The sequence below is a fragment of the Streptomyces sp. NPDC059373 genome (genome assembly GCF_042751495.1).
Lineage (GTDB): Bacteria > Actinomycetota > Actinomycetes > Streptomycetales > Streptomycetaceae > Actinacidiphila.
In genome coordinates, this window is record NZ_JBHYXC010000013.1 from 56439 (window position 1) to 168120 (window position 111682).

Here is a 111682-nt window from a genome sequence, read left to right on the forward strand (position 1 = left end):
CCCGGCGGGAGGTCGTCGTGCTCGGGCCGGAGAGCCCGAGCCGGGAAGGCCAGGTGCTCTCCGACGGGCGGGTGGCCGTACTGGCCGAGGCACCCGCCCTCGGGACGGGGGCGGCGGGCCTCCCGCTCGGCGACACCACACCGGTGTCGCTGTCCGCCGACGGCCCCGAACTCGTCCTGGACAACGGTCTGTTGCGGATCCGGGTGGACGGCGCCGGCCTGGTGCGTTCCCTGCTCGACCTCGCCTCGGGCCGAGAGGCCATCGCCCCCGGCGAGGCCGGGAATCTGCTGCAGCTCCACCGGGACGAACCCGCCGGGTTGAGCGCCCTGCACCTCGATCCGCGCGACCGCCGCGATCTGCGGACCGCGCAGAGCGTGACGATACGGGAGCGTGGCCCGCTGCTCGCCTCGATCCGGGTGGTACGCGGCACGGGACGGTCAACCGTCGTGCAGGAGCTGAGCCTGACCGCAGGCGGGCGGGCCCTCACCGTCGACACGGAGGTCGACTGGCGCGAGCAGGACACCGTACTGAAGGCCGCATGGCCGCTCGACGTGCACGCCGAACACAGCCGCGCGGAAGTGCAGTTCGGGCATGTCGTCCGGCCCACCCACGACAACACCGACCGGGACGCCGCCCGCAGTGAGGCCTTCGCGCACCGCTGGATCCACGTCGCCGAACACGGCTGGGGCGTCGCCCTGGCCACCGACTCCTGCTACGGCTACGACGTCACCCGCCACACCAGGACCGGGGGCGGCACCACCACGGTGCTGCGCACCACCCTGCTGCGCGCCCCGCACAGCCCCGACCCGCACGCCGACCGCGGCCTCCACCGCTTCCGCCACACCCTGCGCCCCGGTGCCGGGACGGACGACGCGATCTCCGAGGGCTATGCGCTCAACCTGCCGCTGCGGCCGGGGCCCGCCGCCCCGCCGAGCCCGCCGCTGATCAGCGTGGACCACCCCGACGTCCTCGTGGAGACGGTGAAGCTCGCGGACGACCGCAGCGGCGACGTGGTGGTCCGGCTCTACGAGTCGCGGGGCGGCCGCGCGCGCTGCACCGTGACCGCCGGCTTCCCCGTGACCGCCGTGCGCGAGACCGACCTTCTGGAAGAGCGCCTCGCCGACCATCCCCAGGTGGAGGGCCGCACCGTGCTGACGCTGCGCCCCTTCCAGGTGCTGACCCTGCGGCTGGTGCGGGGGAGCGGGGACGGCCGTGGCTGAGGCGAGCGCCGGGGGCCCAGGAGCCGCCGACGAGCTTGCCGTGGTGCGGGGTTGGGCAGCCGGAGGCGGGGTGCTCGCCACGCGGGCGCGGGTGGTGCTGCTGGCCGCCGAAGGGTTCCGGGACGCGGAGATCTCACGGCGGCTCGGGGTGTCGCGGCAGACCGTCGGGACCTGGCGGCACCGCTGGCAGAGCGCCGGGCTGGCCGGGATCCAACAGCGGCCGCGGACCGGGCGGCCGGCCACCGTCGACGAGGCGGAGGTGGTCACCCGCGCGCTTCTCGCGCCCGGCGGCAGCGGGGCCAGCCGGGCCATCGCCCGCGAACTCGGCCTGTCCCACGCCACGGTGGCCGCCATCCGGCGCCGCTGGCGGCTCAGCACGGACGGCACCCCGGCCCCCCAGGTGCCCGCCCGGCCGCCGCTGCCCGGCGCCGACGTCTGGGTGATGGGCCTGTACGCCGACCCGCGCCGCGCCGTCCTGCTGACCGGCACCCGCACCACCGCCCCGCCCTCCGCCGCCGTCGCCACGGTGATCGGCGCGGAGGTGCTGGCCGCCCTGACCCGCGCCCTCGACACCTTGCGCCCGGCCGGCCCGCCGTCCGTCGACACGTACGACGACGACCTGGCCGGGTACCTCGACGAAGCCGCCACCCGCCATCCGGACATCGCGCTCCACGCGATCACCCTGTGGGACACGGCAGAGCCGCCGCCCGATGCGGGGGCTCGTACCGGCCCCGGCGGTGAACCGCTCACCGCCGGCGTCACCCGTCACCTTCCGCCCGCCAACGCGACGGCGCTCGGCTTCTTCCGCGCCATGATCGCCCTCGACAGCACCAGCCACCCCGAGTCGTCCCGCCGGGTCCACCTCGATCTGATCGCCGCCCTGGAACGCGACGGCACCCACGTCCGCTGGCTTCGGGAAAGCGTCGCCGGGCACCTGAGAACACCCCAGGAGCCCTCACCCCCCACCTCCAGCGGGGTCAACCAGATCGACCTCGGGTCGTTCAACGAATGCGTGGTCATCGAGTCCGTACGGCTGTCCGGCACGATCACCCGCGGCGAGATCGCCCACCGCACCGGCCTCACCCAGCAGTCCGTCTCACGGATCGCCCGGTCGCTGCTGGACCGGGGCATCCTGGTGGAGGACGCCCAGCGCAGGGCCACCTCGGGCAAGCCCAGGACGCCGGTGCGGCTGTGCGGGACCGCGGCGCACGCACTCGGCCTGCACATCGACCCCGAAGTGCTGACCGCCGTCGTGATCGACCTGGACGGCGCGATCGTGTGCACGTGTACGCGGCCGGTGAGCGCCGACATCGACCCCGGGGAGTTCGTGGCGCAGGTGGTGGCGCTGGGCCGGGAGGCGCTGGAGAAGGCCCGCGGCTCGGTGCGGGAGGACGGCTTCCTCGGGATCGGCGTCGCAGTGCCCGGCCCGGTGGACATCGCCTCCGGCACGGTGCTCGGCCCGCCGCTGCTGACGGCGTGGAACGACCTGCCGCTGCTGTACCTGCTCAAGGACCACTTCCCGTGCCTGGTGATCATCGAGAAGGACTCGCTGGCCGCCGCGGCGGGGGAGCGGTGGATCGGCCGCGACCGCAGGGCGCGCGACTTCGCGTACCTCTACCTGGGTACGGGTGTCGGCTCGGGCCTGTACCTCAACGGCGACCTCTACCGCGGGGTGAGCGCCAACGCCGGGGAGTTCGGCCAGCTCTGCGCGATAGCCCTCGGCCGCACCGGACCCGACGGCCGCCCCGAGATGGTGCCGGAGTGCAACCCGCCCGTGTCCGTACCGGAGTTCGCCGCCCGCCGCGGCGTACGGGGCAGCGAGGCCGCCCACGGCAGTACGGCCGCCTACCGCGCGGTGGGCCGGGCGGCGGCGGCCGGTGACCCGGCGGCGGTCGCGGCTCTGCGGGACGTCGCCGGAGCGATCGGGCGCGGCGCGCTCGGCCTGGTCGACCTGCTGGACATCGACCTGATCGTGCTCGGCGGACCCTTCTTCACGGACGACGTGGCCGCCTTCTACCTGGAAGAGATCGGCCGGGTGGTCAACGACTTCCCGACCGCCCGCCGGCTGCGCCATGTGGAGGTGGAGCGGTCCGTGCTGAGCGCGGAGGCCGCCGCCGTGGGCGCCGCCTCCACCATCTTCCACGCCACCTTCACCCCCAGGCTGCGCGGCCGCGACCGCGCATGACCCACCCCTGACCCACCCCCACCCGATGACGACGGAGGCAGGATGGACAAGCGAAGGCGTTGGCGAACGGGACTCGCCGCGCTCTGCGCGATGGCATGCGCGGTGACGCTGAGCACCGCGTACGGCAGCGGTACGGCGCTCGCCCAGGCGCCGCGTGCGACTTCCGGCAGTACCCCGGTCTACCTTGACACCCACTACTCCTTCCAGGAACGAGCCGCGGACCTGGTCTCCCGGATGACCCTGCAGGAGAAGGTGCAGCAGCTGAGCACCAACAGCGGCCCGGCCATTCCCCGGCTCGGCGTCCAGCAGTACACGTACTGGAGCGAGGGCCAGCACGGCGTCAACCAGCTCGGCGCCGACCAGAACAACGGCGGGGTCCAGGGCGGTGTGCACGCCACCAGCTTCCCGACCAACTTCGCCTCGTCCATGTCCTGGGACAAGGACCTGATGTACCAGGAGAGCACCGCGATCTCCGACGAGGTGCGCGGCTTCCTCGACAAGTCGCTCTTCGGCACCGGCCAGAACAACCTCGGCTCGTCCGCCGACAACTACGGTTCGCTCACCTACTGGGCGCCCACCGTCAACCTCGACCGCGACCCGCGCTGGGGCCGTACCGACGAGGCGTTCGGTGAGGACCCGTACCTGGTCGGCCAGATGGCCGGGCAGTTCGTCGACGGATACCAGGGCAACAACCCCGACGGCACCTCGCAGACCGGCTACCTGAAGGTCGCGGCCACCGCCAAGCACTACGCGCTGAACAACGTCGAGGACAACCGCACCGGCATCAGCTCCGACACCACCGACACGGACCTGCGCGACTACTACACCGCCCAGTTCCGCAGCCTCATCGAGGACGCCCACGTCGCGGGCCTGATGACCTCGTACAACGCCATCAACGGCACCCCGTCGGTGTCCGACACGTACACCACCAACGAACTCGCCCAGCGGACCTACGGGTTCGGCGGCTACGTCACCTCCGACTGCGGGGCCGTCGGCACCAACTGGCGGCAGTTCCCCGGCGGCCACGACTGGGCGCCGCCCGGCTGGACCACCGACCACCAGGCCAGTCCGACCTGGACCGAGACCGCGACCGGCACCACGATGTCCGGGCAGGCGGGCGGCCAGGCGTACGCGCTGCGGGCCGGTACCAATCTCAACTGCACCGGTGACGAGGCGACGACGGCCAACATCGGGGAGGCCATCAAGGCCGGCGCGCTGAGCGAGGGCGTCATCGACACCGCGCTGGTGAGGGTGTTCACCATCCGCATGGCCACCGGCGAGTTCGATCCGGCGAGCAAGGTGTCGTACACGACCATCACCAAGGACCAGGTCGAGAGCCCGGCCCACCAGGCGCTGGCCACCAAGGTCGCCGACAACTCGCTGGTGCTGCTGCAGAACGGCACGCCCAAGGCGGCCACCGCCCCGCTGCTGCCCGCCGACCCGGCCAAGACCAAGAAGGTCGTCATCCTCGGCGACCTGGCCAACACCACCTCCCTCGGCCTCTACAGCGGCGAACCCACCCACACCACCAGCCCCGTCCAGGGCATCACCGACGCCGTGAAGGCCGCCAACCCCGACACCGACGTGGTCTTCGACGCGGCCGGCACCTCCTCCACCGCCACCACGGACGCGGTGCTCAGCGACCAGACCAAGGCCGACATCCAAAGCGCCGACCTGGTCGTGCTGTTCATCGGCACCACCAAGGCCAACGGCGACGAGGGCAACGACCGCGACAACCTCGACATGCCCGGCAACTACCACTCGCTGATCGACCAGACCGCGGCCCTCGGCAACGACAAGCTCGCCCTGGTCATCCAGTCCGACGGCCCGGTCAAGATCGACGACGAGCAGTCCAAGGTCAGCTCCATCGTCTTCAGCGGCTACAACGGCCAGGCCCAGGGCACCGCACTCGCCAACGTGCTGTTCGGCGAGCAGGACCCCTCCGGGCACCTCAACTTCACCTGGTACAAGGACGATTCACAGCTCCCCGACAAGCAGAACTACGGCCTGACCCCGGGCGCCACCGACGGCCTCGGCCGTACGTACCAGTACTTCACCGGCACCCCGACCTACCCCTTCGGATACGGCATCGGCTACAGCAGCTTCGCCTACTCCAACGTCACCGCCGACCGCTCCTCGATCACGCCCGACGGCACCGTCAAGGTGAGCTTCGACGTGAAGAACACCGGATCCGTCGCGGGCGCCACCGTCGCGCAGCTCTACGCGGCAACTCCGTTCACCGTCCCCGGCGTCGAACTGCCCAAGAAGCGGCTGGCCGGCTTCGCCAAAACCCAGGTGCTCCAGCCCGGCGCGACCCAGCACATCACCATCACCGTCAAGGCCGCCGACCTGTCCTCCTGGGACGCCAAGCACTCCCGGCAGACCGTCTGGAACGGCCCCTACCAGTTCCAGGTCGCCGCCGACTCCGCGCATGTCGCAGGCACCGCGACCGTACGTATCGCCGGCCGGCTCACGCCCAAGGTCCAGTACGTCACCGTGCAGCCCGAGAACGTCGTCCACAACGCCGGCGACACCTTCAGCCTCACCGCGAAGAACAAGTGGATCAAGGACGACACCGATCCGGCCATGGAGCAGCGCGACACGACCATCACCGCGGACGGCGTCGTCGAGGCGGTCAACAACGACCAGTCCTTCGTGGATCTGAAGCACACCCACGTGACCTACCGCAGCAGCAACCCGGCGGTGGCCACGGTCAGCAGCGACGGCACCGTGCACGCGGTCGCCGACGGCGTCGCCACCCTCTCGGCGACCGTCGGCGGGGTGACCGGCTCCACCGCCATCGTGGTCCACAACACCCTGACCCTGAAGGCCCTGCCGATCGCGAAGGCCGGCAGCACACTGACCGCGACCACCACGTACACCAACGGCAGCGCCTCGCCGGTCAGCAACGTGACGATCGCCCTCGCTGCCTCCGCCGGGTGGACCGCGACCGCCACCACCCCGGCCACCTTCGCCACGGTCGGCGCGGGCCAGGCCGTCACCACGACCTGGGCCGTGGACATTCCCGCGGGCACCGATCCGGCGTCCTTCACCCTGGACGCCACCGTCACCACGCCCGGCGGTGACCACAGCGCCCAGGCACCGGTCACCGTTCCGTACTCCTCTTTCGCCGCCGCCTTCAACAACTCCGGCGTCAGCGACGACAGCACGCCCGGCACCGGCAACCTCGACGGCGGCGGCGCGAGCTTCTCCGCCCAGGCGCTCGCCGCCGAGGGCTACACCGCCGGCCGGTCCACCGACCACGACGGCGTGTCCTTCCCCTGGCCCGAAACCGCGGGCACCGGCAATCCGGACAACGTCATCGCGGGCGGCCAGGCCGTCGAACTGACCGGCACCGGAACGAAGCTCGGCTTCCTCGGAACCAGCGACTTCGGCTCCTCGTCCGGCAGCGGCATCATCGTCTACACCGACGGCACCACCCAGACCTACGCCCTCGCCTTCGCCGACTGGTGGAGCGGCGGCCCCTCACAGGGCAGCGACATCGCCGCCACCACCCCCTACCTCAACAACAGCGGCGGCCCGCAGAGCCAGAAGGTCCACATCTACGGCGCCACCGTCGATCTCCTCCCCGGCAAGACCGTCCAGGCGATCACGCTGCCCAACGTCAGCCAGACCGCAACCAACGGCCAACTGGCCATGCACATCTTCTCCGCAGCCGTCGGCGGCTGACCCCGCCACGCCAGGGGGCCGGCCGCCGAGCGCGGCCGGCCCCCCGATGGCCCGGCGGGGCGGGCGGGCGGACGCGGCCTTCACCACGATACTGATGCCATGTCAGACGTCTCTGCCCCCTCGACCCGCCGACACCGGCGGTTGCCTTTCCGGGTGCTCATGGTCTGCACAGGCAATCTGCACCGGTCGCCGTTGGCCGAGCGCCTGCTGACGGCCCGCTTGGGCTCGTTCCGGGAGACGTTCCGGGTGAGCAGCGCCGGCACAGCCGCCAGAGCGGGCACCCCCCTGGACCCGGTGGCCGTGGCCCTCCTTGCCGAGCTGGGCGGCGACCCACGCGGTGGCGTCGCTCGCCGGCTGACGGCGGAGCTGGTGGAAGACGCCGACCTCGTGCTGGGCGCCGCGACGGAGCACCGCGATGCGGCGGTGCGGCTGTCACCCGCCTGGGCGTTGAGGCGGGCGTTCACGTTGCGTGAGTTCGCCAGGCTGCTGCGGGCCGAGGACGCCGACGGGGTGGCCGGGCCCGCGGATCGGGCTGCCGAGCTGGTCCGCGGAGCCGGGGCCCGCAGGGGGTCGCAGGGCCGCGGTGAGGACGACGACGTCGCCGACCCGTACGGCGCACCCGAGCAGGTGGCGCGGGCCTGCGCGAGGCGGATTGCGGAGTCGGTCGATCGGATTGCCAAGGCCGTAGTGGGCTGACAGGGGTACCAGCGGCCGTCAACCGCTGCAGCTGGGGTACGACCGCACGGTGGACTGCAAAGGCCGCACCAGCGGCTGGCGCAGCACGACCGGCGCCCGCGTGGCGGGAGGCTCAACCAGGTACAGCTTGAGCGTGCGGGCCGACTGCGCGGGCAGTTCCATGTCCAGGGTGAACACGGGATGCCCACGCTCCGTGCCGGTGCTGAGCAGCGCGGTCCGGCCGTCCAACGTAGCCCTGGTCAGGACCGCTCCGGTGCTCGCGAAGTAGGAGACCAACAGCCGGTTGTCCCCCGGCCTGGTGGCGTACGGCGGCATGTCCACCCTCTGGGTGACGTACGTGGGGAGCCCGGAAGACGGGGCCCGGTTGGTGAGCGTCGCCGTCACGGTGATGTACCGCCCGTACCGGCTGCACTGCCGCGGCTCCCAGTCCAGCTTCCGGTCGAGGTAGTAGTCGAGTTTCGACCCGGCCGCGTTGTTGACGACCAGTCCTGCGAACGGTGCCGGGCCGTCCGGCAGGGCGCCCGCGAAGTGCTGCCGCTGGAGTTCCCGTTGCTCGGCCGGATGAGCGCTCCACATGGTGACCCGCCCGTCGTTCAGCTCTTTGCGCAGAGCTGACAGCAAGGCAAGTACCTGCCGGCTGTCGGCGGCGGGGAGTAGCTTCGAGGCCGTGGCACTGGCTACGTCGAGGAAGAAACCCTTGCGCTCCTTGGTGTCCGCGAAAGCGGCGTAGCTGGCGCGTTCGGTCAGATCCACCACGTTTCCGGCCGACACCGTGGTGCCGTCGGTCAGCCGTGCCGGACCGGTGACCGCGAGCAGCCCTGCCATCGCGCTCGGGTCGAGGGCGATGACCCCGTCGATCGTCTCACCGCTGTGCCGAAACCAGGCGTTCGCCCAGATCTGCGCGGCGTAGGGGAAGTGCGGACTGAGGTTGGCATTGACCCAGGTGGTGGTGGGCGCGTTGGGTGCGTACTCGGCGGCGTACTCCTTGCCGAAGTCCACGGTGGCGCGGGCGTCGGCCATGACCGTGTCATTGCCGAAGTCCTCGAAACCCAGCTTCCCCTGGGAGGCAGTCAGGACGGCGAACGCGCCGGGCAGCCCTCCGGTACCCCGGGCCTCGGCCGTGTTCTGGAAGATCACCAGATAGCGTCGTTCGCCCTCCGCTCCCATCATGGCGGGGAGCACAGGTGCCACCGCGGCAGCGCCGGCCGTGGCCGACGCGAGCCGGTCGAGCTGACTGTTGAGCTGCGTACGGGCCCGGTCCGCGGCCGGCAGCCAGGTGGCGCGTGGTAGCCCGGCCGACCGCTTTCGCGTGTCGGACGCCACGTGCGCGGCGCGTTCCAGGTCGGGAGCCGCGCGCCGCAGCGCGGCGAGGTCGATGGGGCTGCCGGCCCCCCGGGCCTCGGCGGTGAGGCCGGCCATGATGCGTACCAGCGGGGGCAGAACCTCCGCCGTGACGCGATGGGTGGCCCAAGCCGCCCCCCGCACGGTACGCACAGGGTCGCCCAGGACCGGGACCTGAGCAGCCAGATACCAGGCCGGGCCGGTGGTGTAGCGGTGGGCGTGGGCGGCGTGGGCGGCGGCGGAGCGTACTTCGGGCGCCAGGGAGCCGAGGCCCGGCGCCCCGGCCGTCGGCGCGCCCGTCGCCTTGAGGTCCTGCAACGCGGCCAGGCTGCGCTGCGCGGCCAGCAGTTCGTTACGGGCCAGCACGCCGGTGACGACGATCCATGCGGCTCCGGCGAGCACCAGGCCCACAGCGCCCCACAGCAGCGGCCGGGTCCGGCGACGAAGACGTCGCCGGACCCGGCCGTCGCTGTCGGCCTGGTCGCGGAATCTGCGGCTGCGGCCCATCACCGTGGTGTACTCCGCCTCATCCGCGCTGTCCGCGGCTGCCTCGGCGTCGGAGCACCAGCCTGCTGCCGGCGAGCGCCGTCAGCGCGGCGACTGTACCTGCCAGGGCCAGACGGCTGCCGGAACCCGGTTCCGACTCCGTGACCCGGTGGGCCACCGGATCCGCGTTGATCCTCGTCGCTGACACTCCCGTCGCGCTGCCCGCTTCCCCGGCACGGTGGCCGAAGTGGCCGGGCTTCTTGTAAGGCAGACCCTTGACCACGACTGGGGCGGTCAGTACGAGTCCGGCGCTCTGGCCGGTCAGGGAGAAGATGTAGCGGCCGCTGGCGCTGCGAGGAATGATGACGCGCCCCCTCACTACGCCGAACCGGTCGGCTCTGAACGTGCCCAACGCGTAGCTGGTTGCCGGATGTTTGTCGTCGGCGCCGTCGCCGGCGGCTCTCCCGTCGCCCGACGGGTCGAGGCGTGCCGTAACCAGTTCGAACGGGTTGTATCCGGTCGCGACGAAAAACAGCGGACTGCCGGCGAACACGAAGTTGGAGCTGATGACCAGAGAACCGACATGCGGCGGGTAGGGGTGGGGGTGGGGGGGAGGGAATGCGGTAGGTGCGGCCACCGCCTCGGAGGGGACGGCCTGCGCAGCCACCGCCCCGGTGGGGACAGCGAGCAGGGCGGCGACCAATGTAGCCACCGCGACGTGCCGAATCGAAGGTATAGGCATCCTGACCAGGCTCCCTCGACAGAGGTCGGGCCCAGCAGTCAGCGCTGCCGGGCAGGCAAACAGAACAAATGGATACATACGGAATCGCGGGCTGCGGGTAACACTTCGAACGGCATATTCCTTCGAAGGGCGGAACGGGATACGGCCATAGGGAAGGTGGTTGCACTCTTCGGCCCCACTCAGTAGGCGCCGTTCCCCCGCAGGACCGCCGCCGGGGTCCGGGCCAGGATGCGCAGGTCGAGCCGGAGCGACCATGTGTCGACGTACGTCAGGTCCAGGCGGAGGGTCTCGTCCCAGCTGAGGTCGGACCGGCCGCTGATCTGCCACAGCCCGGTGAGGCCGGGACGGACCCGCAGCCTGTGGCGCGCCTCCCCGGTGAACGCCGAGTCCTCCAGCGGCAGTGGCCGCGGTCCGACCAGCGACATGTGGCCCATCAACACATTGAACAGCTGTGGCAGCTCGTCCAGCGAGAAGCGGCGCAGCCAGCGGCCCGTGCTGGTGACGCGCGGGTCCTCGCGGATCTTGAACAGGTGCCCGTCGGTCTCATTGCTGGCGGCCAGGGCCTGGCGCTGCCGCTCGGAACCGACCCGCATGGTGCGGAGCTTCAGAACGTGGAATTCCCTGCCGTGCTGCCCCGTCCTGCGCTGCCGGAAGAGCACGGGGCCGCGGCTGTCGAGCGTAATGGCGACAGCCGCAGCGATCAGGACCGGGGACAGCAGCGTGATCAGGACCGCGGCCCCCATGACATCGATGGTCCGCTTGACCGTTTCGGCACCTGATCCGAGCATCCTGACCTCTCCCTACTGCCTAATGCCGAGCGGGGGGATGAACCGCTCCGACGGCGGGTCGGCTTCATCCATTCGACGCCGCGGCCTCGCGCAATCCGGACATATGAATATAAACATGGCGTCAGCTCGGGTTCCTTTATTGACACTTCTGGTCGGCCGGTAGGGGTTGGGGCGGCCGGCCCGGCGGCGAAAGGACTGACATGCGTGCAGTAGTGACCGGCGGGGCCGGGTTCATCGGCTCCCACCTGTGCGAGCGATTGCTCGCCGAAGGCGGTGATGTGGTGTGTGTGGACAACTTCCTGACGTCCGGTCTGCACAACATCGAACATCTGATGCAGCACCCGCGATTCCTTTTCAGCTACGGAGACGTCTGCCAGGGCTTCAACGTGGACGGCCCGGTGGACGCCGTGTTCCACCTGGCCTCACCTGCCTCCCCCACGGACTATCTGAGGCTGCCCCTGGAGACCCTGCGCGTCGGCTCGGCCGGCACCTGGAACGCCCTGGACCTGGCAGCTGCGAAGGACGCCCGGTTCCTGCTGACCTCGACCTCCGAGTCGTACGGCGACCCGCTGATCCACCCACAGACCGAGGACTACTGGGGCAACGTCAACCCGGTGGGACCGCGCTCCGTCTACGACGAGGCCAAGCGATTCGGTGAGGCGCTGACCATGGCGTACCGCAGGAGCCGCGGCGTGGACGCGAAGATCGTCAGAATCTTCAACACCTTCGGCCCCCGCATGCGCCCCGACGACGGCCGGGCCATCCCCACCTTCGTCCGTCAGGCGCTGCAGGGGGAGCCCCTCACCGTCACCGGCGACGGCACTCAGACCCGGTCCCTGTGCTACGTCGACGACCTGGTCGGCGGACTCGTCCAGATGATGGCCGGCGAGCACGGCGGCCCGGTCAACCTGGGCACCCCGCACGAGGTCTCCATGCTCGACCTCGCCCGGTGGATCATCGAGCTCACCGGCTCGACCTCCGAGATCCGGCTGGTGCCCCGACCGCAGGACGACCCGGAGAAACGCCGCCCGGACATCACCCTGGCCCGCGAACTTCTCGGCTGGGAACCGAAGACCACCGTCGAGCTGGGACTGCGCGAGACCATCCTCAACCTGAGCGACCGGCTGAGCCACGACGCCCCGGCCGGGCACGGCACCGCAATCCCCGTCCCCGAACAGGGGCTCACCGCGGGAGTGCACTCGTGACGGTCCTGGCGCGCACCGCGTCCGACCACATCGGCGTTCCCGTCGTCAGCTGCCTCGGCGTACCCATCGCCGCCCACACCCGCGAGAGCGCCGCCCGCCAGGTCATCCAGCTGGCCCAGCACCACCGCAGCGCCCGCCCTATCGCCCCCGCTCGCGGCAGCGACGTACACCTCTGCAACGCCCACACCCTCTCCCTCGCCGACCGCGACCCGGAACTCCACGGCATCCTGCGCCGCTCCGCACTCAACCTCCCCGACGGCCAACCCGTCGTCTGGGCCAACCAACTGCTCCACCGGGGCACACCACTGCCCACCACCCGGGTGTACGGCCCCGATCTCTTCCTGGACGTATTCGCCCTCGGCCAGGACGCCGGCCTCCGCCATTACCTGCTCGGCTCCACCCCCAAGGTCCTGGACGCCCTGCAGCGCGAACTGCGCCGCCGCTTCCCCCTCGCCCGTATCGTCGGCGCCTGCTCCCCGCCCTTCCGCCCCCTGAGCCCCCGCGAGCGGCACGACCAGCAGCAGGACATACTCGCCTCCGGCGCCGACATCGTCTGGGTGGGCCTCGGCACCCCCAAACAGGACCTCCACGCGGCAGAACTCGCATCCTCCCTGCCGGTCGTATGCGCCGCCGTCGGCGCCGCCTTCGACTTCGTCGCCGGCCACAAACCGCAGGCGCCCGCGTGGATGCAGCGCGGCGGCCTCGAATGGACCTTCCGCCTCGGCTGCGAGCCCCGCCGCCTGTGGCGTCGCTATCTCTTCGGCAACGCGCGGTTCGCGTGGGGCGTCACCCGCCAAGCCGCCGCAACGGTCGTGATGGCGAGGCCGTTGCCGCTCCGTCCGGCCGTCGCGATAGGCGCGGATGTCGGCGGGACCGTAAAGCCGTAGAGCCTGAGCCCGCTCCCTCGACAGACCTCATCAGGCGCTGCCGCGCCCCAACCCTCCATTCCGAAAGAGGTAAACGCATGTCGCTCATGAGCAAGGTGCGATGGACCTTGCAACATCCGGCATTCGCGGCCCGCCCTGCCACGTCGGTGCTAAGGTTGGCCGCCTGGCGGACTCGCACCGCGCTACGTGTGGGTGCCACGGTGCCCGTCGGGAACTCCGAAACGCGCTTGTGGTGCCCTCCCGAGTGGCGGGGCAACGCGAAACTCACGTATCTGTGGCGCAGCGCCTACGAGTCGGAGCTGGCGCAACTGCAGCGTTGGGTCGGCCGAGGCGACCACGTCGTTGACGTGGGGGCGCACTACGGTGCGTACGCGCTCCCGATGTCGCGGATCGTCGCCGACGAGGGACTCGTCGTGGCGCTGGAGCCCTCCCGGCATGCCCGCGCGGTGCTGTCCAGGAACATCCGGATCAACAACGCGCGCAATGTACGTGTGCTGCCGGTGGCGGCCGGACGGGTCACCACTCAGGGCACCCTGTACATGCACAAAGACCGCTCCCGCGCATCCCTGCACAAGCTGGCCGAGGGTGCATCGGGGCACGAACCGGTCGAGGTGGCGCGGCTCGACGATGTACTGCCACGAGACCGTCGAGTCGCACTCATCAAGATGGACATCGAAGGTCATGAGCAATGGGCCCTTGAGGGAGCGGAGTCCATTCTCGCCACGGACCGGCCGGTGGTCATCTTCGAATACACGCCACCGGCCACGGCCGCCGCCGGGTTGCCCGCTCAAGGCGCCTGGGATGTGCTGACCGCCCACGGCTACCGGATGCATCGGGTGACGGACCAGGGCGAGGTGCTCCATGTGCCGGACCCTGACCGACGCTGCGGCGCCACCGACAACATCGTCGCCATCCACCCGGCCGCCAAGGAAGTGATGACGTGACGCATCGTGTGCGGAGGCGTGTCGTCGTGGTGCAGCCGTACCTGCCGGGGTATCGCACGCGCTTCTTCGAGCATGCACACGAGCACCTCGATTCCCAGCGCGTCACCCTGGAGGTGGTGCACGGCCCCCCGCCACCAGGCCAGGACGCACGGCAAGACGCCGCCACCTGTTCCTGTGCCACCCAGGTACCCACCACCAGGCTGCTCACGCTCGGCGGAAGATCTCTGGCCTGGCACCAGGTGAGCCGTCGTACGGCCTCAGCCGACGCAGTCGTGCTCGAACAGGCGCTGCACAGTCTGGAAGCTTTTCCGCTTGCGCTGCGACAGGCGATCTGGCGAGGGCGGCAGAGGGCACACGCGCCCAGGGTGGCTTTTTGGGGCCACGGCCGGACCTACACCAGGTCCGCGAACCCCCTCGAAACGCGCGTCAAGGATGCGTTGACCAGGCAAGGCTCATGGTTCTTCGCATATACCCCAGGCGGAGCCGCCCATGTGGTCTCGCGTGGCTTTCCGCGCGACAGGATCACCGTGGTGCGCAACTCCGTCGACACGTCGGCTCTCATCCGCACCCGCGATCGTGCCTCCCGCCCGGGGACGGCAGAGCAGGCCCAAGCAGTAGCGCTGAGACAGCGCTACGGGCTGACCCCCGGACGAACCGCACTGTTCCTCGGTGGCCTGGACGCGCCCAAGCGCATCGCCTTCCTCCTCGACGCCGCCAGGCGGGTCGCCGACGAGCTGCCAGGATTTCGGCTCCTTGTCGCAGGAGAAGGCGCCGACCGAGATCTCGTGGACGCCGCCGCCCGCGCTGGCGGTCCGGTGGTCCCCCTGGGGCGCGTGACCGGGCCGCACACCGCGCTGCTGGGCACCGTCAGTGACGTCATGCTGATGCCGGGACGGGTCGGCTTGTGCGCCGTGGACTCCTTCGCGCTGCGTACGCCGATCATCACCACCGACTGGCCTTGGCACGCCCCGGAGTTCGAATACCTGGCCGACGGTCGCAACGCTCTGGTCGTACCGGACGACCCCGGGGCATACAGCAGAGCGGTTACCACACTGCTGCGTGATGCCGATCGTCTGGCGTCTCTGCGCGCGGCCTGTGAGAGGCACGCGGCCGAATACACGATCGAGGGAATGGCCGCGCGCTTCTCCGATGGTGTTCTGCGACTGCTCGCGGAGAAGACGGGCGGTGACGACTGATGAAGCGCCATGTGCGAGCGGCATGGGAACACGTCCACCGGTTGTACGCGGTACGGCGGAATGTGCAGGTGGGCGACGGCGTGCGTATCGGTATGGGATCAGTCCTGTGGGCACCGAAAAAGCTGACCGTGGGAAGCGACGTCTACATCGGGAAGGGATGCACCATCGAGGTCGACGGTGCGATTGGTGACTGTGTCCTCATCGGCAACCGGGTGGGGATCGTCGGTCGTACGGATCATGCGATGCGGCAGGTGGGCAGGGCGATACGTCATGCCGACTGGGTCGGTGACCACCCCCTCCGGCTGAGTCGGCCGGTGTCCATCGGTGATGACGTCTGGATCGGATATGGGGCGGTGGTACTCAGCGGCCTTCGCATCGGGCGCGGTGCTGTCATCGCGGCCGGCGCCGTTGTCACCTCGGACGTGGCCCCGTACGACGTGGTCGCAGGGAATCCGGCCAACCCTGTCGGTCGGCGGTTCGAAACCGACCAGATCATCGCTCACGAGCAGCTCCTCAGAACGGCGGTTGGTGAGTCTAACGGGTGAAGTTCAGGTCCGGTCGCGGTTAGGAGGAACCGGCATGGAAGAAGTGCTCCAGGAGCCCCGAGCTCCTGAAGACATGCAGAGGGAGCACCAGGAAGAGGAACGTCACAGAGTGCAGCAGCTCCGGATCGTCCTCGTCTCATACGCCTGTGATCCGAGCCGCGGAACCGAGCCGGGTCTGGGCTGGGCGTGGGCGGAAGCACTGGCGCGGCGAGGCCACACGGTGGACGTGCTGACCCGCCCCGATCGGGGGAACACGCAGCACATCGCGCGCCGGATCGGGAGCCTGGGGGTCATGGGGCGTCGCATCAGGCCGCACTTCGTCCCTGTCCCCGCCCTGCCCCGGTGGGCGGCCTTGGTCCCAGGCCTGGTCCGGGAGCAGGCGGAGGAGTTCCTGTACTACGACAGTTGGCAGCGCAGCGCCCTGACGTACGCACGTGGGCAGGGACTCGCCACGGCCGACCTGGTGCACCACGTCTCGTACGGGTCCCTCGTGGGCGGCAGTGCGCTGCGCAGCCTGGGGCCTCCCTTGGTGTTCGGCCCGGTGGGCGGTGGGCAGACGGCCCCGTACAGTCACCGTCGCTTCCTGGGGTCCGGATACCCGCAGGAGGTGCTGCGGGAATTGCTGTGGGTGCGCGGTCTCAGCCACCGCGCCTCATGCAGGGCGACCCTGCGGCAGGCGGCCCTCGTACTGACTACGAATGCAGACACCGCACGCCGTGCCCGTCGCCTCGGCTGCATTGCCCCCCGAATGCTGCTGGCCGACGGAGTACCGGACGATCTGGTGCGTACGAGCGTCGCCGGCGCCTCGCGGGCAGGCGCCAGGCCCACCGTGCTCTGGGTCGGAAGGCTGGCCCCGTTCAAATCACCTCAACTTGCCCTGCATGCGTTCTCGCATCTGCGGGGGCTGGTCCCTGAAGCACGCATGGTCATCCTGGGAGATGGCCCGCTTCGCGCGGAAATGGAAGGCCTGGCGTCGCGTCTGAACATCACGGAGGCCGTCCGCTTCCGGGGGCGGGTCCCCTGGGATCAGGCCCTGGAAGCCTACGACGAGGCCGATGTGCTGCTGTTCACCAGCCTCCGCGACTCCTCCGGAGTGCAGACTCTGGAAGCATGGGCACGTGGCTTGCCGGTCGTGCACCTCGGCCATCAAGGCATCGGGGACTTTTCCGCGCCCGGTGGCGCGATCCCCGTACCCCTTGGAACCCCCGAAGACCTGCCTCAACGTCTCGCGCAGGCACTGGGGAGGGTGCTCACCGACGACGAGGCCCGCCATCACATGAAGGCCGCCAGTCGGCGGTGGGCGCTGCGGAACACCTGGACGGCCAAAGCGGAATTCGCTGAAAATCTGTACCTCGGGATCCTCGCGAACAGGAGTTCTCCATGACTACAAGCAGGACCGCTGGAGACAAGGTCCGCACCATGCCGTTCATCGGGCCGGCGGTCAATGCCGTCCACCGATCAGTGAAGCAACGACTCTTTCCGGGATCGCTCGACTACTGGGAGCACCGCTACGCGACCGGTGGGACATCTGGACCCGGTTCGGAGAACTCTCTCGCGCAATTCAAGGCCGACGTCCTCAATCGATTCGTGGCGGAGAACGGCGTAGCATCGGTCATCGAGTTCGGCTGCGGAGACGGCCGCCAAATCGAACTCGCCGAATACCCTCGTTACCTCGGCCTCGACGTATCACCGGCGGGCCTTCGATGCGCCGTTGACAGGTTCTCCGGTGACGTTACCAAGAGCTTCCTCACGTTCGACCCCAAGCTCTTCTCCGACCCTGCCAGATTTCTGCAAGCGGATTTGGCGCTCTCGTTGGACGTCATCTACCACCTGGTAGAGGATGATCTTTACGAAATGCACCTGTCGCAAGTCTTTGGGGCCGCCGAGCGGTTCGTGGTGCTTTACGCGAGCGACTCGGACACCCTGACGGCACAAGGACCGACACCACCACATGTGCGCCACCGGCCGGTTCCGCGCGATGTGGCGCAGAGGTTTTCTAGGTGGCGGCTTCGCGAAAGGGTCCTCAATCGACACCCCTGCACGGATTCCACCAGGCCCGATACCTCGTTCGCGGAGTTCCTCATCTATGAGCCACAAAAGTAGTGGCTTTAGCCGCTACCGTAGACATCCCGCGCATCACCCATGTGCCTTGTCCTCGCGGCCGGTACGGAACTGCAGGGCACCCAATGCGCGGCCGACGCTCTTGGCCGCAGGCCACCAACAGACCTCGAGGGCACCGGAGACAGGTCCGAGATGACGCCGCATGACGCGCCGGCGCTCGCCGTACGGCTCGGGATTCGTTGCGGTCAGGGTGGTCGGATGAGACCGATAGCATGCCAGTGGCTGCGGGAGATAGTGCAGTTTTCCGTATCGCCGCAGCCGGAGGTGCAGATCGAAGTCCATGGTGTACCGCAGTAGAGGATCAAGCATGCCGACTTTCTCTACGGCAGCCTTCCGATAGAGGGATCCGGGCTGCCAGACGAAATTTTGCCCGTATGTGAGCAGCCAGGACGCAAACCTCCCCGGACGCATGGTGTAGACGTGGCTTCCATTTGAGTCGATGACTCTCACCCAGCCGTACACCATGGCCGCATCCGGGACTCGCTCAAGTTCCCGCACGGCCGCGGACAAGGAGCCGTCGGTAAGCAGATCGTCGTCACCCAGCCAGCCGAGATAGTCGACGTCAGCCCCAGACCAACCCTGGTTGACCGCACTGCTGATACCACGATCGAGTTCCGGCACGTATAGGCACCGGTAGCTCTTCGCAAGTTCGTGCAAGGCGGGCGAGGGTACAGTCGGGCCGACAACCACAACGTCGGCCGGTTCATCCTGGCGACTGATCGATTCTAGGCACTGCTCCAGGTAGCGCAGGCGTCGCCCCGTGGTCGGCACCACCAGTCGAATGCGCGGCAGACGGTGTGTCATAGAAATGAAATCCTAATCCTTGCGCACAAGCAGACCATGGGCGGAGAGAAGTTCACGAAGCCGAACACCCTGCGTGAGGAGATTGAACTTTTCGACTGCTAGTTCTCGAGCCGCAAGTCCCATATCGTTCGCGGTCGAATCATCGGCCAGAATCTCTTCCAGAGCCTCTGCCAACCGCCGGACATCTCGTTGTGGTGCCACCAGGCCCGTCACTCCGTGGATGACGGTCTCTGGGAGTCCGCCGGTGTCGAATACGACGGCGGGCCGACCATGCGCGGCGGCTTCGCAGGCGACTAGGCCCAGCCCCTCGGACACGCCCGTGGAAATCTCCACGCTTGGCATGCACACAACCCGATGCTGGTTCATCAGGCTCAAAACGGTGCCATGCGAAGCGCTGCCGAGGAATCGCACCACCGCCCCGGTGGGCAACCGCTCGGCTTGGCGCTGGAGGGGGGCTCGCTGCGGACCGTCCCCGACGACAGTCAGGTCGACTCGCCGGCCGTTGCCTGCGAGAGCACCCACAGCCCGCAGTAGAAGGTCGCACCCCTTGTTCTCTACAAGGCGTCCAACGAACAGCACTCCGAAGCGGTCCGCCGCACTCCCCAGGGCACTGCCATCCGGGATCGGCACCCCCAGGTAGTGGACGGCGATCCGTGACCGCGGCGCTCCCGCGTGGGCAAGACGTTCCCCCAAGAACTGTGACACCGGAAGGAACAGACGAACCGTCTCCAGCAGTCGTGACCAGTTGGCCGCCAGTTGCCGCATCGCTCGGGTCTGTGGCGGCGCGGACCCTCCCAAGCCGAGCAGATCCGAGCCGTGGCACATGACACCCAACGGAATGTTGATCTCTTCGGTGAGGCGGGCAACACGCCAGGCGTTCTGCAGGTGATGGGCGATCAGTAGATCAGGGTCGAACGCGCGGACCGCCGCCGCCAGTCTGGGTGCCCGCCGCATGGTCTTCCAGACGAGTGCTTCAGCGGATCCCAGCGGGCGGTCACGGTCGAGTACGAACGTCCGCCCCGGCACGTCGATTCCCGGTACGAAGTCGATGCCGAACAGCGCCGTCTCGACGTCTTTCAGCGCCCGGAGCTGGTTTGCGACAAAGGTCTCCGAACGCGGCAACACCCACTGGGAGTACCAGGCGACTCTGGGCACCATGTCAGCCTGCTTCACAGTCGGCTTCGCCTTGACCGCTGACTCCCAGGACCACGCTCCAGGCGATCCCGAGAACGATTTCATACCCGGGAGCCCACGGTGAGAAGAGGAAGTCCCAGGTCATCATAAACGTCATGAAGACGGCGAGGGGGTAGAGGAGGTGGTTGCGCGACTGCCATCTCCGCAGAACCGTCCGGTAGAGCGAGAACAGGATGTAGGCCCAGGGAAGGAACCCGAGGACACCGCCGCGAACCCATGAACCAAGTCCAAGCGAATGGGAGTTCGTTCCGTTCTCGAAGAGTCGGCGCTGCTGACCGAGGGAGATGTTCACACCTCGTTCATAGAGCACCGTGACGACGTCCCGCTGCTCCTGAGGCGACACGATCACATCGGCGCCACGGCCGAGCAACGGCTGCTCGGCGATCAGTTTCGTGGACATCAGCATCTCCGGACGGCTTGCCACCAGATAACCGCCGTCGACCTGTGACTGATAGAGCTGTTTCTGGTATTGCTCCTCACCCAGCCATCCGCGTTCGACCGCAGCTGAGTAGGCGGTGGCGGACACCCAGATGGCGAGCAAGCAGACGCCGGTCATCAGCACGGCCCGCCCGATGGTGAGTTTGTGGTCCGCCCGCCGTGCGATCAGCATCGCTGTGGCCACCAGACAGATACCTGCGAGACTGCGAAATCCCAGGGCCAGGTGAAAGGCCGCCAGCCCGGCCGGCAGCAACAGGGCCAGGACTGAGTGGCCTTTCCTGCGAAGGATGCCGACGGCAACGAAGACGACGATGGTGGCCGGGATCCCCACCCCGTATTTCCACGGGTCCTGCTCGAAGTACTCGGTCGGAGAGATGGCAAGGAACACGCAGTAGGCGGCGGAAGCGAGCACTGCCAAGCCGGCGACGCGCGAGGCACTGCCATGAGCGAGACGTGACAGAACGAACGCTCCGGCGCCTACGAGCGTCGGGAAGACGAGGGCGTTCAGAACCGCCCGCACTATGGGAACCCCTGCCCACATGTTCGATGCCATTTGACCGACGAACCAGAGAAGCAGGGCGGTGGCCAGGACCCTGTTCTCGCGACGAGCCGTGATCCAGCGTCCGACGCCCGGCATCATGGCGACCGCGACCGCCAGCAGCCCGGACACGGAGAGATGGGCGCCGGGAAGAGGGAGGCGCACCGCCGCCATGGCAGTGCCGGCGATGGCCGCCAACGGGGGAACGGTGGGGAGCGGCGACGACTTTCGACCAGGGCTGAGGTGCTGCTCCGGACGACTTCGATGGGGATAGGTCGGCGTCGCTAGGTCTACGGACGGTTCAGCCATGGTTGTCCTTCTAGATCACTGTCCTGGAGTGTTCCAGGACAGGGTCAGCAGGGGGTCGCGAGGCGCCTCCCGCGTATGCACGGGAGAGGACCAGCCGGCGTCCTGGGAGGTAGATGCATCCGACAAGAGCGATGAAGGACGCAAGCGGAGGGCCTGCCGCGCCGAGCTCCCTGCTCAGGGTGATCGTCAAAGCTGTGCTCACCAGAGCCGCGGCACTACAGCAGACCGCCTGTCTGCGCAGACCAGGTGGGTCGGTCAGCAACATTGCGTTCGGGTAGTTGCACGCGTGGCCGAGGAGCAACAAGGCGAAGGCGACGAACAGGCCTGTGTTCACGTGCAACTGATCAGAAATCAGCCGTGAAACGATTACTTGACCGAATCCGACCAGCGCTGCCCCCATGACGAGACCGACAACCACAAAGAAGGCCGTGATCCGCTTCAGGTCCGCCGTGGTCACCGCTGCTCCCGAACCCCGGCGACGTGCGTATTCGCCCCACAGGGACAGTCCCATCATGCCCACGACACCGAACAGTGGACCGAACAGCTGGGCTCCGGCGGAATACGCCGCAAGGCTGACCGGGCCAGCGACATGGCTGAGGATAAGCCGATCGCAGGAATAGGCGATCGAGGACGCGAGAACGACCACCGTCATGGGCCCGGCGAAGTGCCAGATGCGAGCGCAAGGGCGCCCGGGCCAAGCGCTGAGAGCAACGTCCATGAGGAGGGGCAGCCCCAGAATGCGACTCGCCATGGCGAGCGAGGCCACACTGGCGGCACCGATACCGATGAACCCCGCCACACAGTACGCAGCCGGCGGGCTGTGCAGGTGCGCCACCAGCATGGTGATTCCCAGCGCCATGACGCTTCCGGCAGCCTGAAGGAGCAAGGCCACGTGATTCAGATTCAACGCCGCCAGCACCCGGCCACCGAGGCTGAATGGCAGCCCCAAGCCATACGCGGCGAAGGAGATGGTCGCTGCCGTGTTGGCCTCGACGTTGTCCCGCACGCCGAGCAGCGCCGGCCAAACTCCGGAGATCCCCAGACCACAGCTGATCCCCACCACCAGCACACCGAGGATGAAGAGATTACGGGCACTGGTAGTCATGGTCCGACGAACGGTTTCGACCCCGACCGTGTCCCGCCGCGCGCACGCGTCTATTACGGCTGCTCCCATCCCCAGATCTCCGACAGGTAGCAGCTGAGGAAGCGTCACCACCAGGGAGAACAGGGCATAGCCTGCTACGCCGGTCTCTGACACGACGATGTGTGCCGACATCAGATTGGCGGCACCTGTCAGCGGAAGGGTCACCAGCCGAACAACCAGGGACGCGGACGCCAGTCCGACATAGGAGGTACTGCCTTCTTCCCCGCTTGGGCGCAACGCGCTCTTCGTCAGGCCGATCAATCGCATCGGCTGACACTCAGGCGCACGTCGCTACAATCACGCATATTTGTACGGTATGCCCACCAAAGGTGAAATAGTCAGCTTTGACACGCCGATTGAGGCTGGTGGTGTCCGCCGTAACGGCGAAGCCCAAGCCTCGGACGTTTATGAGCACGCAGAAACGGCATCTCTGTCAGTGGATTTCGCGGCCATTGAACGGGGGAACACCATGACGACTGCGGTCAGAACAGCTGATCGAGGCAGCGAGCATGCACTTCGGGTGCTGCACCGGCAGCATCGCGCCACTCACACCCGTTTGCGTTACCGGGCTTTGCTTCACCCTCTCCGCGTGGGTTTTCCCTCGCCGTCCCGACTGCGGGTATGGAAGCGGCTCGGGGTCAGTGTTCAGGCTCAGGCGCGCACAGCCTGGGGCCAGAGGATGGAGGTGACGTTGCCCGATGACGTCTCCGTGTCCTTGCGACGGAACGGTTACTTCGAGTACGAACTCAGCGCCTTCTACCTGCGGTTCCTGCGCGAAGGGATGACATTCTTCGACGTAGGTGCCCATGTGGGCTATTTCAGCATGCTCGCGAGCCGGTTTGTCGGATCCGCCGGACGGGTCGTGGCCTTCGAGCCGACACCGTCGACGTTCGCCGTGCTCGAAAGGAACGCCCGCGCCAGGGCGAATGTCACGCGGGTGAACACGGCGCTGTGGTCGGAACCGACGGAGATCACCTTGCGCGATTTCGGGCCTGGATTCGGAGCGTACAACTCCGTGTTCCAGGCCCGGCTGCCCGACGAGGTGAGGGCCGAGTTGAGGGAGCGTACACACCATGTACGCGCCGTGCGGCTTGACGACTACGTACAGGAGCACGTTTGCGTGCCGGACGTGGTGAAGATCGACGTGGAGAGCGCGGAGATGCATGTGCTTCGCGGTATGCGCGGGGTGCTGAGTGACCTGCGGCCGGTTGTCTCACTCGAGGTGGGAGACTTCGGCATTCCGGGCGCGCCGCGCAGCCACGATCTGGTCGAACACGTTCTCTCCTTCGACTACCGAGCGTTCGAACTCCGCGATGGCCGCCCCGTCCCACACCGACCGCGGGACGAATACGGCTACGAGAACATCATCTTCGCTCCATCCGAACGGGCTGAGGAACTGCGCGTTGAAGACTGACGCACCAAGGTTCTGGGAAGCGGCGCACGCAGTCACAGGTGGGCCGCTTCCTCCTTGCATGTGGATGGGTCAGGCATGAATACCGCGTCGTACTGGAGCACCTGCCCCGTCCTCTGGTCGCTGAAGCACGGCGCCAGGGTCATCAGTGTGAATCCGTATCGGCGCTGGGCCAACTCGAGCGCCCGGTCAATGAGAAGGCCCCCGTCGTACAGAGCCACGGACGAGACCTCGATCTGCATCCCGTGACAACGACGGATGAAGTCCCCGCCCCCGAGGAGCACAGGCTCTTCGTACCCTTGCACATCGAGTTTGAGAAACACTCGCTCCTTCGGCCCCACCACCTGTGGCCAAACTTCGTCCAGGCGGCGCTGTTCCGCCTCCTGCCGGCCGACGTAACGGGCCTCGGGGCATGCCTGGATGGTCCTTGGCAGCATAGGCAGGATAGAGCTGCTCGCCCCGTCGTTGCCCGCGACGTTCAGCGTGACGACGGCGTTGCGATCACCGAGGGCGTAGGGAAAGACGCTCCACAGAGGATCTCGCACCGCGAGGCGATGCAGGTTCTCCAGCGGCCCACGCAGCGGCTCGAATGAGGCGATCCTTCCTCGGTATCCGAACCGGCGCAGTATTGCTCCGTACTGTCCACCGTTTGCCCCGATGTCGAGGACCACGTCGATTCCGGACCGCAACAGCAGTCGCACCATGCGGTAGTCGGAAGAACACTCCGGGAATCTTTCGATGTCGATGCCCAGGCAGCGGGCCAGCATACGAGTCCTGTGACGCAGACTCATCTGTCGCCTCGCTCGCTCTCGCTCGGTGTCACAGGCTGGCCAGTGCGTGCGAAGGGGTGCGCGCCTGCCCGGCGGCCGACGACGGCGCGGCGGTGTCCTGCGGCAGTGCCTCCAGTTCCGCGTCCACCATCAGGCGGGCAAGCTCCGGCGCCCGCACCGTCGCACGCCAGCCCAGAACACGTTCGGCCTTGGAGGCGTCGCCGACCAGGTCGTCGACCTCGGTCGGGCGCAGGTAGCGGTTGTCGAAGCGGACGTGGTCGCGCCAGTCGAGGCCCGCGTGGGCGAAGCACTCGTCAACGAAGTCGCGCACGCTGTAGCTGGTGCCGGTGGCGATGACGAAGTCGTCTGGCTCGTCCTGCTGCAGCATGCGCCACATCGCTTCGACGTACTCCGGGGCGTAGCCCCAGTCGCGGCGGGCGTCGAGGTTGCCGAGGTAGAGCTCGTCCTGGAGGCCGGCCTTGATGCGGGCGGCGGCCATGGCCACCTTCCGGGTGACAAAGGTCGGTCCTCGGCGCGGCGACTCGTGGTTGAACAGGATGCCGTTGACGGCGTAGATGCCGTAGGCCTCCCGGTAGTTCCGGGTGACCCAGTAGGCGTACACCTTGGCGACCCCGTAGGGCGAGCGGGGGTGGAAGGCGGTGCCCTCGTGCTGCGGGGGCGGCGTCGCGCCGAACATCTCGGAGCTGGAGGCCTGGTAGAAGCGGCAGGGCAGGTTGATCGCCCGGATGGCCTCAAGCAGGCGGGTGGTGCTCAGCCCGGTGGTGTTGCCGGTGAATTCGGGCTCGTCGAAGGAGACCCGGACGTGTGACTGGGCGGCGAGGTGGTACACCTCGTCGGGCCGCACTTGCTCCAGCAGGCCGGCGATCCGGGTGCCGTCGGTGAGGTCGCCGTAGTGGAGGAACAGGCGGGCTTCGGGGTCGTGCGGGTCGCGGTAGAGGTGTTCGATGCGGTGCGTGTTGAAGGTGGAGGCGCGCCGGACGATTCCGTGCACCTGGTAGCCCTTCTGTAGCAGTAGCTCCGCGAGGTAGGAACCGTCCTGGCCGGTGATTCCGGTGATGAGCGCCGTCTTGGCTGTCACACGCACTCCCTGCTGATGGGCTGTCAGGTGGGGCCCCGTCAGGCTACGGACCCCGTGACCCAAAAATGGGAATTGGAGCTATGTGTCGCATTTGTCTGTTTCGAGACATAAGGTGAGGCACCATACACACTGGCTCCGACCGGGGACGGATATCTTGGATCTGCGCGACTACCTACGGGTCCTTTCTCGCCGCTGGCGAGTCATCGCCGCACTGACCCTGCTGGGCACAGGGCTCGGCGTGCTGGCCACCTATGCCGCCACGCCCGAGTACCGTGCCAGCACCACGCTCTTCGTCTCCATGCAGGACGGGGCCGACACGACCCAGCTGAACCAGGGGAGCGTCTTCACCCAAGCGCGGGTGCAGTCCTACGCGAAGATGGCTACCAGCCCCCTGGTGACCCGGCCCGTCGTCAGGTCGTTGAATCTCGGCATGACGCCGGCCCAACTGGCCAGCAGGATCTCCGCATCCGCGCAGCTCGACACGGTGCTGCTCCGCATCACTGTCACCGACACCAAGCCTGTTCGGGCGGCGCTGATCAGCAACACCGTCGCCGAGCGCTTCGCCGACATGGTCAGCGGGCTGGAGAAGCCGGCCAACGCGGACTACTCCCCGGTGAGACTGAGTGTCACGGAGCCCGCCTCAATTCCCACCGCGCCATTCTCTCCGCGCCCTCTCGTGAATCTCGCGCTCGGTCTGTTGTCTGGGCTGGCGCTCGGGGCCGGTTGTGCGGTCCTGCGTGAATCGCTGGACACCTCGGTACGCACCAGCCAGGCTCTGGCTGCCCTGATGACCAAGGCGGGCGGGCCTCCGGTTCTCGGCAGCATCGTGCACGACTCGCGTAACGCCCGGCATCTGGTGGCTGCGCGGGACGACATCCACGGTCTGCGCGCCGAGGGCTTCCGGCAGTTGCGCACCAACCTTCGGTTCGTGGACGTTGACCGAGCGCCCAAGGTGATCGCGGTGACCAGCGCGCTCCCCGGAGAGGGCAAGACCAGTGTCGCGGTCAACCTGGCCGCCGCAATGGCAGAGGCCGGTGCCAAGGTGTGCCTGGTCGAGACCGACCTCCGCCGCCCCACTGTGGCCGGGACTCTCGGCCTCGTCGGAGATGCCGGGCTGACATCCTGTTTGATCGGCCAGGCACATGTACAGCAGGTGCTGCAGTCCGCCGGCACGTTCACGGTGCTGACCAGCGGGGCGGTGCCGCCCAATCCGGCGGAACTGCTCGGCAGCGAGCAGTTCCGTACCGTGCTGGCCACCCTCTCAGAGGAGTTCGACCACATCGTGATCGACACGAGCCCGGTGCTCCCTGTCGCTGATACGGCGGCGATGGCCCCGGTGGTGGACGGTTACGTGTTGGTGGTGCGCGCTGCCCGCACCAGCCGGACCCAGGTCACTGCCGCCCTGGATACTCTTCGGCGTAGTGGTACTCCCGTGCTGGGCACGATCTTCAATATGGCTCCGCATAAAGGCGAGGAAGGGGCCTACGGCTACGCGTACACCTACCGGCCGCAGCGCCGTACGACCGGCGGATTCTCCCGGCTGCTGCGCAGTCAGGGGCGCACGACACCGGCCGAACCCCCGGCCCTGAACGGTGCGTCAGCGATGCGGCCAGCGGAAAGGGAAACCGTCCGGAACGGGGAGTCCAGCCGGTCCGACTGGTGAACCCACGTTGAAGCGGATGCGAGGGCCTGGCTGCCGTGGTCAGCGGACGCCGTTGGGGTGGAAGAGGACATTGATCCAGCCGTCGTTGCGGGCATCGAAGTGTTCGTAGGCGGTGGTTGCTTCGTCGATGCCGCCATGCGCGTGCACCAACCTGCCGCGAATGGAGGCGAGTAGATGGCGGCGCGACCGGAGTCCGAGGCCCAGCATCCGGCGTATCTGCGGGCCGAGTTCCACTCGGCCGCGTTGCGTTGACTGCGCCTACCTCCCACCGGGAGACAAGCCACCCCCTGTTCCACGGTCCCACCCGGATCCCGCACGCGCGGCCTCGCGATGTCGCGCCCTACGACGCGGGGGCCGCGATGGCGTCGAGGTTCTCCTCGACCCAGGCGCGCAGGAGGCCCAGCGGGACGGCTGCGCCGCGGCCCAGGTCGGTGAGGGCGTACTCGACGTGCAGGGGGACGGCGGGGTAGACGGTGCGGTCGACGAGGCCGGCGTCTTCGAGGCGCCGCAGCGTCTGGGTGAGCACCTTGGGGCTGACGCCCTGGAGGGATCGCTGCAGGGCGCCGAAGCGCTGCGGGCCCTCCTCCATCGCTCCGATGGCCATGGCGGACCACTTGTTCGCGAGCAGGTCCAGCATGGGGCGGCAAGGGCACAGGGCGGCGTAGACATCGTGGTGTGCGTGCTGGCCGGTCGTGCAGGTGGTGCTCACGAAGGGGCTCCTCAGCAGGATGCTTCCCTATGGGAAGTAGTGTCCCTTGATGGTAACTACCACCCTCGGGGTAGCGTCAAGGCCAGTTGCGCGAAAGGCCTCACAACGGTCTTTCCGCCCATTTGACTCCAGGGAGATGTCTCATGTCCGCATCCTCGATGCGCGCGGTGGTACAGCACGGCTTCGGCGGTCCCGAAGTCCTTCGGGTGGAGGAGGTGCCCCGCCCCGAGCCGCTGCCGACCGAGGTCCTGGTGCGGGTGCGCGCCGCCGGGATCAACCCGGTCGACTGGAAGACCCGGTCCGGCTCGGGCATGGCCCACGTGCTGGGCGAACCGCCGTTCATCCTGGGCTGGGACGTCTCCGGCGTGGTGGAGGAGACCGGCTTCGGGGTGACCACGCTCAAGCCCGGCGACGAGGTCTACGGCATGCCGTGGTTCCCCCGCGCCGCCGGCGGCTACGCCGAGTACGTGACCGCCCCTTCCCGGCAGTTCGCCCGTAAGCCCGCCGGCATCAGCCACGAGCAGGCCGCAGCCGTGCCGCTGGCGGCCCTCACCGCCTGGCAGGTCCTGGTGGACACCGCCGATGTACGCCCCGGCCAGCGCGTCCTGATCCATGCGGCCGCGGGCGGCGTCGGACACTTCGCCGTCCAGTTCGCCAAGCACCTGGGCGCCTACGTCATCGGCACCGCCGGCAGCGCCCGTCACGACTGGCTCACCGGACTCGGAGCCGACGAACTCATCGACTACACCGCCGTCCGCTTCGAGGACGCCGTCAAGAACGTCGACGTCGTCGTCGACCTCGTCGGTGACGGCCATGCCAACACCAGCACCCGCTCCCTGGACGTCCTGCTTCCCGGCGGCCTGATCGTCGCCGTCCCGTCCGGCGCCTCGCCCGAACTGCTCGACACCGCCCGGGCCCAGGGCCTGCGCGCCAGCGCCTTCCTGGTCGAGCCGGACGGTCCGGCCCTGGCCCGTATCGCCCGGCTTATCGACTCCGGCGACGTGACGGTGGAGGTCGAGGAGGCCTTCCCCCTGGACCAGGTCGCCCGGGCCCACTCCCGCGGCGAGACTGGCCACACCCGCGGCAAGCTCGTGCTGCGCGTGGCCTCCTGACATCGACTTAGGCCTTGGTCACGCGGCTGTCGCGTGGATGCGCTCGAGCAGTGAGGCGGTCCTCTCCCACAGCTCCGACTGGATCGCCTCGTCCCGGCCCGGTTCCGGGCACATCAGCGGCTCGGGGCTCTTGACGGAGTAGTAGCCACCGGTGGTCGTGGCCAAAGCGGGGTCGGTGGCGAGTCGTACGATGATGCCGGCCCCGTGCCGGGGGTCTCCCGCCCCCGGGACGGCCGCGAATCGGCCGACGCCTGACCCCGTCGCTCAACCCGGCGAGGTGGTGGGCGGAGCTGCGGCGCCGACCAGCCGGCGCAGCCGCGCCGGAGCGTCCGTGGTCAACACGGGGGTGTAGATCAGCAGGCGTAGGTCGGGATGATCGCAGGGGATCACGCGATGGAGCTCCACATGCAGGTCTCCGACGGACGGGTGGCGGAACATGCGCACCCGTGAGGTGAATCCTTCGACGTCATGGCTCTGCCAGCAGACGCGGAACGGTTCGCTGGCCTGGAGAAGTCGCGCGACCAGGTCGGACCAGGGGGCCTCGCCCACCCGGGGACCGATCTCGGCCCTGAACTCGCGGAGGAAACGACGACTGGCGACCTCCCAGTCGGGCATCAGCTCGCGCAGGTACGGGTCGGTGAACACCAGCCAGAGCATGTTCCGGTCCGTCACCTGGACAGTGGTTATGTTCGGGTACAGGGCCGCGAACGCGGCGTTCCAGCCCAGTACGCCCCAGTCCGGGCCGATCGCGTACGCAGGGAAGTCCGGGAACGAATCGAGCAGCCGCTGCACGCTGGCCGGGGCCGTGACGGCGATCGGCTGGGCAGCGGGCTGGGGAGCGGTGTACCCGGCCAGCGACATCAGGTAGGTGTGTTCCGCTGCCGACAGACGCAGGGTGCGTGCGACCGCATCCAGCACTTGTCGGGACGGATGGATGTCGCGTCCCTGCTCGAGCCAGGTGTACCAGGTGACGCTCACGTCGGACAGGTAGGAGATCTCTTCTCGGCGGAGCCCCGAGGTCCTTCTCCCACCGACCGGAGGTAGGCCGAGGTCGGCGCGCACAAGCTGCTCACGCCGGGTTTTGAGGAAGTCGCCCAGGTCGCGGCGCCGCTGCTCCTCGGCATTCACACTCTTGATACTAGTGGTGCCACTACTAGAGGTATCGCCGTCTATGCCCGCGAAAGAGCGGAATGGATCCTTGGTGGATGCCGGAGCAGGGATCACGCACTGTGACCACTGGGCGGAACAGGCCAGAGGGGGCCGCCCAAATCGACTAGTGCCGGGAGGGGCGCTGGCACGCCGCGCCGGTGCCGCCGAGGTCCCCGACAACCCGTAGAGGACGCGATGCTTTCTTTTCCGCCCGTCCACACGCCCACGTCCACCATCCGGCAGCTCCACCAGCACCTCACGGCCTGCGGGCAGAACAATGTCCGGCGCGCCCGGCACCGCGTGCTCCGAATGTGCCCGCTGAGCCGACGCCGGGCACGGGCGGTCCTGGCGATCCTGTTCGTCGGCGCAACGACCCTGGGCAGCTTCCTGGCCCCCACGGATATCCATCTCGCCTCGTTGCTGGTCGCTGCGCCGGCCTCAACCGCCGCGTGGGCCGGTCCCAGGCTCACCACCGGCGTCGCCTTCCTCGCCGGCGTAGCCGTAGTGGCCATCGACATTCACGACGGCATGCTGCGCGCACGGGTAGGCACGCCGGACGCCGCGTGGGTGATGATCCCGATCCACGTCGTCGCCCTCATCCTGGTCTCCGCCTTCGTCATCGCCTTCCGTGCTCTCCACGACCGTGACCTCAAGGAACTGACCCAGGTGCGAGCGGTCTCCGAAGCAGCCCAACGTGTCCTGTTGCGCAGGCTTCCTCACCGGATGGGCCCGCTGCTGGTCGCCTCCGCGTACCGGGCCGCCCAGGCGCAGGCCCAGATCGGTGGCGACGTGTACGCCGCCACGCGGACCGCCCGCGCGCCCCGCCTCCTGATCGGCGATGTCCGGGGCAAGGGCCTGTCGGCCATCGGCGAGGCGGCGGCCCTGTCCGGCGCCTTCCGGGAGGCCGCCTACCGGAACGCCACCCTGCCCGAGCTCGCCGCCTCCCTGGAGGACAGCGTAGGCAGGCACCTGGCGGAGATCGCCGATACCGACGACGACACCGGTGAACGTTTCATCACCGCCCTCATCGTCGAGATCCCCGACGACACCGGCACGGTTCGGATGATCAGCTGCGGTCACCCCCCACCTCTGCTCTCGCACCGCGGCCGCGTCGCCGTCCTGCACGCCTACCGGCCCGGACCGCCCCTGGGCCTGGCGGCTCTGTCTCCCGACGCCTACCACGTCGACACCTTCCCCCTCGACGCCGGAGACACCCTCGTGCTCTACACCGACGGCGTCATCGAGGCCCGTGATGCCGCAGGCGACTTCTATCCCGCCTCCGACCGGGTCGCCACCTGGAAGTGGGGGACTCCCGACCAGCTCCTGGAGCGCATCCTCGACGATCTCCATTCCCATGTCGGCGGAAGGCTCGACGACGACGTTGCCATGGTCGCCGTCCAGCGCGCCCCCGCATCGGGTCCGGACAGGGAGGCAGGGCCGGCCGGCCTCCAGGTTCATCTCGAGCCCGGATCAATCCCGGCTCCGGCGCGACACCCGTCGCCCTATCGGGTGGGGCGAGAAGGACTCGGGTGACCGCTGTGCCGATCAGCAGGGATCCTTGTCCAGCTGTTCGAGGATGCGGTCCGAGATGCGGCCGAGGACGCTGATCTCCTCGGGGGTGAGGTGGTCGATGGCCAGCCGGCGGACCGCTTCGACATGCCGGGGAGCGGCGGCCGCGATGGCCTCGCGGCCGGCCGGGGTGATGGATACGAAGGCTCCGCGTCCGTCGTCGGGGCACTCCTCGCGGACTACCAGGCCGCGCTTGGTCATGCGGACGATGTGGTGGGACATCCGGCTCTTCTCCCACTCCACCGCCTTGGCCAGTTCCAGGAAGCGCAGTCGGCCGTCGGGGACGTCGATGAGGTTGACCAGTACCCCGTAGTCGGCGGCGGACAGGTTTGAACGGGCCTGGAGTTCACGAGCCAGCCGGCCGCTGAGCTTGTCCTGCATACGGATGAAGCTGCGCCAGGCATGCCCCTCCGTCGAGGTAAGCCGGCGCGGTGTCTCGTTCATGGCGCCAGTCTACCGCGATTGGTTGATGCATCATCTATCGCTGAGGGCGAGACCCGCGGACCTCGTCTTCTTCCACGTACTCGCCTTCGGCCTGGGACGGGGTCGTCCGGGGTACCTCCGCGTGGACCTCCCGATCGGGGACGCCGTCGAGGTCGTCCCGCTCGCCCTCCGCCTGGGAGGGCGTCCTCTCGTAGAGCTGGTTGTAGAGCTGATCGTCCGGAATGCGCATCGCGATCCACCCTGCCTTTCCGATTCCAGCCTCCCACTCGCCGCCCGGTCAGGCACGGCGCGGCGACACCAGAAGGAAGCTACGGCCGTGACGGTCGCGGTGCAGCGTGCACTGCCAGCCGAAGCGCTCGAGGACCTGCTGGCAGGCCGCCAGGGCCTCCGGGGCTCCGGTGCCGTGCCAGGCGACCTCGGCGACGCCGGGCTGGGCGGCGGCGGGGGAGACGGAGTAGCCGGTGGACGGGGGATGGCCGGCGGCCTCGAGGGCGAGGGCGATGGCGTGGACGAGGCGTTCGCGCTCCCAGGGGGCGGGGCGGGAGGTGTCGCCGTCCTGGAGGACCCGGCGGATCTCCAGGAGCCCGGACCACGCGGTGGCGACCTCGGCCGCACGGCCGGGCAATGCGGGGGAGGGAGGGCCGGTGCCGTCGTCGGCGTTGAAGCCGGTGGCTGCCGGGGCCGGCGGAGCGGTGGCGGTCGGAGCGGGGCTCCGGACCTCCGCCGCCTCGGGGCCGACCCGTTCGAGTACGCCCCGTACGCGCAGGCCCTCCGGCGTGAGGTAGTAGCCGCCGACCCGGCCGTAGCGGACGGCCAGGCCCAGCCGGGCCAGGGCCTCGCAGGTCGGGACGCGGGCACCCAGCCGTCCCGTCTCGGCGTCGGACTCCAGGATCGCGCGTCGCTGGGCGGCGGAGAGGAGGTCGGCCATGCCCAGAACCCTATGTGGGAGGTACGACACCCCTCCGGTGCCCTACACTCGAATTCGAGCAGACGTTCGAACAGGTGAGGTGGCCGCGGCATGGTCGTACCCGCACAACACCAGCATCCGCACCCGGACCCCGGCCCGTGCGTGCTCTACATCCGCTGCGGCCCGGTCGACCGGGCGACGTACGCCGGGCTGGCCGAGCTCGTGGCCCAGTTCACCCCCCTCGTGGAGACCGTGCCACCGGACGCGATCCTGGCCGACGTACGCGCCGCCGTGCGGTACTTCGACCGGCTCCCCGAGCAACTCGCCCTGATGATCGGCACCCGCGCCACCGCCCTGTACGACGTACGCCTCACCATTGGCGCCGCCGGCAACCGCACCGTCGCCGCCATGGCCGCGTACGACGTCCGGCCCGGCCGGGTCCGCGCCGTGGACACCGACCCCGAGGCGGTGGCCGACTTCCTGCGCCCCCAGCCCGTCGAGGCCCTCTACGGCATCGGCGAGGCCGCCGCCCGCACGCTGGCCCAGCACGGCCTGCTCACCGTCGGCCAGGTCGCCGTCACGCCGCTCCCGGTCCTCCAGGGCATCCTGGGCGCCGACACCGGGCGCACCGCTTGGGAACGCGCCCACGGCATCGACCCGCACCCCGTCACCGCCGAAGCCCCGCCGAAAAGCCTGACCGCCGACCGGCTGTTCAACGCCGACACCGTCAGCACCGACGCCGTACGCCGCAGCGTCCTCGAACTCGCCGACGCCCTCGGCCGCCAACTGCGCGGCTCCGGCCAGGCGGCGTCCACCCTTGCCCTGACCGTCGGGCTGACCGGCGGATCCTCACTCGGCCGCGCCCGCACCCTGCCTGCCCCGACCGCGCACACCGCCACCCTGGCCGACGCCGCGCTCGACCTGTGCGAAGGGCTCACCCTGCGGGACACCCGCGTCCGCGCGGTGGCGCTGCGCGCCGAAGACCTCGCCCCCGCCGCGACCCGGTCCGACCACCCGCCCACGTCCCCACCGGCCCGCACCGTCATGCCGGCCACCCTTACGGACCGGCCCCGCCGCTGAGCTTTCCGCAGACGGGTCAGGCGTTCGCCGCGAACGCGTCGACGCCTGTGAGCTCGGCCGACAGCTTCCACAGCCGCGCCGCCTGCCGGGGGTTCGTCGCGTAGGCGCGCTACGGATTGGAGCGCACTCCAGGTCAAGTCGTGGCCGGGCTCCGTCCATCCCGCTCGGAGAACGGGGACGCCCCTGCTCATGCGCCGAGCCTCGCAGTGGGCGACGTTGAACGACGAGCTAGCTCCTCGTACGCCCGCCCCGCGCAGCGGCCAGCAGTTCCCCGGCGCTCAGCGGGCGCGGCAGCGCGCCGCGGCGGGCGGTCGCCATGTCGGCGAAGCAGCGGTCGCACACCGCCAACGGGATGTGGCGGATGCCGCAGTCGCGGACGGTCCCGTCGTCCCGCCCGCACACGTCGCAACCGCTGACCGGCTCCACCGCCATGTGTTCGATGGTGCCGGGCCGGCCTCGCGGCGGGCAGGGCGCGCAGCGGTCGCAGAGGCGCGCCGGGCAATGCCGCCCTCTTCCCCTGCGGGCGGCCGGGGTCCAGGCTTGGCCGTGCACCGGGCACGATCATGGAAGGACCCCGAGGACATGCCGCTGAACGCCGAAGCCGTCCGCGCCTGCTACCCCGCCCTGCGCGACGGTGCCGCCTACCTCGACGGCGCCGCCGGCACTCAGGTGCCCGACGCCGTGATCGAGGCCATCGCCGCCGCCTACCGCACCGGCATCGGCAACGTCGGCGGGCCCTTCGCGGCGAGCCACCGTTCGGACGCCATCGTCGCCGGGTGCCGGGCCGCCGTCGCCGACCTGGTCGGGGGCACGGCGGACGGCGTGGTCCTGGGCCCGAACACCACCACCCTGGTCTACCGGTTCGCCCAGGCGCTGTCCGCTACCTGGCGCCCCGGCGACGAGATCGTCGTGTCGCGCCTCGACCACGACGCGAACGTACGCCCCTGGGTCCAGGCCGCCGCCCGCACCGGCACCCTCGTCCGCTGGGCCGAAGTCGACCCTGTCACCGGCGAGTTGCCCACCGGCCAGTACGACACGCTGCTGACCGACCGCACCCGCCTGGTCGCCGTCACCGCCGCCAGCAACATCCTCGGCACCCGACCCGACGTGGCCGCCATCACCGCCAAGGCCCACGCCGCCGGCGCCCTCACCTTCGTGGACGGCGTACACGCCACGCCCCACGGCCCCGTCGACGTCACCGCGCTCGGCGCCGACTTCTACGCCACCAGCGCATACAAGTGGTCCGGCCCCCACATCGGCGCCGTCGCCGCCGACCCCGCCCTCCTCGACACCCTGCGTCCCGACAAGCTCGCCAGCTCCTCCGACGCCGTCCCCGAACGCTTCGAGACCGGCACCGCCGCCTTCGCCGACCTCGCCGGAGTCACCGCAGCCGTCGACCACCTCGCCGCGCTCGACGACACCGCGGCACCGACCGGCTCCCGCCGCGAACGGCTGCTCGCCTCCATGGGCGCGGTGGAGACGTACGAGAAGGAGCTGTTCCGCACCCTCCTCCAAGGCCTGGAAGAGCAGCCCGGCGTCACCCTCTACGGCAAGCCCGCCGCCCGCACCGCCACCGCCTACTTCCGCGTCGCCGGCCACACCCCCGCCGAGGTCGCCCGCCACCTCGCCGACCGCCGGGTCAACGTATGGCACGGCCACAACTACGCCTGGGAACTCACCGAAGCGCTCGGCCTGCGCGACACCGGCGGCGCCGTCCGGGCCGGGCTCGTCCACTACAACAACGCCGACGACGTGGCCCGGCTGCTCGCCGGCGTCGCGGAGCTGAGCTGAGCTCATGAACCAGAACCAGAACCAGAACCCCCTCACCAAGTCCCCGGTAGCAGTCGTGACGGGCGCCGCCCAGGGAATCGGCCGCCAGGTCGCCGGGGCCCTGGCCGCCGAGGGATACGCCCTCGTGCTGGCCGACCTCCGCGAGCCCACCGACACCCTGGCCGCCGTACGCGACGCGGGCGCCGACGCCATCGCCGTCACCGGCGACGTCGCGGCGGACGCGTATGCCGAAGAGCTCGCCGCCCGGATCGCCGAGCACTTCGGCCGCAGCGCAGATGTGCTGGTCAACAACGCCGGGATCTCCCTGCTGAGCCCCGCCGAGGAGACCACCGCCGCCCAGTGGCGCCGGGTCCTGGAGGTCAACCTCACCGGCCCGTTCCTGCTGTCCCGCGCGCTGGGCCGCCTCATGCTCGAGGCCGGCGGCGGCTCGATCGTCAACATCGCCTCCATCGCCGGGCTGCGCGGAGTGTCCGACCGGGCCGCCTACAACGCCAGCAAGCACGGCCTGGTCGGCCTGACCCGCACCCTGGCCGCCGAGTGGGGAGGCCGGGGCGTGCGGGTCAACGCGGTGTGCCCGGGCTGGGTCAAGACCGAGATGGACGAGGCCGACCAGGCCTCCGGCGGCTACACCGACGACGACATCACCGGCCAGGTGCCGATGGGCCGCTTCGCCGCCCCGGGCGACATCGCCTCCGCCGTCTGCTTCCTGGCCGACCCCGCCCGCAGCGGCTTCGTCAACGGCGTGGCCCTGCCCGTCGACGGAGGCTGGACCGCAGACGCGAGCTGGACCTCCTTGCGGATGCGGAAGCGATAGGCAAACGTTCGTACGGATCAAACCCCGTTCCGCGGGGCATCAGTGTCAGTACGCGGCGACAGAACCAGGAGGCGCCCGTGAAGGTCGGACTGCTCACGCGCGAATATCCGCCCGACGTCTACGGCGGAGCGGGCGTCCACGTGGAGTTTCTCGCCCGCGAACTACGCGCGCTCACCGACCTGCGGGTGCACTGCTGGGCCGGTTCGGGCGAGAGCGGCGACGGCGACTCCGTCTTCCGCCACGGGGCCGCTGCCGAGCTCGCCGGCGCCAACGAGGCCCTGCGCAGCCTGTCCGTCGACCTCTCCATGGCCGCCGCGCTGACCGGCCGGGACCTCGTGCACTCCCACACCTGGTACGCCAACCTCGGCGGCCACCTCGCCAAGCTCCTGCACGGCATCCCGCACGTGATGACCGCCCACTCCCTCGAACCCCTGCGCCCCTGGAAGGCCGAGCAACTCGGCGGCGGATACGCCCTCTCCAGCTGGGCCGAGCGCACCGCGATCGAGGCCGCCGACGCCGTCATCGCCGTCTCCCACGGCATGCGCGCCGACATCCTCGACTGCTACCCCACCCTCGACCCCGCGCGCGTCCACGTCGTCCACAACGGCATCGACACCCGCCTCTACCGCCCCGACCCCGGCACCGAGGCCCTCCGCGCGCACGGCATCGACCCCGCCCGCCCGTACGCCCTCTTCGTCGGCCGCATCACCCGCCAGAAGGGCGTCCCCCACCTGCTGCGCGCCGCGCGCCACCTCGACCCCGCCACCCAGCTCGTGCTGTGCGCCGGAGCCCCCGACACCCCGGCCATCGACCGCGAGTTCCGCGACCTGGTCACCGAGCTGCGGGAGCTGCGCGACGGCGTGATCTGGATCCCCGAGATGCTGCCGCGCCCCGAGGTCGTCCAGCTCCTCACCCACGCGGCGGTCTTCGTCTGCCCCTCGGTGTACGAGCCGCTGGGCATCGTCAACCTCGAAGCCATGGCCTGCGGCACCGCCGTCGTCGCCTCGGCGGTCGGCGGCATCCCCGAGGTGGTCCAGGACGGCGACACCGGGCTGCTCGTCCCGTACGAGGAGAAGGACCCGGCCGAGTTCGAAACGGCCCTGGCGGCGGCCGTGAACACGGTGGTCGCCGACCCGGCGACGGCAGCGCGGATGGGCGAGGCCGGGCGGGAGCGAGCGGCCCGCGAGTTCGGGTGGGACGCTGTGGCCCGGCGCACGGTGCGCGTGTACGAGGAGATCCTCAAATTCTGACAACAGTGGAACAGTTGCAAGGGGGCGGCGATGCGTGGCGGACCTTCGGTGCTGGGAATCGTACTGGCGGGCGGAGAGGGCAAGCGGCTCATGCCGCTGACCGCCGACCGCGCCAAACCGGCCGTGCCCTTCGGCGGTGCCTACCGGCTGGTTGACTTCGTCCTGTCCAACCTCGTCAACGGCGACGTCATGCGGATCTGCGTCCTGACGCAGTACAAGTCCCACTCCCTCGACCGCCACATCACCACCACCTGGCGGATGTCCAACCTGCTCGGCAACTACGTCACCCCGGTGCCGGCGCAGCAGCGGCTCGGCCCCCGCTGGTTCCTCGGCAGCGCCGACGCCATCTACCAGTCGCTGAACCTCGTGCACGACGAGCAGCCCGACTACATCGTCGTCTTCGGCGCCGACCACGTGTACCGCATGGATCCGCGACAGATGCTCAAGCAGCACATCGAGAGCGGCGCCGGCGCCACCGTCGCCGGTATACGGATACCTCGCGAACAGGCCCCCTCCTTCGGCATCATCACGCCGGGGCCGGACGGCGTCCGCGTCGAGCGTTTCCTCGAGAAGCCCGCCGACCCGCCCGGTCTGGCCGGCGACCCGGACCGCGTCTACGCCTCCATGGGCAACTACATCTTCACGACGAAGGTGCTGCTGGACGCCCTCTACCAGGACGCGGAGGACGACGACTCGGTGCACGACATGGGCGGCAGCATCCTGCCCATGCTCACCGAGAAGGGCCAGGTCCAGGTCTACGACTTCGACGACAACCACGTCCCCGGCGAGACCGCCCGCGACCACGGCTACTGGCGTGACGTCGGCACCCTGGACCAGTACTACGACTCGCACATGGACCTGATCTCCGTCCACCCCGTCTTCAACCTCTACAACCGCGAGTGGCCGCTCTACACCCACTCGCTGCGGCTGCCCCCGGCCAAGTTCGTGGCGGGCGGCATCGCGAGCGAGTCCATGGTCGCCCCCGGCTGCATCATCAGCGGCCAGGTCACCCAGTCCGTCCTCTCACCCGGCGTCGTGGTGGAGGAAGGCGCCGTCGTCCAGGGCTCCGTCCTCCACGACAACGTGCGGATAGGCCGCGGGGCGATCGTGCGGCGGGCGATCCTCGACAAGAACGTGGTCGTGCCGCCCGGTGCCACGGTGGGCGTCAACCCCGATCGCGACCGGGAGCTCTACCACGCCTCGCCGAACGGGATCGTGGCGCTGGGAAAGGGGCAGCGGGTTCTGTAGGCCCTGTCTCCTGGAAGCGTGTGGGCTGAAAGGGTGACGACGACGCGGCTCCTGCTGTCGTTTTTCTTGGTCACGCGTTGGTCAGTGCATGGATCTACGTGGTGGCGCCGTTGCGCAGTCTGCGGCCCGGTTCGGGACTTTCTGGCTGATGGTCATCTGTTCGACGGCGACGGTTGCCGCTGTTGTGGTGCTGGCTGTAGCGGGCCGGCTCGCCTGAGTGGTGTCCGCGATGACAACGGAGCCCGCCGTCGGTACCCAGAGCCCTGGCTGCGCGCCCGATGCCACTGCTCACGGCACACGGGAGACATGAACGCAGACGACAGGGGCATTCCGGCCCGGGCACGCGTGGCGACCAGGCTGCCGGCCCAGGACCTGGACCGGGCACGGCGTTTCTACTCCGAGAAGCTCGGTCTGGAGCCCGTCGATGAACGGCCCGGTGGGCTGCTGTACCGGTGCGGAGGCGTGGAGTTCGTACTGTTCCGATCGACGGGAGCCTCTCCTGGCACCTTCACTCAGATGGCGTGGGCAGTCGACGACATCGAGACGGTCGTGTCGCAGCTCAAACGGCGCGGCGTGGTGTTCGAAGAGGTCGACGTGCCCGGGTTTCGAACGAGGGACGGGATCGCCGAGATCGAAGGGAACTACCCGAGCAAGGGCGCACGGGGCGAACGCGGCGCCTGGTTCCGTGACAGCGAGGGGAACATGCTGGGCATCGGCGAGCCGGTCGTCTGAGCAGACCACCCGATCGGCGCCCGAACGGCTCCCCGTACGCTCCACGTCGGCTCACTCGCCCAGTGGGGCACCGCCTGCGGTGAGGTCGGGCAGCGTGCTGGCCCGGAGCGTACAGGCGACCAGGCCGCCGGAGGTGCGCCGCAGGGTGGGGGCGGTCGCGGGGTGGTGGTCGGCGATCAGGTCGGCGATGCGGTACGCCGTGTCCTCGTCGGCCGCTGTGATGCGTACGTATGCCGTGCCGTCGCGTTGCGCGGGAACCCGGTGATGATCGGTCACGGACGCCTCCTGGGGGTCGGTGCGAACATCGGGGAAGACATTGGCGCGCAGTTCGCGGTTCTGCCTGTGGGCGGTGTTCACCCGCACGAGGGCCGTCTTCAAGAAGTTGACGTGCGCGAGTCATTGACGCCGTGCGTGGATGCACTTACAAAACTTTGAGAGCGCTCTCAAAAACCCGCAACCTCCCCCATCCACCGGTAGGAGGTGCTCCACCGTGAGCACAACGTCCCACATCCACCCCACACGGCCACCGCGCGGTCGCCGCAGGCGCCGCGGCCTCCTGGGCGCCCTCACCACCACCGTCATCGCTGTCGGGGCGGTCATGGCCGCCCTGGTCGCGAGCCCCGCGCAGGGCGCCGTGCCGAGCCCCACGGGCTGGACGCTGCAGTGGAGCGACGACTTCAACGGCAGCGCAGGCAGCCTTCCGTCGAGCACCAACTGGCAGATAGACACCGGCCATTCGTACGCGGGCGGTCCCGCGAACTGGGGCACCGGAGAGGTCCAGAGCTACACGTCCTCCGCCTCCAACCTCAGCCTTGACGGCTCGGGCAACCTCAAGATCACGCCATTGCGCGACGCGTCCGGCAACTGGACCTCGGGGCGCATCGAGACGCAGCGCGCCGACTTCAAGCCCGCCGCCGGCAGCACCCTGCGCATCGAGGGACGCATCCAGATGCCCAACGTCACCGGCACCGCCGCCGTGGGCTACTGGCCCGCGTTCTGGGCCCTGGGTGCGCCCTACCGGGGCAACTACCAGAACTGGCCTGCCATCGGCGAGTACGACGTCATGGAGAACGTCAACGGCATCAACAAGGTCTGGGGCACCCTGCACTGCGGCACCAACCCCGGCGGGCCCTGCAACGAGACCACGGGGCTCGGCAACAGCGTCGCCTGCCCCGGCTCGACCTGCCAGTCGGGCTTCCACACCTACACCTTCGAGTGGGACCGCTCGGCCAGCCCCAACGTGCTGCGGTGGTACGTCGACGGGACCCAGTTCCACAGTGTCAGCCAGAGCAGTGTCGACGCCACCACGTGGTCCAACATGACCGACCACGCCGGCTACTTCATCCTGCTCAACGTCGCCATGGGCGGCGCCTTCCCCGACGCCATCCAGGGCTCCGTCACCCCTACCTCCGCCACCGAGCCGGGCCACCCCATGCTCGTGGACTACGTGGGCGTGTGGACCAAGGCCGGCAGCGGCACCTCCACCCCCACCCCCACCCCGACCCCCACGACCGGCACTCCCTCCTCCCTCTACCTCCTCGGTGGCGGCTCCCTGGGCAGCGCCGCCTCGTCCGCCGGCACCACCACCCTCACCTCGGCCGGCGGCACCAACCACGACGGCACCCCCTACCAGCAGCAGACGTTCACCAAGACCGGCGTGACCGGCACCTTCACCGGCGGCTCCACCCAGTTCGACCTGTACGTGGACGCCGGCAGCACGGTGGGCAACGGTCAGCAGATCCGGGTCAGTTACGACCTCACAGGCGACGGGTCGTACGACCGCACCGAGACCTACAGCTACTTCGCCACCGACCCCGTCACCGGCTACGAGCACTACACCCAGACCGCGGGGCTGAAATCCTCCAGCGGCTCCCTCGGCAACCTCTCCAACGGCACCGTCCGCGTCGAGGTCTGGAACGCCATCGGCAACGGCGCCTCCACCGTCGGCACGGGCAACCAGTCCGTCGTCCGCATCCCCTTCAGCTGACGACCGGGGGCGGGGGAGGGCCGCTAGGCCCTATCTGACACATCCCGCCTGCCCCGCGACGCCTGGCACGCGCGCTCGCTGCGTTGTCGGAGTCGCCCGAGTAGCCCACTACGAGGGCGATCCTCCGCCTTGCGATCACACGCACCAGACGCCGCGGGGCCCGCCCTCCGGGCGGCCGGCGCTATGTGTCAGACAGGGCCTAGGATGAAGGGCCGCCCCCGCCCCATGGAGTCAGAGTCTTGGCCAAGAAGATCCCGGTCATCGTCCTCGCGGGATTCCTCGGATCCGGTAAGACCACCCTCCTGAACCACCTGCTGCGGGGCAGTCGCGGCACCCGTATCGGCGCCATCGTCAACGACTTCGGCAGCATCAACATCGACGCCATGACGGTGGCCGGCCAGGTCGACGCCATGGTCGCCCTCGACAGCGGCTGCCTGTGCTGTGTGGCGGACACTGAGGACATGGACGAGATGCTCGGCCGCCTCGCCGACCCCTCCGTCGACATCGACGTCATCGTCATCGAGGCCAGCGGCCTGGCCGAACCCCAGAGCATGATCCGGCTTCTCCTGGCCGGCACCGATCCGCGCATCACCTACGGCGGCCTCGTGGAGGTCGTCGACGCCGCCGAGTACGACGCCACCCGCGCCCGGCACCCCGAGCTCGACCGCCATGTGCGCGCAGCCGACCTCGTCGTGCTCAACAAGGCCGACCGCGTCGACGACGCCACCCGGGTCCGGCTCCTCGACACCCTCGCCGGGATCAGCCCGGGCACGCCCGTCGTCACCGCCGACCACGGCCGCGTCGACCCCGGTCTGCTCTTCGACCGCGAACCCCGCGCGGCGGTCCAGGACGGCGTACAGCAGCTGTCCTTCGGGGATCTGTACGAGGACGACGAGGACGACGACCACAGCCGCCACCTCCACGCCCTCTACGACAGCGCCGAGTTCAGCTGCGAGCAGCCACTGGCCCCCCGCGCCTTCATGGACTTCCTCGACAGCCGCCCCGCCGGCCTCTACCGGATGAAGGGCGTCGTCCGGTTCGCCCCCGACGCCGAGCAGCGCAAGTACACCCTCCATGCCGTCGGCGGCTACCTCCGCTTCCAGCCCGCCCCCTGGGACCGTACCGATGACCGCGCCACCCGACTCGTCATGATCGGCTCGGGCCTTGACGCCGAGTCCCTCACCAAGCAGCTGCACGACTGCGTCGAACCGGACCCCGCAGGCGCCACCGACGAACAGCTGATCCCGGTCCTGCGATACGTCCGCGACGAGTAGCCTGAAAGGGCGAGAGCACACCTTTGGCACCGCCTCTGGGCAAGCGTGCCGAAGACCGGTATTTTGCCCTCTCTGCCGCCCATTTGGCCGTGGCGCGGCACTGACCAGGGGACAGCCAGGGGAAGGGGGTTCGGTGCGCCAGTTCAGCCTCCCGCCCCTGGTCGAACCGCTGCGCTCGGGCGGACTGGCCGACTCCGTCTACGACGTGGCCCAGCGCTATCCCGGCCTGCCCCAGCTGGCCCGCCGCGACCCGGCCGATCCCGGCAACTGGCGCCAGGTCACCGCCCGTACCTTCCGCGACGAGGTCATGGGCCTGGCCAAGGGCCTGCTCATCAACGGCATCGGCTTCGGCGACCGCGTCGCCCTCATGGCCCGGACCCGCTATGAGTGGACCCAGTTCAGCTACGCCCTGTGGTCCATCGGCGCCCAGCTCGTCCCCGTCTACCCGACCTCCTCCGCCGAGCAGGTCCGCTGGATCCTCACCCATTCCCAGGTCACCGCCGTCGTGGTCGAGCACGAGGACCACGCCATGACCGTCGGCGCCGCCTGCGGCGGCATGACCGACCTGCAGCGCATCTGGCAGCTCGACGAGGACTGCGTGGCCCGGATCACCGAGCAGGGCCGCCGGGTCCCCGACGACGCCGTCAACCGCCTGCGCTGGGCCGTCGAACCCGGATCCACCGCCGTCATCTCCTACACCTCCGGCACCACCGGACGGCCCAAGGGCTGCGTCATCACCCACGCCAACCTCGCCGCGGAGTGCGACACCCTCGTAGCCGGCTTCAGCGAGATCTTCGCCCCGTTAGGCCAACAGGCCTCCGTGCTCGCCTTCCTGCCGCTGTCCCACATCTACGGCCTCATGGTCCAGGTCGGCTGTCTGCGCGGCGGCGTCATCCTCGGCCATCAGCCCGACCTCGCCCCCGCGGCCCTGCTGCCGGCCCTCGCCTCTTTCCGCCCCACCTTCCTGCTGGCCGTGCCGTACGTCTTCGAGAAGATCTTCCAGGGCGCCCGCCGCAACGCCGAACGGTCCGGCCGGGCCCGCCTCTTCGACCGCGCCACCGACATCGCCCAGCGCTACGCAGAAGCCGTCGAACGCCACGACCTCGGCCAGGGCCACGGCCCCGGACCCTTCCTCCGCGCCGCGCACGCCACCTTCGACCACCTGGTCTACGCGCGACTACGTGCCGTACTGGGCGGCCGCGTACGGCACGCCGTCTCCGGCGGCTCCCCCCTCAGTCGTGAACTCGCCCTGACCTTCGCCGGGGCAGGCATCAACGTCTACGACGGCTACGGCCTCACCGAGACCACCGCCTGCATCACCGCCCAGCCCGTCGCCCGTGCCCGCTACGGCACCGTCGGTCGCCCCCTGCCCGGCGCCTCCGTACGCATCGCCCGCGACGGCGAGGTCTGGGTCAGCGGCGAGACCGTCTTCGCGGGCTACCTCGACGACCCGGCCGCCACCGACGCCGCCCTGCGGGACGGCTGGCTCGCCACCGGTGACCTCGGCCGCCTGGACGAGGACGGCTACCTGATCATCACCGGCCGCAAGAAGGACATCATCATCACCAGCGGCGGCAAAAGCGTGGGCCCGCAGCTGCTCGAAGAGCGACTGCGGGCCCATCCGCTGATCTCCCAGTGCGTCATGGTCGGCGACAACCGCCCCTACATCGCGGCGCTCATCACCCTCGACCCCGAGGCCCTCGAGCACTGGCAGCACCTCAACGGAAGCCACTCCGCGACCGGCACCCTCACCCGCACCCGGGCCGACACCGCCATCGACGCCGCCGTACGCGCCGAGGTCCAGCGCGCGGTCTCCACCGCCAACACCGCGGTCTCCCGCGCCGAGTCCATCCGCGCCTTCCGGATCCTGCCCTCGGAGTTCACGGTCGCCGACGGCCTCATGACGCCCTCGCTCAAGCTCCGCCGCCGCGCCATCGTCAGGGCGTACGCGGCGGAGATCGACGAGCTCTACGCGACCGCTACTTGAGGTCGGAGGCCTTGATGTAGCCGCTGTCGACGAGCTCCTTCTTGTAGTTGCTCTTGTCGACACTCACCGGCTGCAGCAGATACGCCGGCACGATCTTGTTGCCGTTGTCGTACTGCTTGGTGTCGTTCACCGGCGGCTTCTTGCCGGTCAGCACCGCGTTGCCCATCTCGAACGTCACCTTGGCCAGCTTGCGGGTGTCCTTGTAGACCGTCTCCGACTGCTCGCCCGCAATGATCGACTTCACCGAGTCGACCTCCGCGTCCTGCCCCGTGACCACCGGCAGCGGCTTGGCCGCCGTACCGTACCCGTCGCTCTTCAGCGCCTCGATGAGGCCCCGCGAAATGCCGTCGTACGGCGACAGCACCGCGTCCAGTGTCCGGTCGGTGTAGGACTCCTTCAGGATGAGCGCCAGCCGCTCCTTCGCGTACTCAGGGTCCCAGCGCAGCGTCGCCACCTGAGTGATCCGCTTCTGGCTGCTGCCGACGACCAGTTCCTTCTTGTCGATGTACGGCTGCAGCACGCTCATCGCGCCGTTGTAGAAGTACTGGGTGTTGTTGTCGTCGGGTGAGCCCGCGAACAGCTCGATGGTGTACGGACCGGTCGTGCTGCCGTTCTTCAGCCCCAGCTTCTGCACGATGTAGCCGGCCTGGAGCTGTCCGACCTTGTAGTTGTCGAAGGTCGCGTAGTAGTCCACGTCGTTCGACGCCAGCAGGAGCCGGTCGTACGAGATGACCTTGATCCCCTTCTGCCTGGCATTCACCAGCACGTCGCCGAGCCCCGACCCGTCGATGGAGGCGATGATCAGCAGCTTGTCGCCATGGTTGATCATGGTCCGGATCTGGTCGGCCTGCGTGTCGGCGCTGTTGTCGGCGTACTTCAGCTCCGTCTTGTAGCCCGCGGCCTTGAACCGCGTCACCAGACCGTTTCCGTCGTTGATCCAGCGCTGCGACACCTTCGTCGGCATCGCGATCCCCACCGTCGCCGGCCCGCTGCTCCCGGAGCCGGACCCGCCACAGGCCGTGGCGCCGACGGCTATCGCAAAGACGGGTATCAGTGCTGCGGTGGTACGCAGTCGGCCGGCTCTGGCAGTGCGCATGGCGTGGATCCTCTCGGCGGGGTGTTCGGGGATGCGGCCCGAAACGCCGTCGCCGATCGCGGCTCCCACCGTCCCCGTGGTCACACGCAGCAGCCGCGGCCGCGCTCTCGCGACGGACGTCTTCGGACTTGTTCAATTAGCCGGGGGCACTGGCACCCCGCTGTATGACGGTCACGGCGATCTGCCGAAGCGTCAGGACGGCCTCCACCATCACACGGCACCAGGCTTACTGAGGCCGCCCGAGGCGTACGCCACAAGGTGAGCGGAGGCTAGCACACGACTGCGCACGTCAACCCCCCGGGTAACCGCGCGAGGTGTCGAACGGCGGCAGGGGACTGGGACCGTTCGGATCCCAGCGCTCGATGGGCGGCAGTCCACGTACCCGCTGGCGCCTGCGGCCCTGGCCCGGACGGCTCCACCGGGTGGCCAGCACAGCCCCCAGCCCCACGGCGGCCGTCAGCAGCCCGGGACCCGCCGCGCGCAGGTCGATCGGCCCGCCGGCCGTGGTGACGCCGCCCGTCGCACCGCCCTGCGTCGCCATGGCGGTCGGCGTGGCCTGCGGGACGGCGGCCGCGCTGCCCTGTGACGCCGTGGGGGCCGCGGTGGCGGCAGCGGAGGAGGCGGCCGTACCGCCCGTGTCACCGGCCAGCCTCACCCCCAGCGCGGCCAGCGCCTTGGTGACCGGCTGGAAGAACGTCACGCCGCCGTTGGTGCAGTCACCGCTCCCGCCGGATGTGATACCCAAGGCGACGCTGCCGGCGAAGAGCGGTCCGCCGCTGTCCCCGGCCTCGGCGCACACCGTCGTCTGGACCAGACCCGTGACCGTACCCTCCGGATAGTTCACCGTCGCGTCCAGCGCGGTCACCTGGCCGGAATGCAGGCCCGTGGTGCTCCCGCTCCGGAACACCTGCTGCCCCACCACCGGATCCGCCGCCCCCGTGATCTGTACCGCCTTACCGCCGCCGATATTCACCAGGTCGCTCTTGTCGACCGCGTCGTCCCGGTACCGCACCAGGGAGAAGTCGCTCCCGGGGAAGTCGCTCGTGGTCGTCGTCCCGACGGCCGTCGCGCCCCGGTCGTCCCGGAACCACGCCGTGTTCGCCGGACCGCAGTGCCCGGCGGTCAGTATGAAGCCGCTGCTGCCGTCGGTGACATTGAAGCCGGCCGAGCAGCGCGCCTCCTGCGAGAAGATCGCCTCGGCGCCCGCGGAGCGCGTCGTGAAGGCCTGTGGGGTGCGCTCCATCCGCACCTCCCCGCCCATCTCCTTCGCCATCCCGCTCATCCGCGACCAGTCGCCCGCCGACACCGTGCTGTCCGCGAGGACGACCACCGTGTTCGACACCGGATCCACCGACCACGCCGTCCCCGCCACGCGAGGCGCCGCCCGCAGCGCCTGCGTCGCCGCGCTCAACTCCCGCATGCTGTACTTCACGACCTTGGCCTTCGCCCCCGCGCGCCGCACCTCGGCCGCCGTCCCGGCATCCGTCACCGCCACAACGGCCTGCCCGTCGGACCCGACCCACCCGCCCGCCGTACGCGACCCGCCCAGCTCCGACACCAGGTTCGCCGCCAGTCGGCCTGCTCGGTCGACCCCGGACGCGCTCCTCACCTCGTTCCCCGGCGCCGCCGTCGGGCTGGCGATGGCCTGGGTGGTCATGAGCGCGCCGCACATGATCCCCCCGACGCCCGCGAGCTGCACCACTCGGTGTGCGTACCGCCGCGCATGACTCACGCGTGCCCCTTTCGCTCCATCCGGCTGCGGTGCCCCACAACCCGGGAAGGCAGAGGCACTTCCCTTCCTTACGTGCGCGGGTGCCCGGCGGTTCACCGGGGCGGCTACTCGGTCCCGACGGTCCTCAATACGGCGAGTACGAGCGCACGGCTGACCGCGACGGTCTCCGAGACCGAGACCTGCTCCCTGTTTCCGTGCGCCAGCCGCACGTCCCCGGGACCGAACTGGACCGTGGGTATGCCCGCCGCGGCGTAGAGCCTCAGGTCGCTGCCGTACGGCGCCCCGCGCTCGCGCGGCCGGGGCAGCCCGGTCGCGTCGGCGTGGGCGGCCGCCACCAGGCCCCGCAGCGGATGGCCGTCGTCCAGCCTGCCGCTCGCGTACTGACCGCCGGGCCAGGTCACGACGGCCGGGTGGTCACGCAGCCACGGATGGCCCGCGCACGCCTCGGCCACGCACCGCTCGAAGTCGGCGCGCGCCGCCGCCGGTTCCTCGCCCAGCCGCACACCCAGCCGGCCCTCGGCGACCAGCAGATCGGGCACGCTGCTGGCCCAGTCGCCGGCCCTCAGGGTGCCGACGCTGACGCTGTACGGGATCGGGTACTCCGCCATCAAGGCGTCGGGCCCGGTGTTGCGCCGGGCCTCCAGGCGGGCGAGGGCGGCGCCGATGGGGGCGTACGCGTCGATGGCGCTGACGCCCGCGTCGCGGGTGCTCGCGTGGGCGGCCAGGCCGGGGACCTCTATACGGAAGGTCAGTGCGCCCCCGTTGGCGGTCACCAACGTGCCGCCGGTCGGTTCGCTGATGACGCAGGCGTCGCCGCTGTGCCCTCGGCGCAGCGTGCCGAAGGCCCCGATCCCGCCGTCCTCCTCACCGACCACGAAGTGACCCGCCACCCGGCCGTGCAGCCGCACCCCGGCGGCGCGGATCGCGGCGAGGGCGGCAAGGTTGGCGACGAGGCCGGCCTTCATGTCACAGGCGCCCCGGCCGTGAACGACGTCCCCGCGCACCCGGGGCGTGAACGGGTCGCCCTCCCACCGCGCCAGGTCTCCTGGCGGCACCACATCCACATGGCCCTGCAGAATCATCGTGGGGCCGTCGCCACCCTCCGGTGACGTCGCCACCAGCCCCCAAGCCTCCTCACGCGGAACCTCGGTCCCGGGAAAGCCCGGGTCGGCGCGGAGCGTGGGCAGATCCATGGACCACAGGTCGACATCGAGGCCGAGCCGGTCGAGGTGGCCCGCCAGCCGGTGCTGCAGCTCAGACTCCGCGGCACTGCCCGTCACGCTGGGCACTGCCAGCAGGTCCAGCAGTGTCGCGGCGACCGCATCCTCGTCGACGGCCGCCAGTGCCGCCGACTCCTCCGTATTGAGCACCGCAGGCATCCACACGCTCCTTCCAGGAGCAACAGGGGGTGACCCTCGGATGCTATGAAGGGAGAGCGGTGCAATCAATCGCGATATTCTTCCTTGTCCCGTTGTTTTCTTGCGGTGGAGATGTGTCAGCAGCGATTTCTTGCGTGGGAGGACGAGAGCATGGACGCGATCGACGAGGCGATCATCCGCTGCATGCTGCGCAACGCACGCAGCACCTATGCGGAGATCGGGGCGGCCGCCGGGCTCTCCGCCCCGGCGGCGAAGCGCAGGCTCGACCGCCTCGTCGCCGACGGCGCCATCCGCGGCTTCACCGCCCTCATCGACACCCAGGCGATGGGCTGGCGGACCGAGGCCTTCGTCGAGGTCTACTGCAAGGGCAACCCCACCCCCGCAGAACTCCAACGCGGCCTGGAGGCCGTCCCGGAGGTGGTCGAGGCCTGTACGGTCTCCGGCCCCGCGGACGCGATGGTGCACATGCTGGCCAGGGACATTCACCACCTGGAGCAGGCGATCCAGCGCGTGCGCGAGACCCGGGTCATCGAACGCACCGAAAGCGTCATCGTCCTGTCCCGGCTGATCGACCGGCCGAGAATCTGAGCGCTCGCCCAAGGGCTCAACTCCAGAATCGCCCGATCAGGATCGCCAGCCGCCGGTCGTGATCCTCGCGCCGGAGCCTGCCGTTGCGCATGAGGGTGAGGAGTCCGTGCAGCCCGCTCCAGAAGGTCTCGGTGAGCGTCTCCACGTTGTCGTCTCCCGCAAGCGGCCGGACAGCCTCGCGTAGCTCGGCGAAGGCCTCCTGCAGCGCGGCCGGTGTCTCGGGGCTGGCGAACGTCAGGTCGACGGCGTGCGTGAACATCGCGTCGTACAGCGCGGGTCGTCGCTCGGCGAACGCGGCGTACGCCGCCGCCACATCGGCAAGGGCCTGGCGCGAGTCCGTGGCCGCCGTACGGGCCGCGCGCAGCTCGGCGGCGAGCTCGGCGAAGCCCTGCACCGCGACCGCGGCCATGATCGCGTCCTTGCCCTTGAAGTGGCTGTAGAGCACCGGCTGGCTGTACTCGATCTCCGTGGCGAGCCGGCGTGTCGTCACGGCGTCCCACCCCTCGGCCTCGGCCAGCTCCCGCGCGGCAGTGACGATCAGCCGCTCCCGCTCTGCTCGCTCGCGCTCCCGGCGCGTCTGGGTGGACATGAGCATGAGTCTAGCATCGCTAGTCATCCTGTCGTCGCTATGATAGTCTCGCTCGTATTCCTAGCAGTGCTAGACAAGGGGGAAGATCGTGCTCACCCACATCGCCTACGGGCTCGCCATCCTGCTCAACCTCATGATCATCTTCATCGGAGTGCGGTTCCTCCTGGTGCCCCACCCCGCGGCCGCCGCCTACGGCGTCCCGGCCAAGGAAGACGGCGACGCCGCCTACCTGGCCGTCAAGGGCGTACGCGACTTCACCTACGGCATCCTCGGCCTCGCCCTGCTCGCCTTCGCCGGCGCCCACGCCGAGGGCTGGTTCATGCTGGCCGTCACCCTCGCCCCTCTCGGTGACACCGCCATAGTCCTGCGCCACGGCGGCACCAAGGCGGCCGCCTTCGGCATCCACTTCGCCACCGCAGTGATCCTGCTCATCGACGCGGCCCTGCTCTTCGCCGTCTAGAGTCGGAACTCGTCCGACAACGCAACTGACCGTTCTCAGGCAGGAGTCGCCCACATGTCGCTGATCGTGCCGGACTTCGACGAGTCCGTGATCGTCCGCTCCGCCGAGGCGGAGGTCATCGGCCGGGCCCCCACCACCATCCGGCTGCTGGCCGACAGCAGCTCGACCGACGGCGCGCTCTCCACCCTGCAGGTCAGCCTCACCAACGGCGCGGACGGCGCCAAGCCGCACCACCACTCCAACTCGGCCGAGCTGTTCTACCTGATCGACGGCACCGCCCAACTCCTCTCCGGCGACCAGGTCGTCACAGCCGAGCGCGGCGACCTCGTCATCGTGCCGCCCGGCCTCGCCCACGCCTTCGCCGCCGCACCCGGAGAGGACGCCGACATCCTCATCGTCATCACCCCCGGCGTCGAACGCTTCGAGTACTTCCGCCACCTGGAGCGCATCGCGTACGGGAAGGTGCCGCCCGAGAGCCTGCTGGACGTCCAGGAGCTCTACGACACCTACTTCCTCAACAGCGAGACCTGGAACCAGGCTCGACGCTGAATAAACTGGGGATGTGTATGCGACGGAGATCTCTCGCCACGTCAGCGCGCCGCGTTCCGCTGTCTATCGGGCGCTTCTCGATGCGGCCGCGATCGCGAAGTGGCGGGTGCCGGCCGGGATGAGCAGCCACGTGCACGAGTTCGACGCCCGCGAGGGTGGCTCGTTCCGAATCTCGCTCACCTACGATGCGCCGACCGGAACCGGCAAGTCGGCGGCGCATACCGATACCTACCATGGCCGCTTCGTGAAGCTCGTGCCGAATGCGCAAGTGGTCGAGGTGTTCGAGTTCGAGACAGCAGATCCCGGACTTCGTGGCGAGATGACGATGACGACGACGCTCACCGAAGCAGGCGGCGGCACCGATGTCCTCATCGTGCACGAGGGGATCCCCGACAGCGTCCCCGTCGCGGACAACGAGAGCGGTACGCGCATGGCACTGGCGCATCTCGCCGAGCTCGTCGAGGCGAACCAGACGTAATTGCGCGCCCGTCAGCTCCGGTGCCAGACCAGCGTGTAGCGCCAGAAAACCCGACGGCGCAGCCGGGCGCCGGGCAGCACAAGGCCGGCCTCACGAATGATGTCAGGGAAACTCATGGTCGCCGGTCGGGTGGCGGCGGGCATCGAGGCCGGGCGTGGGGCCTTGCGCCCCTTGTTCTTGATCCAGGCCATGGCGACATTCAGCGGAATCGCGACGAGGCCGAGAAGGTGATCGCCCGGTGACTGTGCACGGGCGACGCCGACGACGATCAGCGCCCCGCCGGGCGCCAGGTGCTGGCTGAGGCAGGCAAGAGCGTCCGAGAACGGCACATGGTGAGGCCAGAAGCCTGGCCAGATCACCGCTGCCGGATCCGACGTCCAAGGCGCGGCTGCGACCTGCTGGATTGGCTAAGCAGCATGACCGTACAACGTCACGCCATCCGATGTCTGATGGGCCGGATCGTATCCAGTACACCATCCAGGGTGGGGCGTTGACGCGCGCACGGATGCTGTCGAGATCCTCCGACCAGGGTCGGTGGCGAAGTGGTGCGCCCGGCCGGGACGCCGAGGCCTGGCGGGTCGCGACTGGTCACTCCCCAGTCACAGAATGTGGCGAAAACGACATATTGCCGTATGAATACTTTTCGTTGGTTCATGCATTCACTTGTCCGTTTTTATCCTGAGTGGAGATTGGACCCAGTCCAGATCAGGACCAGGTCTCCAAAGTGATCGGATCACCGGAGGTTCAAAGTGACCACACACCACCCCGCACGTCCCACCCTCACCACCGAGGCGGGTGCGCCCCTCGCGGACAACCAGAACACCGAGACGGCCGGTCCTGGCGGGCCGCTGCTCATCCAGGACCAGCAGCTCTTCGAGAAGCTGGCGCACTTCAACCGGGAGCGGATCCCGGAGCGGATCGTGCACGCCCGTGGCGCCGGTGCGTACGGGACCTTCACGCTGACGCGTGACGTCAGCCGGTGGACCCGGGCGAAGTTCCTGTCCGAGGTCGGCAAGCAGACCGAGACGTTCCTGCGGATGTCCACCGTCGCGGGCAGCCTCGGCTCGGCCGACGCCGTGCGGGACCCGCGCGGCTTCGCGCTGAAGTTCTACACCGAAGAGGGCAACTACGACCTCGTCGGCAACAACACCCCGGTGTTCTTCATCAAGGACGCCAGCAAGTTCCCGGACTTCATCCACACCCAGAAGCGGGACCCGTACACCGGCTCGCAGGAGCCGGACAACATGTGGGACTTCTGGGGACTCTCGCCTGAGTCGACGCACCAGGTGACCTGGCTGTTCGGTGACCGTGGCATCCCGGCCTCGTTCCGCCACATGAACGGCTACGGGTCGCACACGTACCAGTGGACCAATGAGGCGGGCGAGGTCTTCTGGGTCAAGTACCACTTCAAGACCAACCAGGGCATCAAGAACCTCCCGGTCGAGGAGGCCGCCGTCCTGGCGGGCGCCGACCCGGACAGCCATCAGCGTGACCTGCGCGAGGCGATCGAGCGCGGCGAGTTCCCGTCCTGGACGGTGCAGGTGCAGGTCATGCCGGCGGCCGATGCGGCGACCTACCGCTTCAACCCGTTCGACCTCACGAAGGTGTGGCCGCACGAGGACTACCCGCCGATGGAGATCGGCAAGCTCGAGCTCAACCGCAATCCCGAGAACGTCTTCGCCGAGGTCGAGCAGGCGATCTTCTCGCCGGCGCACTTCGTGCCCGGCATCGGCCCGTCCCCGGACAAGATGCTCCAGGGCCGCCTGTTCGCGTACGCGGACGCCCACCGCTACCGGGTCGGCGTCAACGCCGACCACCTGCCGGTCAACACCCCGCACGCCACCGAGTCGCAGACCTACGGACGCGACGGCGCCCTGTACGACGGCCGCCACCGCAGGGCGAAGAACTACGAGCCGAACAGCTTCGGCGGACCGGTGCAGACCGACCGCCCGCTGTGGTCGGCCACCCCGGTCGACGGCTACACCGGCAACCACGAGGCACCCTCGCACGCCGAGGACAACGACTTCGTCCAGGCCGGCGACCTCTACCGGCTCATGCCGCAGGACGCCAAGGACCGCCTGGTCACCAACCTGGCGAACGCCATCTCCGGCGTGTCCGCCGACCGCGACGACATCGTCGACCGGGCGATCGGCAACTTCAGCCAGGCCGACGCCGACTTCGGCAGGCGCCTGGAGCTCGCGGTGAAGGAACTGCGCGGCCAGCACAGGTAGACCGCCGCGACACCCGCCGGTTCCGGCGGTTGTTCCACCCCACGCACAGCCCCAACCCGTCAGTCTCAGTTAGGACGCGAACCATGGCTGTACACACTGACTCAACTCTCCGATTCCACAGCAACACCAGCCGGCCGGTCGCCGCCTCATCGGCGTCCAAAAGCGTGGTCGGCGCCTACCTCGCCGAGTTCACCGGGACCTTCATCCTGGTCTTCGCCATCACGGCCACCGCCACCTCCGCCGGCCTCGCGCAGACCGTCGCAGGATCATCCTTCGGCTCGCTGGCCATCGTGCTGGTCAACGGACTCGCGCTGGCCGCGCTGGTCGGCGGCCTCGGCCACGTTTCCAGCGCGCACTTCAACCCGGCCGTCACCATCGCGATGGCCGTCATCCGGAAGTTCTCCTGGCGGCACGTCCCCGGTTACGTCGCCGTCCAGATGGCGGGCGGCATCCTCGCCGCTCTCGCCACCTGGGCCATCCACGGCAATGCCGCGCGGAACGTCATGCACCTGGCCGCGACCAACCCGAAGCCCGGTGTGAGCGACGGTCGGGCACTCCTCGTCGAATTCCTGATCACCTTCATCCTGGTCTTCGTCGTCACCGCCGTCGCCACCGACAAGCGCTTCTCGGCCCCCGCCGCGCCCCTCGTCGTCGGCTTCGCCCTCGCCACGGCCGTCTTCATCGGCGGCCCGACGGACGGCGCCGCCGTCAACCCGGCCCGTGGCCTCGGCCCGATGATCGCCTCCGGTTCCTACGGCGGCTGGTGGGTCTCCATCGTGGGCCCGATAGCCGGTGGCATCGTCGCCGCCGTCCTCTACAACACGTTCGTCCGCAAGGGCGAGCCCCCGGCGGTCCAGCAGGAGCCCAGTGCCGACCACGCCCTGGTCGAGAACGGCGTCCGCTGAGCGTTTCCCCGCCCCAGGACCGCGATGACGACGGGAGGTCCCTTGCCGTCGCGACCTAGTGCCCCTCCCGGCAAGCTTTGCCCTGTCGCACCGCCCAGCACGCACGCTCGCGGCGTTGGCCAAAAGCCCTGGTAGCTCTCCCCCAAGCTCTCGGCTTCGCTCGAGCAGGGGGGACCCCCATCAAGGACTTCCGGCCGCCTTGCGATCGCATGCACCGGACGACGCTCCTTGACGGGCAAACATTGCCGGTCACAGCACTAGACACCGAGGGCCCCGCCTGAGTACCCGGCGGGGCCCTCGGCGCCATGCGTGGCTGTCGGAAATCCGGGCGACGGCCGCCCACCCGGCTGACACGCTGGCGCACATGACTGCGCCACTGACCGCGAGACAGCGACTTGCCGCCCTGCACAGCTATGCGGCCGTGAACGGTGAGGACTTCACCGGCCAGAACCTTGCTTCCGTCCGCACGTCGCGGCTGCGGTTCACCCGCTGCTCGTTCACCGGCGCAGATCTGCGCCACGCCACTCTGGACGGGTGCTGGTTCAAGTTCTGCGACCTGCGCGGCGCAGACCTGCGCGGGGCCTCACTGCGCGGGGTCAGCCTGGCCGGATGCGATCTACGGGGTGCTGACCTGCGTGACGCAGATCTGACCGACACCGGGTTCGGCAGCGTGAACACCGGCATGCCCCCGCTCGGGCTGACCGACGTCACCGGTGCCCGGTTCGAGGGAGCGGCCCTGCGCAATGTACGGGCGGACGGCGTCATCGGGTGGCCACCCGATGAAGCAGCGGCAGCGCTCCGGTGACTTCGACAACGTGGGCCGGTTCAGGCGGGGATCGCGGCGTCGACCACCGCGGCGGCCACGGTGCGGGCCGCTGTCTCGGCGCTGGGGTCGCGGTCCAACCAGGCGCTGATCCCGGCGCCGTCGTACAGGAGCACCAGTTGCTGGGCGAGTGACTTCGCGTCTTGGGCGCCCGCCTGCTGGGCGAGGTCGAAGAACAGGTCGTGCAGCCAGGACCGGTAGTTCTGCGCGGCCTGTTCGACGACACCGCCGGGGGAGGCGTCGGCGCTCGCGCTGATGAAGGCGCAGCCACGGAATCCCGGCTCGGTGAACGACAGACCCTGCACCTCGAACGCGCCGACCAGGCGTTCTTTCGGGGTGTCGTAACGCGCTTCGAGCTCGCGCGCCATGCGCTCGGCGGTCGCGGCGTGCCGCGCCTGAAGGTAGGCCCGGACCAAACCGTCCTTACTGCCGAACGCGCTGTACAGCGTTGCCTTCGCGACTCCGGCTCGCTCGATGACCCGGTCGATCCCGACCGACTGCACACCCTCGGCGTAGAACAGTTCGTTGGCGGCAGCCAGCAGCCGGGCCCGCGCCGCCGCGCTGCGCTCCTGCGGGGAGAGCACCTTCTCAGACATACCCACACGGTAGCAGACAGGTCTGTCTGTCTTCAATTCCTCGCGTGTCCTTGTTGACATAGTCAGACGGGTCTGTCTAGGTTGGAGACGTTGCCAGACAGACCGGTCTGGATAACAATTCCGAAAGGTGCATCCCATGTCTGCGGAGCGCACAAACAACCTCGACCTGCACCCCCTGACCGCCCTGGTCACCGGGGCCACGTCCGGCATCGGCCGGGCAGTCGCCAAGCGGCTGGCCGCCGACGGCATGTCCGTCGTCGTGGCCGGCCGCAACGCCCAGCGCGGCGCCGACACCGTCAACGAGATCACCTCCGCCGGCGGCCACGCACGATTCGTCGCGGCGGACCTCGAGGACCCGGCCGACATCGACCGGCTGGCCGCGGAGGTCGGCGAGATCGACGTCCTGGTCAACAACGCCGGGCTGTCCGTCTGGGCACCGACCGAGGACCTGAAGGTCTCCGACTACGACGCGATGTTCGCCGGCAACGTCCGCGCGCCGTTCTTCCTCGTCGCCGCGTTCGCCCCGGCGATGGCGGCGAAGGGATCGGGCAGCGTGATCAGCATCGGCAGCATGGCCGGCAGTCTCGGCCTGGCCACCGGCGCCGCATACGGCGCGACCAAGGCCTCCCTGGCCTCGATGACGCAGGCCTGGACGGCCGAGTACAGCGGCCGCGGCGTCCGCTTCAACACCGTTGCCCCCGGCCCGGTCTACACCCGGCCCGAGGCCCGCGACCTGTTCGACGCGCTCGCCGCGACCACCGCGATGAAGCGCGCGGCCGAGCCCGCCGAGATCGCCGAGGTCGTCGCGTTCCTGGCCTCGTCGAAGGCCAGCTACGTCACCGGCGCGACCATCGCCGTCGACGGCGGCCGCACCGCCATCTGAACCTGCCTGCTCCGAGAGGACAACACTCATGAGCAACACCGTGTACGGCCTGAGCGTCGACGCCGCCGACGCCGAGAAACTCGCCCACTTCTGGGCCGAGGTACTCGGGCGGGACACCGCCTCAGGCGCCGGCCCCGAATTCGCCACACTCGGCCCGGACGGGGCCACCCCGCGGCTGAGCTTCCACCAGGTCCCCGAGCCGAAGTCGGTGAAGAACCGGCTGCACCTCGACCTCATCAGCAGCACCTTCGAGGCCGAGTCGCAGCGGCTGGTCGCGCTCGGCGCGTCCCGGATCCGCGACGTCGCCCAGGGCTCCGCCCGCTGGACGACATTCGCCGACCCCGAGGGCAACGAGTTCGACCTCATCGCCGGCTGAGACAAGGAGTGACAAGGAGTACTGCCATGGAGTACGCACCGAGCCCGAGCGAACGAGTCCGTGACCAGGTCGCCCTCTACGAGGCCACCGACGGCCGCGAAGGCGGAACGCTGGAGGGCCGTCCGGTCGTCATCCTCACCACCAGGGGTGCGAAGACCGGCAAGATCCGCAAAACCCCCCTGATCCGGATCGAACACGACGCCACCTACGCCGTGGTCGCGTCCGCCGGCGGCGCGCCGGAGCATCCCGCCTGGTACCGGAACGTCCTGGCAGATCCGGTGGTGCGCCTGCAGGACCACGACCGGATACACCTGGTTCGGGCGCGGGAAGTATCCGGCGAGGAGAAGGCCCGCTGGTGGGGCATCGCCGAAGCTCACTGGCCGCATTTCCCCGAGTATCGCGAGAAGGCGGCCGGCCGCGACATTCCGGTACTCGTCCTCGAACCGACCGACAAGGGGTGAGTCGGCACCCGGCATGCCACCGTCTGTCCGCGGGCAGGCGCTGCGACGCTGAGGGAGCATGGGCGTGGACGTAGGTGCGCCCGGGGCAGCAGCAGGAGGGAGTTGCCGGTGGGGTCCGTGCTTTCGGTCGCCTTCGCGCTGTTGGCCGCGGTCAGCAATGCGACGGCGACCGTTCTGCAGCGCCGGGCGGCGCTCGACGTGCCGCTCGACGAGGGTTTCCGGCTGAAGCTGCTCATCGATCTGCTGCACCGGCCGGTGTGGCTGGGCGGCATGGCCGCGGTCCTGGCGGCGGCGGGTTTCCAGGCGCTGGCCCTGGTCAACGGGGCGCTGTCGGTCGTACAGCCGATCTTCGTACTGGAGCTGCCGTTCGCGCTGCTGATCGGCGGAGTGGTGCTGCAGCGGCGGGTGACCCGGGACGGTTGGGTCGCCGTGGCCTGCATCGCGGCCGGGCTAGGGATGGCACTGGCTGCCGCGGCTCCGACGGACGGGACCGATCGGCCCACGGGGCCCGGCTGGGTTCTGGCGATCGTCTGCTGCGCCGGGACCATGGCGGTTCTCGTCCGCATCGCGCTGCTGCGTCCCGCGGGGCGCGTGCGGGCGACCTGCTTCGGCGCCGCGGCCGCTATCGGCTACGCACTCACGGCAGCCCTGATCAAGGACGCCACCCACGCCTGGCAGACCGGCGGCGCCACCGGCTTCTTCCTCGCCTGGCAGACCTACGCCTTCGCCGCCGCCGGGGTGTGCGCCCTGTTCCTGCTCCAGAACGCCGTCCAGTCCGGTCCTCTGGTGGCATCCCAACCCGCCCTCACCCTGGGCGACGCCTTGGTCAGCCTTTCGCTGGGCGTCACCTTGTTCGGAGAGGGGGTACGCACCGGCTGGTGGCTGATCCCCGAGGTGGCCGGGGTCGCCCTGGTCCTCTACGGAGCAGTACACCTCGCCCGGATCCCCCTCACCCAGGCCCTGGTCGCGCCGCCTGCCGGCCCGGACCGATGAACCCGCCGGTGCGTCGGGATGGCTGACAGGACCTCACGCGTCCGGCTGGTCGGGGACGGCAGCAGGCATGGCGGGGGCGATGTGGGGGGAAGCGCGTTCCATGACGAAGACCGGTCTCCCGGACGGCATCCGGGCCTGCCTGTTCGACCTCGACGGTGTGCTCACCAAGACCGCGGTCGTCCACGCCGCCGCCTGGAAGCAGACCTTCGACGACTTCCTGCGCCGCCGCGACGGCGACGGATTCCGCCCTTTCGACTCGGTGGCCGACTACGACGAGTACGTCGACGGGCGCCCGCGCGCCGACGGGGTGCGGGCCTTCCTGGCCTCGCGGGACATCGAGCTGCCCGAGGGCGCCGCCGACGATCCCCCCGACCGGGACACGGTGCACGGCCTGGGCAACCGCAAGAACGTGCTCCTGCTGGAGAAGATCCACAAGGACGGCGTCGAGGCGTACCCGGGCTCCGTCCGCTACGTCGAATCCGTGCGCGCGGCCGGTCTGAGGACAGCCGTGGTCTCCTCCAGTGCCAACTGCCGTGACGTCCTGGTCGCCGTTGGCATGGACAAGCTCTTCGAGGTGCGGATCGACGGTGTCGTGGCCGCCGAGCGCAAGCTCCCCGGCAAGCCGCACCCCGACACCTTCCTCGAGGCCGCGCACGAACTCGGCGTCGAGGCAGGCGCGGCGGCCGTCTTCGAGGACGCCCTGGCCGGGATGGACGCCGGCCGGGCCGGCCACTTCGGGCACGTCGTGGGGGTCGACCGGGTCGGCCAGGCCGACGCCCTGCGCGCGCACGGCGCCGACATCGTCGTACAGGACCTCGTCGAGCTGCTGGAGGAGGACGCGTGATCAGCCACTCCTCCTTCACCGTCGAGCCCTGGTCCCTGCGCGAGACCGGGCTCGACCTGGACGTGATCGCGCAGAGCGAGTCGGTCTTCGCCCTGTCCAACGGCCACGTCGGCTGGCGCGGGAATCTCGACGAGGGTGAGCCGCACGGCCTGCCCGGCTCCTATCTCAACGGCGTCCACGAACGGCATCCGATGCCGTACGCCGAGGCCGGTTACGGCTTCCCGGAATCCGGCCAGACGGTCATCAACGTGACCGACGGCAAGATCATCCGGCTCCTGGTCGACGACGAGCCGTTCGACGTGCGCTACGGGCGGCTGCGCTCGCACGAACGCGTGCTCGACCTGCGCAGCGGGCTCCTGCACCGGACCTGCGAGTGGACGTCCCCGGCGGGCAGCACCGTCAGGGTGCGCTCCACCCGGCTGGTCTCCCTCACGCAGCGAGCCATCGCCGCCATCTCCTATGAGGTGGAGGCGCTGGACGCCGACGTCCGCCTCGTCGTCCAGTCCGAACTGGTGGCCAACGAGCAGTTGCCGCAGGCCAACGGCGACCCCCGGGTCTCCGCCGTGCTGGAGTCCCCGCTGCAGCCCGAGGAAGACCTCGCCGAGGGCACCCGACTGCGCCTGGTGCACTGCACCGCCCTCAGCGGCCTGCGGGTCGCCGCCGCCGCCGACCACCTCGTGCACGGGCCGCCGTCCACCCGGACCTCCAGCGAGAGCAACGAGGACACCAGCCGGTTCACCATCACCTCCGAGCTGGCGCAGGGGGAGACACTGCGGCTGGTGAAGCTGGTCTCCTACGGCTGGTCGAGCGTGCGCTCGCTGCCTGCCGTACGCGACCAGGTGGAAGCCGCCCTCGCCGGCGCGCGCGCCACCGGCTGGCAGGGTCTGGCCGACGAGCAGCGCGGCTACCTGGACGACTTCTGGGCGCGCGCCGATGTCGAGATCGACGGCGACGCCCAGATCCAGCAGGCCGTCCGCTTCGCCCTCTTCCACGTCCTGCAGGCCGGCGCCCGCGCCGAGCAGCGCGCGATCCCGTCCAAAGGCCTGACCGGCTCCGGATACGACGGGCACTCCTTCTGGGACACCGAGAGCTTCGTCCTGCCGCTGCTCATCTACACCTCCCCGGACTCCGTCGCCGAAGCGCTGCGCTGGAGGCAGGCCACCCTCCCCGCCGCCCAGGACCGCGCCCGCACACTGGGCCTGCGGGGAGCCGCCTTCCCCTGGCGGACCATCGACGGCTCCGAATGCTCCGGCTACTGGCCGGCCGGCACCGCCGCCTTCCACATCAACGCCGACATCGCCGACGTCGTCGTACGCTACGTCTCGCTCACCGGCGACGAGGACTTCGACCGCGAGACCGGTGTCGAGCTGCTGGTGGAGACCGCCCGACTGTGGCGCTCCCTCGGCCACCACGACCCCGACGGCCACTTCCACATCGACGGGGTCACCGGGCCCGACGAGTACAGCGCCATCGCGGACGACAACACCTACACCAACCTCATGGCCCAGGCGAACCTGCGGGCCGCCGCCGACGCTGTCGAGCGCCACGTGGAGCAGGGCGCGGCCCTGGGCGTCGACGCCGAGGAGACCGCCGCCTGGCGGGACGCCGCCGCGGCCATGACCGTGCCGTACGACAGCGATCTGGAAGTCCATGAACAGTCGGCCGGCTTCACCCGCCACCAGGTCTGGGACTTCGCCGGCACGCCGCCCGAGCACTACCCCTTGTTGCTGCACTTCCCGTACTTCGACCTGTACCGCAAGCAGGTGATCAAACAGGCGGATCTGGTCCTGGCGATGTTCGTATGCGGCGACGCCTTCGACGACGAGCAGAAAGCGCGCAACTTCGCCTACTACGAGCAGCTGACCGTACGGGACTCCTCCCTGTCGGCGTGCATCCAGGCCGTCATGGCCGCGGAGGTCGGCCACCTGCGCCTGGCCTACGACTACCTGGGCGAAGCGGCTCTGATGGACCTCAACGATCTGGAGAAGAACACCCGCGACGGCCTCCACATCGCCTCCCTCGCCGGCGCCTGGACGGCCCTGGTCGCCGGCTTCGGCGGACTGCGACAGCGCGGCAGGGTCCTCGACTTCGCACCCAGACTGCCCGAGAAACTCAACCGCCTGGCCTTCACGCTGCAGGTGCTGCGCCGCCGCCTCCACGTCGAGATCACCGACGCCCAGACCGCCTACACCCTGGTAGAAGGCGAACCGCTGGAGATCCGCCACTTCGGCCAGCCACTCACCGTCTCCGGCAAGAGCCCGCAAACCCGCCCCACGCCGGCCGCAACCACCCGCCCAGCCCCGGAGCAACCTTCCGGCCGCGGCCCCCGCCCTCGCTGAACGCCTGGGCGGCAGCCGCTTGTTGGAGGGGCGTGCGCATGGTCCCGGACCTGTGCGATCAGGCAAGATGTTCGAGTGCCCAGACGCAGACCGACGCCACCCATGCCCCCGCCCGGCGATGATCCTCTTCTGGCGCAGGCGCTCACGGATCTGTCCTGGTACGAACGCAGCCGTGACCGTGCGCGCCGATGGCATTGGGCCACCGAACTGAGCGCCCTGATCACCGGGGCTGCCACAGTCGTCGCCGCAGGCACCCGGGCGCCTGCGATCGTCACCGCCAGCGTGGCCGGGGCAACCGTCTTCATCGGCGGCGCCCGCCAGGTCTACGGCCACACCGAGCGCCACGTCGTTTCGGCGGAGGCCTGGTTGAGGCTACGTCTGGCGATCCAGCGCTACCAGCTGATTCCCGAGGCGGAGCGGGACGCGGACAGCCGTCAGCGCCTCCTCGAAGAGATGGAGGCGACCGCGACCGCCGAACTGCAGGACTGGGCCGCCTACCGCCGTGCGCAGCGGACGGCGTCCAGGCCGGGTGCTCAGTAACACGCCCTGAACAAGCTCAACCGACCGGGGCTTTGTCGCGCAGGAACCCGAGCAGCAGGTCGGTCACGGCGGAAGGCCGTTCCAGGCCGGGCAGATGGCCTGCCCAAGGCAGTTCGACATGCCGGGCGTCCGCGAGAAGCTCAGGCAGTTGGGCAGCGATCCGCCGGAAGTCCGCCACGTCGTGCCCGCCCGACACGGCAAGGCAGGGAACGTGGATTGCCGACAGCTCAACCTCGACTCTGATCGGCGCGAACTCCTTGTCGGCTGCCAGTTGCACCTCGAAGGCATGCCGCTGCATCTGGCGCACCGCATCCCGAGCAGCCTCGTCGGCGTCCGGACCGAGCCAGGTGTCGACATTGAGTTCCACCGCACCCGCGATGTCGCCGGCCTCGATCAGCGCGTCCTCCCGCTCACCGAATGCGCGCAGTTCAGCGGTGGGTTCATGGCCGGGACGCCCAGAGCACAGCAGAGCCATCGCGCTCACCCGTTCGGGCCGACGCGCGGCGATCTCCAGGGCCACCCGCCCGCCGTACGACGACCCGACCAGTACGGCCTGCCCGACGCCGAGGGCATCCAGGAGCTCCACCACATCCTCGGCATCACTGTGGGGCCGGTCTGCGACGGGAGTCCCGCCGAACCCCCGGAAGTCGCAGCGCACCAGCCGGTAACCGCCATCGAGCAATCCCGGCCACTGCGCATCCCACATCCGCCGGTCACACACTCCGGAATGCAGCAGGACCACCACAGGACCGTCTCCGGCCACCTCATGAGAGAGCGTCATCCGGCAGACCCTACGCAGCCGATCCTCAACGCACATCCGAATATCGCCATCGCTGAATCCGGCCCCGGCTGCGTAGGCGCCTTTCGTCAGCGCGGGCCGTCGGAACGCTTCCGGTGGAGGGTGAACTGCTCGAACACCGACAGCTCGCCGTATGGCTTGTTCACGTTGTAGTAGGTCACGTGCAGCCGCGTGGTGTCGCCGGGGCGCGAGCCGGGGTCGACGGTGAACGCCGCGAAGCCGTAAGGGTGGTCGAGGTCCCGTACCCCGGTCCAGACGGCCTCCTCCTTGACGTACGTGGAGGTGCGCTTGCCGTTCGATCCCGCGGTCGCGGAGACCGCGGTGATGACCTTGCCGGTGCCGTCCTTGAAGAAGGCGCCGTTGGTGTTGCCGGAGACGCCTCCACCGCCGAGCACCATGTGCACGGTACCCAGGGAGGTGTCGATGGAGTCCGTCGCGGTCGACACCGGATTCGGGGTGAGCGTCTCGGTGCCGGAGACGACACCGCGTACGGCGAGGGACCTCTCGTAGTTGTGCTCGTGGCCGCACACGACCAGATCGACGCCGTACTTGTCGAACAGCGGGCCGTATTTCTGGCGCAGACCCAGGTCCGCGCCGTTGGCGTCGGAGGAGCTGATCATCACCTGGTGCATGGCGACGACCACCCAGTCGATGTCGCGGGAGGATCGCGCCGCCTTCAGCTCCCGTTCCAGGAAGGCGAGTTGGCGGCCTCCGGAGTAGCCGGAGATGTAGACGTCGCCACCGTCCTGGAGGCAGTTGTCGTCGTTCTGCAGCACGATCACCCGGACCGAGCCGGCGGTGAACGCGTACCAGAGGTTGGCGAGTTCGGCGTCGGTCTCGGTCGAGGGCAGTGAGAAGTACGTCTGGTACGCGCCGAGTCCGACCGGGCCGTTGGCGCTCTCGATCTCGTGGTTGCCGGCGGCGGGCATCCACGGGCGGAAGCGGGCCGACCGGGTGTTGTTGGTGAAGAAGTTGTTCCAGGTACGGACCCGGTCGACGTCGAGGTTGGCGTAGCACAGGTCGCCGTTGAGCAGGTGGAACAGCGGCGCGATCTGCTCGACGCCCGTCACGATGTCCTTGGTCGCGGGCGTGGAGTTCGCGTCGAGACCCACGGTGCCGTCGGCCTTCCACGTCACCTGGGGCGCCGACTGGTCGCCGAAGCTGGTGAAGGTGAAGGGCGCCCGTCCACGCGGGGCGGTGCGGAAGGTGCCGCTGTCGGGGGTGGTGCCTTCGTGCGTGACCATGTACACGTAGTCGGTGCCCGGCGTCAGCCCGGCCAGGGCCGCGTGGTGGACGTACACAGTGCGGCCCGACTTGCCGTCGGTGTAGGTGCGGGTCCGCGCGTCGGCCGCTGATCCGAAACCGTGCTCCAGCGTGCCGTACCACACGCGCGGCTTGTTGACCGGGCCGTCGGTGAGCCAGGAAACCGTCATCTGCCTGCTGGGATCGGCACCGAACGTCAGGTGCAGGCCCTGCACCGGCGATGCCCCGGCCGAGTCCGGCGTGATGTGGAACGCGGGGGCGTCGCCGAGGGGCGCCGCCTGCGCTGTGCCGGCACCCAGCAGCGGGGACGCGGCCGCCCCGGCGCCCACGGTCCCGAGCAGCCCCAGGGCGTGGCGGCGGCTGAGTCCTCTCGGTGAATCCGACGAATCCGGCGTACCCTCGCGTGCGTCCATCGCTGTACCTCCAGGCTGGCTCCGTGGCTTACCGAAGACTGACGCTCACCGGCGACCACCGGCTGAACGCGGCCTTGCGCCCGTAAGGCCGTGAGGGAACTCATCGCCCCCGGCGGCGAAGCCGCATCAATAGCGGACCGGGAGGGCGAGAAGCCCACGGGCACGCATCGAGGGACGCCGGCGCAACTCCTCCTGTGGGACGTCGAGTACGAGTCGCGGGAACCGGTCCAGGAGCGCGGTGAGTGCGATCTCGGTCTCCAGGCGGGCCAGCGGGGCGCCGAGGCAGTAGTGGATGCCGTGACCGAGGGCCAGGTGACCGGTGGCGTCGCGTGCGATGTCGAGCCGGTCGGGGTCGGTGAAGCGGTCCGGGTCGCGGTGGGCGGCGGCGAGCGACAGCAGGACGGTCTCGCCCGCCGGGATGGTCACGCCGCCGATGGCCATGTCCTCGGTGGGGAAGCGGCGGATGGCCAAGGGCGCCGGGCCGTCGTAGCGGGCAAGTTCCTCCACCGCGCCGCCTGTTCGGCCGGGGTCGGCGCGCAGCGCGGCCAGTTGGTCGGGGTGGCTGAGCAGGGCCAGGGTGGCGTTGCCGATGAGATGGACGGTGTTCTCGTACCCGGCGAAGAGAATCAGGAAGGCCAGGGACATCAGCTCGTCCTCGCTCAGCCGGTCCTCCTCGTCGCGTACGGCGATCAGGGCGGAGAGCAGGTCATCGGCCGGACTGGTGCGTTTGTCGGCGACCAGCTGGGTGAAGAACGCCAGCATGCTGCCGACGGCCTCCTTCGCCCGGGCCGGCTGCGCCGGGTCCGGGGCGACCAGGGCGTCGGTCCAGGCCCGGAAGTCCTGCCGGTCCGCCGGGGCGACGCCCAGCAGGTCGCAGATCACGGTGATCGGCAGCGGCGCTGCGTACGTGGCGATCAGGTCGGCCCGGCCGTGCGGGGCGATGGCGTCCAGCAGTTCGTCGGCAGTGCGCCGGATCGGGTCTCGCAGCTGTTCGATCCTGCGCGGAGTGAACGCCTGCGACACGAGCCGCCGGATGCGGGTGTGGTCCGGCGGGTCCATGTTCAGCAGGTTCGCGTCCAGCGCCGGCGGCAGCGCGAGGCCCCGATACCCGCCGGGCAGCGCGTTGCGCTTGTCCAGGGAGAGCCGGGGGTCTCCAAGGGCCTGGCGGACATCGTCGTACCGGGTGACCACCCAGGCCGGCATGCCATCCGTACCGGCGATCCGGTGGACGGGGCCGGCCTGACGCAGCCGCGCGTACACGGCATACGGGTCGGCGATCAGCTCGCCGGGGTCAATGTGCGGCTCCTGGCCGGGGGCTGTGGTCGGCATGCGTTCACCCTAGACAGCGGGTGGCCACCGGGGATGCCGGACCCTGTCAGCCGAGCAGTCGCAGCCGGGTCCCGGCGATACCGATGCGGACCACCTGGCCCCAGGTCAGGTGCAGTGCGTCGGCCTCGATGCCGTCGCCGAAGGCGACCAGACGGTCGGATTCGACGGTGAGCGAGAGCCGTTGGTCCTGGGCCAGGACGCCGTGGACCTGCTCGGTGCCGGTGGTGGGGGAGGGCCAGGCCTCGCGGACGAACCAGGCCAGTTCGGGACCGGCCGGGGCGGGGAGCGGCAGCGGGCTGCCACGTTCCAGCCAGGCGGACCGGCACCAGCCGGTGGCGCCGGTGCCGGTGCCGACGAGCACGCCCGAGCTGGCTTGCGGCTCGGGGGTGCTGCCCGCTTCCAGGCGGTAGCGCGCGGTCTGGTGCCCGGGCTGGCCGAGGTAGATCTCGTTGAGGGCCAGGAGCCGTTGGGTGTCGTCGGCGACGGCCTCCACCATGGTGCGCGGTTCCAGCCGGCCCTCCAGCCCCGGCGATGCGGCGGCGCGCAGCAGTTTGGCGGCGTCCGTGGCGCGGTGGCGGACCAGGACGCCGGGGTTGCGGCCCGGTTCGGCGTCGATGCCCAGCACGGGCTGTCCGTCGAGGTACTTGGCGGCGTTGGCGACCAGCCCGTCCTGCCCGACGACGACCACGATGTCGTCGGGCGCGAACAGGAAGCGGGCCAGGTCGCCGCGCTCCACCCGGGCGTGCCGCCAGTCCGCCGGGACCGCTCCCGCGACCTGCGCGAGCGCGGCTTCGGTGAGCCGGTGCCGGCGCTCCACCTCCTGGATGGCCCGTCCCCGGGTGCGGAGGAAGAACTCCGCCTGGCCCCGGGTGCCGTGACGGTCGATCAGCTCCTGGTACTCGGTGCGCCGGTGGACCAGGACGGCGCGCGGGGCCAGGCTCATCGGGTCAGCCTGCCCAGCAGGTCGGTGACCAGATCCGGGGTCAGCGTCAGATGCTCCACCTTGGGCAGGTTGCCGGCCAGCTCCATGAGGGCGAGCGCGTGCAGCACGGCCGGGTCGACCCGCTGATGTGCGGTGAGCCGGTCGGCCTCGGCGGCGGCTGTGGCTGCGCCGAGTGTGCGTACGGCCTCGGCCTCGGCGGTGGCCAGGGTGGTGCGGCGGCCGGCTTCGGACTCCGTACGGACGGTTGCGGCGGCGGCCTCTTCTTCGGCCAGGCGGCGGGCATTGGTGCCCTGCTGGGCGACCAGCTGCTCCTCGCGGCGGGCGAGTTCGATTTTGCTCTCCAGCTCGTTCTCGGAGATCGCCCGCTCCCGCTCGACGGCGACGGCACGTCGCTCGTACGTCGCCCGGTCCGCCTCCTGCTGGATCTGCTCGCGGGCCGGAGTGCGCAGCGCCCGCTCCACCTCGGGCTCGGGCCGCAGTGCCACCACGCGTACGGCGAAGACCTCGAGTCCGGTCTCGGCCAGTCGCGGCTCGGCGGCCAGCCCCTCAGCCATCCGTGCCCGCACCTCGGCGACGCCGTTGACCAGCGCGTCGGCGAGGCTGGTGCGGGCCAGCAGGTGCAGGGCGTGCTGCTGGGCGGTCTCGGTGAGCAGCGTGCCGATCTGCTCCAGCGGCGCGGCGCGCCAGACCCCCGTACCGGGGTCGATGCTGAAGTCGAGCCGGGTCGCCGCGGCGGCCGGTTCGGTGATCCGGAACGTGACGGTTGCCTGCACCGTGACGTCCTGGAAGTCGGCGGTGCGGGCATGGAAGAGCATCGCCAACTCACGGTCGTCGATGGGCACTTCGGAGAGAGCGGCAACCAGTGGACGGAACCAGAAGGCGATCCCGGCGCCGTCGTGGGCGAGTTGGCCGCGGCGAAGGTGGCGGATGTGCGAGGTGGGTGCTGCGCGCAGGTGTCGCAGTCCGAAGCGCTTGCTGATGTCGGCCATGGCGGCCCCCCTTGTCGTCAGTAAGACGATAGCGAGAGCCGACCTTTATCGTCAAGGTGACCCTATCGCCCGAGCGGCGGCGCCGTCGGGGGTCCGCGCCCGAACAGCCGGGTGCCCCGCGGCCGGTGCTCGCCGCCGTCAGGCCGCCCGGCTCAGGCCGCCCGGTTCAGGCTGCCGGGCGGGCGAGCTGGGTGTCCAGGGCGGCGAGGAGCCAGTCGTGGGCGGCGCCGGGGGTGGGGTGCGACGGGCCGGTCAGTTCGGCGGTGAGTTGCCAGTAGTGGTCGATGCGGGGATCCGCGGCGAGCAGGCGGCCGAGGTGGTGGCGGAAGGCGGGGGTGTCGCGCGTGCCGCGTGAGCGGGCATAGGCGGAGACGAAGCAGTCGAGTGCCCCGCCCTCGTGCGGTGGCCGCTGGGCCCGCAGCTCCGGCGATGCCAGCGCGTACGCCTCGCGGAGGCCGTCGTAGAGCACGGCAGGGCGGTAGCCCTTGTCGGGCCGGTGTGCCGCGGGCTGGCCGCGATCGTCGCCGCTGCAGGGGGCGGAGACGAAGGCGTGGAGCCGTGCGAAGGTCAGTACCTGGGCCGGGATCGGTTCCGCGGGGGGCTGCGGAACCGCCTCTTCGAGGATCGCGGAGACCAGCCGGGCCGGGAGCCGCGGAGGCAGCCAACGGCGCCAGAAACGCGCCAGCGCGGCCGTGGTGGGCGGGGCGGACACGGCGCCGATCAGGCGTAGCCGCTCGGTGCGTTCCTCGGGGGTGCAGTCCTGGAGCAGTTGGAGGGCGGCCTCCCGCCAGCGAAGGGCGGCCAGCCGGGAACCGAGCTCCCGCAGCTGCCCTGCGATGACGTCCTCCAGCGCGTCCTCCTGGTCGAGGATCCGGGCCACGTCCGGGACCGGCAGGTCGAGGGTGCGCAGGGAGCGGATCGTACGGAGCCGGTCGAGCGCCTCGGGGCCGTACCGGCGGTGGCCGCCGGCGCTGCGGGCGGCCTCGGGAAGCAGGCCGCGGTCCGAGTAGAAGCGAACGGTCTTGACAGTGACGCCCGCACGCTCGGCGAGCTCTCCGATGGTCCACAGGTTGTCAGGGGGCACGGCTTGAACCTCCCTCAGGGGGAGTTCCTACCGTACCGGCGACGACGAGACTGCGAGGAGACGTTCATGACGGCATTCATCCTGGTGTCGGGCGCCCACACCGGCGGCTGGATCTGGCACGAAGTGGCCGGTCGGCTGCGGGAGTCGGGAGCCGAGGCATATCCGGTGACGCTCACCGGCATGGGTGACCCCAGCCATCCGGCGGGGCCGGAAACGGACCTGGAAACGCACATCCAGGACCTGCTGCGGCTGATCGACCACGTGGATGCGCCGGAGGTGGTGATGGTCGGTCACTGCTACGGCATCCGCGTCGCACTGTGGTTCTTCTCCGCCGGCGCGCTGCTGTCGGCGGACTGGCTCGCGGCGCCCCCGTCATGGCTGCGGTGCGTGGCGGCGACCTATCCCGTCCTCGCGCCGCTGCCGAACTGGGGGCTCGCCGAATCCCGGTTCCGCCCTGCGGCCACCGTACGTAACGCGGGGCAGTTGCCGATCGTGGTGACCCGGGTGGGGCTGGAGCTCGCGGAGATCGCGGTCACGGTCGAGGAGTTCCTGACCGCCGCCGGCGACTGCAAAGCCCATGTCGAGGTGGTCGACGTACCGCTCGGCCACCACGGGCTCGAGACGATCGACCGCACCGACCAGGCGCGCGACGCCGTGGCCCGCGCGGTGCGGTCCGTGCTGGGGCACCTGCGGAGCTGAGGCGCCGCAGCGGGGGCGACGGCGTCACCCCCGCTGCTCGCCACGGAGGAACAGGCCCGCCAGGAGCGCCCCGACGAGGACGATCACCGCGTTGACCAGGACCGCTGTGCTGACGCCCTCGAGGATCGCGTCGGCGTTCCCCGAGCCGCCGGTGCGGGCGGTGACGATGGCGCTCATGATCGGCGTGCCCATGGTGATGCCGATCTGCTGGGTCATGGTCGCCACGCCGGTCGCCATGCCCTGCTCGGCGTCCGGCAGGCCGGACGTCGCGGTCACCATGAAGCCGACGATGACGAGCATGTTGCCCACGCCGCCGACGAAGGTGGCGACCAGCAGCAGCCACAGCCGGCTCCGGTCGGCGCCGAGCCCGAGCAGCGACGCCGTGGCGGCTGCCTGGACCAGACCGCCGGCGACCAGGGTCGGCGTCGTACCGATCTTCCCGATCACGCGGGCGGCGGTGACACCGCCGGTGACGGTGCCCAGGCCCAGGACGGCGAAGGACAGTCCGGCCGCCAGCGGCGAGAAGCCGAGCACCCTCTGCAGGTAGAGCGTCATCAAGAAGACCAGCGAGGTCTCGGTGACGAAGGCGATGAGACCGGCCAGGTTGCCCCAGATCACCGTTCGGCGCTGGAGAACGCGCAGGGGCACCAGAGGCTGGGCCGACCGCTTCTCCACGACGTAGAACGCCACCAGCAGCACCACACCGAGCGCCAGGGCGATCAGCGCGGTGGTGTCACCGAAGCCGTACTCGCCCGCCATGGTCAGGCCGTACACCAGGGCCAGCAGACCGACCGTCACGCTGACCGCGCCCGGCACATCGAGCCGGGTCCGGGCCGCGCCACGGCTCTCGGCGATCACCCTCGGAGCGATGACCAGCACGGCCAGGGCCACCGGCACATTGATGAAGAACGCCCAGCGCCAGCTCAGCAGATCGGTCAGGACCCCGCCGAGCACGGCACCCGTGGTGAAACCGGCCGACATCAGCGCACCGTTGAGTCCGAGTGCCTTGGCGCGCAGCGGCCCTTCCGGGAAGGAGGAGGTCAGCAGCGACAGCCCGGCCGGAGTCACGGCGGCGGTCGCCAGCCCCTGCGCGACCCGGGCGACCAGCAGCATCTCGGGACTGACGGCGAGACCGCCGACCATCGAGGACGCGCCGAGCACCGCGAGACCGATGAGGAACAGCCGCCGGCGACCGACGATGTCGGCGATCCGGCCGAACAGCAGGGTGAATCCCGCGGCGGAGAGCGCGAACGCGGTGGCGATCCACTGCAGGTTCGCCAGCGAGAAGCCGAGCCCCCTGCCGATCACCGGCAACGAGACATTGAGGATCGAGAAGTCCACGGCGAGCATGAACTGCGCGACCAGCAGGACGACCAGGACCAGCTTCAGCCGACCGGTCAGTCGCTCCGCGGCTGCCGCCGGGCGGGCGGCGGACACCTCGTCGAGTGCGGGCATCGTCGGACTCCGTTTCATTTCACGGCTGTTCACGGCTGTTCAGGGCGGGGGAGAGGGGGATGGGGGACTCATCACCCGTCGGCGAGTCTGTGATCGCCCGCGACGCACAGCCAGTGCCTTGTCCCGCGTACGCATCGGCCGCGTAGGACCGCGGTTCCTACCACCGGCAGGGTCAGGTTCGAGCCGCCCACCCCGCGCCGGCCGGAGCGATACTGATCCGTATGGACACCCCTGCGGAGCTCGGCGAATTCCTGCGCACCCGGCGGGGCCGACTGCGGCCGGAAGACGTCGGGCTGGTCTCGTACGGAGTCCGGCGCCGTGTCCCGGGCCTGCGGCGCGAGGAGCTGGCCCAACTGGCAGGAGTGAGCGCCGCGTACTACACCCGGCTGGAACAGGGGCAGAGCGGCAACGCCTCCGAGGCAGTGCTCGACGCCCTCGCCCGGGCTCTGCGGCTGAGCCACGACGAGCACGCCCACCTACGGAATCTCGCCCGCCCCAACCGCCCCAAGCGCCGTCCGCCGGAGCGGCCGGACCGCGCCAGGACCGGCACCAGGCAACTGATCGCGGCCTTGGACGCCGTGCCGGCGATCGTCCTGAACCGCCGCAGCGAGGTGCTGGCCTGGAACGCCCTGGGCCACGCCCTCATCGCCGGGCACCTGGACTCCACCAGCCCGGACCGGCCCGAGGACCGGCCCAACCTGCAGCGGCTGCTCTTCCTGGACCCGCACACCCGCGAGCTGTACCCGCACTGGGACGAGGAGGCCCGGCGCGCCGTGTCCTCCCTGCGGCTGGCGGCCGGCCGGCACGCGGACGACCGCAGGCTGGCGGAACTGATCGGCGAACTGCTCATGAACAGCTCCGAGTTCGAGGCGCTGTGGTCCCTCCACCCGGTGCGTCACTGCACGGCGGGCACGAAGTCCTTTCACCATCCGCTGGTCGGGGCGATGGACCTGGCCTTCGAGACCCTGCACACCGCGGACGACTCCGGGCACTGGGTGCTGCTGTACAGCGCCGAACGGGGCTCTCCGGCGGAGGCCGGCCTGCGGTTGCTCCGGGAGGTCGCCGTCGACGCGGTGCCCTCGGCCGTCGGCGCGGTCTGAGGAGACCACCCGAGTGGCGGCGCGCAGCGGGCACGTGACGAGGCGCCTGGAAAGGATGGGCGCGGGGCTGAGTCCACGAGCTACGGAGAACCCATGTCCGAGCACCGCCGTTACCGTCGTTTCGCAGGAGCCGGTGCCGTCGCCCTCGCGGCAGCGCTGCTGGTGTCCGCGCAGGCTCCGGGCTCCGTACGGGCTCCCGCCGCCGCACCGCCGGTCACCGGGCCCCGCATCGTCGCCCACTTCGATCTGGCCGCGGGCCAGCAGCCGGAGAACATCGCCCTGGAGCCCGACGGCGCCGCCGACCTGACGTTCAACGCCGCTCACCAGGTCGCCCGCGTCACTCCCGGCGGCCGCGTCAGGATCCTGGCCACCCTCCCCACCGGCGGCGGCGCGACCGGCATCGCCCGCGCCCGCAACGGCACCCTGTACGTCGTCTACCACGCCGGCACCGCCGCCCTCACCGGCGTCTGGTGCCTGGACCGGGGCGGCTCCCTCCACCGCATCGCCGCCCTGCCCGCGACCGGGTTCCCCAACGGCGCGGCCCTCGACGAACGCACCGGCCGCCTCTACGTCGCCGACTCCAAAGCCGGCACCGTATGGCGCGTCAACATCGCCACCGGCCGGGTCACCGCCTGGGCCCACGCCAACGCCCTCACGCCCAACACCGGCCCCACCGCCTCCGGCTACGGCGTCAACGGCGTCAAGCTGCGCCACTCCGCCGTCTGGGTGTCGAACACCGACAAGGGCACCCTGCTGCGCATCCCCGTCCGCCGCAACGGCTCCGCGGGCCGCCTCCAGGTCAGGGCCTCCGGCCTCGGCGGCATCGACGACTTCACCTTCGTCGGCCGCACCGGCTCCGTACTCGCCGCCATCGACGCCGCCGGCAAGCTCGTCCTCCTCACCCCCCGCGGCACCCGCACCACCGTCCTCACCGCCACGGACGGCCTGTCCAACCCCACCTCCGTCGCCCTGCGCGGCACCACCCTCTACGTCCCGAGCGCCGCGTACCTCACCGCCAAGGACCCCAACCTCCTCCTCGCCCGATTCCGCCGCTAGCCGATCTGACCGTCCTGCTCATCGCGGGCCATGCGAATGTTCGGCAGCCTGCCTCGCCAGAACTCGCACTCGCCCGTGGCATTGAAGCCGTACTGCTGGTAGAAGCGAACGGCCCGTTCGTTGTAGGCCGTCACCCATAGGCGCACGGGTGCATCTCCCGCCCACGCGAGGAACTCGCTCATCAGCCGAGGCCCGACGCCTTGCCCCTGGGCTTCGTTCAACAGGTACATGGGCCCAAGCGTGACGTGATCATCCCGTCGGCCGCACAGGATCCCGACGACCTCTGCTCCGGAGCGAACGACACGGCAGAAGAACCTGTCCGGCTGCCGTGTCGCCTCCTCAATGAACTCTCGCCACTGCGCAGTCCCCTCCGCCGTGGTCGCTGAACCCCGGTGCTTCCTGATCCACGTCTCATCGATCCCAGCGTCTTCGTTGGGGTACGTCTGGAGCCAAGCCACCAGGTACATCTGCCCAACGGCTGCCGCCTCATCGGGCCGGGGCGCTTCGATCAGGTGAGACATGGGCCCATTCTTTGACGGCGCGCAAGATGTGTCTGCTCACGCCGCGAAAACGGTTGGTCGTCGTCCATCGCAGCCTGCCAGTGTCGAGCGTCATGGACTGCGTCTTCCGCACCCTCGTTCATGCCGACTCGACCCGGTGGGTCTTTCGCGGACCGACGGCTTGCGCCTTCGCACCGCTCAACCAGATAGCACCCGGCCACGCACTGGTCATCCCGACATCACACTTCGCCGACATCTTCGAGACGCCGCCACAGCTTCTGGCCGAGACCATGGCCATGGTGCGGGAGGTGGCTGCCACGATGCGGCGGGCGCTCGAGTTCTGCCTGGCCTGTGGGGAAGTGGCCGATGAGGTCACGACGGGGTTCCCAACACGGCTGACTATGCTGGCGGCGTGGACATCGTGATACCGCTCTTCGACCGCTTCGAACCGCTCGACGCGATCGGTCCGTACGAGATCCTCGCCCACGTACCGGGGGCGAGGGTGCGGTTCGTCGCCCCTGAGCAAGGACGGATCAGCGACGTGCTCGGGGCGCTCGCGGTGACCGTTGACAGCAGGTATGACGACATCGAGTCCTGCGACGTGTTGATGGTGCCCGGAGGAGTCGGAACCCGGGTGTTGATGAAGGACGACGCCTTTCTCGACTGGGTGCGGCGGATCAACGCCACGAGCGCCTTCACCACCTCTGTGTGCACCGGCTCGCTCGTCCTGGGGGCGGCCGGCCTACTCACCGGCCTGGACGCCACCACGCACTGGGCGAGCGTGGCTGAACTGGAGGCCTTCGGCGCCCGCTACAGCACGGATCGGGTGGTCAGACAGGGCAAGATCGTCACGTCGGCCGGCGTTGCATCGGGCATCGACATGGCCCTCCACCTTGCGGCCTGGCTGACCGACGATGCCACTGCCCAAGCGATCCAGCTCTACACCGAGTACGACCCCCAGCCGCCGTTCGACGCCGGTTCGCCGGCCAAGGCATCCCCGGCTGTGATCGCAAGGGCTCGAACTCTTGGCTGACGGCCCACTGTTGGGAGCACTTATCCCTTCCCCGAACCCTCGGTGTCGTGCCGAAGCCAGACATCGGGGGGCGGGGTTCGTACCGGTCGCCGCCGGCCTTGCCGAGAGCTGGAACGCGGTTCAGCCGGTCGACTATCAGTCCATCCCGGCCCCGTGATCTGAATCGGACACACGGTCACCGGCCACCCGGCCCGGCTGCCTTCAACCCCGCACGGGTCACTCGTCGGAGGCCCCGTCCCTCCGTCGCATCGACCGTGAGCCTGCTCAGCCGCGAGGACGGAGGCTTCACCCCGGCCGTCAAGCTGTCGGTCGACCTGCCCGGGCTCGACCAGGCAGCCGCCGACCAGCTTGTACAGACCACCCATCTGGTCTGCCCTCCAACGCCACCCGAGTCAACATCGACGTGGCCCTCGAAGCAACGATCTGAACCGGGTCGGGTGGCTGTGACCTGTGGTGGGTCACATCCCGCGGGTCGGATATCTGCCATGCAGGGGCAGGCGTCACGCCGATGCCGGTACCGAGCCGGGGTGGGTCGGTCAGCGGGGGCTGGGGCAGCGGGTGTCGCGGCGGGGGAGTGTGCCGGTGGTCAGCCAGGCGGTGGCGATGTCACGGGCGCAGTGGTCCGGGGTGAAGCCGTAGACGCCGTGGCCGCCCTGGTCCACGCTGACCATCGTGGCGCGGCGGCCGAGGGCGTGGCGCGTCACCTGGGCCCCCGGGTAGGGCGTGGCCGGGTCGCGGAGGTTTTGCAGAAGCAGAATGTTGCGCGGCCCTTGGTCCGTGATCTTCTCCGGCGCTTCGGGAGCGCGGTGGGGCCAGAAGGCGCAGGGGAAGATGTCGCCGCTCATGGGCCCGGCGACCGGGTAGCGGCGGGAGTCCTCGCGCAGCGAGCGGCGGTACGGGGCGAGGCTACGGGGCCAGCCTCGGTCGTCTTGGCAGACGGTGGCGGCCGCGGAGGGCTGGATGAGTTGGTTGGCCACCGGGTCCAGCACCTTGGCGTACAGCACGCCCAGCGGACCGGCGATCTGCTTGGCTGACGGTGCGCCGGGTGCGTGGGCCAGGAACTGCCAGACCCGTGCCAGGTTGGGGAAGTCGCTGTCCGAGTACAGCCCCTGGAAGGTGAGCTGACGCAGCACCGTGCCGCTCACCCGGTACCGGCCGACGACGACCGGGTGCGGGTCGAGCCGGTGGATGAGCGTGAACAGGATCCGTCCCACCCGCCCGGGATCACGGCCCAGGTGGTAGGTGGCGTCGTGCGCGGCCGCGTACCGGGTGAAGTCCGGGTAGCGCTGCTTGGATCCCAGGCCGAAGAGTCGGAAGCGTTGGCGCCATGTGGCGGAGGTGTCCACGACGCTGTCGAGGATCAACCGGTCGGTGCGGCGCGGGAACATCTGGGCGTAGACGGCGCCCAGGTAGGTGCCGTAGGAGATCCCGTAGTAGGAGATCCGCCGCTCGCGCAGCGCCGCCCGGATGCGGTCCATGTCGCGGGCGTTGTTCTTCGTGTACATCGTCGGCAGCAGCGGTCCCGCGTGCCGGGCGCACGAGCGGGCGACGCTGCGCTGCAGTGCGGCGGTCGCTGAGAACGGCTTGCCGTACAGCGGCGGGGACAGCGGCAGGTTGTTCATCTGGTGGACCGAGAGGTGGCACGAGACGCCCGAACTGGCGGCCAGTCCACGGGTGTCGAAACCGATCAGGTCGTAGTGGGTCCGCACGGACGCCGGCACCGTCGCGCTCCACCACAGCGGCATCGCCACCCCGGGTCCGCCCGGTCCGCCGGGATTGAGCAGCAGTACGCCGCGTCGCCGGCGCGGATTCGTCGCCCGGAGCCGGGAGATCGTCAGTGTGACCTGCGGGCCCTTGGGACGGGCGTAGTCCCGCGGCACCTGCACCGAGGCGCATCGCAGGGGTGAGTCACGGGGAGTCAACGTGGCGGCCGGGCAGGCCTGCCAGACCAGTGGTCCGGCCCCGCCGGGCCGAGCCGCCTGGACGGCCGTCGCGGCGGCCGGGGCACTGGCCGCGAGGGCGACGGCGGTCAACGCGGCGGCCATGACACGGGCCGCCCGGGGTGTCCTGGATCGCGAGCCGGCGGTGGCAGTGGGCGGCACGGATCCTCCAACGGTGGTCTGCACGGCCCGGCCGGCGGCCCGGCCCGGCGCCGGCGCGCTCGCCGGCTACGTTGCCCACCCTGAGGGGCTGTCGGCTCCGAACCGCGGATGCACCCGGCGGACGGGCGACAAGAACACCCATTGAGCGCAGAGCGCGGCTCCCGCCCCCGCGGATTCGGCTCGGCTCGCGGGTGAGCTTCTGTCGCGGAGGGTGGCTCGGGCGGCACTTCCGCCTCCGACGCGGCGGCGAGTATCCGCCGCGCGCCCTCGTGCACGATCTCGTGGCATCGCCGTAGCTCGCAACGGTGTGTTTGGGGTGCGATCCATGGTGTGTTTTGGCTAGGGTGCCTAGGTGGAGGTGGCCCCTGTGCCCAATGAGCAACACGAGCTCTTCGCTGCGGTCGACGCGCTGTTGGAGGAGGCGACCTCCCAGCTGCCGCATCCGGATGAGCGCAAGCGATTGCGTGAGGCGGCGGGCTTGAGTCAGGAGCAGCTGGCGACGGCGCTGCGGGTGCGGCGGGAGACGGTGACCGCGTGGGAGTCGGGCCGCACCGAGCCGCGGCCGCCGAAGCGCGCGGCGTACGTACGGTTCCTGGACGGTCTCGCCGCGCGGTTCCCCGCACCCCGGCCCGCCGCAGGGGAGGCGGCGCCTGCCGTGCCTCCGACCGCTGCGCCCTCTGTACCCACTCCCGTGAAGGCGGCGGCGCCCGCCAGGCCGGTGTCGGCGGCGTCGGCGTCGGCGTCGGCGTCGCAGCGTCCGGTGCCGAAGACGGCCGCCCGCAAGCCTGCCGCCTCCCCGGCCGTCGGGGTGGATCCGCGTTTCGCGAACGGGCCGTTGGCCGTCGTCGACGTCGCGGACGGCGAGGCGCTGGCGTACTGCGTCGGTGGCCTGGTGCTGGACTGCCCGGCCAAGACGATTCCCGCGCTGGTCGAATGGACGCTGGCCGAAGCGAAGCTCGGTGCGCCCCGGCTGCACCCGTCGGGGAAGGACGCGGACCCGCTGGTCATCCTCACCGCCGCGGCCGCCGAACGGCTCGGGCTCCCGGAGCGCCTGGAGGACCGGCGTGGCCTGCGACTGCCGGAGGACCACAAGGTCGTCAAGCAGATCGCGAAGGCGAAGTGGCAGCTCACCCGCCGTGGGTTCGGGCCGTGGGCGCGGATCTACCGCCCGGCTCAGGGCGGCCGGCGCAGTTGCGTGCAGTTCGCGGTCCTGCCGTGGGGCGCGCTCGACTCCCGCTCCTGGGGCGACGCCGACCAACTGCCGCCCGCCGAACTCGCCCAGGTGCTGGGCACCTACGCCACCCGGGTCATCACCCCGCGCGGATCGACCGCCGTCTGCGGCCTGGAGACGATGACCGCGCTGCGCCCGCCGACCCGCGCCGTGAAGGACGAGGAGAGCGGCGCATGGGTGTCCGGGCCGGTGCCCGGCTCGCTCACCGAAGCGGTCGACCCGGCGCCGGTGGAGGCCCCGTCCGAGCACCCGATCGTCGCCGCCGGATACCCGCGCACCCACCAGCGCACCCCGGACGAGGTCCTCGATGAGGAGGCGTACGAGTGGACCCGCGACCCGCAACTGCTCACCGACGCCGAGTGCGCGCGCCGGTACGCGGTCGGCATCGATGTGAACACCGCCTTCCTCGCCGCCGCCAACCGGCTGGTCGTGGGCCTGTCAGCGCCGGTCCACGTCAAAGAGCAGTCCTTCGACAAGAAGACGCCCGGCTCGTGGCTGGTCGACCTGTCAGGCATCGAGCTCGACCCGCGCCTGCCGAACCCGTTCACCCCGCACGGCACCCGCCCGACCGGGCCGGCCTGGTACGCGACTCCGACCGTCGCCTACGCCCAGGAGCTCATCGACACCTTCCGGTTGCCGGTCGCCATCCGGCCGCTGGAGGCGTGGATCCGTACCGAGTCCGGCCCGTACCTGGACCCCTGGTACAAGCACATCAGCGAGGCGTACAAGGCGACGATGGCCGACCTCGGGGTGGTCTCCGAGATGAGCGAGGCCGAGTTCCTGGCGGCGATGGAGACGCACAAGCACCACGACCCGGGCATGGCGGCAGTGCTGTCGGCGATCAAATCGACGGTCAAGGGCGGCATCGGGAAGCTGCGCGAGCGCCCGCAGGGCACGTCCTACACGTTCGGCGAGCGGTGGCCCGCGCTGGAGCGCCCGACCTGGCGCCCCGACATCCGCGCCGCCGTCATCTCCGCGGCCCGCGTCAACATGCACCGCAAACTTCTGAAGACGGCACTCGCCGCCCAGCAGGCCCCGGCCCCGGTCGGTCACCTCACGCTCGCCGAGGACGCGCTGATTCCGGTCGCCCTGCTGTCGGACTGCGCCGTCTACCTGTCCGACGGGCCGAGCCCTCTGGACGTGCTGCCGCACACCGCCGACGGCAAGCCGGCCCCGGGCACCTTCCGGCTCGGCGTCAGCCCAGGCATGGTCAAGCACGAGGGCACCCAGCAGCTGCTGTGGGCCGTACAGATGCTCGATGAAGGACACAACCCCGCCCGGCACATCAAGGGCGACACCGAAGACAGTGGGGAGTAGCGACACCTGATGGGCATCCTGGGCGACAGTCTCGACAACGCCGCGGCGAACAAGGCCACCCGCCCCACCCCCAAGGGCGCGCCCGCGCAGATGCGGTTCCTGGTCAAGCAGGAGAAGGGCACCAAGGCCGTCGCCGACCTGCTGGGCGTCTCCCAGCGCACCGTCGAGCGGTACGTCAAGGGCCAGATCAAGAAGCCGCGCGCGGACCTCGCGGCCCGGATCACCGGTGAGGTCCGCAGGCGATGGCAGCCCCGGGTGAAGGAGAAGGCGAAGAAGCAGGCCGCCACCTCCACCGGCATCATCGTCGAGACTCGGGCGAGATTCGGCTTCACCGCCGCCCCGGGCACCACGGACGACGGACGGATCCGGTTGATCACCCAGCACCTCCCGCCCGAGTACGCCGCCCGCCTGTTCGACGCGCAGGCCGCCGGCGCCACCGACGAACAGCTCCAGGCGGTCGTCGCCGAAGGGCTCCAGGAGCAGTACTTCAAGGACCGCGGCCGCCGCGCCCAAGGCCTCCTGGTCGAGTTCACCGACATCGACTACGTGGAGCTCGACTTCTAGTCCGGTGATAGTCCGGTGACCGGGAAGGTTTGTCGGGCGTGGCGGGCGGACCTCAACTCTTGACGGCCTCTGCGATCTGCAGGGCGGCCTGGGCGGGCGTGAGGTGCGTGGTGTCGACGACCTCGGCCTCGCCGTGTAGCCAGGTGCGGGCCGCCTCGGCGTAGGGCTCAAGGTATTTGAGACGGAATGGGGAGTTGGGGCCAAGAACAGTGTCCCCCTCGATGCGGCCGCGGAGGGTGTCTTGGTCAGCGTGGAGGACGAAGTGCCGTACCGAAATGGCATGTTGGGCGAGGCCCGTGCTGATCTCGCGCCAGTACTGCTCGACCAGGACAGTCATGGGCATCACCAGAGTGCCGCCGGTGTAGTCGAGTACGCGGCGGGCGGTCTCGACGACGAGTGGCCGCCACGGCGGCCAGTGCTGGAAGTTGTCCGTCGCGGGCAGCCCTGGCGTGATGTCCATGAGTGTCTCGCCGACCTTCTCGGCGTCGAACACCCGTGAATCCGGGATCAGCTGCTGCACGAGTGCACTGGTCGTCGTCTTGCCTGCGCCGTGGGTGCCGTTGAGCCATACGATCATGGGACCCAACGCTAGCGCTGTGCGGGACGCGGAAACGGGCACGGCAGAAATCCCCTGGGGGAACGGTCCTGCAGTCCGGCACTACCGGCCCAGGCTCTGGCCGGGCCATCCCTCGGAGTACGCTCCCGCGAGATCGATGACGACGAGGGGCGGCGCCTGCTGCGGATGATCCGCAGGGGCACCGGGTCGGTGGTGACCTGGCGGCGGGCCCAAACCAGTCCTCAGCCCGCGGTCTTGGTCTTGATGAGCGGCGCGTCCCGCGAGAGCTCCCGGAACCCGAGGCCGTAGTACAGCCCGCGCGCCTTGGGATGCCCCGGCGCGCCCAGGCAGACGACCGTCGCATGAGTGGCCCCGGCCTCCCGCGCCAAATGCATCCCGTGCAGCATCATCGCCCTTGCCAGCCCGAGCCGCCGGTAGTCCGGATGCGTTCCGACCGGCTCGAACTCGACGGTCTTGTTCGCCTTGTCGAGCCACATGATCGTCGAGGATGCCATCGTTCCGTCCGGCGCCTCCACCAGGACGTGAAGGTCGCCGCGGTAGGCCGCTGTCTGCCGGACATCCTTGTAGCTTTGGGCCGTGTAGGCCGAGGGAGTCCAGGCGTCCACATGGGCCCGGACCGTGTCCTCCGGTCCGGCCTCGTCGGCGGTGCGGAACCGGAATCCGGCCGGCAGCACCGGCCGCTCCACATCGGTGAGGTCCCGCTCGTTGAGCTGGGTCCAGTCGCCGGTGTCACCGAGCGCCTCCACGTCGGTCTCATAGCCGTGCGCCGCCCATCGCTTCAGAGCGAACTCCTCGGCGCCCGTCGGCAACGCCGTGCGCTCGAGGCCGGCTGCCACACCGTCGTACCACTCGATCACTTCGTCGACCAGTTCGGCGTGGTCGGGATGGACCTGATAACTCAGAGAGGCGCCTGTGACGTCCGTGACCGACCCGTCATTGCGCCTCACCTGGCGCGGAAGAAAGGCCCAGCCCCACGCCACCAATTCGTCACCGGAGAACCACAGCCGACGCGGCCAGGTTGCGCCGTAGGGGGCGCACCCCTGGCCCCAGATCCAGGCCAGCTCCCCGTACGAAGCGCCGGCGCTGATCAGGTCCGGGCGGGTGGCGGTGACACGCTGCGCCAGACCCTGCATGAGCGGTATGTCCGCAGCGGTCAAGAGCTCGACGTCCGTCATGGTGTGCCACTGTGCCAGGACTCCGCAAAGCCGTCGAACCGTATTCCGGGGCCGCCGACCGCAGCAGCCAACAGCGCAACGCGCGAAGCGCATCGTCGTGGCGGCGGAGCCGCTGGCAAGCCGGTCAGCCATGTCTCTCGATTACGCCGGACGACTGCGTGGGAGCCGCTGCCGGCGGGGCGGCCGCATACCCCCTGTCGAGCCGATCTCATCACCAAGGCGTAGCCATCACGGAAGCGCGGTCGCAACCAACTGCGGCGCTCGGTCACAGGGTACCGTCAGCGCGTTGCCACCCAGTCGGCCACGGTCGTGACATCCGCCTGGTGGGGAAACACCTTCTCCGTGAGTACCCGATGCACCTCCGGGTCGGCGTCGAGGCATCCGTCGGCCAGGACGGTGAGGCCGAAGTCCAGGTCGGCTGCTTGGCGGACGGTGGACAGGACGACGCCGCTCGTGGCGATGCCGGTGAGGACGAGGTGGTCGATGTCGCCGGCCCGCAGAACGATGTCGAGGTCGCTGCCGGCGAAGGCGCTGACGCGTCGTTTGGTGACGACGATGTCGCCGGGTTCGGGTGCCACGTCCGGGTGGATCCGGGTGGCTTCGTCGCTCCCGGCCGCTCCCGTGGTGCGCGAGAGCATCGCGCCGAACATCTTGTTGCGGGTGCTGATCTCCGGGTACCCGGGGCGGAACCCGACGACCACGTAGATCACGGGAAGGCCGCCCGCACGGGCAGCGCCGATGGCCTCGCGCAGGCGTGGCAGGTAGGCGGGATCGGGGTAGCGGTCGACGATGACGCGTTGGACATCCATGACGAGGAGAGCGTGCTTGGCCACCGTCATCCTTTCGTACTGCGGAGTCGTACTGCGGAGGTAAGTCATCAGCCGATTACTTAGAACGTATCCGCGCCTCGCGGTCATGTCAACGAGCGATTACTTGATGTCGTCGCAGAGCTATACTGCGGCGGCATGCCGAAGTTCCGTACGGGATGACTTGCGGGGGAGGTCGCCGGTGGTGACGAGGAAAACCAACGGGTCTCCGGACGACGCCGCCGAACCGCATACCCCCGGACAGTCCGCCGAGGGTCCCCGGCGGCGGGACGCGGCAGCGACCCGTCAAGCGCTGCTGCAGGCCGCGCGCGGCCGGTTCGTCCGCCTTGGGTACGACCGCACCACACTCCGGGACGTCGCCGCGGACGTCGGGGTCAACCTCGCACTCATCAAGCGGTACTTCGGCTCGAAGGAGGGCCTGTTCAAGGCGGCGGTGGCGTCCACACCCCGATTCGTGGGAGGTGAAGGCGAGTTCCCCCGAGACCGTGCCGCCCTCGCCGAGGCCCTCAGCCACCAGTTGTCCGCCGGCGCCTGGCCGGAATTCGGCGAGCACCCGGTACTGATGTTGCTGCGCGTCTCCGGCGACGAGCGGGTGGACAGCCTCCGCAGGCAGGCCCTGCAGGACTTCAGCCGACAGGTGCTCGAAGCCTCGGGCCCGCAGCGGCCGGAGGACGACGACAACGAACGGTTGCTGAGGGCGGAACTCGTCGTCGCGCTGGGCGTCGGCGTCGCTGTCGTACGATCCGCCGTTGGCCTGCAGCCCCTGCGCGACGCGACGTCCGACGATCTGATCGGCCCGCTGCGCGATGTCGTCGACAGCCTGCTCGCGCCGCCGGACTGATCAATCACGAGCCTGGCACGGTGTGTGGACTGCCGGCTCTGCTCACCGCCATGCGGTCAGGTCGGCGCCATGCTGAAGTACACCGGCGCCGGCGCCGGCGCCACGGTCGACGGCGAGAAGAGCTGCGTCTGCCCGCCCCTGCCGCAGAGCACCGATCGGTACCGACCCGATGGTCTCAACGACTTTTATGTCGTTCTGAGGGTTGCCGACTCGCTGCGGGCGGGTTCGGTGCCGCCGAACCACCGCTGCGTGGCCGTCCGCAGGGCGTCCAGGTCGGCTGAGTCAGGGTGGGGTGAGGCTGATGCCCATGCCACATAGGAGTCGGGACGAAGCAACAGTGCGGTGGCCGCGGGTGCGGGGGACTGGGGTGGTGCGGTGACGATGTCCACCCGGTCGTGCCAGTGTGCGAGTGCTCCGGCAGCCGATGCGTCTTCGGTGAGGTCGAGCAGCAGTGGCCGTGCGGTTGTGGTGAGTTCTGCCAGCCGGACCGTGCCGGTTGGGGTGTGCAGTTCCATGTCCGGCGCGAACCGGCCGACCAGGGGGTGCGTGTCGGGGCCGGCGATGTCGTAACGGACATCGGCGCCCGCGGTGAGGCCGGCGAGGTGCTGGACGGTGTTGGGTTGGCCGAGGAGTTCGGTGAACAGCTCGCGCAGCGCGGTGACATCGCTGCCCGGTGCGGTCAACGCGGACTGGGCCTGGGCGTTGATGACCATGCGGTGGGCGGCTTGCCGGCGCTCGGTCTCGTAGCTGTCGAGCAGTTGGGGTGGGGCGCTGCCGCGGATCTCGGCGGCGAGTTTCCAGCCGAGGTTGATCGCGTCCTGCAGGCCGAGGTTGAGCCCGGGGCCGCCCCCCGAGGCGTAGACGTGGGCGGCGTCGCCGACGAGAAACACGCGGCGCTCCCGGAATTGTTCGGCCACCCGGGTGTTGCCGCCGGTCAACCGGCGCAGCAGGTGTGGTCCCTCGCCAATGGGTGGGCTCAGGGGCAGGTCGGCGCCGAGTACGCGGTGGACGCTCGCCCCGAGTTCGTCGAGGCTCATCGGCGCCTCGGTCGCGGGCTGGTCCCATTCCGTGGTGCTGAGCAGGGGCGGGTGGCCGGGGAAGGGTGCGTAGGAGAATCCCCCGTGCTCGGTGCGGTGGGGCAGGAACGGCAGGATGGTTCCGTAGCCGGGCACGTTCAGTGCTCCGGTCGTGGGATCCACCCATGTCGCCGGCACGGTGGCATGCGCCGTCCGGTTGGTCCTGCGGTCGTAGCTGATGCCGGGGAAACCGATGCCGGACAGCTTGCGAGTGATGCTGTGTGCCCCGTCCGCACCGACGACGTAATGCGCCCGGAGCCGGTAAGTCCCGTCCGTCCCGGCGATGTCCACGGTCACTGCCTTGTCGTCCTGCGAGAGGCCGACGACCTCGTGTCCCCGCCTGATGTCCACCCCGAGTTCGGTGGCCCGCTCCTCCAGGACCTGGACGATGTGCCGCTGCGGCGCCGGCAGGCCGTAGATGGGACTGTCCGGCAGCATGCTCAGGTCCAGGCTCATCCCGGCGAACATGAAGTAGGCCGAGTTCGGCTCCGGCGGGCCCGGCGTACCGCTGAGGCGCTCGTACAGGCCCCGGCGGTCGATCATCTTCACGACCTGGCCGAGCAGCCCGTTCGCCTTGGGCTCCTCGCTCGGCGCGGGCAGGCTTTCCAGCACGACCGGCCGGACACCGGCCAAGGCCAGTTCGCAGGCCAGCATCAGCCCGTTCGGGCCGCCTCCGACGATGACGACATCTGTTGCTGACAACATGTTCCCCCCTTGTACGGACAGGAAAAAGGCAGGACGGATCGTCCCGGCGGCAGCCGGGAGATCGGTTCGTTTGTTACGGAGTGGGAAGGCCCGCGACGACTCGGTCGAACACCTCGCGCAGCACCGGGGCGAGCGGGGCGGGTGGATCCGCGCGCAGGCAGTGCTCCACAGCCACGGCACTGCTTGCACCGACCACTGCGGCAACGAGCTTCGGGTACACATCACGTGCCACGTCGGTGCCGGTGCGCTCGGCGATCGCCTTGGCCAGCTCCTCCTCCGCGGCCGCGTTCGCCTTGACGACCTCCCCCTGCAGCGCCGGCTCGGCCAGCATGAGCCGCAGCCCCTCCGTCCAGCGTTGGTCGCGGGCGGACCCCCCGCCGCTTTCGCCCTGCGGCACGAACTGGGCCTGTACGGCACGCGCGACCGAGTCCCACAACGGCTCGGTGACCGGCCGCGCGCGCAGTTCGTCGGCGATCCGCAGCATGCGCTCCAGATGACTGGCGGCGATCGCCTCGGCCTTGCTGGAGAAGTAGTTGCGGAAGGTGCGCACAGACACGTTCGCTTCGGCGGCGATGTCCTCCACCGTCACGTTGTCCCACCCGCGCAGGACACACAAGCGGATCGTGGCCTGGCTCAGCGCGACGCGGGTCTCGCGCTTCTTGCGCTCCCGCAGCCCGACGCGGGCGTCGTCTCCCTGTGTCATGTCGACCACCGTAGCAAAGATTGCCGAATGGGCAAGATTGCAGATACGGCAAGATTTTGGATCACGTCACGATGCTGCCCCGCGCTGGACCGTCGAGCGCGCACCTTCGCCTGGCTCGTGCGCCGCCGCCGCCTCGCCCGCGGCCGGCCCGTTGGCCCACGCCGTGCGGTGGGTCGGGCTGTGGCGCATGTGCGCCCGCCCGCCCGCCGCCCGATCAGTCCTGAGGAATCGTTCAGACCCCCTGAAACGCGGTGACGATCTTCATCGCGTCGGCATCTGCCTCGAGACTGCCCTTGCCGACGCGACGAGTCCACGTCGTACCTTCGCGCACTACTCGGGCCGGGACGCCCGCCGCTATCGCCAGCGGTGGGATCGCCCCGGCCGCGACGGAGCGGGTGCCGACAACGCTTCCGGTACCGATCGTCGTCCCCTTGAGTACCAGGGCCTGCTTGGCGAGCCACACGTGGTCACCGATATCGACGGGCTTGTCCGAGTTCACGCGCTCTCCGGTCGCGACGTCGTAAATGGCATGGGTATCGGTCGTCCGTATCTCAACAGAGAAGGACAGCATGCAGTCCTCGCCGATGACGAGACTCTCCTCCTGCGCCACAAGGACGGCCGACTCACACGTGGTATTGCTGCCGATGACCAACCGCCCGCCACGCGACACCGTCATGTCCCACTTGCCCTTGACTCCGGCACCTATATGAACCGAGCAACCGTCATCCTTCACCCGCAGCCGGGACCCGTCCAACGACGCCGACGGGTCGATGTAAATGTCGTGCCCCGTGCCTTTCACATCCATGATCAACTCGGCCATGGGCTCTACTCCACTTCAGTTTTCGCAGACAATGCGACTCACCTGTCCAGTGATCGCCCCTTGGACACCGGTTCCGTGGTGAAGGTTGTGCTCGAGCGACTGTCTTTCACCGAATAACGAGTGAAGCAGAGCCAAACGACTGGTGACACGTTCCCCCATCGCTCCCCCCGACGTGAAAACCGTCCGGCGTACCCCCGCGACCAGGGGGTTCTCCGCCGTTCCGCGCCGCTGGGCGGTCGACAGGCGTTCGAAGTGACCGAGGAAAGCGCCGATTCCGGGAGCGGTATTCCTCGCCGTCCTGCTCTGAGCTACCCGGTGGTCATCAGCGCTGCGACTGTCCGGGTGGGCTCGCGGCCAGGCCGTACATCGCGGTCGACAGCAGGCGCGCTGCGAGATCGGATGCCTCTCCCGTTCGCTCGGCTGCCCAGGCGAGTCCGACAGCCAGCGCGATCACCTCGGTGACGGAAACGTCGGCCTGCGGGCCGTTCACGCCGGCGGTTCTTGCGCGACGCCGGCGATGACGGTGGTCACGATCCTGCGGACGGCTTCAGTCTCCGGCGGGGTGCCCTCCCGGCCGGCGAAGAGCAGGTGTCCGGTCCCGATCAGCGTGAGGGAGAGCGTGTCGACATCGGCGTCCGCCGCGATACGGCCCAGTTCGCGCTCGGTGGCGAGGTAGGAGGCGATCATGGCCGTAGCTTCCGCCAGGACCGGGACGCCGCCGGCCGGCCGGGTCTGGCGCAGTCGGGAGCGCAGGTCGTCGCGGAAGGTGATGAGGCCGACGATCGCCACAGCGACCGACCCGAACAGGGCCGTCAGTGCGCCGGTGAGGTTGTCGGCGACGGTGCCGGTCCCGGCGGACTCGCGCAGGGCGGCGGCCTGGGTGTCGATCCGGCCGATGCGGTCCAGCACGAGCTCGGTGAGGAAGGCGTCGAAGTCGGCGAAGTGCCGGTGCAGGACGCCCTTGGCGCAGCCTGCCTCTGTGGTGACGGCCCGGCTGGTCAGCGCGTTCGGCCCGTCCCGGAGCAGGACGCGCTCGGCGGCGTCGAACAGCTGCTCGCGTGCGTCGCGCATGGCTACCCCTGTCGGCATACCGCGCATCCCGCCTTCCCTTGCCGGGCCCGCCCGTTGACGAGTGGGCGCTTGCCCACCATAGTGGGCGTGTGCCCACCATACCCCCGGAGCGATCACGTCCTACCGAGACCGAGCCGCATCGACACCGCCGGATAGCGGAGTCGTTCGGCTCGGACGCCGAACGCTACGACCGGACCCGGCCCCGCTACCCCGAAGCGATGGTGAACCGGATCATCGCTGCCAGCCCCGGCCCTGACGTCCTCGACGTCGGCTGCGGGACCGGCATCGCCGCCCGGCAGTTCCAGGGGGCCGGGAGCAGGGTGCTCGGGGTCGAGCCGGACGCGCGGATGGCCGACCTGGCGCGGCGGCTCGGGGTCGAGGTCGACGTAGCGACGTTTGAGGCCTGGAAGCCGGCCGACCGGGAATTCGACGCGGTCGTCGCCGGAACGGCCTGGCACTGGATCGACCCGGTCGCGGGAGCGGCCAAGGCCGCGCAGGTGCTGCGGCCTGGCGGCCTGGTGGCACCGTTCTGGCACGTGTTCCAGCTTCCGCCCGACGTGGCGGAAGCCTTCGCCGCGGTCTACCGGCGGGTGGTGCCCGACTCGCCGTTCGACTTCCGGGCGATGACGACGCAAGCCCTTGACAGGTACCAGCCGCTGTTGACCAAGGCCGCCGACGGGATCCGGGAGGTGGGCGCGTTCAGTGACCCGGAGCAGTGGCGATTCGACTGGGAGCAGTCCTACACCCGGGACGCCTGGCTGGATCAGATGCCCACCCATGGCAGCCTCACCCAGCTCCCGTCGGACAAGCTGGCGGAGGTGCTGGAGGGCGTCGGGGCCGCTGTCGACGCGATGGGCGGCAGTTTCACGATGCGTTACGCGACGGTGGTGGTCACCGCGGTGCGAACCGGCGCCGCCTGACCCGGCTTGGCGCTGGCTCCGCATTCCTTCAAGTCCCTGGCTGACAGCGGGGAGTGGGTGTTTCAGGCACGGTCGGCGGGGAGCGGGCCGCCAGGGGCGAAGGCCAGGGCGGCGAAGCGTTCGCCGATGCGGCGGTGTGTCGCGGCGTCCGGGTGGAGCTGGTCGGGCAGCGGCAGTTCGGCGAAGTCCGCCTCGCCGTAGAGGTCGCGGCCGTCGAGGTAGTGCAGATTCGGGTCGTCGGTTGCCCGCTGCTTCACGAGGTGGGCCAGTTCGTCCCGGATGACGTTGAGCGTCAGCTTCCCGCCGGCCCGTTCCGCGGGGTCGCCCGCGGCCCGGAACTGAAGCCTTCCGGCGCTGAGGTTGCTGAAGTCCGGGGCGCTGGGGCCGGGGGTGTCCTCGTGGATGGGGCACAGGATGGGCGAGACGACCAGGAGCGGAGTGGTGGGGTGCCCCTCGCGGATGGTGTCGAGGAAGCCGTGCACCGCGGGGCCGAAGGCGCGCAGACGCATCAGGTCGGTGTTGACCAGGTTGATGCCGATCTTGACGCTGATCAGGTCCGCGGAGGTGTCCCGCAGGGCGCGGGCGGTGAACGGGTCGAGCAGGGCGCTGCCGCCCAGACCGAGGTTGGTCAGTTCCACGCCGCCGAGCGAGGCGGCCAGCGCGGGCCAGGTTGTGCTGGGGCTTGCGGCGTCGGAGCCGTGGCTGATCGAACTGCCGTGGTGCAGCCACTTCTTGCGGCCGCCATCTGTCAGGGGCTCGACGGGGGCGTCGGTGCGCAGGACGACCAGCTGGGTGATCTCGTTGTACGGCAACCAGATCTCGACGTCCTTGACGCCGTCGGGGAGGCCGGAGAACCGGACGGTGCCGACGGGGCCGGGCCGGGTTTCCGCGGACCCGGTGGTCATGTCCACCATCAGGACGTTGCCGCCGGTCACACCGGCCTGCCCGGCCAGGCGGCCGTCGACGAGCAGGTCGTACACGCCATCGGGGCGGGGCGGCGCGCCCTGGTAGGCCATCTTGGTGCGCAGTGCGTCCAGTTCGACGGCGGTGGCTCGGGTACGGAACGCCAGCCGTACGCCGGAGGGCTGGGCCTCCGCCATGGCCAACTGCCCGTCGGCGCACTGTGCGCGGGCCCGGGCGGGCAGCCGGTGCGGCAGCACTCCGTGTTCGGTGCGCTCCAGATCCAGGGCGCCGCGCAGGAGGTCGGCGGTGACGGGCGTGGTGATCCAGTTGTGCTCGGTGTGCATGGCGTGCATGGTCTCAACCTGTTGATCAGTATGTCTGGATTGTTCAGCTTCGCCGGTGCGCCGTGCGGGCGACGGCCTCCGGCTGGTGCAGGGCCCTGGTCAGGGTGCGGGCCAATTCCGCAGCAGGGCGTCGAGGGCGTCCAGGATCCGTGACCAGGTTTCCTGTGTGTCGGGGGTGCTGTGGCTGAACCCTCCCGCCATCTCCAGGCTGACGTAGCCGTGGAAGACGCTGCCCAGCAGTCGGACCGCGTGCGTCTGGTCCGGCTCCGTCAGGTCGTAGCCGCGCAGGATCGCCCGAGTCATCTGGGCGTGCCTGCCGCCGGCACTGGCGGCCGCCGTCTCCGGGTCGAGCCTCAGCTGGGCTGCGGCGTAGCGGCCGGGGTGCTCCCGGGCGTAGTCGCGGTAGACGTTCCCGAAGGCGGTCAGGGCGTCCTTGCCGGCCCGCCCGGCCAGGGCGGTGGCGCCCCTGTCGGCGAGTTCCTCCAGGGCGAGCAGGGCGATCTTGGTCTTGAGATCTTGGGAGTTCTTCAGGTGCGAGTACAGACTCGCGACCTTGACATCGAACTGCCTGGCAAGCGCCGAAACGGTCACCTGGTCGAAGCCGACCTCGTCGGCCAGTTCCGCTCCCGCCTGGGTCAGACGTTCCGTGGTCAGTCCTGCGCGTGCCATACGCCTCCTCTGGTTCGGCAGCAGCCATTATGCATTTGCCTAATACCTTTAGGCAAATACCTATCGCCTGAGAAGCTGCCGACCGAGCAAAGTTCTCACCCGTCGAGTGCCGCCGCCATGTGGTCGAGGTCGGCGAGGAGCTCGGCGAGGCGAGGCTTCGGGACGGCGTCGGTCATGCGCTGGTCGATGGCGTAGACGGCGGAGCGTGCCGCCGCGAGGCGACCGTGGCCCTCCTCGGTGAGGTGGGCGGGCAGGGCGCGACCGTGGTCGGTGGTGGCCGGCCGGGTGAGGAGGCCGGCCTCTTGCAGTCCGCGAAGGACGACGTTCATGGACTGCCTTGTGACGAAGGTGCCGCGGGCCAGCTCGGCGTTGGACAGGCCGGGGCGCTGGTCGAGGAGTTCGAGGCACGCGTACTGCGGCACCGTCAGGCCGTACTCACGCAGCGCCCTGTCCATCGCGCCGCGCAACGCCGCGGCGGCGCGCTTGAGGCGGTATCCCAGGCGCTCGGTCACGTCGGCGGTCGGGGCCTGGCTGGAGGGAGTCCCATCATGCATGTCAGGAGTTTGACATGTAAGAGCGGCGCCGTCTATCGTCGAGCTATGTCAAAGTCCTGACATCAATCGAGATCGAGGAGCACTTATGACGGTCACCGCCGGCGGCCCGGACTTCATCGCTCTGCAGGTGCGCGATGTCGAAGCGGCTGCCGCCTTCTACGAGGAACATCTCGGGCTGCGCCGGGCGCCCGCCTCGCCGCCCGGCGCCGTGGTGTTCGCCACCGAGCCTGTTCCGTTCGCCGTCCGCGAGCCGCTGCCGGGAGTGGATCTCGACGCCGTCGAGCGGCCCGGCCTCGGGGTCGCCCTGTGGTTCCGGACCACTGACGCGCAGGCTCTGCACGACCGGCTCCACGCCGCCGGAGTCCCCATCGTCAAGGCGCCCGAGGACGGTCCGTTCGGCAGGATGTTCACATTCGTCGGCCCTGAGGGCTACGCCATCACCACGCACGAGGCCTGACCATGACCGCCATCGTCGTCACCCCGCGCGGGCCGTTCTCACTTGCGGCGAGCCTGCGGTTCCTTGAGGGCTTCACACCCGCCGGGTACCGCGACGCCTCGGACGGCAGGGTGCTGCGCCTGGCCTTTCCCACCGACGACGGCCGCTCGACGGTGAGCGCGGAGGTACGGCAGGCGCAGGGCTCGGAGGGCACCGTACAGGCGAAGGTCACCGTGCACACCGGGAAGCCGGGCAGGGACGGGATGGGCACGGTCGCAGCCGCGGAATGGGAGGATACGAGCGCGGTGCGGGCGCAACTGGCCCGCATCCTCTCGCTCGACGTCGACGGCAGCGGGTTCCCACGGCTCGCCGAGGACGATCCCGTCGTGGCCGGGCTCATCGCGGCGTACCCGGGGTTGCGGCCGGTGTGTTTTCACTCGCCGTACGAGGCCGCGGCCTGGGCGGTCATCGGCCACCGCATCCGGATGGCCCAGGCCGCCGCGATCAAGGCCCGCATCGCCGAGCACCATGGACAGCGCGTCGCCGTTGCCGGGGAGTCGATGCACGCCTTCCCCACCCCGCTGGTCCTGCGCGGACTCAGCCGTGTTCCGGGCCTTCCCGAGAGCAAGGTCGAACGCCTGCGTCTCCTCGCCGACGCGGCTCTCGCCGGTGATCTCGACGCCGCCCGGCTGCGCGCGATGCCAGTGGAAGACGCCCTCGCTCATCTGCGGACCCTGCCCGGCATCGGCCCCTTCTCCGCGGAGCTCATCCTCATCCGCGGCGCCGGCCACCCCGACGTCTTCCCCCGCCATGAACGCCGGCTTCACGCGTCGATGGCCGAGGCGTACGGCCTCGGCGATCCTGACGCCTCCGATGCGGGCCGGCTCGCCGGGATCGCCGATCACTGGGCGCCGTACCGCAGTTGGGTCGCGCTCCTGCTGCGCACCCGCCGCGAGGAGCAGACCGGGCCCGCGCCCCGCGGTCGCTCGGTGCGGTAGTGCCCTCGGCGGTCATGTCCGCCGGCGTGCTGCGGGGAATCGTGCAACGGCATCGTCGCCCCCCGACGGCCGCGATCTGATCGTCGTCAACAGCAGCTCCGGCAAGCTCTACCGGGTCGCCCTGGAGACCGGTGAGGCCACCGAGATCGCGCTGAGCGGCGCGGCCGACGTCGGCAACGGCGACGGCCTCGTCCGTATCGGCCACACGCTGTACGTCGTACAGAACCGACGGAACATCGTCAGCGTGTTCGACCTCGACGCCAAGGTCACCACCGCCACCCTGAGCCGCACGATCATCGACCCGCACTTCGACGTCCCCACCACCGCCGCCCGATTCGGCGACCGCCTCTACCTCGCCAACGCCCGCTTCACCAGCCCCCAGACGCCCGACACGACGTCCAACGCCGTCGCCGTCTCCCTCTGACGCACACCCATGCTGCCGTACACCGAAGGTGCGGCATTCTCCTTGCTCGCCGGAACCGCCGCAGCGTCGGTGGTCGCTGTGTCTCGTAAGTGATGTTGCAGGGGCGCGAAATGTCGTTGAGCTCGTGGACGGAGATCCGGAAGACTTCCGCTGGACGGCAAGCAAAGCCGACCACGCAAGGGAGCGTTGACGAATGACCAACCAGCTGACCTCCGCCGTCTCCGGCGGCCTGCACGTCAGCGAGGAGTTCGGCCCCCTGATCGCCCGGCTGGACGCCATCGGACCGCTGATACGCCGCGAGGCGGAGACGGCCGAGGCGGCCGGCCGGCTCACCCCGCCCGTCGTGCAAGCCCTTGACGACAGCGGCGTGTTCCGGATCTGCATACCCCGGTCGCTCGGCGGCTACGAGCTGACACCCCGCCAGGCCATCCAGACCGTCGAGAAGGTCAGCTACGACGACGCCTCCACCGGCTGGATCGTGCACGCGGTGTACGTCTGCTCCGGCACCACCGCCGCGTACGTCGGCGAGGAGGCCGCCCAGAACCTCTACGGTGACGGCCGCGTCACGCTGGTCGCAGGCCAGGGCACCCGCCCGGGCACCGCCGTCCGGGTGGACGGCGGCTACCGGCTGACCGGATCATGGTCCTTCGCCTCCGGCATGCACCACGCCAGCCACCTCCACAGCCTGGCAGTGGTCGAGCAGACCGGCCGGCCACTCATCCTCATCCAGCCCAAGGAACAGGCCACCCTGCTCGGCAGCTGGGACGTCATGGGCCTGCGCGCCACCGGCAGCATCGACTACCGGGTCGAGGACGTGTTCGTCCCCGACGCTTACGCGTACGACGTCACGACCACCGAGCCCGTCAACGGCGGGGCGCTGTACCGGGTCGGCGTCTGGAACATCGCCAGCATCGCCCTCACCGGCTGGGCCCTCGGAGTCGGCCGTCGCGCCCTGGACGAGCTGCGCGCCCTCGCCCAGCGCAAGTCCGGCGCCCCGGGCGCAACCGTCGACTCCGCCGAGTTCCACGCCGACTACGCCCGCGCCGAGATCGCCCTCCGCTCCGCCCGCGCCTGGGCCCTGGAGGTCTGGGCTGACATCGAGGCCACCCTCGACACGGGCGCTCCGCTCAGCACCGAGCAGGAGACCCTTGCCCGCCTGGCCCTGAACAACGTCACCCGCTCCGGGCAGAGCGTGTGCGCGACCGCGTACAAATGGGCCGGTACCGCCGCCCTCCGCGACGGCGACCTCCAGCGCGTGTTCCGCGACATGCACGCCGGCGGCCAGCACGTCACCTCCGGCCCCGTCGTCCTGCACCATTCCGGCCGCCACCTCGCGGGCCTGGCCCCCGACGATTCCCGCTGGGTCTTCGGCGAGCTGTCCGGACCGAACTGATGTGAGGGGCCGCCACCACCCATCCGCCCTCAACCCCGGCCGAGTGGCGGGTAGCCAGCTTGTCCACGTTCCGCCCCCGGGTGGGCGGCTACGTCGAGCAACGGCGGCCTACCGCCCTGGCCGGCGCGGCGACCCCGGCTGGTGACCTTGTCCCGACACCGGGGGATGTGGTCCTGTCCGAGGCGCCGTGCTCGGTCGGAGCTAGTGCCCCTCCCGGCAAGCTTTGCCCTGTCGCACCGCCCAGCACGCACGCTCGCGGCGTTGGCCAAAAGTCCTGGTAGCTCTCCCCCAGCCTTCGGCCGGGAGGTACCCCCACCCCCAAGCTCTTGGCTTCGCTCGAGCAGGGGGGACCCCCATCAAGGACTTCCGGCCGCCTTGCGATCCCACGCACCGGACGACGCCCCGTGACGGGCAAACATTGCCCGTCACGGCACTAGCCTGAGCCGTATGGAGGAGCGCGACGGAGTGGAGATCATCGCCTTCGTGGACGGTGGGGCGTTCGAGAGCTGGCTGGCCGAGCATTACGCGCGCCACGAGGGCGTGTGGATCAAGGTGGCCAAGAAGAAGTCCGGCCTTCCGACGATCACCGACGAGGAGTTGATCGACATCGGGTTGTGCTATGGCTGGATCTCCGGGCAACGGCGGTCTTTCGACGAGCGGTACTACCTGCAGAAGTATGTGCCGCGTCGGCCCAGGAGCCTGTGGTCGCAGGTGAATGTGGACAAGGTCGCGATGCTGACGGCCACGGGGCGGATGCGCGAACCCGGTCTGGCCGAGGTGCGCAGGGCTCAGGAGGACGGGCGATGGGCGGGGGCCTACGAGTCACAGAAGACGGCGGTGGTGCCGCCCGATCTGGCGGCGGCGCTGGATGCGAACCCTGAGGCCAAGAAGGCGTTCGAAGCGCTCGACAGGACTGGGCGTTACCTGGTGATCCTGCCGTTGCTTCAGGCGCTCACGCCGGAAAGCAGGAAGGTTCGGCTCGAAAGAGCCCTGCGTATGCTGGTGGACGGCGAGAGCCGAGAATAGGCCCCACCCCCGGCTGCCGGCCGGTCCGATGCCGGCGCAAGCGTTCCGAACGATGAGTAGCAGCCCCGCGTGAGCTGAGTACGTTCACCCATCCGCTCGGCCGGGGCCGCGGCCAGGATGGGCGGCATGACCCCGCCCGACGTAACATCCTTGCCGCCCCGGTCCGTTGGTGCCCCCGATCCGCGCTGGTGGCGGGCGCCCCTGGTTGTCTCGGTCCTTGTCGTGCCGGCCCTGGCATGGATGCTGTGGCAGGTGAGGGCCACCGGCTCGGTCGCCATGGCCATGGCTGTCGGCGGTGGCGCGGCCCTGTTGGGGGCCTGGCTGCTGCCGTCGCGCCGGTCGTGGCGTGGGCCCCGGATCGCGCTGTGTGCCGTCGCGACGGTGCTGGCGCTGCTTCCGTTCGCGTTGATCGCGGTGCTGATGGTGGTGTGGCCAAGCCCGGAGTAGTCAGATGTCGTCGGCAGTACGCCGGTACGCAGGTACGGATCGCTGCGAACTGCCCGGTGAACAGCTCGTACAGCGGGCCTCGCAAACCGCACCGGGTCACGCCGCCGCTCGGGAGCGGGTTTCGCCCTCTTCCCTCCCGTCCACGTCGTGGTGGATGGGCGTCCCGGAACCGGTCAGTGGAATCCCCGTACCGCCCCGGCGCGCTGCGATGATCTCCGCTGCGATGGACAGGGCGGTCTCCTCGGGGGTGCGGGCGCCGAGGTCGAGGCCGATCGGGGAGCGCAGGCGGGCCAATTCGCTGTCGGTGACGCCGACTTCGCGCAGGCGCCGGTTGCGGTCCTCGTGGGTGCGGCGCGAGCCCATCGCGCCGACGAAGGCGACCGGCAGCCGCAGGGCCGTCTCCAGCAGGGGTACGTCGAACTTGGCGTCATGGGTGAGCACGCACAGGACGGTTCGTTCGTCGGTCGCGGTGCGCCGGAGGTAGCGGTGCGGCCAGTCGACCACGAGGTCGTCGGCGTCGGGGAAGCGGACGCGGGTGGCGAAGACCGGCCGGGCGTCGCACACGGTCACGTGGTAGCCGAGGAACTTGCCCGCCCGTACGAGCGCCGTCGCGAAGTCCACGGCGCCGAAGACGATCATCCGGGGCGGCGGCACCCTCGACTCCACGAACAGCGTCACGCCGCCGGGGCAGCGCGACCCGTCCTCCGCGATCTCGACGGTGCCGGTGCGGCCGGTGTCCAGCATCGCGCGCGCTTCCGCGGCCGCCGTCCGGTCCAGTTCCGGATGTCCGTCGAGGCTGCCCTCGTACGAGCCGTCGGGGTGGACGAGCAGCGCCCTGCCGAGCAGTTCTCCCGGGCCCCGGGCCACTCGGGCGAGTGCGGTCGCCTCCCCTCGGGCGGCGGCTGACAACCCGGCCGCGAACACCGGCGCGTCCGCGCGCATCGGCGTGACCAGGACCTCGATGACGCCGCCGCAGGTGAGTCCCACCGCGAAGGCGTCCTCGTCGCTGTATCCGAACCGTTCGCGCACCGTCCGGCCGTCCTGGAGCGCCTGGACGCACAGGTCGTACACGGCCCCTTCCACACAGCCGCCGGAGACCGAGCCGATGGCGGTGCCGTCGCTGTCGACGGCCAGCGCGGCGCCGGGACCGCGTGGCGCGCTGCCGCCGACGGCGACGACGGTGGCGACGGCGAAGTCCCGGCCCTCCTCGGCCCAGCGGTGCAGCTCCGCCGCGATGTCAAGCACCGCCGGCTCCCTCGGCCGCCCGCAGGACGCGGTCCGGACGGATGGGCAGGTTTCGGTGGCGTACGCCGGTCGCGTGCCACACCGCGTTGGCGATCGCGGCGGCGACGCCCACGACGCCGATCTCGCCGATGCCCTTGATGCCGACCGGGTCGTCCGGGATGGGGTCGTCCACCCAGTCCGCCTCGATGAGCGGAACGTCGGCGTGCGCGGCGAAGTGGTAGCCGGCGAGGTCGGCGCCGACCAGGCCGCCGGAGGCCTGGTCCCTGATCGCCTCCTCGTGGAGGGCCATGGACAGCCCCCAGATCATTCCGCCGATGAACTGGCTGCGGGCGGTGAGCGGGTTGACGATGGTGCCGGCGGCGTAGATGCCGAGCAGCCGTCGCACGCGCACCTCGCCGGTGCTGACATCCACCGCGACCTCGGCGAACTGTGCTCCGAAGGAGTGCCGTTCCTTCTTCGCGAGGGCGCCGATGGCCTCGGCGGTGTTCGACCGGGCGGTGATGCCCTCCGGCGGAATGCCGCCTCCCAGGGCCAGCCGCTCCCGCAGTTCGGCCGCCGCGAGCTTCACCGCCCACGCCCAGGAGCGGGTGCCCATCGAGCCGCCGGCGAACATCGCCGGGCCGAGGTCGCTGTCCGCGATGCGCACCTTGATGCGGTCCGGATCCACCGCCAGCGCGTCCGCGGCGACCAGGGTCATCGCGGTCCGTGCCCCGGTGCCGATGTCCGCCGCGTTGATCCGTACGGTGAAGGTTCCGTCCGCCTCCGCGGTCACGGCCGCCGTGGACGGGCCGGCCCCCGAGGGGTAGGTGGCCGCCGCCGTGCCGGTCCCGATCAGCCAGCGCCCCTCACGGTGCAGGCCGGGACGCGGGTCCCGGTCCGCCCAGCCGAACCTGCGGGCGCCCTCCTCGAAGCAGGCGAGTACATTGCGGCTGCTGAAGGGCAGCCCGGACACCGGACCCGTCTCGGGTTCGTTGCGTGCGCGCAGCGCGATCGGGTCCACGCCGCACTTCTCGGCCAGTTCGTCGAGGGCGGACTCGAGGGCGAAGGATCCCGGTGCCTCGCCCGGTGCGCGCATCCAGGCCGGCGTCGGCACGTCGAGCCGTACGAGGCGGTGACGGGTGTGATGCGCGTCGGCGTCGTACATCACCCGCCCCAGCACGGCGCTCGTCTCGACGAATTCGTGCACGGTCGAGGTGAGACTCTGCGCCTGGTGGTCGAGCGCGCGCAGCCGGCCGTCGGCGTCGGCGCCGAGCCTGATCCGCTGTGCCGTGGGGCTGCGGAAACCGACGAGGGAGAACATCTGACGGCGGGTCAGTACGACGCGGACCGGGCGATGGAGGACGGTCGTGGCCATCACGGCGGCCACCTGGTGCGGGCTCAGACCCTTCGATCCGAAGCCGCCACCGACGTGTTCGGACCGCACCCGTACGGCGGCCGGATCGAGGGAGAAGAGCTGCGCGATCTCGCTCGCCACCCAGGTGCTGCCCTGGTTGGAGTCGACGACGTCGAGCCGGCCGCCGTCCCAGCGAGCCGTCGCCGCATGCGGCTCCATCGGGTTGTGGTGCTCCTCCGGGGTGGTGTACTCCTCGTCCACGACCACGGCCGAAGCGCCGAGTTGGGCCTCCACGTCCCCCTTCTCCGTCTCGGCCTGCACCATCGGGTTGTTCTCCGGCGTGTACGCATCGGAGCGTCCGGCGCTGAAAGCGACGTCGTGCGATTCCTCGTCGTACCGGACCACCAGCGCCTCGGCGGCCTCCCTGGCCTGCTCGGACGTCTCGGCCACGACCAGCGCCACCGGCCAGCCCACGAAGGGCACCCGGTCGTGCTGGAAGATCCCGAGAACCGGGTTCGGCCGTCCCAGCATCCCCACGTAGTCGGTGTCGACGCGCGGTGCGTTCCCGTGGTGCAGCACGGTGAGGACGCCGGGCATGGCCAGGACGGGGGAGTCCTTCACCGAGCGGATACGGCCACGGGCCACGGTCGACAACACCAGCCAGCCGTGGGCGAGTTCGGCGAAAGGTATCTCTCCGGCGTAGCGGGCCGCCCCGGTGACCTTGTCGCGGCCCTCCACACGGGTGTGGGAAGAACCGACGGCCCCCGTCACGGCGGCGATTCCGGTCGTCGTGGTCGGCGTCGTCATCGGGTCGCCTCCTCTGTGAGTTCGGTCAGCACGGCCACGACGAGGTTGCGTATCAACGTCACCTTGTATCCGTTCTCGGGAAGCGCCTCGGCGGCCGCCAGTTCGGCATCGGCCGCGGCGGCGAACGCCTCCGCGCTCGCCGGGCCACCGGTCAGTACCCGCTCGGCCGCACGGGCCCGCCACGGCCGGGACGCGACCGCCCCGAACGCGAGGCGCACTTCCCGTACGACACCGTCCTGGACGTCGAGCGCGGCGGCGATCGAGCCGATCGCGAACGCGTACGAGGCGCGCTCGCGCACCTTCCGGTACCGCGAGTGGGCGGCGACCGGGGCCGGCGGCAGCGTGACGCCCGTGATCAGCGCGCCGGGCGGAAGGGCGGTCTCGATGTGCGGGGTGTCGCCCACGGGTAGGTAGAAGTCGGCGATCGGCAACTCGCCCGGACCGTCCGCCGTTTCGTACGAGATGACGGCGTCGAAGGCGGCGAGCGCGACGGCCATGTCCGAGGGATGAGTGGCGACGCAGTGCTCGGAGGCACCGAGGATGGCGTGGTTGTGGTGCTCGCCGGTGAGGGCGGGGCAACCGCTGCCGGGGGCACGCTTGTTGCACGGCTTGCTGAGGTCGGTGAAGTAGCCGCAACGGGTCCGCTGGAGAAGATTCCCACCGACCGTGGCCATGTTGCGCAGCTGTCCCGAGGCGCCGGCCAGGACGGCCTGCGCCAACGCCGGGAAGTGGCGCCGCACGTCGGGGTGGGCCGCGAGATCGCTGTTGGTGACGGTCGCTCCGAAGCGCAGCCCACCGTCGTGAGTGAACTCGACTGCGTCGAGAGGGAGTTCGCGGACGTCGACGAGCCGCGTGGGCCTTTCCACACCGGCCTTCATCAGGTCGACGAGATTGGTGCCGCCGCCGAGGAAGCGGGCGTCGGGGTCGGTGCCGAGCAGGGCGACCGCTCCGGAGACGTCGAAGGCGCGTTCGTAGCCGAATTCCCTCATGCCGCCGCCCCCTTGGCCTCGGCATCGGCCGCCTGCGCCTCCGCCGCCCGTGCCACCGCCTGCACGATCGAGACGTAGGCGCCGCAGCGGCACAGGTTGCCGCTCATCCGCTCGCGGATCTCCTCGGCGGTGAGCGCCGGAACTCCCGCTTCGGGGCGGACATCGTCGGTCACGGCGCTCGGCCAGCCCGCCGCGTGTTCCTCGATCACCGCGAGGGCCGAACAGATCTGTCCCGGTGTGCAGTAACCGCACTGATAGCCGTCGAGGTCGAGAAAGGCCTGCTGTACCGGATGCAGGCGCTCACCATCGGCCACGCCTTCGATGGTGGTGATCGCGCGCCCCTCGGCAGCGACCGCGAGCTGAAGGCAGGAAACCGCCCGGCGCCCATCGAGCAGCACCGTACAGGCACCGCATTGTCCCTGGTCACAGCCCTTTTTGGTGCCGGTCAGGTCGAGGTGCTCACGCAGGGCGTCGAGCAGGGTGGTGCGGTGGTCGACGGGCAGCGTGTACTTCTCGCCATTGATGTTCAGGGTGATGGCGCTGGACGTCGATGGGGCCATGATCAGCCTTCCTTCGCATTGCTGATGCGCGTCGAACGAGACGATCCCGGCCAGCAGTCCGGGAGGGGGAGCGCTATGCGGGTGAAACGAACCAGTGACGATGGGCACCGGTCGGCCACATTGGCCGGATCTGCCGCTATGGTGAACCTAAGCGGACAACTGTCCGGTAGTCACGAACTTAGCGGACAGCTGTCCGGTTAGCAAGGCCGGGCTTGGCCATGATTCCGGAAGGAGGACGAGTGCAGGAAGAGAAGAGCGCGACGATGCGCTCGGACGCGCAACGGAATCGCGAGCGCATTCTGGAAGTCGCGCTGGCCGAGCTGACGCGGGCCGCGGACGCCCCGCTGAGCGCGATCGCGAAGAAGGCGGGCGTCGGGCAGGGGACGTTCTACCGCAACTTCCCCAACCGCGAGGCCCTCGTCCTTGAGGTCTACCGCTACGAGATGCAGCAGGTCGCCGACACCGCTTCCCAGCTGCTGCAAACCCGCGCACCTGACCAGGCCCTGAGGGAGTGGATGGACCGCCTGGCCCAGTACGCCATGGCCAAGGCCGGCCTGGCCGACGCGCTGCGCAAGACCACCAGCACGTACGGCAGCCTCGCCCAGCTGGGTCACGGCCCGGTGACCCAGGCGGTCACGCTCCTGCTGAAGGCGAACGAGGAGGCCGGCACCATCCGCTCGGGGCTGACCCCCGACGACTTCGTGCTCGCCATCGCCGGGCTCTGGCAGATCGACCCGCACAGCGATTGGCAGCCGCGCGCGACGCGACTGCTGGACCTCGTGATGGACGGGCTGCGGGCGGGGGCGTCCGGAGCGGGCGGGCCTGCGACGGATGAAACCGAGGCGGACGGGTCCCAGGCGGACCGGCCGGGGGACGGACGGACCTGAGGCGGCGGACCCGGGCCCGTACGTGCGTCGCGGGGTGCCGGTACGACCCCCGGGCCGAGATGAGCGGAAGAAGGGCGTCAGCACACGTACCTCCGGCCTGACCCCTGCGGCCCGCGTCAGCACTGGGCAAGGGGCGGAGCGGACAGGTCACCGGATCCGTCACGGACGGCGGGGAACCGTGGTGTGATGGCCGCGTGGGCCGCGCTGCAGAAGAGACCAACCGCCGCATGCTCCGGGCACGGGATGCGATGGACCGCGCCTACGCGCAGCCGCTGGACGTCCCGGCCCTGGCCCGGATCGCCCATGTGTCGGAGGCGCACTTCACGCGCACCTTCCGGGCCACGTTCGGCGAGACGCCGCACCGCTACCTGCAGCGCCGCCGTGTCGAGCGTGCGATGTTCCTGCTGCGGGAGACCGACCGCAGTGTGACCGACATCTGCTTCCAGGTCGGCTTCGGCAGCCCGGGAACCTTCAGCCGCACGTTCCGCGACATCGTCGGCCGGTCACCGAGGACATACCGCAAGGAAGCGGCGCCCACGGGTGTACCGACCTGCTTCACGATGGCGTGGACGCGGCCGAGCGCCTGACCGTCCGAGCCCCCCGTGCCGTCCGTCGACTGAGCAGTTTTGGATAAGTTTTCGTCCGGCTTGCCCGGTAGCGTGATGTACATGTTCAACGCGATCACACACTCACAGATTTACGTCCTCGACCAGGACGAGGCCCTCGACTTCTACGTCGGCAAGCTCGGCTTGGAGGTCAACGCCGACGTCGATATGGGCTTCATGCGCTGGCTGACCGTCGGCGTCCCCGGTCACTCGGAGCGCCAGATCCTGCTGGAGAAGCCGGGCCCTCCGGCGATGTCCGAGGAGACGGCGCAGCAGGTCCGCGAGCTGGTGACCAAGGGCGCGACGGGTGGCCACCTCATCTTCAGCACCGACAACTGCCGCAAGACGTACGAGACGCTGCTGGACCGGGGCGTCGAGTTCACCGAGGAACCCACCGACCGCCCGTACGGAACCGACTGCGGCCTCCGCGACCCCTTCGGCAACCACATCCGCTTCACCCAACCGAAGGCCTGAGGACGGGCGGGTCGCCACGTGACGGCGGTTGCGATCCACCGTATGACCGACCCGATCCACGACAACCCGACCCCCTGGGTCGCCGACCACATCCGCCGCTTTCGAGGAAACCGACGGCCGCCCCCGCCCCGGGATCGCCGACCTGCTCCTGACCACCCGAGGCCGCAAGTCCGGCCTGCTACGACGCACGGCGCTGGTGTACCTCCGGGACGGGGACGAGTACGTCCTGACGGCGTCCAACGCGGGCGCGGACCGTCACCCGGCCTGGTACCTGAACCTGCTGGCCACCCCGGAGGTCACCCTCCAGGTCGGCGCGGCCACCTTCACGGCGACGGCCCGGCCGGCCACGGCGACCGAGTCGGCCCGCCTGTGGCCGGCGGTGGTTGCCGCGATGCCCTCGTACGCGACCTACCGCACCGCGACGACCCGGGAGATCCCCCTCGTCCTGGTCACCCCGGCCAGCCGTCCGGGCTGACGGTTCAGCCGGGCACGTCAGCGGAGCTGCCTTGCGGGTGAGCCATCAGCGGCGTCAAGTCCCATGTTCCACCAACGCATCGCCCTGGCGGTGGTCGCCCCGGAGGCCGTCGAGGGCCGCTGACGTAACGCCTCGCGACCGAAGTGCCAGGCCGACACGCGCACTGAGAAGTCATGAGCCGTCGGACGGGCTGAACCATGCGCCCGTCCGACGGTCACGTCGGCGAAAGCTCAGTGCCGGCCGGCCGGACGGGGCGCGTGGCACACGCCGCCGTGGACCATGGCCAGGTGGCGCACGACGACCGGCCGGGCGGCCCGTGCGGCAGCCTTGACCTGCGCGTTCCGGCCGGAGGCCAGCTCGTTGTCGATCAGTCGGAGTGCCTCGTTGTGGGCGCGGGCCTGCAGGTTGAGCCACGACGAGTTGTACGCCGCCGTGCCGGTCTTGGCCTTGACCGTGGCGAACTGCGCCTTCTGCGCGGCTGTCGGCGCTGCCGGCAGGTTGACGCGCAGCCGCCTGGCCAGCGCGACGCCACTGGCATCGAGCCGTTGGTGATCCCGCACCAGGATGGTCGCCACCTGCCTGACGCAGGCAGTCCGCCCGTGCGCCTTGGCGTGCTGCGACGAGACGATCTCGGCCAGATTGGCCTGGTGGATGCTGCGCAGGAAAGCGGTGTCGCGGCTGCTGACACTCGGCGTCGGGGCGGCGTGAGCCACCGTACCGACGGTTCCCAGCGCTATCACCAAGCCGGCCGTCGCGGCAGCCGAGGACCAATGGCGGACACGTGTCATGTCATGCTCCCTTCTCGCGGGCGCCCCTGCAGGGCGCCGTGTATACCCCTACGTCCCACTGGCGCCCGCATCCGTCACGAACCCGACACGAATGGACCAACAACGTCACCCGGAGCGGCTAGGTGGCTTGCCTGATCCGAAAGCCCTAGGCCAGGACGGCCGGCCTGAGCACGTCCTGGCACCACTGGCGGAAGCCGGTGGGCGCGGTCTCGGGAGTGTTCGGCTCGACGGCACCGTAGAAGTCCTGGTCGTTCAGGGCGTCCACCATGTCGGACAGTCCCTGCGCCCAGGCCTCGCTCGCCCCGAAGCGGAGCACCGTCGCCTTGTAGTCCGCGCTGCTGGTCCGCTGGAAGCGCACCGGACGGTCCAGCACCTCGGAGAGGATCCGTGCCATGCCCTCGGGGGACAGGTCGTCGGGTGCGACCAGCGGGACGTCGTCCCGCCCGGTCCAGGAGTCGTCGAGCAGCAGCCGGGCCGCCGTGGTGGCGATGTCGCGGGTGGCGCAGGTGCGCAGCACGCGGTCCTCCGACGCCGCCAGGAAGAACACGCCGGCGTTGCGGATCGACTCGGCCTGGCCCAGCAGGTTCTCCATGAGGAACGGCGGGCACAGCGCCCGGTAGTGCACACCCGTGGCCGCGATCGCGTCGTCCATGGCGAGCGACGCCGATATCTGCCCGGCGTTCTTCGCCACTCCGCGGCCGAGGGTGGAGACGCCGACGACCCGCTCGACGCCCTGCTGCCCGATCGCTTCGCGCAGTGACTCGGTGAAGTCGCGGAAGTGGCCCTCCACGCTGTCGGCCCGGAGTGTCGGGGGCACCAGCCAGAACAGGCGGTCGGCGCCCGCGCACGCCTCGTTCAGAACGGCGGGGTCGGCGTGCGATCCCCGTACGACCTCGGCGTGTTCGCGCACCCGCGGAGAGAGCCGGGCGGGGTCGCGGGCGATCACCCGGAGCCCCGCCGTGCCGTCCGGGGCGTCGAGGAGGCGGTCGAGGACCTGCCGGCCGATCTGGCCGGTCGGGGTGGTGACGACGATCATGAACAACTCCCCAAGGGATGCTTCACTGGATGTCGTCGAGCCTGCTGTGTGGCGCTCCCGAACTGAAGGATCGATCCGCTCCCGCTTGTTACCCTCAGGGCAATACCGAACAGAGACATGAGGGGGAGAGCGTGGAATCCCGCCCGCTGCGCTACTTCGTCGCCGTCGCCGAGGAGCTCAACTTCGCCCGCGCCGCCGAGCGGCTGGGCATCTCCCCGCCGCCCCTGTCACGCGCGATCCGCCAGTTGGAGACGGAGATGGGCGTCACCCTCCTCGTGCGGACCACCCACAGCGTGGCGCTGACCCCGGCCGGTACGGTGCTTCTCGCGGAGGCGAGGATCGCCCTGGACGCCCTGCAGGCCGCCGAGCGGCGGGCTCAGCGCGCGGCCGCCCCGGAGCCGAAGCTGGTCCTGGCCGTCAAGGCCGACGGGGACGCGGGACTGCTGGAGCCGATCCTGGCGCGCTACGCGTCCGAGCCGGCAGCCGTACCGGTCGCCGTCCGGCTGTGCGGCTGGCGCGAACAACCGCGGCTTCTGCGCCGGGGCGAAGCCGATGCGGCCCTGGTCCACGAGCCCTTCGACCGCACCGGCCTGGACACCGAGACGCTGGCTGCCGAACCGCGCGTCGTGGCCCTCGCCGCCACCCACCCGCTCGCCACCCGGGACCACCTGACCCTCGCCGACCTCGGCCTGTGCCCCGGCGACCTGCACCGGATCCTCGACGAGACCCGCAGCGAGGGCCGCGACCTCGCCCAACTGCTCACGCTCGTCGGACTGGGCGACCTCACCCGCATGCTGCCCGCCTCCGTCGCCGCCCGCTATCCGCGCCCGGGCGTCGTCTACCGGCCGATCCCGGAGGCACCACCCGCGGTCCTCGTCATCGCCTGGCCGCAGCAGTCCTGTTCGACCGCCACGGCGGCGCTCGTCCGCGCCGCCGCGTCCGTGGCCGACGCCGTGCGGGACCGGCCAGCGGGTCACACCCGCCCTTTTTGAGGAAGCCGGAGCCATGGAGCAGGTCGCTGCTGCGACTCGCAGGTGGTGCCTCCGCGCGTATTCGGTGCGAACCGCAAAACTGTCCCTGGCTTCGGCTGACGACTCTGCCTTGGGCTGCGGAGCCCGAACAACGTAAGGAACAGCGATGACGAATAACACGGACCCCGGCGCTGTGGTGGTCGGCGTCGATGACTCGCCGCAGGCCGCTGCGGCGGCGGAGTGGGCGGCCGTGGAGGCGGAACGGCGCGGCTGCGCGCTGGAGCTCGTACACGCGGTCGATATCGGGGTGGCGGCACCACAGAGCGACAATCCGCCCGATGTCATCGAAGAGGTCCTCGCCGAGGCGAGCACCATGCTGGACGACGCCGTGGCCCGGATCGCGGCAGAGCATCCTGGTCTGCGCGTGGGTTCGGTGCTGGTCCGGGGTGCGGCCGCGGAGGTGATCACACACGCGGCGGGTGATGCCGCCGTCGTCGTGGTCGGCACCCGGGGGCGCGGAGGCTTCGCCGGGCTGCTGCTGGGCTCGGTGAGCTTGAAGGTGGCCGCCCATGCGCCGTGCCCGGTCGTCGTCGTACGGGGCAGGGCCGAAGGGATGCCGAGTGGCGACGTCGTGGTCGGTGTACGGGACGAGCGTGACGCCGACGTCGTACGGTTCGCCCTGGCCGAGGCGGAACGGCGGCGGGCGTCGGTGCGGATGGTGCACGCCTGGTCACCGCTGACGGGGATGGGACTCGTGGTATCCCAGGCCGACCACATCGCCCAGCAGGAGCGCGAACACGTGGAGTTGGTCAACCGCGTAACGGCACCCGTCGCCGACTACCCCCATGTGCACGTGGACACCGAGCTGGTCATCGGTTCAGGAGCCGCGACCTTGGTGGACGCCTCCGCCAAGGCCGGCCTACTGGTGGTGCCCCGTCACCGGCCGACCGGGCGGGTCGGGCTGCGTCTGGGCTCGGTGGTGCACCAAGTGCTGCACCACGCGCAGTGTCCGGTCGCGGTCGTACCGGCCGGCTGAAGCAGCGGCCCGGGCACATGGCCGCCCTTGCCGGCACGTACGTCATGCGGGAGAACTACGTCGGGCGGGCAACGTTGGCACGTCGTTCCCCATTACCCGACAGCCGGCGAAATCAGTCTCCGCCTGCTGGAGACTTACCGATCCCAGCGCCATAGGTTCAGCTGGCCGGGTACAAATGCGGCATGTAGGGTGGCGAGGGGCATGAGATGCAACGCGCAACCGCCTGGCTGTTCAATCTTCCGAGCCGGCGCTTTTTAGTACCCCATGCGACGAGAGCCTCGCCTGTCCGATGATGAAAGGCCGTCGTCGGACACCCGTTATTCCCGGACTGCCGGGGTCGCAGTAGCAAATATGGCATCCACATCGATGTGATCGAGAGGACCATGCCATGCCCTTTGTCACCGTGAAAGACGATACGCCGATCTTCTACAAGGACTGGGGGTCGGGGCAGCCAGTCGTGTTCAGCCATGGTTGGCCGCTCAACGCGGACGCCTGGGATCCGCAAGCACAACTCGTCGCGGACAACGGCTTCCGTGCGATCGCGCATGACCGCCGCGGCCACGGGCGCTCCGGACAGCCGTGGAACGGCAATGACCTTGACACATACGCCGATGACCTGGCGCAGTTGATCGAAACGCTCGACCTGCGCGACATCATCCTCGTCGGCCACTCCACCGGAGGCGGGGAGGTCACGCGCTACGTCGGCCGGCACGGGACCGACCGGGTCGCCAAAGCCGTCCTCCTCGGCGCGATCCCGCCGCTGATGCTCAAGACGGACGCGAACCCCGAGGGTCTGCCACGGGAAGCGTTCGACGATATCCGCAAGGGTGTGGCGACCGACCGGTCGCAGTTCTACCAGGACCTCAGTGCGGCGTTCTACGGCGCCAACCGCCCCGGGAACATGGTGTCCCAGGGCACCCGGGACGCCTTCTGGCTGTGGTCTCTCCAAGTCGGGATCAAAGGATCCTACGACTGCGTCAAGGCGTTCTCCGAGACCGATCTCACCGAGGACCTCAAGGTCTTCGACTTCCCGACCCTCATCGCGCACGGCGACGACGACCAGATCGTGCCCATCGTCGCGGCCGCCGAGAAATCCTCGAAGATCGTCAAGGACGCCACGCTGAAGGTGTACGAGGGCGCCCCGCACGGGCTGTCGGCGGTCGCACCGTTCAAGGACGTCTTCGATGCCGACCTGTTGGCCTTCGCCCGCAGCTGAGCCGGCTGCAAGGGCCGAAGGACGCGGCGGAACAGGGGAGGCCGCCGCGGGAAGGGTGGCGTAGTGGCCACGTTGACGGCAGTGAACGTCGGGATGCCGAAGGACGTCCCCTGGCACGGCAGGACCGTACACACCGGGGTCTACAAGCAGACCGTCACCGGCCCCAGGATGGTCCGCCGGCTCAACATCGACGGCGACGGTCAGGGAGACCTGGGCGGGCACGGAGGCGAGCAGCGGGCGGTGCTCGTGTACCAGGTCGACTCGTACCGGTTCTGGCAGAGGGAGCTTGGCCGCGACGACCTCGAACCCGGGCACTTCGGTGAGAACTTCACCGTCGACGGCCTGCCGGACGACGAAGTCTGCATCGGAGACCGCTATCGCATCGGCAGCGCGCTCTTCGAGGTCACCCAGCCGCGGGTGACCTGCTACCGAGTGGGACTGCGCCTGGGCGAGCCGCAGATGGCAGCCCTGCTGGTCTCGCATCGGCGTCCGGGCTTCTACCTGCGGGTGATCGAGGAAGGCGAGGTCGAGGCGGGGCAGGAGATCGTCAAGGTCTCGGCCGGCCCGGAGAAGATGACGGTCCGGGAGATCGACGGGGTGCTCTACCTGCCCGGGCACACGCGCGAACAGGTCGAACGAGCGTTGCGTATCCCGGCGCTCAGCCCCGGGTGGCAGGGCTCCATGCGCACGCTCCTGGACCAGGCCGACGCTGACACGGCCGGCTCCTCGGGCAGCGCCGGGCTCACCGAGGCGGCGAGCGCCCCGCCTGCCAGCTGGCCGGGCTTCCGTCCGCTGACCGTCGTGGACATCCGGCCGGAGAGCCGGAGCGTGTTCTCGCTGTCCCTGGCCGCCGCCGACGGCTCGCCGCTGCCCGACGCGTTGCCGGGTCAGTTCCTCACGGTCAAGGTCCAGCCCGAAGGCGATGCCCCGCCGCTGATCCGCAGCTACTCCCTGTCCGGCGAGCCCGGCACGGGCACGTACCGCATCAGCGTGAAAGTCGAGCCGCACGGCGCGGCCGGCAACCGGCTGCGCGCCCATGTCCGTGTGGGCGACAGCCTGGACGCAGCGGCGGCCCGCGGCACCTTCTGCTTGAAGGAGGGCGACAACCCGGTCGTCCTGTTGTCCGCGGGAGTGGGGGTGACGCCCGTGCTGGCCATGCTGCATGCCCTCGTGCGGGGTCGGTCCCCACGCGAGGTGTGGTGGCTGCACGGTGCCCGCGACGGTACGGAGCATCCCTTCGCCCGGGAAAGCCGCGACCTGCTCGGTGCGCTCCCGCACGCCCGGTCGGTCATCTACTACAGCAGCCCGGCTTCCGCCGACCGCCGAGGCGTCGACTACACGGAGGCCGGTCGGCTGTCGGCCGACCGCGTCCGTGGCCTCGGGCTGCCGGCGGAGGCCGACGCCTATCTGTGCGGGCCGACGGGCTTCATGGACGGCGTCAGCGCCGCCCTGGTCGATGCCGGGCTGGACGCCTCACGTGTGCACACGGAGATCTTCGGCACCCGGGCGTCCATCACCCCGGGGCTGAAAGGCTCCACGGTCGCACCCCCGCCGCACCAGCCCCCTGGACCGGCCGGAACCGGATCGACCGTCTCGTTCGCCCGCAGCGGCCTCACCGTGCCCTGGAACGACCAGCAGGACTCCCTACTGGAACTTGCCGAAGCCTGCGACATCCCCGTCCAGTGGTCGTGCCGCACAGGCGTCTGCCACACCTGCGAACTCGCCATGCTGTCCGGCACCGTCGACTACGCGCCCGATCCGGTCGAACCCCCGGCCGACGGGAACATCCTCATCTGCTGCTCAAAGCCCGCTGAGGGCGTCGTCCTGGACCTGTAGCCACGGATCGCCTGGTCAGGAACAGGCAGAGCCGGCCCTCGACGCTTCGGCGGGGCGGGATTCGGATCCTGCAACTGCAGACCGAATACGCCCCGCCGCTCGCCGGAGGCCGGCTCGGAACGACGCTCAGCCGCGGGGGAGGACCTGCGGCAGCACGGTGGTGAGCCCGACCCAGTCGGAGGTGACGACCGAGGCGTGTGCCTTCGCGAGGTCCGCTACGCGCTGGTTGGCCTGATCCACCGTGGGGTTACGGGAGTCGATGGCCGGCGCGACGTTCTGTGCGTCGGTCATCACCACGAAATAGTGG

Annotated in this window: 110 protein-coding genes and 2 pseudogenes (2 of these 112 only partly in view); 61 read left to right on the top strand and 51 right to left on the bottom strand. The window is 70.0% G+C overall.

Annotation, left to right across the window (positions count from 1 at the left end; all coding sequences use genetic code 11):
• From ACFXJ5_RS19460 to ACFXJ5_RS19475, 4 genes are all read left to right on the top strand, one after another.
• Positions 1–1220, top strand: partial view of an alpha-mannosidase gene (locus tag ACFXJ5_RS19460; protein ID WP_384632047.1) — the end only. The gene continues 1864 nt to the left of window position 1, outside the view; 1220 of the gene's 3084 nt are visible here — the last part of the coding sequence; the start codon falls outside the window, past its left edge; it ends in the stop codon at positions 1218–1220.
• The gene (locus ACFXJ5_RS19465; RefSeq protein WP_384632050.1) at positions 1213–3405 is read left to right on the top strand and encodes an ROK family protein; all 2193 of its coding nucleotides are present in this window, start codon (positions 1213–1215) and stop codon (positions 3403–3405) included. Before ACFXJ5_RS19460 ends, ACFXJ5_RS19465 begins: the two co-directional genes overlap by 8 nt.
• A gap of 42 nt (positions 3406–3447) precedes the next feature.
• Positions 3448–7095 (top strand): glycoside hydrolase family 3 C-terminal domain-containing protein, encoded by a 3648-nt coding sequence (locus ACFXJ5_RS19470; protein ID WP_384632052.1) that lies wholly within the window; start codon positions 3448–3450, stop codon positions 7093–7095.
• A gap of 99 nt (positions 7096–7194) precedes the next feature.
• Positions 7195–7791 carry an arsenate reductase/protein-tyrosine-phosphatase family protein gene (locus tag ACFXJ5_RS19475; RefSeq protein WP_384632055.1) on the top strand — a complete coding sequence of 199 codons (597 nt, stop codon included), beginning with the start codon at positions 7195–7197 and terminating at the stop codon, positions 7789–7791.
• 18 nt (positions 7792–7809) lie between these two features.
• On the opposite strand, the gene ACFXJ5_RS19480 is transcribed toward ACFXJ5_RS19475, so the two are convergent.
• The 3 genes from ACFXJ5_RS19480 to ACFXJ5_RS19490 form a co-directional block, all read right to left on the bottom strand.
• The gene (locus ACFXJ5_RS19480) at positions 7810–9639 is read right to left on the bottom strand and encodes a DUF4012 domain-containing protein (RefSeq protein WP_384632058.1); all 1830 of its coding nucleotides are present in this window, start codon (positions 9637–9639) and stop codon (positions 7810–7812) included.
• Between the two features lie 19 nt (positions 9640–9658).
• Complete coding sequence (locus tag ACFXJ5_RS19485) at positions 9659–10171, bottom strand: hypothetical protein (RefSeq protein WP_384632061.1); 513 nt, start codon at positions 10169–10171, stop codon at positions 9659–9661.
• Between the two features lie 368 nt (positions 10172–10539).
• A complete protein-coding gene (locus tag ACFXJ5_RS19490) occupies positions 10540–11148 on the bottom strand; it encodes a sugar transferase (protein ID WP_384632064.1) in 609 nt (202 codons plus the stop codon).
• A gap of 200 nt (positions 11149–11348) precedes the next feature.
• On the opposite strand from ACFXJ5_RS19490, the gene ACFXJ5_RS19495 reads away from it, so the two are divergent.
• From ACFXJ5_RS19495 to ACFXJ5_RS19525, 7 genes are all read left to right on the top strand, one after another.
• A complete protein-coding gene (locus tag ACFXJ5_RS19495) occupies positions 11349–12353 on the top strand; it encodes a UDP-glucuronic acid decarboxylase family protein (RefSeq protein ID WP_384632067.1) in 1005 nt (334 codons plus the stop codon).
• Positions 12350–13240, top strand: coding sequence for a WecB/TagA/CpsF family glycosyltransferase (locus ACFXJ5_RS19500; protein ID WP_384632070.1), 891 nt, complete (start codon positions 12350–12352; stop codon positions 13238–13240). Before ACFXJ5_RS19495 ends, ACFXJ5_RS19500 begins: the two co-directional genes overlap by 4 nt.
• Before the next feature lie 77 nt (positions 13241–13317).
• Positions 13318–14184 carry an FkbM family methyltransferase gene (locus ACFXJ5_RS19505; protein WP_384632073.1) on the top strand — a complete coding sequence of 289 codons (867 nt, stop codon included), beginning with the start codon at positions 13318–13320 and terminating at the stop codon, positions 14182–14184.
• Positions 14181–15380: a glycosyltransferase family 4 protein gene (locus tag ACFXJ5_RS19510; protein ID WP_384632076.1), complete on the top strand. Its 1200-nt coding sequence runs from the start codon at positions 14181–14183 to the stop codon at positions 15378–15380. The genes ACFXJ5_RS19505 and ACFXJ5_RS19510 overlap by 4 nt, the downstream gene beginning before the upstream one ends.
• Positions 15380–15925: a DapH/DapD/GlmU-related protein gene (locus tag ACFXJ5_RS19515; RefSeq protein ID WP_384632079.1), complete on the top strand. Its 546-nt coding sequence runs from the start codon at positions 15380–15382 to the stop codon at positions 15923–15925. Before ACFXJ5_RS19510 ends, ACFXJ5_RS19515 begins: the two co-directional genes overlap by 1 nt.
• A gap of 34 nt (positions 15926–15959) precedes the next feature.
• Positions 15960–17309, top strand: coding sequence for a glycosyltransferase family 4 protein (locus ACFXJ5_RS19520; protein ID WP_384632082.1), 1350 nt, complete (start codon positions 15960–15962; stop codon positions 17307–17309).
• Positions 17306–18028, top strand: coding sequence for a class I SAM-dependent methyltransferase (locus ACFXJ5_RS19525; RefSeq protein ID WP_384632085.1), 723 nt, complete (start codon positions 17306–17308; stop codon positions 18026–18028). The genes ACFXJ5_RS19520 and ACFXJ5_RS19525 overlap by 4 nt, the downstream gene beginning before the upstream one ends.
• 33 nt (positions 18029–18061) lie before the next feature.
• Here the strand turns inward: ACFXJ5_RS19525 and ACFXJ5_RS19530 are convergent, their stop codons facing one another.
• The 4 genes from ACFXJ5_RS19530 to ACFXJ5_RS19545 form a co-directional block, all read right to left on the bottom strand.
• Positions 18062–18850, bottom strand: a complete 789-nt coding sequence (locus ACFXJ5_RS19530; RefSeq protein WP_384632088.1) for a glycosyltransferase — start codon at positions 18848–18850, stop codon at positions 18062–18064.
• A 12-nt stretch (positions 18851–18862) separates the two neighbouring features.
• Positions 18863–20023 (bottom strand): glycosyltransferase, encoded by a 1161-nt coding sequence (locus tag ACFXJ5_RS19535; RefSeq protein ID WP_384632091.1) that lies wholly within the window; start codon positions 20021–20023, stop codon positions 18863–18865.
• Positions 20010–21218: a hypothetical protein gene (locus ACFXJ5_RS19540; protein ID WP_384632094.1), complete on the bottom strand. Its 1209-nt coding sequence runs from the start codon at positions 21216–21218 to the stop codon at positions 20010–20012. The genes ACFXJ5_RS19535 and ACFXJ5_RS19540 overlap by 14 nt, the downstream gene beginning before the upstream one ends.
• A gap of 121 nt (positions 21219–21339) precedes the next feature.
• A complete protein-coding gene (locus ACFXJ5_RS19545; RefSeq protein ID WP_384632097.1) occupies positions 21340–22740 on the bottom strand; it encodes a lipopolysaccharide biosynthesis protein in 1401 nt (466 codons plus the stop codon).
• Between the two features lie 49 nt (positions 22741–22789).
• Between ACFXJ5_RS19545 and ACFXJ5_RS19550 the strand changes: the two genes are divergently transcribed.
• A complete protein-coding gene (locus ACFXJ5_RS19550) occupies positions 22790–23887 on the top strand; it encodes an FkbM family methyltransferase (protein ID WP_384632100.1) in 1098 nt (365 codons plus the stop codon).
• A 32-nt stretch (positions 23888–23919) separates the two neighbouring features.
• Here ACFXJ5_RS19550 and ACFXJ5_RS19555 read toward each other — a convergent pair whose 3' ends face one another.
• Both ACFXJ5_RS19555 and gmd read right to left on the bottom strand, forming a co-directional pair.
• A complete protein-coding gene (locus tag ACFXJ5_RS19555) occupies positions 23920–24651 on the bottom strand; it encodes an FkbM family methyltransferase (RefSeq protein ID WP_384632103.1) in 732 nt (243 codons plus the stop codon).
• A gap of 52 nt (positions 24652–24703) precedes the next feature.
• Complete coding sequence (gene gmd, locus ACFXJ5_RS19560; RefSeq protein ID WP_384632106.1) at positions 24704–25753, bottom strand: GDP-mannose 4,6-dehydratase; 1050 nt, start codon at positions 25751–25753, stop codon at positions 24704–24706.
• 154 nt (positions 25754–25907) lie between these two features.
• Here gmd and ACFXJ5_RS19565 point away from each other — a divergent pair, with 154 nt between their 5' ends.
• Positions 25908–27416 carry a polysaccharide biosynthesis tyrosine autokinase gene (locus ACFXJ5_RS19565; protein ID WP_384632109.1) on the top strand — a complete coding sequence of 503 codons (1509 nt, stop codon included), beginning with the start codon at positions 25908–25910 and terminating at the stop codon, positions 27414–27416.
• Between the two features lie 39 nt (positions 27417–27455).
• On the opposite strand, the gene ACFXJ5_RS19570 is transcribed toward ACFXJ5_RS19565, so the two are convergent.
• Complete coding sequence (locus ACFXJ5_RS19570) at positions 27456–27650, bottom strand: hypothetical protein (RefSeq protein WP_384632112.1); 195 nt, start codon at positions 27648–27650, stop codon at positions 27456–27458.
• A 106-nt stretch (positions 27651–27756) separates the two neighbouring features.
• The gene (locus ACFXJ5_RS19575) at positions 27757–28125 is read right to left on the bottom strand and encodes a winged helix-turn-helix transcriptional regulator (protein WP_384632115.1); all 369 of its coding nucleotides are present in this window, start codon (positions 28123–28125) and stop codon (positions 27757–27759) included.
• 143 nt (positions 28126–28268) lie between these two features.
• Between ACFXJ5_RS19575 and ACFXJ5_RS19580 the strand changes: the two genes are divergently transcribed.
• Entirely contained in the window at positions 28269–29237 is a 969-nt protein-coding gene (locus tag ACFXJ5_RS19580) for an NADP-dependent oxidoreductase (RefSeq protein WP_384632117.1), read from the top strand.
• An 18-nt stretch (positions 29238–29255) separates the two neighbouring features.
• Here ACFXJ5_RS19580 and ACFXJ5_RS19585 read toward each other — a convergent pair whose 3' ends face one another.
• A complete protein-coding gene (locus ACFXJ5_RS19585) occupies positions 29256–29402 on the bottom strand; it encodes a hypothetical protein (protein ID WP_384632120.1) in 147 nt (48 codons plus the stop codon).
• Between the two features lie 99 nt (positions 29403–29501).
• Entirely contained in the window at positions 29502–30461 is a 960-nt protein-coding gene (locus ACFXJ5_RS19590; RefSeq protein WP_384632122.1) for a helix-turn-helix transcriptional regulator, read from the bottom strand.
• A 120-nt stretch (positions 30462–30581) separates the two neighbouring features.
• Between ACFXJ5_RS19590 and ACFXJ5_RS19595 the strand changes: the two genes are divergently transcribed.
• Complete coding sequence (locus tag ACFXJ5_RS19595; protein WP_384632125.1) at positions 30582–31919, top strand: PP2C family protein-serine/threonine phosphatase; 1338 nt, start codon at positions 30582–30584, stop codon at positions 31917–31919.
• A gap of 12 nt (positions 31920–31931) precedes the next feature.
• Here ACFXJ5_RS19595 and ACFXJ5_RS19600 read toward each other — a convergent pair whose 3' ends face one another.
• Genes ACFXJ5_RS19600 through ACFXJ5_RS19610 form a run of 3 tightly spaced genes read right to left on the bottom strand, consistent with a single transcriptional unit; the run spans position 31932 to position 33327 of the window.
• Positions 31932–32399: a MarR family winged helix-turn-helix transcriptional regulator gene (locus ACFXJ5_RS19600; protein WP_384632128.1), complete on the bottom strand. Its 468-nt coding sequence runs from the start codon at positions 32397–32399 to the stop codon at positions 31932–31934.
• A 34-nt stretch (positions 32400–32433) separates the two neighbouring features.
• Positions 32434–32628, bottom strand: coding sequence for a hypothetical protein (locus ACFXJ5_RS19605; RefSeq protein WP_384632131.1), 195 nt, complete (start codon positions 32626–32628; stop codon positions 32434–32436).
• A 48-nt stretch (positions 32629–32676) separates the two neighbouring features.
• Complete coding sequence (locus ACFXJ5_RS19610; protein WP_384632134.1) at positions 32677–33327, bottom strand: hypothetical protein; 651 nt, start codon at positions 33325–33327, stop codon at positions 32677–32679.
• 90 nt (positions 33328–33417) lie between these two features.
• Between ACFXJ5_RS19610 and ACFXJ5_RS19615 the strand changes: the two genes are divergently transcribed.
• The gene (locus ACFXJ5_RS19615; protein ID WP_384632137.1) at positions 33418–34386 is read left to right on the top strand and encodes a DinB/UmuC family translesion DNA polymerase; all 969 of its coding nucleotides are present in this window, start codon (positions 33418–33420) and stop codon (positions 34384–34386) included.
• Positions 34387–34614: 228 nt separating this feature from the next.
• Here the strand turns inward: ACFXJ5_RS19615 and ACFXJ5_RS19620 are convergent, their stop codons facing one another.
• Positions 34615–34818: a hypothetical protein gene (locus ACFXJ5_RS19620; RefSeq protein WP_384632140.1), complete on the bottom strand. Its 204-nt coding sequence runs from the start codon at positions 34816–34818 to the stop codon at positions 34615–34617.
• Positions 34819–34968: 150 nt separating this feature from the next.
• Here ACFXJ5_RS19620 and ACFXJ5_RS19625 point away from each other — a divergent pair, with 150 nt between their 5' ends.
• From ACFXJ5_RS19625 to ACFXJ5_RS19645, 5 genes are all read left to right on the top strand, one after another.
• Positions 34969–36177, top strand: a complete 1209-nt coding sequence (locus tag ACFXJ5_RS19625; protein ID WP_384632143.1) for a cysteine desulfurase-like protein — start codon at positions 34969–34971, stop codon at positions 36175–36177.
• A 4-nt stretch (positions 36178–36181) separates the two neighbouring features.
• Positions 36182–36991: an SDR family NAD(P)-dependent oxidoreductase gene (locus ACFXJ5_RS19630; RefSeq protein ID WP_384632146.1), complete on the top strand. Its 810-nt coding sequence runs from the start codon at positions 36182–36184 to the stop codon at positions 36989–36991.
• Between the two features lie 77 nt (positions 36992–37068).
• Positions 37069–38241, top strand: coding sequence for a glycogen synthase (gene glgA, locus ACFXJ5_RS19635; protein WP_384632149.1), 1173 nt, complete (start codon positions 37069–37071; stop codon positions 38239–38241).
• Positions 38242–38271: 30 nt separating this feature from the next.
• Complete coding sequence (gene glgC / locus ACFXJ5_RS19640; protein ID WP_384632152.1) at positions 38272–39489, top strand: glucose-1-phosphate adenylyltransferase; 1218 nt, start codon at positions 38272–38274, stop codon at positions 39487–39489.
• 306 nt (positions 39490–39795) lie between these two features.
• Entirely contained in the window at positions 39796–40221 is a 426-nt protein-coding gene (locus ACFXJ5_RS19645; RefSeq protein WP_384632155.1) for a VOC family protein, read from the top strand.
• A 51-nt stretch (positions 40222–40272) separates the two neighbouring features.
• Here the strand turns inward: ACFXJ5_RS19645 and ACFXJ5_RS19650 are convergent, their stop codons facing one another.
• Positions 40273–40599, bottom strand: coding sequence for a hypothetical protein (locus ACFXJ5_RS19650; RefSeq protein ID WP_384632157.1), 327 nt, complete (start codon positions 40597–40599; stop codon positions 40273–40275).
• Positions 40600–40819: 220 nt separating this feature from the next.
• On the opposite strand from ACFXJ5_RS19650, the gene ACFXJ5_RS19655 reads away from it, so the two are divergent.
• The 3 genes from ACFXJ5_RS19655 to ACFXJ5_RS19665 all read left to right on the top strand — a co-directional run bounded on the left by ACFXJ5_RS19655 (position 40820) and on the right by ACFXJ5_RS19665 (position 45469).
• Positions 40820–42208, top strand: coding sequence for a glycoside hydrolase family 16 protein (locus ACFXJ5_RS19655; RefSeq protein WP_384632407.1), 1389 nt, complete (start codon positions 40820–40822; stop codon positions 42206–42208).
• A gap of 239 nt (positions 42209–42447) precedes the next feature.
• Complete coding sequence (locus ACFXJ5_RS19660; RefSeq protein ID WP_384632160.1) at positions 42448–43482, top strand: CobW family GTP-binding protein; 1035 nt, start codon at positions 42448–42450, stop codon at positions 43480–43482.
• Between the two features lie 133 nt (positions 43483–43615).
• Positions 43616–45469 carry an AMP-dependent synthetase/ligase gene (locus tag ACFXJ5_RS19665; RefSeq protein WP_384632163.1) on the top strand — a complete coding sequence of 618 codons (1854 nt, stop codon included), beginning with the start codon at positions 43616–43618 and terminating at the stop codon, positions 45467–45469.
• Here the strand turns inward: ACFXJ5_RS19665 and chvE are convergent.
• From chvE to ACFXJ5_RS19680, 3 genes are all read right to left on the bottom strand, one after another.
• Positions 45462–46565, bottom strand: coding sequence for a multiple monosaccharide ABC transporter substrate-binding protein (chvE, locus tag ACFXJ5_RS19670; RefSeq protein WP_384632166.1), 1104 nt, complete (start codon positions 46563–46565; stop codon positions 45462–45464). The two genes, ACFXJ5_RS19665 and chvE, sit on opposite strands and share 8 nt — an antisense overlap.
• A gap of 289 nt (positions 46566–46854) precedes the next feature.
• Entirely contained in the window at positions 46855–48297 is a 1443-nt protein-coding gene (locus ACFXJ5_RS19675) for a S1 family peptidase (RefSeq protein WP_384632169.1), read from the bottom strand.
• 104 nt (positions 48298–48401) lie between these two features.
• Positions 48402–49676 carry an ArgE/DapE family deacylase gene (locus ACFXJ5_RS19680; protein ID WP_384632173.1) on the bottom strand — a complete coding sequence of 425 codons (1275 nt, stop codon included), beginning with the start codon at positions 49674–49676 and terminating at the stop codon, positions 48402–48404.
• 150 nt (positions 49677–49826) lie between these two features.
• Here ACFXJ5_RS19680 and ACFXJ5_RS19685 point away from each other — a divergent pair, with 150 nt between their 5' ends.
• Complete coding sequence (locus ACFXJ5_RS19685; RefSeq protein WP_384632175.1) at positions 49827–50264, top strand: Lrp/AsnC family transcriptional regulator; 438 nt, start codon at positions 49827–49829, stop codon at positions 50262–50264.
• Positions 50265–50280: 16 nt separating this feature from the next.
• Here the strand turns inward: ACFXJ5_RS19685 and ACFXJ5_RS19690 are convergent, their stop codons facing one another.
• A complete protein-coding gene (locus tag ACFXJ5_RS19690) occupies positions 50281–50853 on the bottom strand; it encodes a TetR/AcrR family transcriptional regulator (RefSeq protein WP_384632178.1) in 573 nt (190 codons plus the stop codon).
• 133 nt (positions 50854–50986) lie between these two features.
• Here ACFXJ5_RS19690 and ACFXJ5_RS19695 point away from each other — a divergent pair, with 133 nt between their 5' ends.
• Genes ACFXJ5_RS19695 through ACFXJ5_RS19705 form a run of 3 tightly spaced genes read left to right on the top strand, consistent with a single transcriptional unit; the run spans position 50987 to position 52340 of the window.
• Positions 50987–51313: a DUF4267 domain-containing protein gene (locus ACFXJ5_RS19695; RefSeq protein ID WP_384632410.1), complete on the top strand. Its 327-nt coding sequence runs from the start codon at positions 50987–50989 to the stop codon at positions 51311–51313.
• 54 nt (positions 51314–51367) lie between these two features.
• Positions 51368–51862, top strand: coding sequence for a cupin domain-containing protein (locus tag ACFXJ5_RS19700; protein ID WP_384632181.1), 495 nt, complete (start codon positions 51368–51370; stop codon positions 51860–51862).
• Positions 51863–51875: 13 nt separating this feature from the next.
• Positions 51876–52340 (top strand): SRPBCC domain-containing protein, encoded by a 465-nt coding sequence (locus ACFXJ5_RS19705; protein WP_384632184.1) that lies wholly within the window; start codon positions 51876–51878, stop codon positions 52338–52340.
• Between the two features lie 11 nt (positions 52341–52351).
• Here the strand turns inward: ACFXJ5_RS19705 and ACFXJ5_RS19710 are convergent.
• Positions 52352–52675, bottom strand: a pseudogene (locus ACFXJ5_RS19710) (SAM-dependent methyltransferase); the annotation flags it as partial.
• A gap of 414 nt (positions 52676–53089) precedes the next feature.
• Here ACFXJ5_RS19710 and ACFXJ5_RS19715 point away from each other — a divergent pair.
• The 3 genes from ACFXJ5_RS19715 to ACFXJ5_RS19725 all read left to right on the top strand — a co-directional run bounded on the left by ACFXJ5_RS19715 (position 53090) and on the right by ACFXJ5_RS19725 (position 56281).
• A complete protein-coding gene (locus ACFXJ5_RS19715; protein WP_384632187.1) occupies positions 53090–54571 on the top strand; it encodes a catalase in 1482 nt (493 codons plus the stop codon).
• Positions 54572–54654: 83 nt separating this feature from the next.
• Positions 54655–55476 carry an MIP/aquaporin family protein gene (locus ACFXJ5_RS19720; RefSeq protein ID WP_384632190.1) on the top strand — a complete coding sequence of 274 codons (822 nt, stop codon included), beginning with the start codon at positions 54655–54657 and terminating at the stop codon, positions 55474–55476.
• Positions 55477–55840: 364 nt separating this feature from the next.
• On the top strand, positions 55841–56281 hold the full coding sequence (locus ACFXJ5_RS19725) for a pentapeptide repeat-containing protein (RefSeq protein WP_384632193.1): 441 nt from the start codon (positions 55841–55843) through the stop codon (positions 56279–56281).
• A 20-nt stretch (positions 56282–56301) separates the two neighbouring features.
• Here the strand turns inward: ACFXJ5_RS19725 and ACFXJ5_RS19730 are convergent, their stop codons facing one another.
• A complete protein-coding gene (locus ACFXJ5_RS19730) occupies positions 56302–56895 on the bottom strand; it encodes a TetR/AcrR family transcriptional regulator (protein ID WP_384632196.1) in 594 nt (197 codons plus the stop codon).
• A 136-nt stretch (positions 56896–57031) separates the two neighbouring features.
• Here ACFXJ5_RS19730 and ACFXJ5_RS19735 point away from each other — a divergent pair, with 136 nt between their 5' ends.
• The 7 genes from ACFXJ5_RS19735 (at position 57032) to ACFXJ5_RS19765 (ending at position 63331) form a co-directional block, all read left to right on the top strand.
• On the top strand, positions 57032–57778 hold the full coding sequence (locus tag ACFXJ5_RS19735; protein ID WP_384632199.1) for an SDR family NAD(P)-dependent oxidoreductase: 747 nt from the start codon (positions 57032–57034) through the stop codon (positions 57776–57778).
• Positions 57779–57806: 28 nt separating this feature from the next.
• Positions 57807–58154, top strand: coding sequence for a VOC family protein (locus ACFXJ5_RS19740; protein WP_384632202.1), 348 nt, complete (start codon positions 57807–57809; stop codon positions 58152–58154).
• 26 nt (positions 58155–58180) lie between these two features.
• A complete protein-coding gene (locus ACFXJ5_RS19745) occupies positions 58181–58615 on the top strand; it encodes a nitroreductase family deazaflavin-dependent oxidoreductase (protein ID WP_384632205.1) in 435 nt (144 codons plus the stop codon).
• Positions 58616–58723: 108 nt separating this feature from the next.
• Positions 58724–59608, top strand: a complete 885-nt coding sequence (locus ACFXJ5_RS19750; protein ID WP_384632208.1) for a DMT family transporter — start codon at positions 58724–58726, stop codon at positions 59606–59608.
• 100 nt (positions 59609–59708) lie between these two features.
• A complete protein-coding gene (locus tag ACFXJ5_RS19755) occupies positions 59709–60452 on the top strand; it encodes an HAD family hydrolase (protein WP_384632210.1) in 744 nt (247 codons plus the stop codon).
• On the top strand, positions 60449–62791 hold the full coding sequence (locus ACFXJ5_RS19760; protein ID WP_384632213.1) for a glycoside hydrolase family 65 protein: 2343 nt from the start codon (positions 60449–60451) through the stop codon (positions 62789–62791). Before ACFXJ5_RS19755 ends, ACFXJ5_RS19760 begins: the two co-directional genes overlap by 4 nt.
• Positions 62792–62866: 75 nt before the next feature.
• Positions 62867–63331, top strand: coding sequence for an SLATT domain-containing protein (locus ACFXJ5_RS19765; protein ID WP_384632216.1), 465 nt, complete (start codon positions 62867–62869; stop codon positions 63329–63331).
• A gap of 16 nt (positions 63332–63347) precedes the next feature.
• Here ACFXJ5_RS19765 and ACFXJ5_RS19770 read toward each other — a convergent pair whose 3' ends face one another.
• The 6 genes from ACFXJ5_RS19770 to ACFXJ5_RS19795 form a co-directional block, all read right to left on the bottom strand.
• Positions 63348–64112 carry an alpha/beta fold hydrolase gene (locus tag ACFXJ5_RS19770; protein WP_384632219.1) on the bottom strand — a complete coding sequence of 255 codons (765 nt, stop codon included), beginning with the start codon at positions 64110–64112 and terminating at the stop codon, positions 63348–63350.
• An 86-nt stretch (positions 64113–64198) separates the two neighbouring features.
• On the bottom strand, positions 64199–65806 hold the full coding sequence (locus ACFXJ5_RS19775) for a purple acid phosphatase family protein (protein WP_384632222.1): 1608 nt from the start codon (positions 65804–65806) through the stop codon (positions 64199–64201).
• 126 nt (positions 65807–65932) lie between these two features.
• Positions 65933–67135 carry a cytochrome P450 gene (locus ACFXJ5_RS19780; RefSeq protein WP_384632224.1) on the bottom strand — a complete coding sequence of 401 codons (1203 nt, stop codon included), beginning with the start codon at positions 67133–67135 and terminating at the stop codon, positions 65933–65935.
• A 46-nt stretch (positions 67136–67181) separates the two neighbouring features.
• Positions 67182–68078: a hypothetical protein gene (locus tag ACFXJ5_RS19785; protein WP_384632227.1), complete on the bottom strand. Its 897-nt coding sequence runs from the start codon at positions 68076–68078 to the stop codon at positions 67182–67184.
• Positions 68075–69067, bottom strand: coding sequence for an SPFH domain-containing protein (locus ACFXJ5_RS19790; protein ID WP_384632230.1), 993 nt, complete (start codon positions 69065–69067; stop codon positions 68075–68077). The genes ACFXJ5_RS19785 and ACFXJ5_RS19790 overlap by 4 nt, the downstream gene beginning before the upstream one ends.
• Before the next feature lie 166 nt (positions 69068–69233).
• The gene (locus ACFXJ5_RS19795) at positions 69234–70151 is read right to left on the bottom strand and encodes a MerR family transcriptional regulator (protein ID WP_384632233.1); all 918 of its coding nucleotides are present in this window, start codon (positions 70149–70151) and stop codon (positions 69234–69236) included.
• 300 nt (positions 70152–70451) lie between these two features.
• Between ACFXJ5_RS19795 and ACFXJ5_RS41265 the strand changes: the two are divergent.
• A pseudogene (locus ACFXJ5_RS41265) lies at positions 70452–70850 on the top strand (alpha/beta hydrolase); the annotation flags it as partial.
• 24 nt (positions 70851–70874) lie between these two features.
• Here the strand turns inward: ACFXJ5_RS41265 and ACFXJ5_RS19805 are convergent.
• Positions 70875–72305 (bottom strand): MFS transporter, encoded by a 1431-nt coding sequence (locus tag ACFXJ5_RS19805; protein WP_384632239.1) that lies wholly within the window; start codon positions 72303–72305, stop codon positions 70875–70877.
• 221 nt (positions 72306–72526) lie between these two features.
• On the opposite strand from ACFXJ5_RS19805, the gene ACFXJ5_RS19810 reads away from it, so the two are divergent.
• The gene (locus ACFXJ5_RS19810) at positions 72527–73405 is read left to right on the top strand and encodes a helix-turn-helix transcriptional regulator (protein ID WP_384632242.1); all 879 of its coding nucleotides are present in this window, start codon (positions 72527–72529) and stop codon (positions 73403–73405) included.
• 93 nt (positions 73406–73498) lie between these two features.
• Entirely contained in the window at positions 73499–74461 is a 963-nt protein-coding gene (locus ACFXJ5_RS19815; RefSeq protein WP_384632245.1) for an SMP-30/gluconolactonase/LRE family protein, read from the top strand.
• Here ACFXJ5_RS19815 and ACFXJ5_RS19820 read toward each other — a convergent pair.
• Positions 74458–74982, bottom strand: coding sequence for a GNAT family N-acetyltransferase (locus ACFXJ5_RS19820; protein ID WP_384632247.1), 525 nt, complete (start codon positions 74980–74982; stop codon positions 74458–74460). The two genes, ACFXJ5_RS19815 and ACFXJ5_RS19820, sit on opposite strands and share 4 nt — an antisense overlap.
• 11 nt (positions 74983–74993) lie before the next feature.
• On the opposite strand from ACFXJ5_RS19820, the gene ACFXJ5_RS19825 reads away from it, so the two are divergent.
• Positions 74994–75386, top strand: a complete 393-nt coding sequence (locus ACFXJ5_RS19825; RefSeq protein ID WP_384632250.1) for an HIT family protein — start codon at positions 74994–74996, stop codon at positions 75384–75386.
• Positions 75374–75994, top strand: a complete 621-nt coding sequence (locus tag ACFXJ5_RS19830; RefSeq protein WP_384632253.1) for a DJ-1/PfpI family protein — start codon at positions 75374–75376, stop codon at positions 75992–75994. Before ACFXJ5_RS19825 ends, ACFXJ5_RS19830 begins: the two co-directional genes overlap by 13 nt.
• Before the next feature lie 536 nt (positions 75995–76530).
• On the opposite strand, the gene ACFXJ5_RS19835 is transcribed toward ACFXJ5_RS19830, so the two are convergent.
• A complete protein-coding gene (locus ACFXJ5_RS19835) occupies positions 76531–78039 on the bottom strand; it encodes an alpha/beta hydrolase (protein WP_384632256.1) in 1509 nt (502 codons plus the stop codon).
• Between the two features lie 424 nt (positions 78040–78463).
• Here ACFXJ5_RS19835 and tap point away from each other — a divergent pair, with 424 nt between their 5' ends.
• Positions 78464–80644: a telomere-associated protein Tap gene (gene tap / locus ACFXJ5_RS19840; RefSeq protein ID WP_384632259.1), complete on the top strand. Its 2181-nt coding sequence runs from the start codon at positions 78464–78466 to the stop codon at positions 80642–80644.
• A gap of 9 nt (positions 80645–80653) precedes the next feature.
• Positions 80654–81208 carry a telomere-protecting terminal protein Tpg gene (tpg, locus tag ACFXJ5_RS19845; RefSeq protein ID WP_384632262.1) on the top strand — a complete coding sequence of 185 codons (555 nt, stop codon included), beginning with the start codon at positions 80654–80656 and terminating at the stop codon, positions 81206–81208.
• A 52-nt stretch (positions 81209–81260) separates the two neighbouring features.
• Here tpg and ACFXJ5_RS19850 read toward each other — a convergent pair whose 3' ends face one another.
• The 3 genes from ACFXJ5_RS19850 to ACFXJ5_RS19860 all read right to left on the bottom strand — a co-directional run bounded on the left by ACFXJ5_RS19850 (position 81261) and on the right by ACFXJ5_RS19860 (position 83793).
• Positions 81261–81785 (bottom strand): ATP-binding protein, encoded by a 525-nt coding sequence (locus ACFXJ5_RS19850; protein ID WP_384632265.1) that lies wholly within the window; start codon positions 81783–81785, stop codon positions 81261–81263.
• 221 nt (positions 81786–82006) lie between these two features.
• Positions 82007–82960, bottom strand: a complete 954-nt coding sequence (locus tag ACFXJ5_RS19855) for a GNAT family N-acetyltransferase (protein ID WP_384632268.1) — start codon at positions 82958–82960, stop codon at positions 82007–82009.
• Positions 82961–83238: 278 nt separating this feature from the next.
• Entirely contained in the window at positions 83239–83793 is a 555-nt protein-coding gene (locus ACFXJ5_RS19860) for a cysteine hydrolase family protein (RefSeq protein WP_384632271.1), read from the bottom strand.
• A 175-nt stretch (positions 83794–83968) separates the two neighbouring features.
• Here ACFXJ5_RS19860 and ACFXJ5_RS19865 point away from each other — a divergent pair, with 175 nt between their 5' ends.
• Positions 83969–84628 carry a TetR/AcrR family transcriptional regulator gene (locus tag ACFXJ5_RS19865; protein ID WP_384632274.1) on the top strand — a complete coding sequence of 220 codons (660 nt, stop codon included), beginning with the start codon at positions 83969–83971 and terminating at the stop codon, positions 84626–84628.
• Between the two features lie 185 nt (positions 84629–84813).
• On the opposite strand, the gene ACFXJ5_RS19870 is transcribed toward ACFXJ5_RS19865, so the two are convergent.
• The 5 genes from ACFXJ5_RS19870 to ACFXJ5_RS19890 form a co-directional block, all read right to left on the bottom strand.
• Positions 84814–86409, bottom strand: a complete 1596-nt coding sequence (locus ACFXJ5_RS19870; protein WP_384632277.1) for an FAD-dependent monooxygenase — start codon at positions 86407–86409, stop codon at positions 84814–84816.
• A gap of 73 nt (positions 86410–86482) precedes the next feature.
• Positions 86483–87112 carry an acyl-CoA-like ligand-binding transcription factor gene (locus ACFXJ5_RS19875; protein ID WP_384632280.1) on the bottom strand — a complete coding sequence of 210 codons (630 nt, stop codon included), beginning with the start codon at positions 87110–87112 and terminating at the stop codon, positions 86483–86485.
• Positions 87113–87344: 232 nt separating this feature from the next.
• Complete coding sequence (locus ACFXJ5_RS19880; protein ID WP_384632283.1) at positions 87345–87932, bottom strand: acyltransferase; 588 nt, start codon at positions 87930–87932, stop codon at positions 87345–87347.
• Positions 87933–88254: 322 nt separating this feature from the next.
• Positions 88255–88422 (bottom strand): SbtR family transcriptional regulator, encoded by a 168-nt coding sequence (locus ACFXJ5_RS19885; RefSeq protein WP_384632285.1) that lies wholly within the window; start codon positions 88420–88422, stop codon positions 88255–88257.
• Positions 88419–89021: a TetR family transcriptional regulator gene (locus ACFXJ5_RS19890; RefSeq protein ID WP_384632287.1), complete on the bottom strand. Its 603-nt coding sequence runs from the start codon at positions 89019–89021 to the stop codon at positions 88419–88421. Before ACFXJ5_RS19890 ends, ACFXJ5_RS19885 begins: the two co-directional genes overlap by 4 nt.
• Before the next feature lie 71 nt (positions 89022–89092).
• Between ACFXJ5_RS19890 and ACFXJ5_RS19895 the strand changes: the two genes are divergently transcribed.
• Positions 89093–89923, top strand: coding sequence for a class I SAM-dependent methyltransferase (locus ACFXJ5_RS19895; protein ID WP_384632289.1), 831 nt, complete (start codon positions 89093–89095; stop codon positions 89921–89923).
• Positions 89924–89985: 62 nt separating this feature from the next.
• Here the strand turns inward: ACFXJ5_RS19895 and ACFXJ5_RS19900 are convergent, their stop codons facing one another.
• The 3 genes from ACFXJ5_RS19900 to ACFXJ5_RS19910 all read right to left on the bottom strand — a co-directional run bounded on the left by ACFXJ5_RS19900 (position 89986) and on the right by ACFXJ5_RS19910 (position 92393).
• Entirely contained in the window at positions 89986–91170 is a 1185-nt protein-coding gene (locus tag ACFXJ5_RS19900; RefSeq protein WP_384632291.1) for a GDSL-type esterase/lipase family protein, read from the bottom strand.
• 99 nt (positions 91171–91269) lie between these two features.
• Complete coding sequence (locus ACFXJ5_RS19905; RefSeq protein ID WP_384632293.1) at positions 91270–91839, bottom strand: TetR/AcrR family transcriptional regulator; 570 nt, start codon at positions 91837–91839, stop codon at positions 91270–91272.
• Between the two features lie 95 nt (positions 91840–91934).
• Positions 91935–92393, bottom strand: coding sequence for a MarR family winged helix-turn-helix transcriptional regulator (locus tag ACFXJ5_RS19910; RefSeq protein ID WP_384632296.1), 459 nt, complete (start codon positions 92391–92393; stop codon positions 91935–91937).
• A gap of 85 nt (positions 92394–92478) precedes the next feature.
• On the opposite strand from ACFXJ5_RS19910, the gene ACFXJ5_RS19915 reads away from it, so the two are divergent.
• The 6 genes from ACFXJ5_RS19915 to ACFXJ5_RS19940 all read left to right on the top strand — a co-directional run bounded on the left by ACFXJ5_RS19915 (position 92479) and on the right by ACFXJ5_RS19940 (position 97117).
• Positions 92479–92850 carry a VOC family protein gene (locus tag ACFXJ5_RS19915; RefSeq protein ID WP_384632298.1) on the top strand — a complete coding sequence of 124 codons (372 nt, stop codon included), beginning with the start codon at positions 92479–92481 and terminating at the stop codon, positions 92848–92850.
• Between the two features lie 2 nt (positions 92851–92852).
• Positions 92853–93827, top strand: a complete 975-nt coding sequence (locus ACFXJ5_RS19920; protein WP_384632301.1) for a DNA-3-methyladenine glycosylase family protein — start codon at positions 92853–92855, stop codon at positions 93825–93827.
• Between the two features lie 244 nt (positions 93828–94071).
• On the top strand, positions 94072–94251 hold the full coding sequence (locus ACFXJ5_RS19925; protein ID WP_384632304.1) for a hypothetical protein: 180 nt from the start codon (positions 94072–94074) through the stop codon (positions 94249–94251).
• A 193-nt stretch (positions 94252–94444) separates the two neighbouring features.
• Complete coding sequence (locus ACFXJ5_RS19930) at positions 94445–95644, top strand: acyl-CoA dehydrogenase family protein (RefSeq protein WP_384632307.1); 1200 nt, start codon at positions 94445–94447, stop codon at positions 95642–95644.
• A gap of 447 nt (positions 95645–96091) precedes the next feature.
• Positions 96092–96670: a YdeI family protein gene (locus tag ACFXJ5_RS19935; RefSeq protein ID WP_384632310.1), complete on the top strand. Its 579-nt coding sequence runs from the start codon at positions 96092–96094 to the stop codon at positions 96668–96670.
• 126 nt (positions 96671–96796) lie between these two features.
• The gene (locus ACFXJ5_RS19940; RefSeq protein WP_384632313.1) at positions 96797–97117 is read left to right on the top strand and encodes a hypothetical protein; all 321 of its coding nucleotides are present in this window, start codon (positions 96797–96799) and stop codon (positions 97115–97117) included.
• A 96-nt stretch (positions 97118–97213) separates the two neighbouring features.
• On the opposite strand, the gene ACFXJ5_RS19945 is transcribed toward ACFXJ5_RS19940, so the two are convergent.
• The 4 genes from ACFXJ5_RS19945 to ACFXJ5_RS19960 are packed head-to-tail and all read right to left on the bottom strand — an operon-like array spanning position 97214 to position 102051.
• Entirely contained in the window at positions 97214–98362 is a 1149-nt protein-coding gene (locus ACFXJ5_RS19945; protein ID WP_384632316.1) for an XdhC family protein, read from the bottom strand.
• Entirely contained in the window at positions 98355–100502 is a 2148-nt protein-coding gene (locus ACFXJ5_RS19950; protein ID WP_384632319.1) for a xanthine dehydrogenase family protein molybdopterin-binding subunit, read from the bottom strand. Before ACFXJ5_RS19950 ends, ACFXJ5_RS19945 begins: the two co-directional genes overlap by 8 nt.
• Positions 100499–101491 (bottom strand): FAD binding domain-containing protein, encoded by a 993-nt coding sequence (locus ACFXJ5_RS19955; RefSeq protein ID WP_384632322.1) that lies wholly within the window; start codon positions 101489–101491, stop codon positions 100499–100501. Before ACFXJ5_RS19955 ends, ACFXJ5_RS19950 begins: the two co-directional genes overlap by 4 nt.
• Complete coding sequence (locus tag ACFXJ5_RS19960) at positions 101488–102051, bottom strand: 2Fe-2S iron-sulfur cluster-binding protein (RefSeq protein WP_384632413.1); 564 nt, start codon at positions 102049–102051, stop codon at positions 101488–101490. Before ACFXJ5_RS19960 ends, ACFXJ5_RS19955 begins: the two co-directional genes overlap by 4 nt.
• 263 nt (positions 102052–102314) lie before the next feature.
• Here ACFXJ5_RS19960 and ACFXJ5_RS19965 point away from each other — a divergent pair, with 263 nt between their 5' ends.
• The 4 genes from ACFXJ5_RS19965 to ACFXJ5_RS19980 all read left to right on the top strand — a co-directional run bounded on the left by ACFXJ5_RS19965 (position 102315) and on the right by ACFXJ5_RS19980 (position 104492).
• Positions 102315–102938, top strand: coding sequence for a TetR/AcrR family transcriptional regulator (locus tag ACFXJ5_RS19965; protein ID WP_459253989.1), 624 nt, complete (start codon positions 102315–102317; stop codon positions 102936–102938).
• 194 nt (positions 102939–103132) lie between these two features.
• The gene (locus ACFXJ5_RS19970) at positions 103133–103525 is read left to right on the top strand and encodes a helix-turn-helix domain-containing protein (RefSeq protein WP_384632327.1); all 393 of its coding nucleotides are present in this window, start codon (positions 103133–103135) and stop codon (positions 103523–103525) included.
• Positions 103526–103606: 81 nt separating this feature from the next.
• Positions 103607–104017 carry a VOC family protein gene (locus tag ACFXJ5_RS19975; RefSeq protein ID WP_384632330.1) on the top strand — a complete coding sequence of 137 codons (411 nt, stop codon included), beginning with the start codon at positions 103607–103609 and terminating at the stop codon, positions 104015–104017.
• A 148-nt stretch (positions 104018–104165) separates the two neighbouring features.
• Complete coding sequence (locus ACFXJ5_RS19980) at positions 104166–104492, top strand: nitroreductase/quinone reductase family protein (protein ID WP_384632416.1); 327 nt, start codon at positions 104166–104168, stop codon at positions 104490–104492.
• Between the two features lie 230 nt (positions 104493–104722).
• Here the strand turns inward: ACFXJ5_RS19980 and ACFXJ5_RS19985 are convergent, their stop codons facing one another.
• Positions 104723–105280 (bottom strand): DUF4142 domain-containing protein, encoded by a 558-nt coding sequence (locus ACFXJ5_RS19985; protein ID WP_384632332.1) that lies wholly within the window; start codon positions 105278–105280, stop codon positions 104723–104725.
• Positions 105281–105425: 145 nt separating this feature from the next.
• The gene (locus tag ACFXJ5_RS19990) at positions 105426–106316 is read right to left on the bottom strand and encodes an NAD(P)H-binding protein (protein WP_384632335.1); all 891 of its coding nucleotides are present in this window, start codon (positions 106314–106316) and stop codon (positions 105426–105428) included.
• Positions 106317–106447: 131 nt separating this feature from the next.
• Between ACFXJ5_RS19990 and ACFXJ5_RS19995 the strand changes: the two genes are divergently transcribed.
• The 4 genes from ACFXJ5_RS19995 to ACFXJ5_RS20010 all read left to right on the top strand — a co-directional run bounded on the left by ACFXJ5_RS19995 (position 106448) and on the right by ACFXJ5_RS20010 (position 111375).
• The gene (locus ACFXJ5_RS19995; protein ID WP_384632338.1) at positions 106448–107308 is read left to right on the top strand and encodes a LysR family transcriptional regulator; all 861 of its coding nucleotides are present in this window, start codon (positions 106448–106450) and stop codon (positions 107306–107308) included.
• 145 nt (positions 107309–107453) lie between these two features.
• Positions 107454–108323, top strand: coding sequence for a universal stress protein (locus tag ACFXJ5_RS20000; RefSeq protein WP_384632341.1), 870 nt, complete (start codon positions 107454–107456; stop codon positions 108321–108323).
• A 388-nt stretch (positions 108324–108711) separates the two neighbouring features.
• Positions 108712–109539 carry an alpha/beta fold hydrolase gene (locus ACFXJ5_RS20005; RefSeq protein ID WP_384632344.1) on the top strand — a complete coding sequence of 276 codons (828 nt, stop codon included), beginning with the start codon at positions 108712–108714 and terminating at the stop codon, positions 109537–109539.
• Between the two features lie 63 nt (positions 109540–109602).
• On the top strand, positions 109603–111375 hold the full coding sequence (locus tag ACFXJ5_RS20010; RefSeq protein WP_384632347.1) for an MOSC domain-containing protein: 1773 nt from the start codon (positions 109603–109605) through the stop codon (positions 111373–111375).
• A 126-nt stretch (positions 111376–111501) separates the two neighbouring features.
• Here ACFXJ5_RS20010 and ACFXJ5_RS20015 read toward each other — a convergent pair whose 3' ends face one another.
• Positions 111502–111682, bottom strand: partial view of a phosphatidylinositol-specific phospholipase C domain-containing protein gene (locus ACFXJ5_RS20015; RefSeq protein ID WP_384632350.1) — the 3' end only. Its footprint extends 854 nt past the window's final position; 181 of the gene's 1035 nt are visible here — the last part of the coding sequence; its start codon lies off the right edge, out of view — the gene reads right to left on this strand; it ends in the stop codon at positions 111502–111504.

Coding starts and splice junctions, on each gene's coding strand:
- ACFXJ5_RS19625 (WP_384632143.1), top strand. CDS start 34,969: ATGCCGCTGAACGCCGAAGCCGTCCGCGCCTGCTACCCCGCCCTGCGC.
- ACFXJ5_RS19545 (WP_384632097.1), bottom strand. CDS start 22,740: ATGCGATTGATCGGCCTGACGAAGAGCGCGTTGCGCCCAAGCGGGGAA.
- ACFXJ5_RS19730 (WP_384632196.1), bottom strand. CDS start 56,895: ATGTCTGAGAAGGTGCTCTCCCCGCAGGAGCGCAGCGCGGCGGCGCGG.
- ACFXJ5_RS19495 (WP_384632067.1), top strand. CDS start 11,349: ATGCGTGCAGTAGTGACCGGCGGGGCCGGGTTCATCGGCTCCCACCTG.
- ACFXJ5_RS19620 (WP_384632140.1), bottom strand. CDS start 34,818: ATGGCGGTGGAGCCGGTCAGCGGTTGCGACGTGTGCGGGCGGGACGAC.
- ACFXJ5_RS19555 (WP_384632103.1), bottom strand. CDS start 24,651: ATGCTGGCCCGCTGCCTGGGCATCGACATCGAAAGATTCCCGGAGTGT.
- ACFXJ5_RS19745 (WP_384632205.1), top strand. CDS start 58,181: ATGGAGTACGCACCGAGCCCGAGCGAACGAGTCCGTGACCAGGTCGCC.
- ACFXJ5_RS19905 (WP_384632293.1), bottom strand. CDS start 91,839: ATGGCACGCGCAGGACTGACCACGGAACGTCTGACCCAGGCGGGAGCG.
- ACFXJ5_RS19610 (WP_384632134.1), bottom strand. CDS start 33,327: ATGGCCGACCTCCTCTCCGCCGCCCAGCGACGCGCGATCCTGGAGTCC.
- ACFXJ5_RS19915 (WP_384632298.1), top strand. CDS start 92,479: ATGACGGTCACCGCCGGCGGCCCGGACTTCATCGCTCTGCAGGTGCGC.
- ACFXJ5_RS19480 (WP_384632058.1), bottom strand. CDS start 9,639: ATGGGCCGCAGCCGCAGATTCCGCGACCAGGCCGACAGCGACGGCCGG.
- ACFXJ5_RS19725 (WP_384632193.1), top strand. CDS start 55,841: ATGACTGCGCCACTGACCGCGAGACAGCGACTTGCCGCCCTGCACAGC.
- ACFXJ5_RS19520 (WP_384632082.1), top strand. CDS start 15,960: ATGGAAGAAGTGCTCCAGGAGCCCCGAGCTCCTGAAGACATGCAGAGG.
- ACFXJ5_RS19890 (WP_384632287.1), bottom strand. CDS start 89,021: ATGCCGACAGGGGTAGCCATGCGCGACGCACGCGAGCAGCTGTTCGAC.
- ACFXJ5_RS19630 (WP_384632146.1), top strand. CDS start 36,182: ATGAACCAGAACCAGAACCAGAACCCCCTCACCAAGTCCCCGGTAGCA.
- ACFXJ5_RS19975 (WP_384632330.1), top strand. CDS start 103,607: ATGTTCAACGCGATCACACACTCACAGATTTACGTCCTCGACCAGGAC.
- ACFXJ5_RS19685 (WP_384632175.1), top strand. CDS start 49,827: ATGGACGCGATCGACGAGGCGATCATCCGCTGCATGCTGCGCAACGCA.
- ACFXJ5_RS19850 (WP_384632265.1), bottom strand. CDS start 81,785: ATGATCGTATGGCTCAACGGCACCCACGGCGCAGGCAAGACGACGACC.
- ACFXJ5_RS19680 (WP_384632173.1), bottom strand. CDS start 49,676: ATGCCTGCGGTGCTCAATACGGAGGAGTCGGCGGCACTGGCGGCCGTC.
- ACFXJ5_RS19735 (WP_384632199.1), top strand. CDS start 57,032: ATGTCTGCGGAGCGCACAAACAACCTCGACCTGCACCCCCTGACCGCC.
- ACFXJ5_RS19855 (WP_384632268.1), bottom strand. CDS start 82,960: ATGACGGACGTCGAGCTCTTGACCGCTGCGGACATACCGCTCATGCAG.
- ACFXJ5_RS19900 (WP_384632291.1), bottom strand. CDS start 91,170: ATGCACACCGAGCACAACTGGATCACCACGCCCGTCACCGCCGACCTC.
- ACFXJ5_RS19785 (WP_384632227.1), bottom strand. CDS start 68,078: ATGAGCCTGGCCCCGCGCGCCGTCCTGGTCCACCGGCGCACCGAGTAC.
- tpg (WP_384632262.1), top strand. CDS start 80,654: ATGGGCATCCTGGGCGACAGTCTCGACAACGCCGCGGCGAACAAGGCC.
- ACFXJ5_RS19720 (WP_384632190.1), top strand. CDS start 54,655: ATGGCTGTACACACTGACTCAACTCTCCGATTCCACAGCAACACCAGC.
- ACFXJ5_RS19605 (WP_384632131.1), bottom strand. CDS start 32,628: ATGCGCATTCCGGACGATCAGCTCTACAACCAGCTCTACGAGAGGACG.
- ACFXJ5_RS19740 (WP_384632202.1), top strand. CDS start 57,807: ATGAGCAACACCGTGTACGGCCTGAGCGTCGACGCCGCCGACGCCGAG.
- ACFXJ5_RS19600 (WP_384632128.1), bottom strand. CDS start 32,399: ATGAACGAGACACCGCGCCGGCTTACCTCGACGGAGGGGCATGCCTGG.
- ACFXJ5_RS19920 (WP_384632301.1), top strand. CDS start 92,853: ATGACCGCCATCGTCGTCACCCCGCGCGGGCCGTTCTCACTTGCGGCG.
- ACFXJ5_RS19525 (WP_384632085.1), top strand. CDS start 17,306: ATGACTACAAGCAGGACCGCTGGAGACAAGGTCCGCACCATGCCGTTC.
- ACFXJ5_RS19780 (WP_384632224.1), bottom strand. CDS start 67,135: ATGCCGACCACAGCCCCCGGCCAGGAGCCGCACATTGACCCCGGCGAG.
- chvE (WP_384632166.1), bottom strand. CDS start 46,565: ATGCGCACTGCCAGAGCCGGCCGACTGCGTACCACCGCAGCACTGATA.
- ACFXJ5_RS19580 (WP_384632117.1), top strand. CDS start 28,269: ATGTCCGCATCCTCGATGCGCGCGGTGGTACAGCACGGCTTCGGCGGT.
- ACFXJ5_RS19615 (WP_384632137.1), top strand. CDS start 33,418: ATGGTCGTACCCGCACAACACCAGCATCCGCACCCGGACCCCGGCCCG.
- ACFXJ5_RS19475 (WP_384632055.1), top strand. CDS start 7,195: ATGTCAGACGTCTCTGCCCCCTCGACCCGCCGACACCGGCGGTTGCCT.
- ACFXJ5_RS19805 (WP_384632239.1), bottom strand. CDS start 72,305: ATGCCCGCACTCGACGAGGTGTCCGCCGCCCGCCCGGCGGCAGCCGCG.
- ACFXJ5_RS19810 (WP_384632242.1), top strand. CDS start 72,527: ATGGACACCCCTGCGGAGCTCGGCGAATTCCTGCGCACCCGGCGGGGC.
- ACFXJ5_RS19955 (WP_384632322.1), bottom strand. CDS start 101,491: ATGAGGGAATTCGGCTACGAACGCGCCTTCGACGTCTCCGGAGCGGTC.
- ACFXJ5_RS19515 (WP_384632079.1), top strand. CDS start 15,380: ATGAAGCGCCATGTGCGAGCGGCATGGGAACACGTCCACCGGTTGTAC.
- ACFXJ5_RS19985 (WP_384632332.1), bottom strand. CDS start 105,280: ATGACACGTGTCCGCCATTGGTCCTCGGCTGCCGCGACGGCCGGCTTG.
- ACFXJ5_RS19870 (WP_384632277.1), bottom strand. CDS start 86,409: ATGTTGTCAGCAACAGATGTCGTCATCGTCGGAGGCGGCCCGAACGGG.
- ACFXJ5_RS19950 (WP_384632319.1), bottom strand. CDS start 100,502: ATGACGACGCCGACCACGACGACCGGAATCGCCGCCGTGACGGGGGCC.
- ACFXJ5_RS19770 (WP_384632219.1), bottom strand. CDS start 64,112: ATGACGCTCTCTCATGAGGTGGCCGGAGACGGTCCTGTGGTGGTCCTG.
- ACFXJ5_RS19990 (WP_384632335.1), bottom strand. CDS start 106,316: ATGATCGTCGTCACCACCCCGACCGGCCAGATCGGCCGGCAGGTCCTC.
- ACFXJ5_RS19470 (WP_384632052.1), top strand. CDS start 3,448: ATGGACAAGCGAAGGCGTTGGCGAACGGGACTCGCCGCGCTCTGCGCG.
- ACFXJ5_RS19690 (WP_384632178.1), bottom strand. CDS start 50,853: ATGTCCACCCAGACGCGCCGGGAGCGCGAGCGAGCAGAGCGGGAGCGG.
- ACFXJ5_RS19655 (WP_384632407.1), top strand. CDS start 40,820: ATGGCCGCCCTGGTCGCGAGCCCCGCGCAGGGCGCCGTGCCGAGCCCC.
- ACFXJ5_RS19595 (WP_384632125.1), top strand. CDS start 30,582: ATGCTTTCTTTTCCGCCCGTCCACACGCCCACGTCCACCATCCGGCAG.
- ACFXJ5_RS19930 (WP_384632307.1), top strand. CDS start 94,445: ATGACCAACCAGCTGACCTCCGCCGTCTCCGGCGGCCTGCACGTCAGC.
- ACFXJ5_RS19815 (WP_384632245.1), top strand. CDS start 73,499: ATGTCCGAGCACCGCCGTTACCGTCGTTTCGCAGGAGCCGGTGCCGTC.
- ACFXJ5_RS20000 (WP_384632341.1), top strand. CDS start 107,454: ATGACGAATAACACGGACCCCGGCGCTGTGGTGGTCGGCGTCGATGAC.
- ACFXJ5_RS19940 (WP_384632313.1), top strand. CDS start 96,797: ATGACCCCGCCCGACGTAACATCCTTGCCGCCCCGGTCCGTTGGTGCC.
- ACFXJ5_RS19700 (WP_384632181.1), top strand. CDS start 51,368: ATGTCGCTGATCGTGCCGGACTTCGACGAGTCCGTGATCGTCCGCTCC.
- ACFXJ5_RS19835 (WP_384632256.1), bottom strand. CDS start 78,039: ATGGCCGCCGCGTTGACCGCCGTCGCCCTCGCGGCCAGTGCCCCGGCC.
- ACFXJ5_RS19935 (WP_384632310.1), top strand. CDS start 96,092: ATGGAGGAGCGCGACGGAGTGGAGATCATCGCCTTCGTGGACGGTGGG.
- ACFXJ5_RS19755 (WP_384632210.1), top strand. CDS start 59,709: ATGACGAAGACCGGTCTCCCGGACGGCATCCGGGCCTGCCTGTTCGAC.
- ACFXJ5_RS19695 (WP_384632410.1), top strand. CDS start 50,987: ATGATCATCTTCATCGGAGTGCGGTTCCTCCTGGTGCCCCACCCCGCG.
- ACFXJ5_RS19910 (WP_384632296.1), bottom strand. CDS start 92,393: ATGCATGATGGGACTCCCTCCAGCCAGGCCCCGACCGCCGACGTGACC.
- glgC (WP_384632152.1), top strand. CDS start 38,272: ATGCGTGGCGGACCTTCGGTGCTGGGAATCGTACTGGCGGGCGGAGAG.
- ACFXJ5_RS19965 (WP_459253989.1), top strand. CDS start 102,315: ATGCGCTCGGACGCGCAACGGAATCGCGAGCGCATTCTGGAAGTCGCG.
- ACFXJ5_RS19775 (WP_384632222.1), bottom strand. CDS start 65,806: ATGGACGCACGCGAGGGTACGCCGGATTCGTCGGATTCACCGAGAGGA.
- ACFXJ5_RS19645 (WP_384632155.1), top strand. CDS start 39,796: ATGAACGCAGACGACAGGGGCATTCCGGCCCGGGCACGCGTGGCGACC.
- ACFXJ5_RS19530 (WP_384632088.1), bottom strand. CDS start 18,850: ATGACACACCGTCTGCCGCGCATTCGACTGGTGGTGCCGACCACGGGG.
- ACFXJ5_RS20005 (WP_384632344.1), top strand. CDS start 108,712: ATGCCCTTTGTCACCGTGAAAGACGATACGCCGATCTTCTACAAGGAC.
- ACFXJ5_RS19505 (WP_384632073.1), top strand. CDS start 13,318: ATGTCGCTCATGAGCAAGGTGCGATGGACCTTGCAACATCCGGCATTC.
- ACFXJ5_RS19880 (WP_384632283.1), bottom strand. CDS start 87,932: ATGGCCGAGTTGATCATGGATGTGAAAGGCACGGGGCACGACATTTAC.
- ACFXJ5_RS19550 (WP_384632100.1), top strand. CDS start 22,790: ATGCCCACCAAAGGTGAAATAGTCAGCTTTGACACGCCGATTGAGGCT.
- ACFXJ5_RS19960 (WP_384632413.1), bottom strand. CDS start 102,051: ATGGCCCCATCGACGTCCAGCGCCATCACCCTGAACATCAATGGCGAG.
- ACFXJ5_RS19490 (WP_384632064.1), bottom strand. CDS start 11,148: ATGCTCGGATCAGGTGCCGAAACGGTCAAGCGGACCATCGATGTCATG.
- ACFXJ5_RS19790 (WP_384632230.1), bottom strand. CDS start 69,067: ATGGCCGACATCAGCAAGCGCTTCGGACTGCGACACCTGCGCGCAGCA.
- ACFXJ5_RS19820 (WP_384632247.1), bottom strand. CDS start 74,982: ATGTCTCACCTGATCGAAGCGCCCCGGCCCGATGAGGCGGCAGCCGTT.
- ACFXJ5_RS19875 (WP_384632280.1), bottom strand. CDS start 87,112: ATGACACAGGGAGACGACGCCCGCGTCGGGCTGCGGGAGCGCAAGAAG.